The organism is Polaromonas sp. P5_D5 (assembly GCF_054049435.1).
Map to the genome: position 1 here is coordinate 793,493 of NZ_JBFUMJ010000002.1, position 115,343 is coordinate 908,835.

The window sequence follows — 115,343 nt, forward strand, 5'->3', positions numbered from 1 at the left end:
CCAAGCCGCTGGTGCAGGCCTTCCAGTGGCCCGCGCTGCGCAATACCTTCACCGTGGATGCCGTAGTGACCGTGGTGGACGCGCCTGCGGTTGCCGCGGGAGACTTTGCCGACGACCCGGTGGCCGTGGACGCCCAGCGCCGCGCCGACGACAACCTGGACCATGACTCGCCCTTGCACGAGCTGTTTGAAGACCAACTGGCAACGGCCGACCTGGTGATCGTGCACAAGACGGATGGTCTGACGGCCGAAGAATTGGTGGGTGTGGAAGCCGCCATCCGCGCCGAGACCTTGCCCGGCGTGAAGCTGGTGCATGCCCAACATGGCCGCATCGATATCGGCGTGCTGCTGGGCCTGGAGCGCGCAGTGGAAGACCAGATCGACCAGCGCAAGACCCACCACGACGAGGAAGAAGACCACGACCACGACGCCTTTGACTCGGTGCAGGTGGCGCTGGACGTGACCGGCCGCGAAGCATTGCTGGCTGCGTTGCGCGATGTGGTGGGGCGCCACGAGATTTACCGCGTCAAGGGTTTTGTGGCCTTGCCCGGCGTGGCCATGCGCCTGGTGGTGCAGGGCGTGGGTACGCGCTTTGACAGCTACTTCGATCGCCCCTGGCGTGCGGATGAAGTGCGCCAGTCGCGCCTGGTGCTGATTGGTTCCGAGCTCAATGCGGCTGTGTTGCAGGCTGAGTTGAGTGCGGCGCTGGCGGCACCCGTCGCGGCTTGAATCCAAATGCACGCTGAAGCTTTAGTTTTGTGGCGGGCACAGGCCGACGGGGCACTCCGCTCCGCGGCTGTCCTCCGCCCTGCGGGCTCCTCCTTTATGCCGCTGCGCAGAGCGCCCCATCGACCTGCGCCAGGATGGGCTGTTCAACCTTACCTTGTGAAATAAAACATGCATTTGCTCTCCACCCGCCCTGGCGGCCACGTTGAAGACGGTGGTCAGGGCGTGGTGCGTGTGGAGCAAACGCCGGGCGACATCGTGGTGCTCAGCGCGGCGGATACCACGCTGTCGCTGCTGGCCGATGCGGCGGGTGCATTGCCTGAAGGCTTTCCCACGGTCCGCCTGGCGAATCTGATGTGGCTGCGCCAGCCCGCTTCGGCCGACATGTATGTGGACGAGGTGCTGCAACATGCGCGCGTGGTGGTGATTGACCACCTGGGCGCTGCCAGCGACTGGGCCTATGTGGTGGAGCGCGTGCGCGAACTCGCACGCGAACGCGGCCAGTGGCTGGCGCTCTTCTCGGGTGACGCGAGTGAAGACTTGCAACTGCTGCTGCGCAGTACCGCCCCGCATGAGGACTGCCGCCAGCTCTGGCGCTGCCTGCGCGAAGGCGGCCGCGACAACGCCCGTAACTTTTTTGAATTGATAGGCTATTCCGCGTTTGGCCTGGGGACTCGGCCCACACCGCCTACGGTGTTGCCACCGGCCATAATTTACGAATCGCTGGGCGCCCAAGCGTGGCAAGACGGCGCGCCGGTGGCATTGCTGGTGTTCTACCGTGCCCATGTGCAGGCCGGCAACACTGCGGTGTTTGACGCGATGCTGGTCGCATTGCATGATCAAGGGCTGAACACTGTGGCCGTGGCCGTGGATTCGCTCAAGAACCCCGCTAGCCTGGAGCTGTTGCAGTCGCTGGCCGCGCAACACGGCGTGGGCGTGGTGCTCAACGCGACCAGCTTTGCCATCACCGCACTCGATGGCGACGATGTGGACAGTGTGGACGGCGCGCAGATGGCCCCATTGGCTGGTGATGCACCGGTACTACAGCTCATCACCGCGGGCTGTTCCCAAGAGCAGTGGCAAGAAGACCCGCATGGCCTGGCCCCGCGCGACTTGGCGATGCAGGTGGTGCTGCCCGAGGTGGACGGCCGCATTGGCACCCGCGCCATCAGCTTCAAGGGCCTGGCGTGGCGTGACGAGCGCACCCAGGTGGACGTGGTGCGTTACCAGCCCGAACCCGAACGCATGGCCTTTGTGGCCGAGCTGGCGCGCCGCTGGTGTGTGCTGCGTGACAGGCCGAATGCCGATAAACGCATCGCACTGATCCTGGCCAACTACCCCAACGACGATGCCCGTCTGGCGAATGGTGTGGGCCTGGACACCCCGGCCTCCACGGTGGGCCTGCTGCGCGCCATGCAGGACGCAGGTTATGTCACAGGTGCCTTGCCCGAAGGCGGTGACGCACTGATCGCCGCGCTGGTGGCAGGCGTGACCAACAACCTGGACGCGAACGGCATCCGGCCGGCAGGCCAGAGTCTTGCCATGGCCGATTACCTGCAGGACTTCAACCAACTGGACCTTGCCAGCCGCGACGCAGTGAACGCGCTGTGGGGCTCCCCCGAACAGGACCCCATGGTGCGCAGCGGCCGCTTCATGGTCTCCGGCCTGCGCCTGGGCAACGTGTTTGTCGGCATCCAGCCCGCGCGAGGGCGCGACCTGGACCTGGTGGCCACGTATCACGATGCCGACCTGGTGCCCACGCACAACTACCTGGCGTTTTACTTCTGGCTGCGCCGCAGTTTTGCGGTGGACGCGGTGGTGCACGTGGGCAAGCATGGCAACCTCGAATGGCTGCCTGGCAAAAGCGTGGCGCTGGGCGCAGCCTGCTGGCCCGACGCCATCCTGGGCCCCTTGCCGCACCTGTATCCCTTCATCGTCAACGACCCCGGCGAGGGCAGCCAGGCCAAGCGCCGCACGCAGGCCGTCATCATCGACCACCTGATGCCGGCCCTGACCCGCGCCGAAACCTACGGCCCGTTGCAAAAACTCGAGCGCCAGATGGACGAGTACTACGAGGCCCTGTCACTGGACCCACGCCGCGCCCAACGCCTGCGCGGCGACATTCTGGAGCGTGTGCTGACTGAGAACCTGCACACTGACCTGGGCTTTGCCAAACCCGCCGATGACGCGGGCCGTGAAGCGCTGCTGCTGCGGCTGGACGCCTACCTGTGCGAGATCAAGGAGTCACAGATCCGCGATGGGCTGCACATCCTGGGCACATCACCACAGGGCCGCCAGCAAATCGACACGCTGGTGGCGCTGGCGCGTTTTCCAGGTGGTACGGCCGCCGGCCAGCGCAGCCTGCTGGTGGCATTGACTCAGGATTTGGAGCTGGATGGTGTGGACGGCTTCAGCGTGTTGAGCCCCGAATGGGCCGCACCTTGGGGCGGCCCATTCCCTCCGGTGTTGCAAGACATGAGTACCGAAGCCTGGCGTCACGCCGGCCATACACGCGAGCGGCTGGAACTGCTGGCCCGGCAATTGGTAGCTAGCCATGTGGTGGCCGATGCGCCATGGGACGCCACTGCCTGGCCGCACGCCGCCCCGGTGCTGCAGCGCATGCGCATTGTGTTGCGCCCCCGTCTGGACGCTTGTGGTCCGCAGGAGATTGCGCAGTGCCTGCGCGGCCTGTCTGGCAAGTTTGTGCCCGCCGGTCCCAGCGGTGCACCCTCGCGTGGCCGGCCTGACGTGCTGCCCACAGGCCGCAACTTCTATTCGGTGGACACGCGTGCCGTGCCCACACAGACCGCCTACGCCATGGGCGCCGCGGCGGCTGAGCGCGTGATTGAGCGCCACCTGCAAGACCATGGCGAGATGTTGCGCTGCCTGGGCCTGTCGGTCTGGGGCACCAGCACCATGCGCACGGGCGGCGAAGATATTGCACAAGCCTTTGCGTTGCTGGGCGTGCGGCCCAAGTGGGCCGACGGTAGCAGCCGGGTGGTGGACATTGAAGTGCTGCCCATGGCTATCAGGAACCGTCCGCGCGTGGATGTGACTTTGCGCGTTTCGGGTTTCTTCCGCGATGCCTTCCCCAATGTGATTGACCTGTTTGATACCGCCGTGCGCGCCGTGGCCGCGATCAGTGAAGAGGACGAGCCCGACGACGTGAATCCCATCCGCGCCCGGGTGCAGCGCGAAGCGGCCGAGGCACAGGCCAAGGGCTTGAGTGCAGAGGACGCCCAGCGCGAAGCCACCTGGCGCGTGTTTGGCCCGCGCCCCGGCGGTTATGGCGCTGGTCTGCAAGAGGTCATGGCCAGCGGCCGCTGGAACGACGGCGCCGATCTGGCTCAGGCCTATCTGCGCGCCGGCGCCTTTGCCTACGGGCAGGGCGAGCACGGCGCACCAGCGCGTGGCAGTTTCGAGCAGCGCCTGGCCGGTCTGGATGCCGTGCTGCACAACCAGGACAACCGCGAGCACGATGTGCTCGATTCGGACGACTACTACCAGTTCCAGGGTGGCATGGCGGTGGCAGTCGAACATCTGGCGGGTGCGCCCGCATCGCTGTATCACGGCGACTTCAGCGTGCCTGGTGCGCCGCGTATCCGCACGCTGGGCGAAGAGGTGGCGCGCGTGGTGCGTTCGCGCGCCGTCAACCCCAAGTGGCTGGAGGGCGTGCGCCGCCATGGCTACAAGGGGGCTTTTGAGATGGCCGCCACGGTGGACTACCTGTTTGCATTTGACGCCACCACAGGCGTGGTGGGCGACCACCAGTACGCGCTGGTGGCCGATGCTTATTTGCACGACGACACCAACCGCGCGTTTTTGCAGCAGCACAACCCCGGCGCACTGCGCAGCATTGGCGAGCGCCTGCTGGAGGCCATGCAGCGCGGCCTGTGGGAGGCGCCGGGCGACCAGCGCGAACGCATCGAAGACCATTTGCTGGCGCTGGAGCGCCGGCTTGAAGAACACGGAGAAGGACCTTTGACATGAGCACGACCATGAGCATTCCTGAACTGAACATTCCTGTTGAGCCCGCCACCCGCGCGGCCTTTCCCTTCACCGCGCTGGTCGGCCAGCCGCAGCTGCAGCTGGCTTTGCAGCTGGTAGCCATAGACCCCGGCATTGGCGGTGTGCTGATCAGCGGCCCGCGTGGCACGGCCAAGTCCACTGCGGCCCGTGCGCTGGCCGCGCTGCTGCCCGGTGCGCCCTTTGTCACCTTGCCGTTGGCCGCCAGCCTGGAGCAACTGGTGGGCACGCTGAATGTGGAAGACGTGCTGCGCGACGGCCAGGTGCGCCTGGCGCCTGGGCTGGTGGCGCGGGCCCACAACGGTGTGCTCTATGTGGACGAGGTCAACCTGTTGCCCGATGCGCTGGTGGATGCGCTGTTGGACGTGGCAGCCAGCGGCGTGAACACGGTGGAGCGCGATGGCATCTCAAAACAGCACGCCGCGCGCTTTGTGCTGGTGGGCACCATGAACCCGGAGGAGGGCGAGCTGCGCCCGCAGCTGCTGGACCGCTTTGGCCTCTCGCTGGTGCTGGCCAACCCGGTGGATGCCGCAGAGCGCACCGCCATCCTGCGCGCGCGCCTGGGTTTTGATGAAAACCCCGGGGCCTTGGGCGCGCAGCATGCCGAAGAACAAGGTGCGCTGAGCGCCGCATTGGTGGCCGCCCGCGCTGCCTTGCCACGCCTGATCTGGTCGGACGCGGTGCTGCACCATGCCGCTGCCTGCGCGATTGCCGCCGGTGTGGATGGCATGCGCGCCGATCTGGTGATGCTGCGCGCCGCACGCGCGCTTGCCGCGCTGGAAGGGCGCAGCGAAGTGTCTGTGGCCGATGTAGACGCTGTGGCTGAACTGGCACTGGCCCACCGCCGACCCGAAGGCAGTGCGACACCAGCGCCCGGCACCCACAGCGCACCGCAGCAGCAACCGCAACACAACCCGCAGCGCCTGCAAGACCCGCAAGCTGCTGCGTCCGCGCCCCAGGGCGATTGGGGCGCCTTGCCTGCCCAGCCCGAGGGAACGACCAAGGTTCAAAAAATTGCCGGGTGGCCGCCAAAAAAAGCCTAGGCCACCCCAGCCGCCGCCCGCGCAACGGGACTGGCAGCTGGCGGTGGCCTCCGCCCCAATCTCCCTCTGGAAGTTCAGCCGCGCCCAACGCACGGCAGCGCAGCAGTGCGATTGCCTGGCTGCCCACCGTCGTGGCCAAAGGCCCTGCGCCGTTGCAGCGCGCGCACCTGCGCCACCAGCCGGTCGCGCTGCGCGCCGGGCGCTTGCATTGCATCGTGCTCGACACCTCGGGCTCCATGCGTCAGCGCGGCCGTCTGGCGCTGGCCAAGGGCCATGCGGCCTTCATGATCGAGCAGGCCGCGCGGCAGGGCGACGATGTGGCGCTGTTGCGCTTTGGCGGGCAGGGTGTGGAACTGCTGCTGCCCCCTGGCCGCGCGCGTGCCGCCGGCAGCCAGCGCCTGCGCCCGCTGGGCGGTGGCGGTGGCACGCCGCTGGCCGAGGCGCTGTTTCAGGCTGACCGCTTGCTGCAACGCACGCTGCGCAAAAGTGGCCCCACGGAGTGCTGGCTGTGGCTGCTGACCGACGGCCGCACGCTGGAGCAACCGCAGGCGCCGTTGACCCCGCAGCACCTGGTGATTGTCGATTTTGACGATCCGAAAAAGAACCTGGGCCGCTGTGCCGCCTGGGCCATGCGCTGGGGCGCGGAGCACCGCTCGGCCATGGCCCCGAGTTACCAACCGTAAAAGATCGTCATGTCCGACACCGAAATCATTGTCTGCACCACCTGCCGCCCGTCGGGCGCCTCGCGTGAGCTGCCCGCCCATGGCCTGGCCTTGTTCGAAGCGGTTCAGGAAGCGCTGCTGGTGTGTGAGCTGGACACCGGGCTGCACAAGGGCCTTCAGGTGCGCGGCCAGGCGTGCATGAGCGGCTGCACCCGCGCCTGCACCGTGACCTTGCAAGCCCAGGGCAAATTCAGCTACTACTTTGGCGACCTGGCCCCCGATGCCGAGACCGCGGCCCAGGTGATTGCCTGCGCGCAACTGCACGTGCAGAGTGCCGACGGCAACCTGGCCCGCAATGCACGGCCCGATCGCCTGCGCAGCGGTATCCTTGCCCGATTGCCTCCTGTTGGTTTGAACGGCCTGGGCTCGACATGAGCGGCCAAATGCACTAAGTTTGTTTTTTTCACCCCACCCACCCTCCCACTTACCTCAAGGAGAACGCCATGACTGAACCGACGACGCTGACCCACAACCCTTCTCACACCCTGAATCCCGGCCTGGCCGTGCTGCGTCCCCTGCTGGGCGCCGCCGCATTGGGCCTGGTGGTGCTGTACGGCGTGGCCTTTGCCGAGAGCCCATTGGCCCACAACGCCGCGCACGATGTGCGCCATATCACCGTCAAACCCTGCCATTGAGCAGCACTTTCACCGGGAGACAGCTATGGTTTTTCAACGATTGATCTGGGCGGCGCTGGCCACTGCCGTGGTGGTGGGTAGCGTGCAAACCGGCGTGCAGCGCTGGCAAGCCGCCCCGCTGATTCTGGCGGCCGAGGTGTACGAGGAGCAAAAGGTGGAGGCTCCGGCGCCCGCCGCCGCTCCCGCTGCCCACGTGCATGCCGAAGGTGCGGCCCCTCATACGCACGAGCACGGTGCTGCCAAGGAATGGGAACCCGCGAACGGCGCCGAGCGCATTGGCTGGACCTGGGTGGCCAACATGCTGCACGCCTTCAGCATGGCGCTGCTGGTGTTTGCGGTGATGGGCGTGTGGCTTTACAAACGTGACGCACAACGCGGTGGCGCGATCGCTTCACTGCGCCTGGCCGGTGTGGTGGCTGCAGCTGGCTGGTTGAGCTTTCACCTCTGGCCTTCGCTGGGTTTGCATGCGGAAGTACCCGGCATGGAAGCCGCGCCGCTGCAGGCCCGCCAGGTCTGGTGGGTGCTGGCAGTGAGCAGTGCAGCGGGTGCCTGCGCCGTAGCCGGTTTTGCGCGCGCATCCTGGCGCTGGCTGGTGTCCGCAGCCTTGCTGGCGCTGCCGTTTGTGGTGGGTGCACCCAAGCTTCAAGGTGATGCCCTGGCCGGTTTTGGTCCCGAAGCCCATGCCGCGCTGGAACAGCTCGGCACGCAGTTCATCTGGGCCACGACCTGGGTGTCTCTGTCGTTCTGGGTGAGCCTGGGCCTGGTCAGTGGTTTGGCCTTCCAGCGCTGGGTGCGCCCGGCTTTGCTGGCGGTACTGCAGCGCGCTGACGTGCCTGCTGTTGGCGCGGTGCAAGCTCCTCAGTGAATGGTGTGACGGGCTTTGTCTCCGCCGCCGATGCGGCCCGACCCGGCCACGCCTTCAGCACCGCTGAGCAGCAGGCGGTGTACCGGGCCATCTTCGAGCGGCGCGACATGCGTCACTTCAGCGGCGGCACGGTCACTGACGACATACTGCAGCGCTTGCTGTCGGCCGCGCACCACGCACCCAGCGTCGGCTTCATGCAGCCCTGGCGTTTTATTCGCGTGCGCAGCCGGCCTTTGCGCGAAGGTATTCACGCGCTGATTGAGCAGGAACGTGTGCTCACGGCCCGGGCCTTGGGCGAGCGCGAAGACGAGTTCATGAAACTCAAGGTGCAAGGCGTGCTCGATGCGGCCGAGGTGCTGGTCGTGGCCTTGCCACCGGGGCGCGAACAGCATGTGTTTGGCCGCCGTACCTTGCCCGAAATGGACCTGGCCTCGGCGGCCTGCGCCATCCAGAACCTCTGGCTGGCGGCCCGTGCCGAGGGCCTTGGCATGGGCTGGGTTTCGATTTTTGATCCGCAGCAGCTGGGCGGGTTGTTGCAGATGCCCGAAGGCAGCAAGCCGATTGCGGTGTTGTGCCTGGGCCCTGTCCACGCTTTTTACGACCAGCCCATGCTGCAGGCTGAAAAGTGGGCGCGCCGTGCCCCGCTGGCCGACATGGTGTTTGAAGACAGCTGGGGCCAGACCACCCCGCGTGAGCCGGAAGCCGGCTGAGATGTTCACGCACTGGGCCAGCCTTCATGCCTTGTCCGTTCCTGCTTCCATGGCAGGGCACACGGCGTGCGTGCTCGGTGTAGTGCTGTTGCTGGCTTTATGGGTAGACAAATCTTTCGGTGAACCACCCACAGGTGTGCATCCGGTGGTCTGGATGGGCAACTACCTTCGGGCCTGCGGAAGCATTACCGTGCGCTGCCCGCCCGGGCCGGCTTTTTTCCTCGGCACGCTGGCCTGGTGGGTGGGTGTGGCATTGGTGGGCGCAGCAGCCTGGGGAGTGCAGGCACTGGTGTTCTGGCAGCTCGCCGGCTACATCAAGGCGCCGGCCTGGGGCGCCGCCATCGACACTGCGCTGCTGGCCGCGCCGATGGCCTGGTTACTCAAATGCATGCTGTCATGGCGCATGCTGCGCGAAGAAGTCGGTGCGGTCGAACTGGCGTTGGGCCAGTCGCTGGAAGCAGGACGGGAGCGCCTCTCCTGGCTGGTCAGCCGCGACACCGCCCAGCTCACTGAAAGCCAGGTGCGGGAAAGCGCGATTGAATCGCTGGCCGAAAACCTCAATGACTCTGTGGTGGCCCCGGTTTTCTGGTTTGCGTTGCTGGGTTTGCCGGGGGCGGCCATTTACCGCTTTGCCAATACGGCAGACGCCATGTGGGGTTACCGCGGCACCTACCGCGGCAAAAATTGGGAATGGGCCGGCAAGTGGGCGGCGCGCGCGGACGACGTGCTCTCCTGGTTGCCGGCACGCCTGACGGCACTGTTGCTGGCGTTGGCGGCAAGAGGCCTGCCGCTCAAGGCATTGCACGAAGAAGCCCGCAAGACCCCGTCGCCCAACAGCGGCTGGCCCATGGCGGCCATGGCGTTGGCGCTGGGTATCTCGCTCGGCAAGCCGGGCGTATATATCTTGAACCCCCAAGGGCGGCCACCTGAAGCATCGGACACGGCCCTGGCCCAAACCTTGGCCTCGAAGGCGGTGTTCTCCCAAACCTTGGTTGCCACTCTGGCGATGCTGTTGATGGCGCTGGTGGCATCGGCATGAGCACCAGCCTCGTCACCACGCGCATTCACGGCGGACCCGACGCGCTGGGTGTGCCGCTGTACGATTTTTCCACCAACAGCAATGCCTGCGGGCCTTGCCCTGCAGCGTTGGCTGCTGTCGCCCAGGCTGACGCCACCCGTTACCCCGACGCCGGCTACACACAGTTGCGCAGGCAACTGGCGGTCTTTCATCGTGTCGATGAGGCGCGTGTATTGCTGGCGGCCAGCGCCAGCGAATTCATCTTTCGCATGACCACCCTGGCCGCGCAGCAGGGCGCACGCGCGGTGTGGCTGCCACCGCACAGCTACGGCGATTACGCACAGGCAGCGGGGGCGCATGGCCTGGAGGTGGCCGGCAAACCCGAGGATGTGCAGCTGCTCTGGGCCTGTGAGCCTTCCAGCCCATTGGGTGCTGCGCATCGCGGCCTGGGTGAGCTGGTTGACGGCCGGAAAGTGGTGGAAGTGTCAGCCCTTGTCGTGCTGGACCGCGCTTACGAGCCCTTGCGGCTCAGCGCTGTGCCCACGCTCACGCCGCAGCAGCTGCAAACCACCTGGCAGCTCTGGACGCCCAACAAGGCGCTGGGCCTGACCGGCGTGCGTGCAGCCTATGCGATTGCACCGATGGAGCAATCGGACAACGCTGCAGCGCTGGAGCAGCTCTGCCCCTCATGGCCGGTGGGCGCGCATGGTGAGGCCATGCTGCAAGCCTGGGTGAGCGACGAGGCACAAGCCTGGCTCGCCGGCAGCCTTCATACTTTGCGCGAATGGAAAGCCCGGCAGATCAGCTTGTGCGAATCATTGGGCTGGCGCTGCCTGCCCAGCGATGCCAATTTTTTCTGCGCCCAGCCGGCCTTGCCCGAAGGCCTGAGCTTGCAGCAGGCGCTGTCCACACTGCGCGCCCAAGGCACCAAGCTGCGCGACACGACATCATTCGGCTTACCCGGCCATGTGCGCCTGGGCGTGCAGCCGCCAGCCGCGCAGGATGCCCTGCACAACGCATGGCAACAACTCTCCAGGACAAGTTCATGAGTGCAAAAAGTGTCATGGTGCTGGGCACCACCAGCGGCGCCGGTAAAAGCTGGCTGACGACAGCGCTGTGCCGTTACTACGCGCGCCAGGGTTTGAAAGTCGCGCCCTTCAAGGCGCAGAACATGAGCAACAACGCAAGAGTTGTGGCCCCCACGCTTGTCGCTTCGCGTGCCTTCGGCGGTACGCTGCCCCTTTCAATGGAAGAAGGGGCTAATTTTCCTTGGGGCGGCCCGGCGGAAAATTGGGTGCCCGGCGGTGAGATCGGTAGCGCGCAATACTTCCAGGCCTTGGCGGCGAGAGCTGTACCCGACGTGCGCATGAACCCGCTGCTGCTCAAGCCCGAAAAAGACACACAAAGCCAGGTCGTGTTGATGGGCCAGGTCAACGCCGAACTCTCGCGCATGGAATGGCGCGGCCGCAGCGCCTCGGTCTGGCCGGTGGTGTCGCGGGCGCTCGATGAGTTGATTGCGGACAACGACGTGGTCGTGATGGAGGGTGCAGGCTCGCCGGCCGAAATCAACCTCAAGTCCAGCGACATCGTCAATATGCGCGCTGCGCAGCACGCCAACGCGGCCTGCCTGCTGGTGACCGACATCGACCGCGGCGGCGCCTTTGCCCACCTGTATGGCACCTGGGCCATGCTGGACGAAGCCGAGCGCAAACTCATCAAGGGCTTTGTGCTCAACAAATTCAGGGGCGATGCCAAACTGCTGGCGCCCGGCCCGCAAATGCTGCAGGACCTGACCGGCATTCCCACGGTGGCGACGCTGCCGATGTGGTGGCAACACGGCCTGCCTGAAGAGGATGGTGTGTTTGACGACCGCAGCACCGCGGCAGGGGAAGTCTCCACCACCGTGGCCGTGATTGCCTACCCGCGCATCAGCAACCTCGACGAATTCCAGCCCCTGAAAAATGTGCCCGGCGTACGCTTGAAGTGGGTGCGCAGCCCGGCCGACCTGGCCGGCGCCGACTGGATCATCCTGCCCGGCTCCAAGCACACCAGCGGCGACCTGGCCTGGCTGCGCGCGCAGGGGCTGGACCAGGCCATTGCCGCCCACGCAGGGCAGGGCGGCGCGGTGCTGGGCATTTGCGGTGGCCTGCAGATGCTCGGCGAAGCGTTGATTGACCCGCATGGCATCGACGGCAATGCACCCGGGCTGGGCCTGCTGCCGGTGGTCACCGTCTTCGAAGAATGCAAAACGGTACGGCAGCGGCAGGCCCGCTTTGGTGCGTTGGACGGCGCCTGGGCGGCGCTGTCAGGCGTGGCCCTGCAGGGCTATGAAATTCACCACGGCCAGACCGCGGAGCACCCGGCGCTGGCCGCAGCGGGCGACACGGCCAGCGCGGTGATGGCAGAAGGCCTGGCCTGGCAGAACATTCGCGGCAATGTGTTGGGCCTGTACCTGCATGGCATGTTTGAAGACCCGGCGGTATTGCAGGCGCTGTTTGGCGCCACGGTGCCCACGCTGGACTCGGTGTTTGATGGCCTGGCCGACTACATCGGCGAGCATTTCACACCCGGTGTTTTGCAGTCGCTGATCAGCGGCCGCTGAGCGCTCGCAAGGGCGCTAGCCCGGCATCCGCTTCAAAGGCCCGAAGCAGGCCTGCAACGACTCGGCCTTGCACACAATGAACTGGTCCTGCTTGGGGCTGAACTGGATGAAGCGCACGACCGGCGGGTCCGACGCTTCGTGCAGGTCGCCTGAGCAGTCCCGCTTGCCATTGCTGTCGGTCACGGTGTCGGTGAGCCGGTAAAACCCTTGCGCGCTCGGCGCTGCGGATATTTCGTAGTCGCCTCGCGTGACTTCTTCGCCGCTGGTGTTAAGCCGGGTGCCCTTGACGCTGTATTGCCAGGTTTCGGTGCAGGCTTTTCCTGCCAGCGTCCAGCTCCAGGTGCCCACGAGAGGTTGGGGCGCAGGTGCCGGGGCGGATGGTGCGGGTTTGGCTGTCTGCGCAGCGGCAAGGCCGCAGAACAAGCTAATAAGGGCCAAACCGGTCAGCTTGCGAAAGGGGTGGCTCCCGGCCATGGAATGGGGATAGCTGTGTGAAAACTTCATGGGGTGATTATGAAGAGGCCGCAACGTGGCTTCCCCTGCGCAGAGCCATCCCTTTGTCGCCAGGTGTTATTTCTTAAGAAAAACAAGCCCTGAACCCAATGGAGACGGGCGCGAGCAGCTATCAAAACTGTAGCAAGTAGGGCTTCCCAGGGCTGCGCCATGCGTGAAACCCAGGCTATCGCGCCGGTCCGGGGCGTCGTAATATGGCACTTGTCATGCGCGGCGCATGGCCCTGTGGCCCCAAATGGCAGGCCATCGCCGGCAGGAAAAGAGAGATCTTTGGGGGCTTCGCCGCCCGTCCTGTCCCGAAAGGCTACACATGAAAAGCCATGCCGGCATCAACCGCATTTACCGCCTGGCCCGACGCGGCGCCAGTGCAACGGGCGGCTTCACACTCAATGCTGCCTGCAGCGCTGCATTGCTCCTGCTTGCCGGAGGTGCCCAGCAGGCCCAGGCCGCAGACGCCGCTAACGCCAGCGTGTCTGCGGGCGCCGCCAGCCTGGCCACGGTGGGCACCACCACCACGATCAACCAAAGCACCCAGCGGGTGGCCATTGACTGGACGACCCTGTCCACCGCGGCCAACGAAGCCCTGGTGTTCAACCAGCCCAACGCCCAGGCGATAGCGCTGAACCGCATCACCGGCAGCAGCCCGAGCGAATTCCTGGGCGGCCTCACGGCCAACGGCCAGGTGTTCATCCTCAACCCGAACGGCGTGCTGTTTGGCGCCGGCAGCCAGGTCAACGTGGGCGGCCTGGTCGCCTCTACGCTCAGCATGAGCAATGCCGACTTCATGGCCGGCAACCATGTGTTTACGGGCTCTGGTGGCTCGGTTGTCAACCGGGGCACGCTGAACGCGAGGCAGGGTGGCTACCTCGCCTTGCTGGCGCCTGAAGTGCGCAACGAAGGCGTGATGACCGCGTCCCTGGGCACAGCCTTGCTGGCCGCCGGCAACAAGATCACCCTGAACCTGGACAACGGCAACTTGCTGGGCTACAGCATTGACCAGGGTGCGATCAATGCATTGGCCGAGAACAAGTTGCTGATCCAGGCCCAGGGCGGGCAGGTCTTGCTGTCCGCGAAAGCCATGGACAGCTTGACCACCGCCACGGTGAACAACACCGGTGTCATCGAAGCCAAAACGATCCAGAACAAGGCCGGCCGTATCCTGCTGATGGGCGACATGGACACCGGCACGGTGAACGCAGGTGGCACGCTGGATGCATCGGCACCCATGGGCGGTGATGGCGGCTTTGTCGAAACGTCGGCGGCACACGTCAAGGTGGCTGACGGTGCCGTCATCACCACACTGGCCGCTGCAGGCGGTGGGGGCCACCACGGCACCTGGCTGATAGACCCGACCGACTTCACCGTCGCCGCAGGCAGCGGTGCGCTGACCGGCAGCGGCATAGGCGCGGGCACCCTGGCCGCCAGCCTCAACCTGGGCAATGTGGCGCTGGCGACCAACAATGCCGGTGGTACGGATAACGGCGACATTCACGTCAACGCGGCCTTCACCTGGAACGCGGGCACCACGCTGACCTTGAGCGCCTGGCGCAATATCAACATCAACGCGTCCATCACCTCGCAGCACGCCAATGGCAAGCTGGCACTGGAATACGGACTGGGCGCCATCAATGCGGGGAACACTGCAACGTACAACGTCAGGGCCCCGGTCAACCTGCGGGCCGGCGACAATTTCAGCACCCGGCTGGGCAGCGACGGCGTCACGGACCCATACAAAGTCATCACCAGCCTGGGCGTGGCAGGCAGCACCACCGGCACCGACCTGCAGGGCATCAACGGCAATCCCACCGGCAACTACGTGCTGGGCGCCGACATCGACGCGAGCGACACGGTGAACTGGAACGCCGGTGCCGGCTTCGATACCCTGGGTGGCGTCGGCGCGCCGGGTATTTTTGAGGGCCGCTTCGACGGGCTCAACCACAAGATCCGCAACCTCTTCATCAACCGCCCGGGCGACAACTTCGTGGGCCTGTTCGGCCTTACGCAGAGCACCAGCATCCAGAACCTCGGGCTGGTGGGCGGCAGCATCACCGGCGCCGACTTTGTGGGCGCCATCGCGGGGCAGGGCTGCTGCACCACCTTCAGCAATGTCTACAGCACAGCATCGGTTCAGGGCAACGACGAGGTTGGAGGCCTGGTGGGCGAACTCAGCCAGGGCGGCATCACCGACGCGTACGCCAGCGGCGCCGTGAGCGGCGCCGACAAGGTGGGCGGACTGGTCGGCAGCTCGCTGGACGGCATCATCACGCGCGCCTACAGCACCGGCCGCGTCACTGCCACCGGCATGGCAGGCGGGCTGGTGGCCGAACAGGTTGGAACGGCAGCGACAAACAACAGCTATTGGGACATTGGCACTTCTGGGCAGGCCACCAGCGCAGGCGGCACCGGCAAGACCAGTGCGCAGCTGATGCAGGCCAGCACTTTCAGCGGCTGGGACATCGCCACCCAAGGCGGCTCCACGGCCACGTGGCGCATTTATGAAGGCCAGACCGGTCCGCTGCTGCGCAGCTTTCTGCAGCCGCTCGCGCTGCCCGACACCAGCGTGGCCTACAACGGTGCGCAGCAGTCGGGCGCCGGTGCGCCGGGCGTCACGGCCGCCAGCGGCACCAACCCTGGCAGCTACTTCGCCTGGTCGGACCAGGAGGGCTACGACATCACGGGTGGCACGCTGACGATTTCGGGTGGCAATTTCCTGATCGACGAGGCCTACCGCAGCGCGATGATCTACCTGGCCGGCGTGAACCGCTCCGCGAACCCCCGCATCGGCCTCAGCCCCGACGCCCAGGTCGATGCCCTGAGGACGGCCGCCGCCGAAGCCGGCAACACGGGTGAAGACGAGTAAGTGTCAAGCTGGCGGTGGAGGACAGGAAACGCTTCTCGTCATGCGGTACCACCCAGGAAGTCAGGAAGTGACTGGAGGGGTGCTATGTTTTTTATAGCTGCTGGCGCACGTCTGTATTGCCTGTAGGCGTGATTTCTTGGTCAAAAATTGCCAACAAAATGGGATTTTTGGGATCTACGCACCCCGACAGGGCTGGAAAACAGCGCTAAACGTTTTTTTCAGCCAATTCCGGCCTGTTCTTTAATGCAAAAAGTGCCTCCAGCGCAATATGGACGTGCGCGAGCAGCTATTAAAAACATAGCGTCAAAATCCCCCTCCAACACGCGCGGGCATCGTTGGTTCCCGCACCCGCGTAGGTACGCCGGTGTTGAAACGCCACATGCAGTCGTTTCCCCATGCATTTCGGGGGTAATTCAAGGATACTTATGGTTACCTTCACGGGGCCCTTGTTACCCCGCTCGCCCAGGCGGTAGCCGGATTTCCTGACCTTCCGAAAAGACTCCCATGAAAAGTCACGCCAGCATCAACCGCATCTATCGCCTGGTCTGGAACGCCGCGCTTGGCCTGTGGGTGGCCGTGGCTGAAACCGCCAAAGGCCGAAGCAGGGGCGGCTCCGCGCGCAGCGGTGTTGAAGTTGCTTCCGCCGGCCCTCGTGGGGGCCTCGTTTTTGTCCTGCATGAACGGTGCCGCGCTGCCGTGGTCATGCTGCTGGCGATGTCCGTCTTTAACTTGCAGGTGCATGCTGCCGATGCGCTGAATTCCACCGTGGTGGTGGGCAGCGGCAATGTCAGCACCAGCGGCGCCACCACCACGATCAACCAGGCCAGCCAGCGCCTGGCGATCGACTGGACGCATCTTTCCACCGCGGCCAATGAGGCGCTGGTGTTCAACCAGCCGAATGCGCAGGCCATCGCGCTGAATCGCATCACCGGCAGCAGCCCGAGCGAATTCCTGGGCAGCCTGACGGCGAACGGCCAAGTGTTTATCCTCAACCCGAACGGCGTGCTGTTTGGTGCGGGCAGCCAGGTCAATGTCGGCGGCCTCGTGGCTTCGACGCTTTCCATGAGCAATGCTGACTTCATGGCCGGCAGCACCACGTTTGGCACAGACCCCGGCCAAGCTGGCACCGGCAGCAGCGCCGGCAAGGTTACCAACAAGGGCACGTTGACGGCTGCGAATGGCGGCTATGTGGCCTTGCTGGCGCCCGAGGTACGCAACGAAGGCGTCATCCGGGCCATGCTGGGAACCGCCTTGCTGGCAGCGGGCAACAAGATCACCCTGAACCTGGACAACGGCAATTTGCTGGGCTACAGCATTGACCAGGGCGCCATTAACGCGCTGGCTGAAAACAAGTTGCTGATCCAGGCGAATGGCGGCCAGGTTCTGCTGTCCGCCAAGGCCATGGACCAGCTGACCACGGCGACGGTGAACAACACCGGCGTCATTGAAGCCAAAACCCTGCAGAACAAGGCCGGGCGCATCCTGCTGATGGGTGACATGGAGACGGGTACGGTCAATGTCGGCGGCACGCTCGATGCCTCGGCTCCCGATGGCGGCAATGGCGGCTTTGTCGAAACCAGCGCCGCGCATGTGAAGGTGGCCGACAGCGCCAGGGTCACCACGCTGGCTTCCGCCGGCAACACCGGTAAATGGCTGATAGACCCCAACGATTTCACCATCTCCGCCGGGGGCGACATGACGGCCGCAGCCGTCGCGGCCGCTTTGACTGGCGGCAACTTTGAAATCCAGACCGCGACCATGGGCACGGCCGGCGGCAACGGCGACATCCACGTCAACCAGGCCATCAACCGGACGGACAACAACACCTTCACGTTGACTGCCGAGCGCGACATCAACATCAATACCGGCGCGAACATCACCAAAACCAATGCAGGCGCGGCCGGTATGACCATGACCGCCGGGCGCAACATCCTCCTCAACGGCAATATCGGTGTGGGCGGGCCTTCCACAACTCTTTCTGTGACGGCCAACGCCGTCGGCGATATCACCGGCGTGGGAACCCTGAACCTGAACGGCGGTGCGCTGGACATGACGGCCGGCGGCAGCATCGGCGGCACCGACGGTCTGGGGCAAATCTTTGCCGGCAGTTTGAAGCTGAAAGCCACCACGGGTGAAGTGGTCATGAATAGCGGCGTGGACTGGCAGGGTTCTTCCTTCGACCTGTACGCGGGTACCAACATCCGGGGAAATGCCGGCGCCGTCAACGCCACCATGAGTGCCCCCGGCGGCAGTTTCACCGCATCTGCGGGCAACACGGGTAATGGCCGAATACGCATCAACAGCTTCTCCAATGCCATAGGCACGCTCAACCTGACCGCCCTGGGGACAGGCGGAGGTGGCCAGGTCGACTTTTTGAGTGCCTCAGCCATCGCCAACGCTTCCATCACGGCAGCCCAGGACGTGAACGTCAGCGCGACTGGCAGCCTCAACCTCAATGCCCTGACCCTGACGGGCGCCAACCAGAACGTCAGCCTGGCGGCCGGCGGTGGCACGCTAACGACGCTGGGGGCCTTGAACACCGGCGCAGGCAACCTGACCTTGTCGGGCGGCTCTATTTCCCTGGGCGGCGACCTGGGCGCCAAAGACCTCAGCCTGACCGCAACAAGCGGCCTGAACATCAACAGGAACCTCACGGCGACGGGCAACCTGGCGCTCACCGCGAGTAATGCGGCCATCCAGCAAACCGCCGGCGTCCTGGTCGCGGGCGGCACGACGACCGTCAATGCCGGCGCGGGTAGCGTCAACTTGAGCGGCCTCAACAATTTCAACGGCGCAGTCAGCGTCAGCAACCTGGGCGTGAACAACGTCGCGATCAACAACGCGGGCGGTGCGCTGACCCTGGGCACTGTGTCGGTCGGCAGCGGCACGCTGAGCCTGAGCGGCAACAACATCGCGCAGACGGGCGCGATCACGCAGGCCGCCGGCGCGGGCGCGGTGACCATCAACGGCGGCGCCAGCGCGATAGACCTGAGCAACGCGGGCAACAATTTCACGGGCGCGGTCGGGCTCAATAATTCCGGCAACAACGCCGTGACCATCCGGAATGTGAACGATCTGGTGCTGGGCCCATCCACCGTGGGCGGCAGCCTGACGGCGACTTCCAGCACCGGCTCCATTTCGCAAGCCGGTGCATTGAACGTGACGGGCGCCTCCACGTTCACGCTCAACGGCACCAGCAAGGACGTGTTGCTGGGCACTTCGGCCAATACCTTCGGCGGTGGCGTGACGGTCAATGGCAGCGGCAGCGTCAGAGACATGGCCTTCCGTTATGGCAGCGGTTTTGCCTTTCCCACCACGCCCACCTACTCCGGCATCCTGACACTGATCAGGGACGTCGGAGCCATCAACCTGGGCACGCAAACCTTCAGTGGCGGCCTCGCGCTGACGGCGGGCGGGGGCATCAACCTGTTCGGCGGTACGCTGCAGACGGGCGGCGCGCAAACTTTCAACAGCGCGGTAACGGTTGCCGGCACCGTCAGCCTGGTCAGCACCGCCGGTGGCATCACATTCGCCAACACGGTCGACGGCGCGAACGCGCTGAGCACCACGAGCGCCGGGCCCACCAATTTCAATGCGTCGGTGGGTGCCACCACGGCGCTGACCAGCTTGAGTGTCAATTCGGGCGGCGCCATCAACGTGCAGACCGGCGCCACGCTGCGCACGGGCGACCTGATGCTGACGGCAGCGGGCGGCATAGGCAACGGCACCGGTGGTGCGGCAGCCATCGATGCGGCGCGCCTGAGCGCCATCAATTCAGGCAGCGGCCATATTGCGCTGTCGCATGCCGGTACAGGTACGCTGGTGGTGACAGACCTGGGGCAGGGCGATGGCATACAGAACAGCGCAAGCGGCGCCAACGTCAGCCTGGCGGCGGCCAACGGCAGCATCCAGGTGCTGGGCAGCACGGTCAGCGCGGCCGGCGGCAACGTTGTGCTTAGCGCGGCTGGCGCCAGCGCGACGCATTCGGTGGAGATCGTGAACAACGGCGCTACCCAATCGAACGTTACTACCACCGGCACAGGCAACATCACCATCAACGGCAACCTGACGAGCGGCGGCGCCAGCGCCACCGGCGGCTCGGCGGGCGGCGTGGTCGTCACCAATTCCAACATCACCGCAGGCAACGGAGTCATCACCATTTCGGGCGATGCGGGCTGGCCTTCCGGTTTACCGCAAGTGTCACGTGGCGTGCGCCTGGATTCGGGCGCGAAAGTTACCGGCGCCGGCAACATCAGCATCACGGGCCGGGTCGGCAGCAGTTCGCTGGCCACCAGCAAAGGCCTGCAGTTGGCCGGCGGGGCGGAAGTTTCCAGCACCGGTGGAGACGTTGCGCTCACTGGCACGCTAACCAATCATTCCATCCTTGATGGTACGGGCCTGCATGTCAGCGGCAAGGTGCAGTCCGGCGCCAGCAAAAAAATCACGCTTACGGGCTCGGCTACGGTGGGCGGTAGCGCAGGCAAGGGTGTGCTGATCGATGGGGCGGCGGAGCTGCTCGCGGGCACGGGTGGTTTGACCATTGTGGGCACCACCAGCTCCGCGACCACTGCCACCAGCGTCGTCGGCACATCCATCACCGTCAGCATTGGTGGCGTCAGCCCCATTGTCAGCTCCACCGGTGCAATGGACATCACGGGCACCCTCGACGGGGGATCTATCGTCGGAGGCTCCGGCTTGGTCATGGAGGGCGGCACCATCAACTCCAATGGCGCGAACATCGTTTTGCGTGGCTCCGGCGTGCCTGCGCCTGCGCCTGTGGCTTCCCGTGATGTCAATCTCAGCGGTACGACGGTCACCAGCGGTGGCGGTGAAATCCAGATTATTGGCAACCGGGTCCAGATTGACAGTACGGTCAATGCAGGGGCCGGCCGTGTGGTGATTGCGCCCTTTAGCACCAACCGGGAGATCACGCTCTCGTCACCGGTGGGGGGTATTGAAGCCGTAACACTGAATTTGAGTACCACTGAGATCAACAACATCACGGCGGGGGTGTTGCAGATCGGTACCCTGACGAGCACGGGCGGCATTGAGATTGGTGGTGCCATAACTGCCGCACCGGGACCCTTGCCGGTCATCAGTTTGCTCAATGCCAGCACCATCAGCCAGACGGGGGCCATCAGTGTTGGCAAGCTCAACGCGGTAGGCTCCTCCGTGACCCTGACCAACGCCGGCAACCAGATCGACGAGATCAGCGGGCGCTCTACCACCGGCGCATTCGCCGCCACCAGCAGCAAGGCTGCGCCGCTCACGGTTGGTACGGTTGACGGGTACACAGGCATCAACTCGGGCAGCAACGCCACCACGCTCACCAACCTGAACGGCGCCATCGCGCAGACCCAGGCCATTGTGGCCAGCAGCTTCACCGGCAGCGGTGTGGGTGGCGTCAATCTCAACCTGGCTGCCAACCAGATCGGCGCCTTTACGGCGACCAATAGCGGCGCGGGCGATATCGTGCTGCGCAACGGCATCAACACCACACTCACGTCCCTCACCAATACCGGCACCGGCCGCATTGACGTCGACAACATCGGCACGGTCACGCTGGCGTCAAGCGGCATCACCAGCAGCGGCACGGCCACGGGTACCACCGCCGGCACAGCGGCGGTGCGCGTCAAAGGCTCGCAGGGCATTGTGGCCAGCGGCGCGGCTCCGCACATCAGCAATTCGGCGGGCGGCTCGGTCTACCTCGACGGCGGCGCAGGCAGTGTAGGCACCAGCCCCGCCGGTGCGGTGGGTATTTCCGCTGCGTCCGTCACTGCGGTGGCGGCAGGCGGCGCCTCGCAGGTCAACCTGAGCCTGGCCAACGGCGGCACGCTGGAAAACATCTTCGCGGCGGGCAGCGTCAATGTCACGGCCACGACCGGTAACCTGGCGGTCAAGACGGTGTCGAGCAGCTCGGTCAGCCTCAGCGCCGCGGCCGGCGCCATCACCGACGCCAACGGCGCGGCGAACAACATCTCAGGGACGTCTCTGACTGCTTCCTCACAAAACGGCATCGCGCTGGGTACCAATGTGAGCGGTGCGCAGGCGCTGAGCACCACGGGCGCAGCCGGCGACATCACCATCACCGCCGCCAATGCCATCGACACCAGCAACTTCAGCGTGAGCACCAACGCGGGTTCCGCCCAGACCGTCAGCCTGGCTTCGAATGCCGGCATTACGGTGGGCGGCGCGTTCGGCAACAGCCAGGACAAGCTCAAGCTGATCACGACCGGCGGCAATATTGCCGTCAACGGCGCGCTGACGGCCAGCGAACTCACGCTGAACACCGCCGGTACCAGCACCCAGAGCGCGGCCATCACTGCCACGGGCCTGGAACTGCTGGGCACCGGCAGCCATACGCTGAACAATGCAGGCAACGCGGTGACCACGCTGGCCGGCAACACCGGCAACGTCAGTTATTCGCAGGCCGGCGCGCTGGCCATCGGTACCGTCAACACGGCAGGGTTGACCGCCAGCGGCAAGGTGCTGGTGCGCGCCACCGGCGCGGCGGGCGACATCACGCTGAACAATGCGGTCACCTCAGGCAGCGCGGCGAACGACTCGCTGGTGCTGGCCGCCGGGCGCAACTTCATCAACAACGCTGGCGCCACACCGCTGAACCCGGGCGCGGGCCGCTTCCTGGTGTATTCAACCGATCCGACGGCCAACACCATGGGCGGCTTGGCCTCTACCGGCAACGCCTTTAGCCGCACTTATGCGGCCAATGCGCCCACCGATGCTTCCATGACTTCGCTCAGCGGCAACCGCATGGTATACAGCGTGACGCCGGTGCTCACCATCACGGGTGACAACCAGGCCAAGGTCTATGGCGCGGCCGACCCGGGCCTGACTTACACGCTGAATTCCGGGCTGGTGGCCGGCGACACGGCCGCAACCGCGCTGGCCGGCCTGCTGGCAGCGCCGACGGGTTCCGCGGCCTCCGCAGGCACGCATGCCATCACCCAGGGCACGCTGGCTTCAGCCCTGGGCTACGGCATTGCGTACACCAACGGCACCCTGACGGTGGGCAAAGCCACGGTGAGCGTGACGGGCATGGCGGCCAACAACAAAACCTACGATGGCAGCGCAACAGCGACCCTCGGCAACGTCGGCACCCTGACGGGCCTGGCCTACGGCGAGCTATTGACCCTGAATTCCACGGGTGCCAGCTTCTCCGACGCGAATGCCGCCAACGGCAAGACCGTGACCGCCACTTACGGCCTGGCCAACGGCGCGGGCGGCCTGGCCAGCAACTACCAGCTGGCGGCGGCGCCCGTCACGGCGACGGCCGACATCAACAAGGCCAACCTGAGCATCACGGCCAACAATGACAACCGGACCGTGGGCGCCGCAGCCTATACCGGCGGAAACGGCGTGAGTTTCAGCGGCTTTGTGGGCGGCGAAACGGCGGTCGTGCTGGGCGGCGCGCTGACCTACGGCGGCAGTTCGCAAGGCGCGAGCGCTATGGGCAGCTACGCCATTACGCCCGGGGGCTACAGTGCCGGCAACTACGCGCTGGCCTATGTCGACGGCGTGCTGACCATCAACCCGGTAGCAGCGCCTGCGCCGGTGCCGGTAGTGCCAGGCGGCAGCCCGGCAAGCGACGCTTATCTGAGCGCGCTGCGGAACATCGCGAGCCTTGGCGCTTCAGGTGACGGTGGCGGCGCGCAGGGTGGTGGTGCGGACCCCAGTGACGCCCTGAAAGCCGCCGCTGCCGAAGCCGGAAATACGAACGAGGAATAAGCCCACCCCCGTCCAGCCTCACTTCGTGTAGCCTGTTCTCAGGGGGCGGCGCCTGCGGTCTGGCAAAGCCAGTCCCGCGGCCTTCGTTTGTGCGCATAGAACTCTTCAACCAGCATGAGCCGTGGAACCGGCTTTGCCGGGCCACAGGCGGGCGGCCCCCTCGGGGGGCAAGGAACTACACGGAGTGAGTGACTGTGGGGGCCAATGGAAGCCACAAGGTAAAGCGCGTGCCCGCCGGCCCCGATTGCCAGTTGACCGTGCCGTCAATGGTTTGCGCGCGGCGCCGCTGGTTTTGCAGGCCTTTCCCCGCGGCGTCGCCAAAGGCTTGGTCGACATCAAAGCCCTGGCCGTTGTCTTCGATGATGACCTGCACCCCGGCGCCTTCGATGGCAGTGCTAAAGCGGATCTCGGTCGCATGCGTATGGCGCAGGATGTTGGCCACGCTTTCCTGGATGATGCGCAGGATGTGCAGCGCGCTGGAAGGGTTCAGCCAGTCCAGCGTGGGGAGTACCTGCACTTCCCACAGCAGCGTGACGCCGGTGCCTTCCAGCCGGGGTTCGAGCCGGAAACGCAGTGTGGCCAGCAGCAGCAACAGGTCGGCCTCCACCGGCTCCATCGAGTCGATGGCGAGCTTCAGGTCGTCCATGCAGTCCTTGAGGGTCTGCGTCACGCGTTCGTCACTCATGCCGCCGACTTCGATGGAGCGGATGGCGCTGATCAGCGTCGAGCCCAGGCCGTCGTGCATGTCCTGCATCATGCGCTGGCGTTCATCGCTCAGCATCTGCTGCTGGGCGATCTCGCGCAGGCTGCGGTGGCTGGCTTCAAGTTCGGCTTCACGCGCCCGCAGGCGCTCGGCCAGGCTGGCGTTGACCTGCTCGACTTCCGCAATGGCGCCGGTGTAACGGCGGTACATCACATAACCGAAGACGCTGAAGGTGATCGCGTTGGTATGCGGGCCCATATACCAGCTTTCGGGGCTGATGAAATTGTTCTGTACCAGCCAGTCGGTCGCGCTAAAGAGCGTGGCCAGCACCGTCCCGATGGCCACCACCATGGCGCTGCGAGAGCGCCCCCAGGCGTTGATGACGCCCGCCACGCTGACGCTCACGCCCATCAGTGCGGCCACCACATACAGCACTGGTGTGGTCCTCGGCGTGTTGGGCAGGGCCGACCACAGGGGCAGGGTCAGCAGGGCCATCAGCACGGACGCGGTGATCAGTGCCCGCGTCAGCCACAGTTGCTGGCGCCGGTGCAGCAGGCCGATTGAAAAGTGCACCACCGTGACCAGCCAGAACAGCGAGTTGACGGTGAACCAGGCAAACCAGTCGTTGGCAATCGGGAAGCTCACATAAAAATGCAGGCCCCGCACGAAGGACATGACCGCCAGCACAAAAAACAGCAGATAGCCCGGCTCATGCCGGCGCCGCAACCACACCAGCAAGGCGAAGATGCCGACCGCGAGGAAAGCCGAGCTGAACATGCCCGGCAATTCCTGCTGCAGCCATTGGCGGCCGCGGTAGCGCCAGCTGATGGCATCCACCGGGCCCAGCCACAGTGATGACAGCGCCACCTGCGTCGCAGCCGTGTGCTCGATGCGCAGCGTGATCTCGTGCGGCGGCCGGCCATCGGGTGATTTCTCCAGCAGCACCCACAGCGGCGTGTGCGGGCTGTTCCATAACGGGCCTTGCTGCTGTGCGGTGTGTACCAGGTGACCGTCGGCATACACCGCGAGGGTGCCGTCGGTGCGCACGCGGGCCGCATACAGCGCCAGCGGCGTGGACGATGCCGGGGCCTGCGGCACGGTCAGTCGAAACCAGCTGGTGCGTGTGACGGGGGCCACGCCGGCGGATGCTGCAGCCCGGGCCTGTCCCAGCAACGCTATGGGCAGGGCATGCGGCAGCGTAACGGGTTGCCAGCGGTCCAGCAGGATTTGGCCGTCGAGGGTGAGCGGTGGCGAGGTGAAGCCCGCATCGGTTTGCACCTGCCAGTCAGCCTGGGTGAGATGCAGGGCCGCTGCGTTGGGGGAACCACCCTCGCGGGTGCCTGCAGAGTCACAGGCGACAAGACCCGTCAGCACCGCAGCTGCTGCCAGCAGCGCTACGGCCGCACGGGGCGAAAAGCGCAAGGGGCGCAAGAGGCGCGAGAGGCGGTGGTGATGAAAGGGCATTCGCGCGGGCAACTACTGCGCCAAAATGCCCTGGTTCCTGGCTTCGTAGATTGCTTCAGCCTTGGAGGTCACCTTGAGTTTGCTGTAGATGCGCCGCACAAAAGTGCGCACCGTGAAGTGCGACAACTCCATCAACCTGGCGATTTCCACCGCAGTGAAGCCTTTGGTGATGTAGTCCAGCACTTCTTTTTCACGTGCCGACAGCAGCGATGACGCGTCGATATCGGCGGGCGTCGTGCCGGCGCCGGCTGCGGTGCTGCGGCGAAAGCGCGCCAGCACCTGCCGGGCGATGATGGGGCTGATCGGGCTGCCGCCGCTGGCCAGGCTGCGAATCTCTGCCGCCATCTTCAGCGGTGAGCTGTCTTTCAGCAGGTAGCCGGCAGCGCCGGACTCAATCGACTGCATCACATGCGTCTCGTCGCCAAAATTGGTGCTCACCATGATGCTGCATGCCGGCCACTGTCGGGAAGCCGCGCGGATCACGTCGATGCCAGAGCCATCGGGCAGGCCTAAATCAACCAGCAGCACATCGGCCGGCGGCTGCATCAGCATCTGCAAGCCTTCGGCACGGGTACCTGCCGCGCCCACCAGGCGCATGTCAGAAGCGCCTTGCACCACGCGGCTCAGCGCTCCGCGAAAGCCCGGATCGTCCTCGACGATGGCGACATGGATCATGGGCAGGTCTTGTTCAGCGGGAGGTGCATTCATCAGGCAGACATTTTGCGACGGTTTTCGGGTACACGACTCGCTATTTGTGTAGATCGTTTGTTCTACGTGCAAGCCGGTAACGGGTGTCTTGTCACCGGCAGGGCCTGTTCACTGCCCCGTCGGTGCCGATCATCATGCCATCCGGCCGACCGGATCGCTATATTTTTGATAGCTGTCTGCGCCCATTGCTGTTGGTCTGCAGCCCGATCTCGTCTCTAGAACGGGGCACCTGAAGGTATCTGGCGTAGCGCATATGCGCTACAGACAGCGGCTTTCGTGATTCGTACGATGACGGCCAGTCGGCCAGAGCGTTCCATAACAGCCGGGGCGCGGGCCCGGCTGATTGGCGAACCGCCTGGTCCGCTGCAAGCTCCGCCCTTCAACGAAAGTCTTCCATGAAAAGCCACGCCAGCATGAACCGTATTTACCGCCTCGTCTGGAACGCGGCTTTAGGGTTGTGGGTGGCTGTGGCTGAGAACGCCAGAGGCAAAAGCAAGGGCGGCTCTGCGCGTAGCAGCGTGCTGTTCGGCTCGGCACCGGCCGAATCGGCTGAAGGGGGTGGCGAAGGCGCGGGCTTCAGGCTCAATACCGCCTGCCGCGCAGCGCTGGTATTGCTCACTTCTCTTGCCGTGGTCACGCACCAGGCGCGTGCTGCCGATGCGGCCAATGCCAGCGTGACCGCGGGTGCGGCTGGCATCACCACGGTCGGCAACACCACCACGATCAACCAAAGCTCCCAGCGGGTAGCCATCGACTGGACATCCCTGTCTACCGCAGCGAACGAAGCGCTGAGATTCAACCAGCCCAATGCGCAGGCGATTGCGCTGAACCGCATCACCGGCAGCAGCCCGAGCGAGCTGCTGGGTAGCCTCACGGCCAACGGCCAGGTCTTCATTCTCAATCCCAACGGTGTGTTGTTTGGTGCGGGTTCTCAGGTCAACGTTGGCGGCCTGGTGGCTTCTACCCTTTCCATGAGCAATGCCGACTTCATGGCCGGCAACAACGTGTTCACGGGTTCCGGTGGCTCGGTGGTGAATCAGGGCACGCTGAACGCAGGGCAGGGCGGCTATCTGGCACTGCTGGCGCCCGAGGTGCGCAACGAAGGCGTCATGACCGCGAGCCTTGGCACGGCGCTTCTGGCAGCCGGCAACAAGATCACCCTGAATCTGGACAACGGGAGCCTGCTCGGTTACAGCATCGATCAGGGCGCGATCAACGCACTGGCCGAGAACAAACAGCTCATCAAGGCCGACGGCGGCCAGGTGCTGCTCGGCGCCAAAGCGCTGGACAGCCTCACCATGGGAACCGTCAACAACACCGGCGTCATTGAAGCGAAGACGATTGCCAACAAGGCCGGCCGCATCATGCTGATCGGCGACATGGAGCACGGCATGGTCAACATGGGCGGTACGCTGGATGCCAGCGCCCCGGATGGCGGTGACGGCGGCTTTATCGAGACAAGCGCCGCGCACTTCAAAATCCTGCCGGGCTTCAGGGTGAACACGCTGGCGCCGCGAGGCAAGACCGGCACCTGGCTGCTGGACCCGGCCACGATGACCATCGCGGGCGGCACAGGCGGGGCCGCCGACACCATTTACGAGGACACGATTGAAGCGATGGGTTCCGACGTGGTTATTGAGGCCACGGATTCGATCAACGTCACGGGCACTTTCGGCAATGGCGATGTGGAGCTCCTCAGTGGCCGCAATCTCACCATCAGAACCACAGGCCCCACCGGTACCGGCATCGACCTCACGGGCAGCACGCATGGCGCCGGCCTGACGTTCAAGGTTTCCGGCGGGGGCTCGGCGAGCGTGACCACAGCCGCGGCCAGCCAGGCCATCAAGACCTCCGCAATTTCCGTGACCGGCGGCGCCGGAACGATCAATATCAACTCCGCCGGCGCGCTGGATATCAGCAACACGGTCCTGCAGACCAGCGGAGGCGCGATCACGCTGTCCGGGGCGGGCCAGGCCGGGAGCTCGGGCGTTCTGGTGTCCCAGAGCACCGTGAACGCCGGCACCGGCGCCCTCACCATCAACGGCACCACGACAGACCAGTCGCAGTATGGCGTGCTGCTGGACCGCTCCACGCTTACCAGCGGCAATGCCAACATCAACAGCGCCGATAGCGCCGTGAAGCTGGCGGGCACCAGCGTGGCAAGCACCGGAAACATTACCGTCGAAGCGTCGGGTGCCAGGACGAGCCACCACGCGCTCGAGCTCGTCAATGAAGGCGTCACGCAAACCAACGTCGGCGTCAGCGGGGGCGGAACGATAAACATCACCGGCAGACTGGTGAACGGCGGCGGCAGCGCCACGGGCGGCTCTTCGGGCGGCGTGGTCGTCACCAATTCCAGCGTGACCGGCGGTACCGGCACCGTCACTATCGCCGGTGACGTAGGCACGACCGGGGTCATTGCTCAGGTGGCCCGCGGGGTACGGCTGGATTCTTTGGCCAGGATCACGGGTGCGGGCAACATCGACATCACCGGGCGTACAGGGTTGTTTTCCCTGGCAGGTACTGCCGGCGTGGAACTCGGCACCGGCTCGGAGGTATCCAGCACCGGCGGCTATATCACCGCTACCGGCCGGGCCGGTGTCAGTAGTGCCGCCACCGAGGTCAAGGGCCTTATAGCAAGAGGAAAAGTGCAGTCCGGCACCTTGCGCAGCATCACGCTCGACGGTTCGTCCTCGTTAAATGCTGCCGGGATCAGCGGCTCCGGCGTCCTCATCGATGCAGGCGCAGACATCATCGCGGGCAGGCTTGGTTTTAACAGTACGGGTTTGTTCAGTAGTTCAAACGGGGGAACGGCGAATATTACCGGCATCTCCATGGTGGGCGGCAGCATCAACTCGACCGGCGAGATCACCATGATCGGCAACCTCGGTGGGACAAGTTCTATGGGCGGGGGGCATGCCGTGAGCCTGACCGGCGGCAGCATCAACTCCAACACGGCGGCCATGACGCTGCGCGGAATGAATTTTCCAGCGGGTGCAATTGCGCCGGCCGGCAGCTACGCCCTGAACATCGACGGCACCAGCATCACCAGCGGAGGCGGTGCGATCACGCTGCTGGGCGACCGCATCAACATCGGCTCCGCCGTCAACGCGGGCGCGGGCAAGGTGCTGGTCAACACGGACATCTTCAGCGCCAACCAGCCGATCACACTCGGCGGCGCATCAGAAACCGCCGCCATGAACCTGAGCAACGCCGAGCTTAACCGGATCACCGCGTCGGTGATCGCGATCGGCAGCACTTCCAATACAGGCGGCATAGTCATCGGCAACACCGGCGGCGCGATCAACCTGGCCAGCGCACCCAGCTTGAGCCTGATAAACAGCAACGCTGCAGGTTCGGGCATCTCGCAAACAGCGGCATTCACGGTTGCCAACCTGAAGGCCGATGCACAAACCGTCATCCTGGCCAACTCACTCAACCAGATCAGCCAGGTCAGCGGTCGCGCCTACGGAACGAACAATTTCGAGGTTAGCTCCTACTCTGCATTGTCGGTGGGGACGGTGGACGGAACGGCCGGCATCACCCAGTCCGGCACCGGTCTTGTTGCGCTGCTAAGCCGCGGCGCGCTGTCGCAAACCCAGGCCATCGTCGCGAACACCTTGCAGGCCACCAGTTTCGGGGGCATGACGCTGGCCAACGCAGGCAACCAGATCCAGAATTTCGGCAGACTTAACAACAGTACATCGGGCGACATCACCCTTCGCAACACCGCCGCCACCGCCAGCTTCCAGGGCAGCTTCAACAGCGCCGGCCGCGTCGATATCGCCAACACGGGCAATATCTTGATGGTGGGCTCCTACATGCCTTTTTTGAGCAACGCCACGGGTACGACTGCGGGCACCGCCGGCTTCAGCATGGTGGCCACGGGCGGCATCAGTACGCAAACTGTCCAGACCAACATCAATCCCCTCTCGGGTGGCTCGGTCTACCTGGAGGCGGGCAACGGCAGCATAGGCGCCAGCACCGCCCGCCCCATCACCATTTACACGACCGGCCCGGTCGTTGCGGTGGCGAGCGGCGCCGGTTCACAGGTCAACCTGGACCTGGCCAACGGCGGCACCCTGGAAAACGTCAGTGCAACGGGCGCGGTGAACGTCACCGCTGCCTTCGCCCTGGCGGTCAAGACGGTGTCCGGCAGCTCGGTCACTCTCAGCTCCTCGCTCGGAGCCATCCTTGACGCCAATGGCGCGGCCAACAACATCACCAGCACCACGCTTAACGCGACCGCACGGGAAAGCATCACGCTGGGCACCAATGTGACCGGCCTGCAAACGCTGGCGACCACAGAACCTGGCGCTGCGGGCGACATCAGCCTCACTGCCGCCAATGCGCTGAGTACCAGCAATCTCGCCATCAGCACTAACGCCGGGTCTGCGCAGACAGTCAGCGTGTCATCCGCGGCCGGCATCACGGTCGACAACGCCTTCGGCAATGCGCAGGACAAGTTCAAGCTGATCACGACCGGTGGCAACATCGCCATCAACGGCGCGCTGACGGCCAGCGAACTCACGCTGAGCACCGCCGGTACCAGCACACAAACCGCGGGCATCACGGCCACCGGCCTGGAGCTGCTGGGCACGGGCACGCACATCCTCAACAATGCAGGCAATGCGGTCACGACGCTGGCCGGCAACACAGGCGATGTGGCCTACGCGCAGGCCGGTGCGTTGACGGTGGGCACCGTCAACACGGCAGGCCTGACGGGCACCGGAAAGGTGCTGGTGCGCACCACCGGCGCAGCCAGCGACCTCACGCTGGCCAACAGCGTCACGTCCGGCAGCGCAGCCAACGATTCGCTGGTGCTGGCCGCCGGGCGCAACTTTGTGAACAACGCCGGGGCTGGCGCGCTCAACCCAGGCGCGGGCGGCCGTTTCCTCGTGTATTCGACCGATCCGGCTGCCAGCACCCTGGGCGGCATGGCTTCCACCGGCAATGCCTTTGGCCGCAGTTACGCCGCCAATGCGCCCAGCGATGCGTCGATGACCTCGATCACCGGCAACCGCTTTGTCTACAGCGTTGTGCCGACGCTCAACGTCAGCGGCGACAACCAGAGCAAGGCTTACGGCGGCGCCGACCCGGCTCTCACCTACGCCGTCAACAGCGGCCTGGTGGCGGGCGACACCGCGGCCAGCGCGCTGAACGGTGCGCTGTCGGCGCCCACAGGCGCTGCCACGACCGGCCCCACACATGCCATCACGCAGGGCACGCTGGCATCGGCCCTGGGTTACAACGTCGTCTATACCAACGGCACGCTGACGATGACCGGTACGCCGCCTTTGCCTGCATCCCTTTTCGGCGTAACTTCAGCGCTGGATGGGCCTTATGTGACCGCGCTCAACACCATTGCCGGCACGGGCAATGCCATGGGTGGCGTCACGGGTGGCGCCGATAGCGCCAATGGAGATGGCACAGGCAGCATATCGAGCGCGGTGGACGACGATCCGTTCAACATACTGGATGATGGCGCGCGCATGAAGGCGTTGAATGCCGCCGCAGAGGCAGCCCGCCAGGACAGAGGCGAATAGGCGGCAGCTTGGGGAGGAGGCGGGGTAGGCGAGGCCCTGGTGGGCCTGCGGTGAGACTCTGCGCAGGCAGCCTGCACGGGTGTGGTGACCTTGCTGGCCACTGGCTTGCCTTTGGTGACTGCCAGTACAGGCAGTACTACGCCCGGCACGCCAGACACAGTGCAGTACAGGATCGCGCTGCAAACCGTCTACCAAACCAGCCGCGAGACGGTCAACAGCGGCCCCGCCAGCTTCATTGAGCCCGACAACCGCGACGATGAGGCGGGCGGGAATGGCAACGGCAGTAACGGCAACAGCGGTGACAGCGGCGACGCCAGGCTGTTGAACTCGCTGGTCAGTATCGTCAGCTGCGGTTTATTGATGCCCAAAAGCGTTAGCCACGCCACTTGTGAATAAACCATTTTCATGGCTCTTCATTAGCTCAGTCGGGCTGTAGCCATTTATGGGCGGGCGCAAGCAGCTATTAAAAATGTAGCAATGACTCCGCGAAAGCCAAGTCGTCCCCCAACGATGGCAAGCTGGACGCGCGGCCTGGCCATTTCGGAGCCTGCAGGGAATCCCTGGTTGGGCTGAGCGCTTACATCAATTGGGGCGCCGTTGGGCGACGTTGGGCGACGGATTAGGGTGGGCCTCATAGCGCATTTGTGCTACAGGCAAAACCGGCAGATATAGTTACGATTGGTTTCATGTCCCTAAAAATGGGGACATACAGGATGAGCTGTCTCTGCGACATTGCCGGAGCGGTCACGCTGGACGTACTGCATCCGCAGTATGGCTGCATGAGAGTCGGGTACACACAATTGCAGGATGTCGCCCGGGGCATCGAAGCCATGGCCCTGGGGGGGCGATGGGGTGTATGGATGGTCAGCTGCCATGAAGGAGCAGTGGCTTGTGTTGGATGAGCATTAAGAAAAGTAGAGCGAAACAATGAAACAGAATTCGTTACCCCTTTCCGCGCTGGCTTCAGCCCTGATGCTGGCCTTGCATACCGGCGCCTGGGCGCAGACTGCCCCAGCCCCCGACGCCGGCCAGGTGCTGCGCGACCTGCAGCAGGCGCCCGCCTTGCCGCCGCCACAGAGCGTTCCGCTGCAGCGCATCGAAGAGTCAGCCGACCCCAGCCAGAAAGGCGAGGCGAGGGTGCTCGTCAAATCCATCACCATCACCGGGAATCAGGAGATTCCCAGTGCGCAGCTGCAACCGCTGGTGGCCGGCCTCGTCGGCGCCGAGCGGTCGCTGAGCCAGCTGAACGCCGCCGCCCGCCGCATCACCGCCTACTACCGCAGCCAGGGGTTTGCCGTGGCCCGCGCTTATTTGCCCGCGCAGGACATCACCGATGGCGCTGTCACCATCAGCGTGATTGAAGGGCGCATTTCCAGCCACAAGATCAACAACCAGTCGCTGCTGAGTGACGAACGCGCGCAGGCCTACCTGGGCCAGGTCAAGGACGGCGACGTCATCAAGTCCGACCAGATTGACCGCGGCCTGCTGCTCTTGCAGGACACCCCCGGCGTCAGCAACTCGCGCGCCACGCTGCAGCCCGGCGCCAGCGTGGGTACGTCCGAGCTGCTGATTGAGGTCAACCCCGCCAAGCCCTATAGCGGCAATGTTGTGGTCGACAACTACGGCAGCCGCTACACCGGCGAATACCGCGTGGCCGGTACGTTCAACCTCGTCAGCCCGCTGAAGATCGGTGACCAGCTCACCGTCAATGCACTGACCAGCGGCCGCAACCTCAGCTTCACGCGGCTGGCCTACCAGTTGCCTGTGGGCAGCGACGGCCTCAAGGTAGGCGCCGCGTACTTCGATACGCGCTACAAGCTGGGCCAGGAGTTTGAGACCTTGCAGGCCCATGGCACGGCCACCGCCGCCAGCGTGTTTGCCGCTTACCCCTTCATCCGCAGCCAGCTTAAAAACCTGAACGGCACCGTGTCGGTTGAAGACAAGCAGCTCAAAGACTATGTAGACGCCACCTCTACCTTCACACCCAAGAAAGTCCTGGTCACCACCTTCGGCCTTTCAGGCAACCTGCAAGACGCCCTGGGCGGCGGGGGCATCACCGGCCTGGATTTGTCGGTGGCGATGGGCAACCTGCGTATCAACTCGCCCACCGCCTTGGCCATTGACGCGGCCTCGGCCCAGTCCAACGGCAGCTACACCCGTGTTTCTTATGGCGCCAACCGTCTGCAGCGCTTTACCGACAGCACCTTCCTGGCGGTGTCGGTGACGGGCCAGCTGGCCAGCAAAAACCTGGATTCGTCCGAGAAGTTCTCCTTGGGCGGTGTCAACGGCGTGCGCGCCTATCCGCAGGGTGAGGCTGGCGGCGACGAAGGCTACCGCGGCACGGTTGAGTTGCGCCACAACGTGATGGCCAATGTGCAGGCTACCGTGTTCTATGACTGGGGCAAGGTCACCATCAACCGCAACCCTTTCGGCGCGGCGGCTTCCAACAGCCGCCAGCTGGCCGGCGCGGGCTTTGGCCTGAATGCCAGCCTGGCGGGTGTGCAGCTGCGTTCTTCGCTGGCCTGGCGCACCGACGGCGGCCTGCCGACTTCCATCCCGGCCTCATCGGCCAAACGGCCCACGCTGTGGCTGCAGGCGTCCATGGCCTTCTGAAGGGCCTGGTATCTGAGGCTTGCCGGCGGCTCTCAAATTCCCGAAGTAAATCGGGTGTTTGGCTAATAAGGACGGGCGCAAGCAGCTATCAAAAACATAGCGACTTCGAGCACTGCCTTGCGGGTTGCCGTGTAAAAGTTTTTTCGGCCTGGTGATTTGGAGCAGGGCGGTAAAGGGGCGGCACTATCGCGCGCTAGGCGCGCTGAAAAAATAGCGCGCCGAGGTTTCCAGGACGCGCAAAGCGTTTGCCCTGACATCGCTTGAGAGCTGCTTAGGGGCTTGCACGTAAAACGGCCAGTTGGCAGAGGTGCGGCCCTGTTGTGGCCGGGTGAACGGAATGACTGGCGTGGCCAGGGTGACAGGGGTGAAGGGTGGCCTGGTGGGAGGGTCATGTAGAAGCTGCATGTCAGTCTCTGGGTTGGTTGTTCTATGGAAATCACTTTTGAAGAACAATGGTACTGTACATACATACAGTCTTCAACTATGATTTACCCATGGACACAAACACCCCACCCGAATGGATTGCCCGCTGCGCTGAAAGGCTGCACCAGCGATGGCACACCGTCGGGCCTGACCAGCTTGAAGAGGTCGCCGCAGTCATCTGGCAGGACGTGAACCTGCGGCGCATGGCGCCCGCTGACGCCGCGGCGCTATGGCTCAAGCCGGTTGTGCCAGCCCCAGACGGGGCATAGCGGGCCGGCCGCAAGCGGCGCAGCGCGCAGCGGCCTTACTTTTTCATTTCGTCCTTGCCCATGGCGTCCTTGGCCATGGGGTCTTTTTTCATCTTGTCTTTTTTGGCCATGGCCATCTTGTCGTCCTTCTTCATGCCGTCCTTCGCCATGGCGTCTTTACCCATGGCATCTTTCGCCATCGGGTCCTTGGCCATGGCATCTTTTTTCATCGCATCCTTCTTCATGCCGTCTTTGGCCATGGCGTCTTTGCCCATGGCGTCCTTTTTCATCGCGTCTTGCGCCATGGCGCTGCCGCCGGCGAAGAGCATGCAGGCAGACAGGAGGGTTGCAGTCAATTTGTTCATGGTGTTGTCCTTGAGTGGTAGTGAATGAATGGATTGTTGAAAAAAGGCAATCGTTAAATGATTGCCCGCGTTGCAGGGTCTCTGAGCGGCGCTCAGCTACCTCCGAACCAGTTGTAGCCCTGGTCTTCCCAGTAGCCTCCAGGGTAGGTGTTGGTGACAAAAATCGCCTGGATGTGTTTGGGGTTCTTGTAGCCCAGCTTGGTGGGCATGCGCAGCTTCATCGGGAAGCCGTATTTGGGTGGCAGCGGCTGCCCGTCGTAAGTCAGCGCCAGCAGGGTTTGCGGGTGCAGCGCGGTGGGCATATCGATGCTGGTGAAGTAGTCGTCGGCGCATTTGAAGCCGACGTACTTCGCGCTCAGGTCGGCGCCCACATGACGCAGGAAACTGCCGAAGTGCACGCCGCCCCATTTGCCGATCGCGCTCCAGCCTTCCACGCAGATGTGGCGGGTGACCTGGTCCACTTGTGCCATGGCGTGCAACTCGGGCAACGCCCATTTGCGCCTGTCGGACACCATGCCCGTGACTTCCAGCCGGTAGCTGCTTTCCTCGATTTCCCGGATTTCGTCCTCGCCGTAGTAGGCGTTAAAGGGGAAAGGCCGGGTGATCATGGATTCGGGGTAGGTCGGCGCCAGGCGGTTGGGGTCAAACAGCAAGCCCTGCACTTCGTCGTTGATACGCGAAATCTTGCTGAGAGCCGTGTTGACGCTTTCGCTGTCGTCCAGCATGCAGCCGGTCAGCATGGAAAGGCCACCCAGCGTGAGCGAGGTGCGTAAAAAATTGCGGCGCGCCGTGCCGAGCTTGCGGGTGTGGGCAATGCGTGCAACGGCTTCGTCCAGCACAGCGGCGCTGTCGATGTCCATACGGGGAGGGGGCTTGATGATCATGGGGAATCCTTGCGCTTTGCGGCGGTTGGGCAGTTCGGCGGGTCAGCGGCCGCGAACCATGTAGACGAGGGTGCGCGGCACCAGCGCCACCATCACCAGGTGAACCGCGACGAATGCGGCCAGCGCGGCCATGGCGAAAAAGTGAACCAGGCGCGCACCTTCGTAACCCCCCATCAGTTCGCGCAGGAGCGGAAACTGCACAGACTTCCAGAGCACCAGGCCTGAAACGACGAGCAGGACACTGTCCACCATGACAAAGAGATAGGCCAGGCGCTGTACGGTGTTGTAGTGGCTGGGGTCGGCATGGGCCAGCTTGCCCTTGAGGGCCGCCAGCAAGTCGGCGACCAGCGCCTTGGGTGAAAGCGGAAAGAATTTGTGAAAGAGCCGGCGCGTGACGATGTTGAACGCCAGGTAGAGCAGGCCATTAAAGAACAGCAGCCACATGGCCGCAAAGTGCCACTGCAGCGCGCCGCCCAGCCAGCCGCCCAGCGTGAGGTCTTTGGGAATGCTGAAGCCCAGGAAGGCAGTGGCGTTGTAGATGCGCCAGCCGCTCATCATCAGCACGACCACGGCCAATGCGTTGAGCCAGTGCATGGCGCGCAACCAGCCAGGGTGGATGATCTGACGGGACGTGTTCATGAAATGCTCCTCTTGTGCTGGCCGCAACGCCCGGTTTTCCAGTGGATTACCGGGATTTCCGCCGCAGTCTTGCTGCGTGTTGCTGTTTGGTCGGGCCGGGCACGCACTTCTTACACGCTGATGGCATTTATTTGCAAAAAAGGGCCCCGGGCTGGCTGGATGGCCTTGGGTTGGCTGGCGCCTAAAATCGGCCGGTGTCCCTGCCCAAACCCGCAATAGAGCCAAGATGCACCGCTACAAAAGACTGATCGCCGTGGTCGCGTTTCTGGGCCTGCTGCTGGCGGTGTTCCAGCTTTCCGGTTTGCGCGACAACTTCAGTCTGGTCTTCCTGCACCAGAAATTCCTGGACAACGAAGTCAGCGGCTTGCTGATTTTTATCGCGCTGTTTGCGCTGGGCAACCTGATTCAGATCCCCGGCTGGATTTTTCTGGCCGCGGCTGTGCTGGCGCTCGGCGAGATGTGGGGTGGCCTGGCAACTTACCTCGCAGCCGTGATCTCATGCGCCTTCACCTTCTGGCTGATTCGCCTGATGGGCGGGGACGCTTTGCGGCAGATCAAGGGTCGGTGGGCTCAACGCACGCTGGCTCAGCTGGACGCGAGGCCGGTGGCGAGCATCGTGGTGCTGCGCACGCTGCTGCAGACCGTACCGGCGCTGAACTATGCGCTGGCAATGTCAGGCGTGAAGTTTCGTGACTACCTGGTGGGCACCCTGCTGGGCCTGCCGCTGCCGATTGCGCTGTACTGCGTGTTTTTTGATTACCTGGCGCGGGTGTTGAAGGTGCCGGGGTACTGAACCTAAACGGCGTTGCCTGCCATGCGGGAAAAGAAGGGCAGCGCAATCGCTGCCGCAAGAGAGAAGAAAAAAACCAGCCCATAGGTCATCAGGGCGAGCAAGGCTCCGCCTTTCAATTCAAGGGGTGCACCCGCCCTTGTTCTGGCTCGCGAGCCGAGCCACCATGCACCCAGACCCAGTTGTGCCGCCAGTCCGGTGGCCAGGTCCACAAGGGATTGGCGTATGGGGTCCGAGCCGGCGCCCAGCGACCTGACAACAGCACCGACGGCGAACAGAACCATGAACAGGACAACACCGAAAATGAATGCGTGTTTCCAGCTCAGTTGCGTACGGCGATAAAGCCAGGCCGCCAGTTTGACGCAGACAACATACGAAAAAATGGTGAATGCAATCGGGACAAGGCCGGGAAGTTCTGGCATGCGTCAATCTCCGCAGTCAAGGGCCTTGCCCAGCACATGCTGGTAGACCGCCAGGTCTTGCGCCGAAAAGCAGCAGAACACCACTTCCGTCAAGGAAGAGGGTTGCTGCAGAGCCTGGCGCACGCTGGCCACTGCGACCTGGGCAGCCAACTCAATCGGGTAGCCGTAAATGCCGGTGCTGATGCTGGGGAAGGCCATCGACGTGACGCCTTTGGCTGCCGCGATTTCCATGGCGCGCCTGTAGCAGGAGGCCAGCAACTCAGGCTCGCCGTTGCCGCCACCGCGCCAGACCGGACCCACCGTGTGGATGATGAACTTCGCCGGGAGCCGGTAGCCTTTGGTGGCTTTGGCCTCGCCGGTTTTACAGCCGCCCAGCAGGCGGCATTCATGGACCAGTTCAGGCCCTGCAGCGCGATGAATGGCACCGTCGACACCGCCGCCGCCCAGCAGCGATGAATTGGCAGCGTTGACGATGGCGTCAAGCTGCAGTTTCGTGATGTCGGCCTGGACGGCCCGGAGGGTTGCAGGCATGGCGACCTCTCTGGATGGCTGAACCTTGCTGGGAGAAACGCGTGCCCGCAGGAGCGGGCGCGCGCTGTCTCACAACACCTTGCTCAAAAAGCGCTTGGTACGCTCTTCCTTGGGGTTGTCAAAGATCTCCGCCGGTGAGCCCTCTTCGATCACCAGGCCTTCGTCGATGAACATCACGCGGTCGGCCACCTGGCGGGCAAAACCCATTTCGTGGGTGACGACCACCATGGTCATGCCTTCTTCGGCCAGGGCCTGCATCACGGCCAGCACTTCGCCGACCATTTCGGGGTCGAGCGCAGAGGTGGGTTCGTCAAACAGCATGATGCGCGGCTGCATCGCCAGCGCACGGGCAATTGCCACGCGCTGCTGCTGCCCGCCCGAAAGCTGGTTGGGGTAGGCGTCGATCTTTTCGAGCAGCCCGACCTTGACCAGCAACTCACTGGCGCGGTTGCGTGCCTCAAGTGCCGTCAGCTTGCGCACCTTGGTGGGCGCCAGCGTGATGTTTTCCAGCACGGTTTTGTGCGGAAACAGGTTGAAGCGCTGGAACACCATGCCGATTTCCGAGCGCAGGGCATCGACGTCGGTTTTGGGTTCATGTACGGACACGCCGTGCACCAGCACCTCGCCACCGCTGGCGTCTTCCAGCCCGTTCAGGCAGCGCAAAAAAGTGCTTTTGCCCGAGCCGGAAGGGCCGATGACGCAGACGACTTCGGTGGCCTTGATGGCGCAGTCGATGCCGCGCAATACCGGCGTGTGGCCAAACTGCTTGGTCAGCCGCTTAACGCGAATCACCTCGTCCATAACGAGCCTCCAGTTTTTTGACAAGGTAAGCCAGGCCCAGCGTCAGCACCCAGTACATGAGGGAGATGGTGAGGTAGGGCTCCCAGTAGCGTGAATAGGCGCCGGCGACGGTGCGCGCGGCGTAGGCCAGTTCGGCCAGACCAATCGCCGAGATCAGCGACGAGTCTTTCAGCAGCGAGATCGCGTTGTTGCCCAGCGGCGGCAGCATGCGGCGAAAAGCCTGCGGCAGCACGACGTGGTACATGGTGCGCGGAAAAGACATGCCCAGCGAACGCGAGGCTTCGACCTGGCCCTTGTCGATGGACTGGATGCCGGCGCGGAAGATCTCGGAAATGTAGGCGCCGGCATTGAGCGTGAGCGCCACGATACCGGACAGGAAGGCGCCGTAGTTCTGCTTGATGTCGCGCGCTGTCTCGCCCGAGATGATCAGGCCGTCAGTCGGGTTGATGAACAGCGGCAGCACTGCGAAGTGGATCAGCAGGATCTGCACGAACAACGGCGTGCCGCGGAAAAAGCTGACGTAGACGGTAGAGGGCCAGCGCAGGGCGTATTTGCAGATCGCGCGCGCGGGCGAGTGGCGCGATTCGGCCACGCGCGCCATGCCGACCGCCAGGCCCAGCAAGGTGCCCTGCACGATGCAGATCAGTGTCACCATGATGGTCATCTGCAGGCCGCGCCAGAACAGCACGCTGTACTCGGCAATGATGTCGGCCCGGAACCAGCCGAACCAGAGGACGTGTTCCATAAGGAGGTGTCCTGATGTTTACTGGGCGGGCAACGCGGGAGCGTCGGCCTGGAACCATTTCTTGTAGATGGCGGCGTAGCTGCCGTCGGCCTTGACGGCGGCCAGGCCTGCGTTGAGTTTGTCCTGCAGCGCCTTGTTGCCCTGTTTCACGACGATGCCGAAGTATTCCTTGGGAAAGCTCGCGTCGCTGACGGTCTTGAGCTGTTTGTGTTCCTGGGCGCGAAAGGCGATCACCCCGTTGTCGCCGATGGCGGCGTCCAGGCCGTTGTTGGCCAGCTCGGAGATCACGACCGGGGTGCTTTCAAAGCGGCGGATGTCGGGGTTGGTCTTGCCGAATTCGCGCGAAGCCATGTCGTCGCCGGTGCTGCCGGTGACCACGCCGATTTTTTTGCCGGCAAGGTCTTTCAGGCTCTTGGCCGTGCTGTTGCTGTGCACGGCGATCAACTGGCGGGCTTCGAAGTAGGGGGCGGTGAAGTCGTAGGACTGCTTGCGCTTGTCGTTGATGGTGACGCCCGAGATGACCAGGTCCACATCGCCGTTGTTGAGGGCCGCGAAGATGCCGGTCCAGGGGGTGTTGACGATCTTGATCTGCAGGCCGGATTTCTGGGCGATGGCTTTGATCATGTCTACGTCATAGCCGACAATTTCCTTGGTCGGGCTTTCATAGGCAAACGGACGGTAGGTGGCGCTGGAGCCGACGACCAGCTCCCTGTTTTGGGCCTGGGCTGCGCCCAGCGCACAGGTAAGCAAGCCGGCTGTCGCGGCAATTTTTTGCAGAATGTTCATGGTTGTGTCCAGAGGATCTGAGTGAGGGAAACGCTCGCCGGCTCGCGGAGAGGCCGAAAAGCGAAAGTAGCCAATGGTAACGCGTGCAAAAGCCGTGCCTGGCGCGTTCCGGGCAGGGTTTTCGCGGGGGACGATGCAGGGATGGGCGGGCGCGGGCCCGCGATGCCTGACCGGTTCTAGGCCCTGAGCTGTTTGTTAAAAAACGCCAGGGTGCGCTCCCACGCCAGCTTGGCCGCGGCGGCGTCATAACGCGGCGTGGTGTCGTTGTTGAAGCCGTGTTGCGTGCCCGGGTACTGGTAGGCGGTGTAATTCGCACCTGCCGCCTTGAGTGCCGCCTCGTAGGCAGGCCATGCGGCATTGATGCGCTCATCCACCGCAGCGAAATGGATCAGCAGCGGCGTCTTGACCTTGGCGGCATCTTCCGCTGCCGGCAGGTTTCCGTAGAAGGGAACGGCTGCGCTGAGCTCCGGCAGGCGCGTGGTGAGTGTGTGCGACATGCCGCCGCCATAGCAGAACCCGACCACACCCAGCTTGCCGGTGCAGTCGTCCCGGCTCTTGAGCCAGGTGGTGGCCGCCACGAAATCCTCCACGCACTTTCGCTGGTCCAGTTTGGCGAACAACTCGCGCGCCTTGTCTTCGTCGCCGGGGTAGCCGCCCAGGGGGGTGAGTGCGTCGGGTGCGAAGGCGATGAAGTTGTCCAGCGCCAGCCGGCGGGTGATGTCTTCAATATGCGGGTTGAGGCCGCGGTTTTCATGAATGACAAGCACGCCGGGCAGTTTGCCGGTGGCATTGGCAGGCCTGGCCAGATAGCCTTTGACTGTGCCTGAGCCGGCGGACGACGGATAGCTGACCATGTCGGTCTTGATGCGTTTGTCATCCCGGGCAATTTGCTGCCCCGCGGCAAAATCGGGGCTGAGGGCGGCCAGCAGGGCTGTTGCGGTCAGGCCGGCGGTGGCGAATTTCTGGGCGCGCTCCAGGAACCCGCGCCTGTCAATGGTGCCGTGGACATAGGCATCAAACAGAATCAGCAGTTCCTGGTCAAAATCCTGGGCGGTCTTGCGTGGCATGTTGGGCTCCTGCAAAAAATCGAGCATACCGATTCGTGGCCTGCGTGGCAAAGGTCATCGTCAACCCGCAGGGCCGCAGTGTTTTGCGGCGCCATCCGGATGCTATGAAAAATATAGCTGCTTGCGCACGGCGGGGTTGGGCTGGAGGCTCTTTTTGTGCCTGAAACCCCTGGAAAACCGGCAAAACCTGTTTTAATAACGCACCGGGACGCTGGCCTGAATTGACAGGGCGTCCGTTCTGTGACTCACTGGGGTCGCTGTTCGCACTGCCTGGCTTCGGCGGCATCCCCAATCGATAGAGGAGAACTGCATCTTGAACCTGATTTCCTGGCTGATGACGTTGCTGGGCGTCGCCGTGGGCGCGCTTGCAGGTGTTTTGCTGTATGCCGCCTGGCTGCGCAAAAGCGCGAGTGCGAAGCTGCGGATACCCCACAAATGGCCGCTGCGTGCCCGCGGGGTGGTTACCAACGATGAATACGAGGTATGGAAATGGCTGCGAAGCACTTTCCACGACCACGCGGTGATGGTCAAGCTGCCGGTGCTGCGCTTTACCATTCCGCTGGAAAAAGACAAGGAAAAGGAAAAAGACAAGGAAAAAACCGAACGCCTGCTTGAGCTGCTCAATGGCGTCTACACGACTTTCACCATCTGCACCCTGGATGGCAAAGTTGTCGGTTGCGTGGATTTGCGCGGCAAGCGTGATGTGAGCAAGGCCACCCGCCAGCTCAAGGAGACACTGCTGTCGGATTGCGGCATTGCCTACACCTCCATCAAGGCCGGCCGTCCGCCCACGGTCAGCGCCATGCGTGCCGCCTTCCTGGGGGAAATTCCGGAGGAGCTGGTGCAGGAGCACCAGGAAACCCGCGGCGGCGACAGCAGTTTCCACGCCGACCTGGAATCTTTCACCCGGGAACGTGTCAAGGCCGCCAAGGACGCCGCGCTCAAGGAACTCAACAAGGACAACCAGCCAGAAGTCTCGCGGGCCGCGGCTACGAGTAACGTCGGCTTCAATCCCGACGGTACGGGGGGCATTCGCATAGACAAGAACAATCGTTTCGCCACGCAGTGGGAAGATTCCTTTACTCAACCCGCCGATGCGCGGCCGGCCAGGATCGAATAAGGCGTGATCATGAGCGGGTCCAAGGCCGAGGCGTCTGCCCATGGCGGCCGCCAGATGAAAACTCTGCCGTGAGCAGGCTGGGGCTTACCCGGGACAAAATCTATAAAACCGTGGCGCGGCAGCTCCACGGAATAGTTCCGTGCTGGGTGTGCGGCGAACATGTCACGCCCCAGGCCGCCACCCTGGAGCACATCCTGCCCCTGAGCGAAGGGGGCAACAGCCATGCAGAAAACCTGGCGATCAGCCATGAAGTCTGCAACGGCCAGCGGCACGCTGCAGGTGCCGTTCCGGCTTCTGCCGTCTCGCCGGGGCAGGTCCAAAGGCGCAAGTCCCCGCTTCTTGCCGCCAATCCATGACATCTTGCTTGCGGTACCTGTTTCGGTTTGTGCTTGCCTTGCTGCTGGTGGGTGCCGGGCCATTGGTTTGGGCGCAGCCGCAGGAGCCCGTGCAGGAGCGCACCGAAGCGGGTGAGATCACCATCGGCGGCGACGACAGATATGTACTGTCGCAGTCGTTTACCTACCTTGAAGACGCCGGCGGCGAGCTGACACTGGCCGACCTTTTGAAACCGGATGCCCAGGCGCGCTTTCAGCCGGTGCCGCAAACCGGCTCGGCCACCAATTTTGGTTTGACCAGCTCGGCCATCTGGCTGCGTGTGAACCTGCGGACCGAACGCAGCACACCCGCAGACTGGATGCTGGAGCTGGCCTATCCGCCGCTGGACCGGCTGGAGCTGTATTCACCGGACGGCAAGGGCGGCTTTGTGTGGCAGGTGGGCGGTGACCTGTTGCCTTTTGCAGATCGGGCCGTGGTGCACCGCAACCACGTGATGCCGGTGCGTCTCAAGCCCGGTGCCGTCAATACGCTCTACCTTCGGGTGACGTCGGACGGCACGGTGTCTGCGCCCGTTCGTCTCTGGCAGCCCGCGGCGCTGTGGCGGCACGACCAGGCTGAGTACGCCACGATCAGCCTCTACTTTGGGTTGCTGGTCGGGCTCTTTTTCTACAACCTGCTGCTGTTTTTCTCGGTGCGTGACCGGGCCTACCTGATCTATGTGGCATTTGTCGGCTGCATGGCCATCGCGCAGGCCGCGTTGACGGGTTTTGGCGCGCAATTCATCTGGCCGGGCCTTACCTGGTGGAACAGCATTTCGCCCCCTGCGGGCATGGCGGCGACCGCCTCTTTCGGCATTTTGTTTGCACGCAGCTTTCTTTCCAGTGCACTCAAGATGCCCCGCATGGACCGCTTTATAAAGGCGCTGGTGGGCGGCTGGCTGCTGACCCTGCTGGCCGCTTTTACGATGCCTTATGTGGTGTCTTCATGGATGGTGACCGTGCTGGCGGTTCTCAGTGTCACCACGCTGGTCGCGGTGGGTTTGCTGAGCGTGCGCATGGGGCATCCCGGGGCCCGGTATTTCCTGGCGGCATGGGCCCTGCTGCTGGTGGGTGTGGTGACGCTGGCGTTGCACAACACGGGTGTCCTGCCGTCGAATGTACTCACGGCCAATTCGCTGTTGATCGGGTCGGCGCTGGAAATGGTGGTGCTGTCGTTTGCGCTGGCGGACCGCATCAACGTCACCCGGCAGGAAAAAGAGCAGGCCCAGGCCCGCATCATGGCTGAGCAATCCATGGTGGAGGCCTTGAGCGTTTCCCAGGAAAACTTTCGCACCCTGCTGAAAGAGCGCGAAATGATCCTGGAAAACTCCATTGTGGGCATTGCCTTCCTGACACCGGATGGCCGCTTTCGCTGGGCCAACCAGGCCATGCTCAAGGTATTCGGTGCAGGCAGCAATCCATTGACCTCGATGGAGCCGTTTTACCTGTCGCGTGAGCAGTACCTGACGGTGGGCGGTGAAGTGGCTGCCTGCGTGAGCCGCGGTGAAAACTACGAAGGCGAGATCCAGGTCCGGCAGTTTGACGGTACGCTGATCTGGGTGTCGCTGTCGGGCAAGTCCGTAGCCGGACGCGACCTTTCGCAGGGCACGGTCTGGGTGATCATCAACATCACGCAGCGCAAGGAACTGGAGGCCAAGCTGCTGCGCACATCTTCCGAGCGCGAAGCCATTCTTAATAGCGCGCTGGTGGGCATTGTGCTGTCGGTGAACCGGCGCCACGAGTGGGTCAACGAGAAATTCGCCCAGATGATCGGCGGCCCGCGCGAAGAACTGATGGGGCAGTCTTCCAGCTATATCCATCCCGACCTTGCCACCTGGGAGCAGTTCGGCAAGGAGGCGCGTGAGACGCTGATTGCCACCGGCAGTTATATCAATGAACGCCGGCTCAGAAGGCGGGACGGACAGCTCTTCTGGGTGCAGATGGCCGGCAGCTGTGTTCAGCCCCATGACCCTGATTCAGGTGTGATCTGGGCGTTTCTTGACATCACCGAACGCAAGAAATCGGAGGAAGACACACGCGAGGCCCTTGAGCAGCAAAAGGCGCTCAATGAACTGCGCACCCGCTTCGTGGCCATGACCAGCCATGAGTTCCGTACACCGCTGTCTGGCATTCTTTCCGCCGAGGAATTGCTCAGGCATTACGGCAGCCGCTTGCCTGAGTCGGAAAAACTGGAGATTCTGGACAGCATTGCTGCCGGCGTGAAACGCATGACGGGCATGTTGGACCGCGTGCTGCTGCTGGGCAAGGCCGATGCCCAGATGCTGGAGTTTGAACCGCATCCGCTGGACCTGCACAGGCTGTGCCACCAATTGGTGGAAGAGGCGCGCACCCAGCAACCAGACAGCCTGTGCGAGTTGCGGCTGGATTATTCAGCCGGGGAGGGAGAAGGTCTGTACGACGAGAAGCTCCTGCGCCACATCTTCAGCAACCTGTTGTCCAATGCGGTCAAGTACTCGCCGCTGGGCGGTCTTGTGCGGTTCACCGTGAGCATCGATCAGGGCATGACCGTCATGGAAGTGGCGGACGAGGGCATCGGTATTCCGGAGGACGAGTTGCCGCACCTGTTCGAATCTTTTCACCGCGCCAGCAACGTGGGCACCATCCAGGGCACCGGCCTGGGCCTGGCGATTGTGCGCAACGCGGTCGACATCCACGGCGGCAGCATCGATGTGCACAGCAGCGCCGGCTCGGGAACCACCTTCATCGTGCGCCTGCCGGCCAGGCACTGAGCGATCCACATGACTCCCGTAATCCACAGGCGCCGGTTGCTTCAGTCGCTGGCGGCAGCGGGTGCTGGTTTCTACCTGCCACCCAGGGCATCGGCCCAGCAACGGCTGACAGGCAATCCTTTCACGCTGGGCGTGGCCAGCGGCTCACCCACCCATGACTCGGTGGTGCTCTGGACGCGGCTGATGCTGGACAATGATGCGGCCGTGCGCTTGCAGCCGGTGCCGGTGGCCGTGCGCTGGGAGATTGCGCACGACGATCATTTTTCGCGCATCGTGCAAGCCGGCCAGACCCATGCCGTACCCGGTCTGGCCCACTCGGTGCATGTGGAAGTGCAGGGCCTGGAAGCCGACCGCTGGTATTTCTACCGCTTTGCGGTGGGCGATGCGTTAAGCGCCACCGGCCGCACCCGCACCTTTCCGGCACCCGATGCCGCTGTGGGGCGGCTGCGGCTGGCCTATGCCTCTTGCCAACGCTGGGAACACGGCTACTACAGCGCCTACCGCCATATGCTTGCTGAAGAGCTTGATCTCGTGCTCTTCCTGGGCGACTACATCTACGAGTACCCCAACGCCGGCCAGCCGGTGCGTGTGCCCACGGGCGGTTGGGTGCTCACGCTGGACGACTACCGCCAGCGCTATGCCATGCACAAGGTTGACGCCGACCTGCAAGCGATGCATGCAGCCTGCCCCTGGCTGGTGACGTGGGATGACCACGAGGTGCAAAACGACTACGCGGGCGCCACACCCGGCAACAGCGGGCCGCCGGCGCCGGACTTTGCCGCCCGCCGCGCTGCCGCTTACCAGGCGTTTTATGAACACATGCCCGTGCGCGCTTCGGCGCTGACGCGGGCCGTGGGCGGCCTGGCAAGCGGCGCAGAAATGCGCATTTACCAGCGCGTTCCCTACGGCCGCCTGGCCTCGCTCTACATGCTGGACGCCCGCCAATACAAAGATGCGCAGGCCTGCACGCGTGACGGCAAAGCTGGCTCCGGCACACTGAACCCCGCCACTTGCGCTGCGTGGAAAGATCCGGCCCGCAGCATGCTGGGGGCGCAGCAAGAAAGCTGGCTGGACGCTGAATGGAGCCGGGCCGCCAGCAAGGAAAGCGGCTGGAACGTGGTCGGCCAGCAATCGCTTTTTGGCCAGCGGGACTTTCGCCGTGGGCCTGAGCAGGTTTTCTGGAACGACGGCTGGGACGGTTATGCAGCGGCGCGTACACGCTTCACGGATTCGCTGCGCAAGCACGCCGTGGTGAATCCGGTCATCCTGGGCGGCGATGTGCATGAAAACTGGGTTGGCCACATCAAGGCCGACTACGCGGATACTTCCAGCCCGTCCGTGGGCACCGAATTCTGCGGCACCAGTATCACGTCCCGTTCAGCCGGTAACGCGAAAATTCCGGACTACCTCGCCGAAAATCCGCATTTCGTGTTTGCGGACTCAGAACGGAAGGGCTACGGCGTGGTGGAACTGACCCCGCGCAAGCTCACTACCACCTTGCGTGTGGTGAGCGACGTGACGCGCGCCGACAGCGGTGTGCAAACACTGGCGCAGTTTGCGGTGCAGGCGGGGCGCCCGGTGATCGAGAAAGCCTGAATCCGGCATGAGTGCAGCAGGCCCCGGGTTCAGGTATTTTGAGGCTTTTTCGTAAGCAAAATCGGGCTCTAGCCCTTTCAGTGCATGCGCGAGAAGCTATTAAAACAATAGCAAACGAGTGCCCGCCCCAGATGAGTACCTGAGGCGCGGCACCCGGCGCGGCCAGCAGCGTCAAGCCGCCAGCTCTTCTTCTTCCAGGTTGTCGCTGAGGAAGCCACCGCTTTGGTGCGCCCAGAGCCGTGCATACAGGCCGCCGTTGGCCAGCAGGCTGCGGTGGTCGCCTTCTTCGACGATGCGCCCTTGGTCCAGCACGATCAGCCTGTCCATGGCGGCGATGGTTGAGAGGCGGTGGGCGATGGCGATTACCGTCTTGCCCTGCATCAAAGTGTTGAGGCTGCTCTGGATGGCGACTTCCACTTCGGAGTCGAGCGCGCTGGTGGCTTCGTCCAGCAGCAGGATGGGCGCGTCTTTCAGCATCACACGCGCAATCGCGATGCGCTGGCGCTGCCCGCCTGAAAGCTTCACGCCGCGCTCGCCCACGTGGGCGTCGTAGCCGTGGCGGCCGTGCGGGTCGGTCAGGTCGGCGATGAAGGTGTCGGCCTCGGCACGCCGCGCGGCCAGGCGCATGTCGTCGTCCGTGGCGCCGGGGCGGCTGTAGGTAATGTTTTCGCGCACCGAGCGGTGCAGTAGCGAGGTGTCTTGCGTCACCATGCCGATGTGGCTGCGCAGGCTGTCTTGCGTTACGGTGGCGATGTCCTGGCCGTCGATCAGGATGCGCCCGCCGTCGAGGTCATAAAACCGCAGCAGCAGGTTGACCAGCGTCGATTTGCCGGCGCCCGAGCGCCCGATCAGGCCTATCTTTTCGCCGGGCCTGACGGTCAACGTCAGCTGGTCGATGACCGGCTTGTTCTTGCCGTAGCTGAAATTCACGGCTTCAAAGCGGACTTCGCCGCGCGGCACGTCCAGCGCGGCCGCATCGGGCGCGTCCACGATGGTGTGCGGCCGTGAAAGCGTGTTGATGCCATCCTGCACGGTGCCCACGCTTTCAAAGAGGCTGGTGGTCTCCCACATGATCCAGTGCGACATGCCCTGCAAACGCAGCGCCATGGCAGTGGCCGCGGCCACCGCACCCGCGCCGACCTGGCCCAGGTGCCAGAGCCACAGCGAGGTGCCGGCCATGCCGAGGATCAGGCCCATGCTGAGCGTGTGGTTGACGATCTCGAACGCGCTGACAAGGCGCATCTGGGTGTAGCCGGTCTTCATGAACTCGCTCATCGCGTCGCGCGCGAAGCCGGCCTCGCGCCGGGTGTGCGAGAACAGCTTGACGGTGGTGATGTTGGTATAGGCGTCGGTGATGCGGCCCGTCATCAATGAGCGGGCGTCGGCCTGCTGCTTGCCAATGCGGCCCAGCCGCGGCACGAAATAATAGAGGCTCGCGATGTAGAGCGCCAGCCAGACCAGGAAGGGCGCCACCAGTTTCGTGTCGAAGGCGGCGGCCAGAACCGTCATGGTGGCGATGTAGACACCCATGGCCACCAGCACGTCGGCCAGCACGAAGAGCGTGTCGCGCACCGCCAGCGCGGTCTGCATGACCTTGGTGGTCAGCCGGCCGGCGAATTCGTCCTGGTAGAAGGACATGCTTTGCCCCAGCATCAGGCGGTGAAAGTTCCAGCGCAGCCGCATCGGGAAGTTGATGGCCAGCGTCTGGTGCTTCACGGTGGTCTGCAGCGCCACGGCGGCGATGCTGGCCACCACGATGAAGGCGAGCCAGCCCAGTGCGTTGCCGTGCTCGACCCACAGGTTGGCGGGCGCCGTCGCGCCCAGCCAGTCGACGATGCGGCCCAGCATGGCGAACAGCAAGGCCTCAAAAACCGCCATCACCGCCGAGAGCAGCGCCAGCTGCAGGATGTAGCCGCGCGCGCCTTCGGTGCAGGCCCACAGAAAGGCCATGAAACCCTTGGGCGGCAAGGAAGGGTCGGCGTCAGGGTAGGCGGGAAGCTGGCTTTCGAATCGTTTGAAAAAACCCATGGATGTCGTTTGTCTTTGGTTCAGGTGTCTGCTTATAAGGTGTTATGGCTGTGGGATCGTTGACTTATTTCGGAGTGATTGATGCGCCGGCTGTGATGCCGGCAACACCAGGGCTTCAGCTGAAGAGCTCCAGCATCCGGTCCAGGCCGCCCTCATTGATCGCCACCATGGCCTGCTCGCGTACGCGCGGCTTGGCGTGATAGGCCACCGAGAGGCCGGCTACGCCCATCATGGGCAGGTCGTTGGCGCCGTCGCCCATGGCGATCGCCTCAAGCGGGTTGATGCCCAGATTGCCGCAGGTCTCGAGCAGCATCTTGCGCTTCTCTTCGCCGTCGCAGATGTCACCCCAGGGCTGGTCGACCATCTTCCCGGTGAGAAAGCCGTCTTTCACCTCCAGCACGTTGGAGCGCGTGTAGTCGATGCCGAGTTCGTCACGCACGCGGTCAGTGAAGAAGGTGAAGCCGCCGCTGACCAGCAGCACCTTCATGCCAGCTTTCTTGCAGGTCTGCACCAGTTCGGCCGCGCCGGGGTTGAGTTTCAGTCGCTCGCGGTAGACCTCGTCCATGCTGGCCACGCTCACGCCCTTGAGCAGCGCCACGCGCTGGCGCAGGCTCTCTTTGTAGTCGGTGATCTCGCCGCGCATGGCGGCTTCGGTGATGGCTGCCACCTCGGCCTTGCGGCCCGCAGCGTCGGCGATTTCGTCCACACACTCGATGTTGATGAGCGTGGAATCCATGTCAAAGGCGATCAGCCTGAAATTGCTGAGCTTGAGGTCTGGCGTAGAGACGTTGACGACGAGGCCGGGGGAGATTTCAGCGGGGGTCATGCGGGCGTTGCTTCTGTGGTGGAGGGGGTTTTGGGTTGACCGAGAGAGCGCAGGATGTCGCGCACCATTTGCGCGCGGTCTTTGGGTTCGGGGAGCTCGCGCTCGATACGCAGCTTGTCGTTGCCGGCCAACTTGATGTGCCGGTTCTTCTGGATGAGGTGCATGATGGCCATCGAATCGATGGGCGGGTCTTTCTTGAAGGTGATGTTGATGCCGCCGGGCGCGGCATCGACCTTGACCACGCCATAAGGCCGGGCGATCACGCGCAGGCGGTGCACGTCGATCAGCGTCTGTGCCTGCGGCGGCAGCTTGCCGAAGCGGTCGACGATTTCCTCCAGCAGCGCGTCGATCTGGTCGGTGTTCTTCGCCGTGGCCAGTTTTTTGTAGAAAGACAGGCGCAGGTGCACGTCACCGCAATAGTCGTTGGGCAGCAGGGCCGGGGCGTGCAGGTTGATTTCGGTCGTCACGCTGAGCGGCGACAGCAGATCGGGCTCGCGCCCGGCCTTGAGTGAGGCCACGGCTTCGCTCAGCATCTCGTTGTAGAGCTGAAAGCCCACCTCGAGCATGTTGCCGCTCTGGTTTTCGCCCAGCACTTCGCCGGTGCCGCGGATTTCCAGGTCGTGCATTGCCAGGTAAAAGCCCGATCCGAGTTCCTCCATCTGCTGGATGGCTTCGAGCCGCTGGCCTGCCTGCTTGGTCAGGCCCTCGATGTCGGGAACCATCAAATAGGCATAGGCCTGGTGGTGGCTTCGGCCCACGCGACCGCGCAGCTGGTGCAGCTGTGCCAGGCCGAACTTGTCGGCGCGGCTCATCACGATGGTGTTGGCGGTCGGCACGTCGATGCCGGTTTCGATGATGGTCGAGCACAGCAGCAGGTTGTAGCGCTGGGCGATGAAGTCTTTCATCACGCGCTCCAGCTCGCGCTCGGGCATCTGGCCGTGCGCCACAGCAATGCGCGCTTCGGGCAATATCTCTTCGAGCTTTTCGCGCCGGTTCTGGATGGTCTCGACCTCGTTGTGCAGAAAGTAGACCTGACCGCCGCGTTTCAACTCGCGCAGCACGGCTTCGCGGATCACGCCGTTGTTTTCGCTGCGCACAAAGGTCTTGATGGCCAGGCGGCGCTGCGGCGCGGTGGCGATCACGCTCAGATCGCGCAGGCCTTCAAGCGCCATGCCCAGCGTGCGCGGGATCGGCGTGGCCGTCAGCGTCAGCACGTCAACCTCGGCGCGCATGGCCTTCATGGCTTCTTTGTGGCGCACGCCAAAGCGGTGCTCTTCATCGATGATCAGCAGGCCCAGGCGCTCGAACTTCACGTCCTGGCTCAGCAGCTTGTGCGTGCCGACAACGATGTCGACCGTGCCGTCGGCCAGGCCCTTGATGGCGGCGGTAATCTCTTTGCCCGAGCGGAAGCGGCTCATCTCGGCGATCTTGACCGGCCATTTGGCAAAGCGGTCCACCAGCGTCTGGTAGTGCTGCTCGGCCAGCAAGGTGGTGGGCGCCAGCAGGGCCACCTGCCGCCCGCCGGTCACGGCGATGAAGGCGGCACGCAGCGCGACCTCGGTCTTGCCGAAACCCACGTCGCCGCAGACCAGCCTGTCCATGGGCCGCGGGCTGATCATGTCCTGGATCACGGCGTGGATGGCGGCGCGCTGGTCGGCGGTCTCTTCAAAGCCGAAGTCGTTGGCGAAAGTTTCGTAGTCGCCGGGCGAATAACGGAAGGCATGGCCTTCGCGCGCGGCGCGGCGGGCGTAGATGTTGAGCAGCTCGGCGGCCGAGTCGCGAATCTGCTCGGCGGCCTTGCGTTTGGCTTTTTCCCACTGGCCGCTGCCCAGCCTGTGCAGCGGGGCCTCTTCGGCGCTGACGCCGGTGTAGCGGCTGATCAGGTGCAGCTGGCTGACGGGAACGTACAGCGTGGCGCTGTCGGCATACTCGAGGTGCAAAAACTCCTGCAGCAGCGGTGTGCCGTCGGCATTCGTGCCCTGGCCCAGGTCCATGTTGATGAGGCCGCGGTAGCGGCCTATGCCGTGTGCGCTGTGCACCACCGGGTCGCCCACGTTGAGCTCCGAGAGGTCCTTGATCAGCGCTTCGACATCGCTGACCTGTTCCTGCTTCTTGTTGCGGCGGCGCACGGTGGCGCCCGCGGCAAACAGCTCGGTCTCGGTGATGAAGTCAATGCCTTCTTCAAGCCAGCTGAAGCCCGTGTTGAGTGCCGCAGTGGCGATGCCGAGTTTTTCGTCGCTGGCCTGGAAGTCTTCGAGCGAATCAAACGTCGGCGGGCTGACACTGCTGGCGCGCAGGAAGTCCAGCAGGCTTTCGCGGCGGCCGTCGCTTTCGGCCAGCACCAGCACGCGATGGGCGGTGTTGCGCACGTGGCCTTTGAATTTGGCCAGCGGGTCTTCGGCGCCGCGCACCACGGCCATTTCGCCCAGCTTTTGAAACTGCGCGTTGTCTGCGACGTCTTCGACCGTGGCGCGTATGGCCAGCTGCGCGTAGTCGTTGGCGCGGGCGTAAAACTGCTCTGTGCCCAGGAAGAGTGACTCGGGCGGCAGCGCCGGGCGGTCGGGTGCGTCGCGCACCAGGCGGTAGCGGTCTTTGGTGTCTTGCCAGAAGCGCTGGAAGGCCGGCTCCAGGTCGCCGTGCAGCACCACGGTGGCGTTGCTGCCGAGGTAGTCGAACACCGTGGCGGTCTCTTCAAAGAAGAGCGGCAGGTAGTACTCGATACCGGCGGTGGCCACGCCGTTGCCCATGTCTTTGTAGATGCGGCTCTTGGTCGGGTCGCCGTCCAGCAGTTCGCGCCAGCGGCTGCGGAACCGGGCACGCGCCTCGTCGTCCATCGGGAACTCGCGTCCGGGCAGCAGGCGCACCTCGGGCACGGGGTAGAGGCTGCGCTGGCTGTCAGGGTCAAAGGTGCGGATGCTGTCGATCTCGTCGTCAAACAGATCGACGCGGTAAGGCACAGGGCTGCCCATGGGGAAGAGGTCAATCAAACCGCCGCGCACCGCGTATTCGCCGGGGCTGACTACTTGCGTCACGTGGCTGTAGCCCGCCAGCGTGAGCTGGGCCTTGAGCCGCGTTTCATCGAGCTTTTGTTTGACCTTGAACTGGAAGGTGTAGCCCGCCAGAAAGCTGGGCGGCGCCAGGCGATATAGCGCCGTAGTAGCGGGCACGATGACGACGTCGGCGCCAGTTTCCTTGTCGCGCTGCTGGATTCGCCACAGCGTGGCCAGGCGCTCGCTGATCAAATCCTGGTGCGGCGAGAAGGTGTCGTAGGGCAGGGTTTCCCAGTCCGGGAACAGCGCGCAGCGCAGGTCAGGTGCAAAAAACGTGATCTCGTCCATCAGGCGCTGGGCCGTGGTGGCGTCCGACGTGATGATGGCGGTGAGCTTGCCGGCGGCTTTTTCGCGGGTGCCCAGACGTGCCAGCAGCAGGGCATCGGCAGAACCGGCGGGCTGGGGCAGGGTGTAGCGTTTGCCGGTGACGAGTGAGGGTAGGTGCATTGATCGGTGCGCTGGCGAGTGTGTCGTTTCAAACAATCAGGAAAGAGGAAGGCAGGAAAGGCCAAAATCCAAACTACAAAAGCCAGACACCCCAAACCATCCGGAGTGGGGTGCCTGCATGCGTTCAAGCATCGATTTTAGAATCTATGATGAAGTTATGACGACAAGCCCTGCCAATAACCGTTCCGAACCCCGTTTTTTTGTGCTGATTCCCTGTGCGGGGCAAGGTAGCCGGGCCGGAACCCCTCAAGCCAAGCAATACCAGATGATTGACGGCATCCCTATGGTCCGCCATACCGTAGAGGCTTTTCGGGCGCTTCCAGGCACTTTCACCGGTTTGTGGGTGGTCATTTCCCCGTCGGATGACGATTTTTTGAAGGTGTTTCCCGATTTTGGCAACACGAACGAAACCCTGTCGGTTGGTGGCGGACTGACCCGTGCGGCCACGGTGCTGAACGGCCTCAAAGCGATGGTGGCGCAGCAACCCGGCGGCGCGGCCCTGACCGACTGGGTGCTGGTGCACGATGCGGCGCGCTGCCTGGTCACAGCCGGGCAGATCAATGCCCTGATCCATGAATGCCGCAATGATTCTGTGGGCGGCCTGCTGGCTCAAAAGCTGCCGGACACGCTTAAAACCGAACGGGACGGCCGCGTGGCCGCCACTGTGGACCGTAGCGACAAATGGCTGGCGCAAACGCCGCAAATGTTTCGTATCGGCGCGCTGATCGATGCGCTGGAGCGCGCCGGAGACGCTGTCACGGATGAATCCAGTGCCATGGAGGCGGCAGGGCTTTCTCCCCGGCTGGTCAGTGGGAGTGCGCAGAACTTCAAAGTGACCTATCCGGAGGATTTCGCGCTAGCGGAAGCTATCCTCGAGCGGCGCAGAAAATAGCTCATGGCTGCTACTCAATCACGCAATTCCATTCACGCAAGGCCCGACGATGACCACCTTGAACTTTCGAATCGGTGAAGGCTGGGACACCCACGCGTTGGTGCCTGGGCGCAAGCTCATCATCGGTGGTGTGGACATTCCCCATACCGTCGGCTTGCTTGGCCATTCGGACGCCGATGTGCTGTTGCACGCAATCACCGATGCGTTGCTGGGCGCTGCCGGGCTGGGCGACATCGGCTCGCATTTTCCGGACACCGACGCGCGCTTCAAGGGCGCTGATTCGACCGTCTTGCTGGCAGAGGTCGGGCGCTTGCTGGCAGAGCGCGGCCACAAGATCGGCAACATCGACAGCACGGTCGTTGCGCAGGCGCCCAAACTTGCGCCTTACATTGCGGCAATGCGGACACGCATCGCAGAAGTGCTGGCGCTGGAAGTGGGACAGGTGAACGTCAAGGCCAAGACCGCCGAAAAGCTCGGCCCGGTAGGACAGGGCCTGAGCATGGAAGCCCGGGCTGTTGTTCTGCTTTTCTAGTGCTATCGTTTTGATAGCTTCTCGCGCACGGCCTGCCTGGTCGGAGGGGTGATTCCCCTTTGAGGCCGGCTGCGGAGCCGGGCAACCGTCCGCAGGGAGAATCAGCTCCTGCGCAGCTTGATATGCGCGGCGAGCCCGCCGGAGCCTGTGTTGGCCAGGCCAAACACGCCGCCCATGCGGTGAATCGTCTTTTCGACAATCGCGAGACCCAGGCCCGCGCCAGTGGCGGCGGTGCGTGCGGCGTCTCCCCGGAAAAACGGGCGGGTGAGCTTGGACAAGGTTTCGGGCGCCACGCCCATGCCGTGATCCCGTACCTTGATCAGCACCCACTGGTCACGGCCTTTGGCCGCAATATCAACCAAGGCAATGCCGGTTTCGGGCGTCTTGCCGTAGCGCCTGGCATTTTCAAGCAGGTTTGAAATCACGCGCGACAGCTCGACCTCGTCGGCCAGCACGGCCATATCGTCCGGGATGGTGACGGTGACCCGCATGTCTTCATAGTCGGCGATGGCGTACACGGCGGCATCGACTACCGCATTGAGTGAAACCCGTTCCAGCCGCGGTGGCTCGGGCCGGGCATAGTCGAGGAATTTGTCGATGATGGCGTCCAGCTGGGTGATGTCTGCGGCCATGTGCTCGCGCGCATCCATGTCGGTGACGCTCATCTCGGTTTCCAGGCGCAGCCGGGCCAGCGGGGTGCGCAGGTCATGGGAAATCCCCGCCAGCATGATGACCCGGTCCTGCTCGATTTTGGACAGCTGCTCGGCCATGCGGTTAAAGCCGATGTTGACCTCACGGATTTCGCTGGTCGCCACTTTTTCATCGAGCAGGCTGGCATCGAAGTCGCCGTCCCGCATTCGGCTGGCCGCGAACGACAGCTGCTTGAGCGGCCGGTTGATCAGGCGTGCGATAAAGGCTGCCCCGGCCAGCGACAGCGCTGCAGCCGTGATGAGCCAGATGATCCAGGTGCTGTTGCGTGAGGGCCCGATCTTGGAGGGGTCAGTGAGCAGCCAGTACGCATCGCCGTCGATAGTAAAGCCCACCCACAGGCCCTTCTGGCCGTTGACGCTGCTGGCCACCACAGTGCCGGCACCCAGCCGTGTCTTCAGCTCTTCGGCCGTGCGTTCACCGAGTTCATCGCTTTCAAAAAGCTCGTACTTGTCCTTGGGCTCGCGCGGCGTGATGCGTACGCGCTCCTCGTCCGCCAGGGTCTTGATCAGCGATACGCGGGCGATGGAGTCGGAATAGCGGAGCGCGGCGCGGCTGAGGTTGACCAGCGAGGCCAGTTGCTGCGCACTCTGGATGGCCCGCGGCTCGGATTCGAGTGCCCGGAAGGTCTGCAGCCAGGCAACGATGGAGCCGAACAGCAGTAGCGCCAGGAAAAAGAAGGTCCGCCAGAACAGGCTGAAACCCCTGCGCGGGCGCATTTCCAGCGGGGCCGGGGCGGTTTCGAGGGGAACTGGGTTGGTAGCGTCCATAGGAGATCAGTGCATACCGCAAAGCGCGGGCGAAAAATGGACGTTAGCACGATACAGCTGGGCAGCGGCAGGCAAGCTGTTGCCGCCTGTTGCTGGCGCGCCATACAGGCCCCCACGGTCGCTCACTTCGTGTGGCTCCCTGCCCCCCGAGGGGGCCGCCCGCCTGCGGCCTGGCAAAGCCAGTTCCGCGGCTCATGCTGGGTTGAAAAATTCCAGCGGGCACAGTGGGAGCACATGTTTTTACCAGCATGAGCCGCAGGGCCGGCTTTGCCGGACTGCAGGCGGGCGGCCCCCTCGGGGGCMGCGCATTACACGAAGCCGAAGGCGCAGTGAAAAGCGTGGGGGCTAGTTCGTGCCGTCCGGCACAAACACGTAGCCAATACCCCAGACCGTCTGAATGTAGCGGGGCACCGCTGCGTCCACTTCGATCAGTTTGCGCAAACGCGATACCTGCACGTCCAGGCTGCGGTCAAAGGGCTCGAATTCGCGCCCGCGTGCCAGTTGTGCCAGTTTTTCGCGGGACAGCGGCTGCCGCGGGTGGCGCACCAGGGTTTTCAGCATGGCGAATTCGCCGGTGGTCAGCGGCAGCTCTTCGCCGTTCTTGTGCAGGGTGCGCAAGCCCATATCGAAGGAAAACGGCCCAAAGGTAATCACTTCCTGGTCGCTGGACGGCGCACCCGGCACTTCAGCCGTCGGCCGGCGGCGCAGCACGGCGTGGATGCGGGCGAGCAATTCACGGGGATTGAACGGTTTTGCCAGGTAATCGTCGGCGCCGACCTCCAGGCCGACAATGCGGTCCACGTCCTCACCTTTGGCGGTCAGCATGATGATGGGCGTACGGTCATTGGCGGCGCGCAGGCGGCGGCAGATGGAAAGGCCGTCTTCGCCGGGCATCATCAAATCCAGGACGATCAGGTCGACGGCGTCGCGCAGCATGATGCGGTTCAGCGCTTTGCTGTCTTCGGCGAGGATGACCTCAAAACCTTCCTGGGCCAGGTAGCGGCGCAGTAGATCGCGAATGCGGGCATCGTCATCAAGGATCAGGATTTTGTCGGCACGGGCGTTGGGTTGAGCTTGGGTCATAGTCATCTGGTAATTTGTAACAGAGCCATTTTGAAGGCTGAAAAGGCGGGATGTCGCATTTTTCAGTCGGTTTGACACACTGTTACAAAAGTTGCGGCCACATGCAAGTGTGCGTGTTGACTATGGCAATGCGCCTACATTCGATTGAAAAAACACATGTAAAAATAATCGGCCGCTCCCCGGGCACCGCGCTGGCGGGCCTTTGCAAGAGCAATACCGGGCGAATGCGCCTGGTTACTTGCGGTGAACAGGCTGCTTGATTTGCAGCGTTCCGGATGTTCACCGCGATTTTCCCCTCCATTTCACGCTTGTCTTTTTTAGCCAGAAGCGGCTGAAATTCACCACCCCGAAAGGTAATTCTGATGCGAGCTCCAAAATCGATCGCTTTGTGTGTCCTGTTGGCAGGCGCAGTGCTGGGTAGCCATGCCATGGCCCAGACCAACTTCCACGAATCCCTGCAGAACGTGGCCCAGTTATCGGTCAGCGGCTCGGTGGAGGTGCAGCAGGACCTGTTGTCGATTTCATTGACCACAACCCGTGACGGTGTTGACGCAGGCGTCGTGCAAAGCCAGCTCAGGCAGGCGCTTGAGACCGCGCTGACCCAGGCCAAGCAGGCGGCAGTGCCCGGACAGATGGACGTGCGCACCGGGAATTTCAGCCTGTATCCGCGCTATGGCAAAGACGGCAAGATCAATGGCTGGCAGGGCTCCACCGAACTGGTGCTGGAAGGCAAGGACTTCCCGCGCATCACCAGCACGGCGGGCAAGATCCAGACCCTGACCATGGGCAACGTCAGTTTTGCATTGAGCCGGGAGCAGCGCGCCAAAGTCGAGGGCGAGGCACAGGCGCTCGCGATTGAGCGTTTCAAGGCCAAAGCCAGCGAGGTGGCGCGCAGTTTTGGTTTTGCCGGCTACTCGCTGCGCGAAGTCTCGGTGAATGCCAACGACCAGGGCTCTCCACCGCGTCCCCGCATGATGGCAATGTCGGCCAAGGCCGAAATGGCCGATGCATCAGTGCCTGTGGAAGCCGGCAAGAGCACGGTATTGGTCATCGTGTCGGGCTCTGTGCAGATGAAGTAAGACACTTGCCGGCGGGCGCTGCACAAAGCAGCGCGGGCGCCGGCTGCTGCCCGCCGGCCGTACGGCTGGCCATCTGGGCTTTGCGCGCGTGGCGCGCCACCACCCGTGAGCGGACATGGTCGTAAGCCCAGTTAAAGCAGAAGGTATAGGGCAGGAAGAACAGCACGATCGCAATGTCCAGTACAAAGGCTTCCCACAGGCCGATGTCCAGCCACCAGGCCGCCAGCGGAACCACCGCGATGATCAGGCCGATTTCAAACAGCACGGCATGCACGGCACGCGCCGCCAGGGTGCGCTGAAAGCCCATGCGGCGCTGCGCCCGGTCAAACAGGACGTTGAACAGCATGTTCCAGCTCATCGCCATCAGCGAAACCATCAGGGTCAGCAGGCCCATGTGCGCCAGCGAATAACCGAGGAGCCAGGTGCCGAGCGGCGCGCAGATGGCAATGGCCAGAATTTCAAAGCCGAGGGCGTGGAAAAAACGTTCTTTCAGGGATTTTTGGAGGCTCATGACGCGCGTTCTAAATGATTTACCGACCGTTGAGGCGAGATGCCTTACTGTCATGACGGTATTTTCATCGTTATTTCGAATACATTAAAATCAATAATCATCGAAAAAATAGATAGAAGACCGCCATGCGCCATTCCCCGGAAGCCTTGACCGCTTTTGCCGAGGCTGCGACCCTGGGTTCGTTCTCGGCCGCGGCCCGCAAGCTGGGAAAAAGCCAGTCAACAGTGAGCAGTGCGATTGCCAATCTGGAAATCGACCTTGGCTTGAACCTGTTTGACCGGAGCAGCCGAAAGCCGGCATTGACGGAACACGGACGGGTCATGCTGGGCAAGGTGCAGGAAATCCTGGCGGCCAGCGACCGGCTTGACCGCACCGCCAGCCAGCTTGGGGGAGGCCTGGAGCCCAGGCTCAGCGTGGTCTGGTCAGATACCTACCAGTCTGACCGGTTTGAAGAAATGCTTTCGGCTTTTGAGAAAAGCTTTCCCGACCTGGAGTTTGAATGCCTGATTGCCGAACACGGCGACCTGGTGTCGTTGGTGCAAACAGGGCGGGCAAACATTGGCGTGGTAGCCGCCCAGGGCGCTTATCCGCCCGACATCGGTTCGGCCACGATTGCCGAGCAGTCTGAAATCACGCTGTTTGTGGCCACCGCCCACCCATTGGCCAGCATGAAAGACATCACGCCCGACGTTCTGGCCAATTTCAGGGAACTGCGGCTGGATACCTATATAGAGATGGAGCAGGGGGCCCAGGGAGCCCGGGGCTCGCATGGGGCGCGCCAGTCGCGCCGCGCCTGGTCTGCTCCCAGCTACCTCATGCTGCTGGAAATGGCGGTGTTGGGTTTTGGATGGGCAGCCATTCCACGCTGGATGGTGACGCGCTTTGCGACCGGCAAACTGGTCGAACTTCATGCGCGCGGCTGGCCGCGCAGGGTGCCTGTGGACGCCGTGTGGTCACGCCAGCGCCCCCTGGGCCGTGCCGGAACCTGGCTGTTGCAGGAGATGCTGGCACCGCATCTGCCCGCGGTTTTATAAGAAGAAAGTGCTTGAAAGCAAAGAAGAACGGGCGCAAGCAGCTATGAAATTGATAGTGAATGCATGAAGCGAAAATGTGAAAAAGCCCGCATGCCATGAAAGGCATGCGGGCTTTGGGCTGGTGGCTACGCTGCCACAACGGTCTAGAAGCGGTAACGCAGGCCTATGCTGGTGGTACTGAGGCGTTCCTTGCCGCCACCGGGGTACTTCATGTCATGCTCGTCCCACTGCAGCACCGCCGACAAGGTAGGGGTGAATGCCCATTCGGCACCCAGGCCGTACGACACGCCCCAATTGCTTTCGCTGCCTGTGGCAATGCCGGACGCAGGTGCAGCGGACACGTGGCTGCGTCCATAGGTCGTCCCCAGCTTGCCCAGCAGGTTGAACGAGTTGCTCATTGGCAAACGGCCGACCAGGCTCAGGTTGATGCCTTCTGCATCGGTCTGCCCGCCGCCACGGTTGATCTTGCCGAAATCGGTATAGCCCAGTTCCAGTCCGAAGTTGTTGTTGAAATAGCTGCCGCCGTAGATGTTGTACGACGTGTCCCTGTTGTCGGAAGGAAAACCGCCGGCACCGCTTGGCAGGGAAAAGTCTGAGCTGCCCACGTTCAGGCCGAAATAGCGCGAGCCCGGTGCGTAAAACGAATAATTGCTGCTGGACGTGGTGTTGGACGATGTCGAACCGCTTTGGGCGTTGGCCCCTGCGGCCGCAGCCAGGGCAGCGGCGGCCAGCACGGTTGCGGAGAGTTTGCGGGTCAAGGATGGCATGGTGTTTCCTTCAATGGCTGAAATTTCGGAATGCACTTTTTCGTCTGGAAAAAGCGGCTTGATTGGCTTTCCGCTGTGAAATTTAAGGGTCGTACCCACACGCCGTTGTGAGGCTAAAAGTTAAAACGCTGTAGGACAAACGGAAGTTTGCGAAGGGGCTGAGCCGCGGGGACGCTACCGCTGGTTTGCCAATGTGCTGCTGCTAAAGTCAGGGCATGCCCTCCATTACCTGCCTGCCCGGAAGCACTCCGCTGGTTCTTGATTCCCCGCACAGCGGGACGATGTATCCGGCTGATTTCAGGCATGCCTGCGAGCTCGCCGTGCTGCGCAGCGCCGAAGACACTCATGTTGAAAAACTGTATGACTTTGCGCCGGCATTGGGTGCGCATTGGGTTGAGGCGCATTTCCCCCGAAGCTACCTGGACGCCAACCGCAACACCACCGAAATGGATGTGTCGCTGCTGGATGCGCCCTGGCCCGAACCGGTAGACGATGATCCCCGGGTCATGTCCAAGGTCCGCCTGGGCAAGGGGCTGATCTGGCGCACCACCGACGAAGGCGTGCCGCTGTATGACCGCAAACTGGGGGTGGCGGAAATCCAGGCGCGCATCGAGCAGTGCTGGAAGCCTTACCACGCCGCCGTGGCGCAGGCGATTGACGCCGCCTGGCGGCAGCACGGCTACAGCATCCACATCAACTGCCACTCCATGCCGGCAGTGGCTTCGGGCAGCGCCACCGATTTTCCGGGTGAGGCGCATGCGGACTTTGTGGTCGGCGACCGTGAAGGCACAACTGCCAGCAAGGCGTTGTCGACACTGGTGTGTGAGCACCTGCGCGCGCATGGTTACAGCGTGGCCTATAACCACCCCTATAAAGGCGTGGAACTGGTGCGCCGCTACAGCAACCCGGCCGGGCACCGGCACAGCATCCAGCTGGAGATCAACCGCAAGCTGTACATGGACGAAACCACGCTGGAGATGACACCGGGCGCCGGGCCGCTGAAGGCGACGTTGCGCTCATTGGTCGAGGTGTTGCTGAAGACCGACCCGCGCACACTTTGATGGCGGCGCGCTGCGCTGTTCGGGTGACCACCATCACCTCCTTTTCATGAACGAACCAAACCATTCGCCACCATGCTCACTTTTTTCAGCGACAGCCACCACGACCATGCCCCTGTGTTTGAGTTTTACCGCGGTGAGCGCGTGCCGTGCTTTGAAACCCCGGCGCGCGCCGAATACGTCAAGGCCCGCCTGAGCGAGCGCGGCCACGAGCTGCGCACACCCCAGGCCGACAGCCGCGCGCTGTTGGCCAAAGTGCATAGCGCCCGCTACCTGGCGTTTCTCAAGCATGCCTGGCGCGACTGGGTGGCGCTTGAAGAGGGCAACGACCAGCGGCAGCCTTTTCCCTCTGTCTGGCCCGTGCGTACCTTGCGCAGCGATGTGGAGCCCCTCAATTTCACCGCACGGCTGGGGCTTTATTCGATGGACAACGGATCACCGCTTTCCGCGGGGACCTGGACGGCCGCCAAGGCCGGTGCAGATGCCGCCGCTGGGGCTGCCGCCTTGTTGGCGACTGGTCAGTCCGCCGCGCGCGGCGTGTTCTGTTGCAGCCGTCCGCCGGGCCACCATGCAGGGGCCGATTTCATGGGGGGCTACAGCTTCCTGAACAACGCTGCGGTCGCTGCCCAGGCGTTTCGGGACGGCGGCGCCGCGCGCGTGGCGGTGCTGGACGTGGACTACCACCACGGCAACGGGACACAAAGCATTTTTTATGACCGCGCTGACGTGCTTTTCGTGAGCCTGCATGGCGACCCCTTGACTGAATACCCGTTCTACCTGGGCCATGCCGATGAAACCGGAGCGGGCGAGGGCGAGGGCTTTAACCTGAACCTGCCGCTGGCCGCCGGCTGTACGGTGCTGCGCTGGTTTGAGGCGCTGGAAGCGGCATGCCTGCGCATCAAGCAGCACCGCGCCGACGCGCTGGTGGTGTCACTGGGGCTGGACACCTTTGCCGAAGACCCTATCTCCAAATTCGCGCTGCTGCCTGGCGACTTTATCCGCCTGGGCGAGCGCCTGGGCAAGCTGGGGTTGCCCACGGTATTTGTGCTCGAAGGCGGTTACGCCGCTGCGGCGCTGGGCACCAATGCCGTCAACGTCATTGAAGGTTTCGAGGGCGTCTGATATGGACCAGGTCGACTGTGTGGTGATTGGTGCGGGTGTGGTGGGCCTGGCGGTGGCGCGTGCGCTGGCCTTGCAGGGCAGGGAGGTGATGGTGCTGGAAGCCGCCGACGCGATAGGCACCGCCACCAGCTCGCGCAACAGCGAGGTGATTCACGCCGGCATTTACTATCCGCAGGGTTCGCTCAAGGCGCAGCTGTGTGTGGAAGGCAAGGGCCTGCTGTACGACTACTGCGCGGAACGCGGCATAGGCCACAAGCGCTGCGGCAAGCTGATCGTAGCGACCAGCGAGGCTCAGGTGGCGCAGCTGCAGGCCATCCGTGAAAAGGCCGCCGCCAACGGCGTGAACGACCTGGTGCTGCTGACCCGCGAAGAAGCCCGGGCGATGGAGCCGCAACTCGAATGCGTGGCGGCGCTGCATTCGCCCAGCACCGGTATTGTCGACAGCCACGGCCTCATGCTGGCGCTGCAGGGCGATCTTGAGAATGCTGGCGGACTTGTGGTGCTCAATTCGCCCCTGACCCATGCGGAGTGTGCGCAAGCAGCTATTAATTTAATAGCAAAAGACGGTACGGAATTGCAGGCCAGGACTGTCGTCAACGCCGCCGGGCTGCAGGCCCAGCGCCTGGCCAGCCGCTTTGCAGGTTTTCCGGCGCAGCATGTGCCGCCTAGCCACTACGCCAAAGGCAACTACTTCACCTTGCCCGGGCGCTCACCCTTCAGCCGCCTGATCTACCCTGTGCCCGAAGCCGCCGGCCTGGGCGTACACCTGACCATCGACCTCGGCGGCCAGGCCAAGTTCGGCCCTGATGTGCAGTGGGTAGAGTCACCCGACGACCTGGTGGTGGACCCGAAGCGCGGCGATGCCTTTTACGCCGAAGTACGCAAGTATTGGCCCGCGTTGCCTGACGGTGCGCTCATGCCGGGTTACTCGGGCATGCGTCCCAAGATCCAGGCGCCTCATGAAGCCGCTAAAGATTTTCTGATCCAGGGGCCGCGTGATCACGGTGTCGCCGGCCTTGTGAACCTCTTCGGTATTGAGTCACCGGGGCTCACGAGCTCGCTCGCGATTGGCGACTACGTCAGCCGGCTGCTGTAAACACGTTTACTGCGCCGCCCAGCCGCCATCCATGTTCCAGGCCACGCCGCGCACATTGTTGCCGGCCGGTGAGCAGAAAAACACCGCCAGCGCGCCCAGCTCTTCGGGCGTGGTGAACTGCAGCGAAGGCTCCTTTTCACCCAGCAGTTGCTGCTTGGCGGCCTCATTGCTGATGTTGCCCGCCGCGGCTTTGGCATCCACCTGTTTTTGTACCAGGGGCGTCAGCACCCAGCCGGGGCAGATGGCGTTGCAGGTGACACCGGTGGTGGCGTTTTCGAGGGCGGTGACCTTGGTCAGGCCCACGATGCCGTGCTTGGCGGCAACGTAGGCGGATTTTTCTGCAGAGCCCACGAGGCCGTGGACGGACGCCACATTGATGATGCGGCCCCAGCCCTTGCCGCCGTTGGCGGCCAGCATGGCAGGCAGTGCCAGGCGGGTGGCATGAAAGGCGCTGCTCAGGTTGATGGCGATCACGGCGTCCCATTTCTCCACCGGGAAGTTCTCCACGCGAGCCACGTGCTGGATGCCGGCGTTGTTGACGAGGATGTCGACCTGGCCGAATTGCGCGGCAGCAAACCGCATCATGTCCTCGATGTCGGAGACCTTGCTCATGTCGGCCCCATGGTAGGCCACGCGTACACCCAGCGCCTCGATCTCGGCCTTCGGACCGTCCACGTCGCCAAAGCCGTTAATGACGATGTTGGCGCCTTGGGCTGCCAGCGCCTTGGCGATGCCCAGGCCGATCCCGCTGGTCGAGCCGGTGACGAGGGCTGTTTTACCTTTGAGCATGATGTTTCTCCGGATGATTTACGATGGTTGAGCTGGGATTCTGAACAGCGCGCGGTGCAGGCTGCGCATCACCGATTTTTCAAGCAATTATCAAGCCTTTGAATTGAACTGCCGCACCATGACCCAACCTACGCTGAACTACGTAAATTGCCCGGACGCCGCAGGCGGGCATCGCATGGCGTACTGGCAATGGGGCCGGCCGGACAGCGCGCACGTCGTGGTGTGCGTGCACGGCCTGTCGCGGCAGGGGCGCGATTTTGATGTACTGGCGCGCACGCTGTGCGAGCAGGCGCCGGACGGCATTCGCGTGGTCTGCCCCGATGTGGTGGGCCGTGGGGAAAGCGATTGGCTCAAAGACCCCATGGGCTACCAGCTGCGGAGCTATGCCGCCGACATGCTGGCGCTGCTGGGCCAGCTGCACGTACAGGCGCCCGTGGTTTCGCTGGACTGGGTGGGTACCAGCATGGGCGGCTTGATCGGCGTGGCGGTGTGTGGGACGCCTGGTCTGCCCTTGCCCACGGCAGTGCGCCGGCTGGTGCTCAATGACGTCGGGCCGGCCATCCAGTGGCAGGCAATCGTGCGAATCGGCACCTATCTGGGGCAGGCCGGTCACTTCGGGTCGGTGCAGGAGGCGGCCGATGCGATGTGGGCGATTTCCCAGAGTTTCGGCCCGCACACGCCCGAACAGTGGTTGGCGCTGTCGCGTCCCATGCTCAGGCGCGTCTCGGACGCCGCCGATACCAAGTGGCGCCTGCATTACGACCCGGCCATCGCCGTGCCTTTCAAGCAGGAGACCGAGGACTCCGCGCGCCAGGGTGAAGCCGTGCTCTGGCAGCTCTACGACAATATCAAGGCCGAAACGCTGGTGATCCGCGGCAAGCAGTCGGACTTGCTGAGCCCCCAGACGGCCCAGGCCATGAAGGCCCGCGGCCCGCGCGCCCGCGTGGTGGAGTTTGACGGCGTAGGCCATGCACCCACGCTGGTGGCTGCGGACCAGGTGACCGCCGTGGCGGGTTTCCTGCTTGGGTAGCACCCTGGTATTGAATTGGGTAATGCTGGGTAAGTGCCGCAATGCTGCACTGCCAGCCTCGCAACTATTTGACTGAAGTTTCATGAAAAGCAATGTGGTCGGGCCCGGTAGCCCCGCAGCCTCCCAGGGGGTGAATGCCTCCATCGTGACCGCCACGGCCGACAGCCTGCCGGACCAGCCGCATGCGCTGGCCCGTGCCCGGGCGTTTGCCGAGCCCCTGATTGCCAGTGAAACGCACGACACAGGCGAAAACATCCTGGCGCACGCTGATGCGGTGGCGGCCATCCTCAAAACCATAGGCGGCTCGGAAGCCATGCAGGCGGCCACCTACCTGGTGTATGCCTGCCAGCACCTGACCAAGCCGCAGGAAGTGATCACCAAGGCCTTCGGCGCCAACTACGCGGCGCTGGCGATAGAGACCACCAAATTGGTGCAGGTGCAGCGCCAGGCGCGTTCGGCCAATGCCAAGGCGCAACTGCTGGACGACCCGGCTGCGCAAACCGAGAACGTTCGCAAGATGCTGCTGGCGTTTTCGCGCGACCTGCGGGTGGTGATGCTGCGCCTGGCCTCGCGCCTGCAGACGCTGCGCCACTACGCCTCGACCCGGCAGACCGCGCCCCTGTCGCTGGCCTACGAGTCGCTGCATGTGTTTGCACCGTTGGCCAACCGCCTGGGCATCTGGCAGATCAAATGGGAAATGGAAGACCTGGCCTTCCGTTTCCTGGAGCCCGATACCTACAAGCAGACGGCCCGCCTGCTGGATGAAAAACGCGTGGAGCGCGAAGGCTTCATGGAGGCCTTGCGTGCGCAGCTGGAGCGCGAACTGAACCAGAACGGCATTGCCGCGCTGGTGCAGGGCCGGCCCAAGCACATCTACAGCATCGTTAAAAAAATGCGCGGCAAGTCGCTCGACTTCGAGCAGGTGTTTGATATCCGTGCCTTGCGCGTGATTGCCGCCGACGTGAAGGGCTGCTATGCGGCGCTGGGCTTCGTGCATTCGCGCTTTACGCCGGTGGACGGCGAGTTTGACGACTACATCGCCAAACCCAAGACCAATGGCTACCAGTCGCTGCACACCGTGGTGCGCGATGACGCGGGCAGGGCGGTGGAGATCCAGGTGCGCACGCAGGCCATGCATGACCACGCAGAGCACGGCGTGGCCGCGCACTGGGCGTACAAGGAGGCGGGGGCCAAAGGCTACGCGGGCGTGTCGGCCAGCAGCGAGTACGACGCCAAGATTGCTGTTCTGCGGCAGTTGCTGGCCTGGGAGCGCGATCTCTCGGGGCCAGCTGCCCAGCGAGCGCGTGATGACAAGCAGGGGCTCTTTGAAGACCGCATCTATGTGCTGACGCCGGACGCGGCCATCGTGGAGCTGCCGCAGGGCGCGACCACGGTGGACTTCGCCTATAGCGTGCACACCAGCCTGGGGCATCGCTGCCGCGGCGCGCGCCTTGACGGCGTGATGGTACCGCTCAACACCCCGCTGCAAAACGGCCAGACGGTCGAGGTGATCACCGTCAAGGAGGGCGGGCCGTCGCGCGACTGGCTTAACCCGGAACTGGGCTTTTTGTGCAGTCACCGCGCGAAGTCAAAAGTGCGCGCTTGGTTCAACGCGCTGGCGATGGAGCAGACGGTTGCCAGGGGCCGCGAAGCGGTTGAAAAACTGCTGCAGCGAGAAGGCAAGACGTCCATGAAGCTGGACGACCTGGCGGTGCAGCTCGGATTCAAGACGGCGGATGATTTGTTCGAGGTGGTGGGCAAGGACGAGTTGTCCCTGCGCACGATCGAAAACATGCTCAGGCCGCCCGAGCCGGCCATGAGCCAGGACGACTACGTGCTGGCCAAAAAGGCGCGTGCGCCCAACCCGAATGCAAAAAAAGGCAATGGCGGTGTGCTGGTGGTGGGCATGGGTTCCTTGTTGACCCAGCTCGCCAAGTGCTGCAAGCCCGCACCGCCCGATGAAATCCTCGGCTTCGTCACCAAGGGCAAGGGCGTCAGCATTCACCGCAGCGATTGCAGCAACTTCCGCAACATGGCGAGTGGCAGTCCTGACCGCGTGATTGAGGTTGAATGGAACTCGCCCAAAACCGCAGACGGTGCGGTGTATCCGGTGGATGTGGCGGTGGAAGCCGCCGACCGCCAGGGGCTGCTGCGCGATATCTCCGAAGTATTCGCCAAGGAAAAGATGAACGTCATCGGTGTGCAGACACAGTCGGTGAAAGACAACCGCGGCGGCACGGCCTGGATGACCTTCACGGTGGAAGTGGCGCAGTCAGGCCGACTGAACCAGGTGCTGGGCATCGTGGCCGAAGTGCCCGGCGTGCGGTCCGCGCGGAGACGTTGAACCCGGCTGCAGGACTTTTTTCGGCAAATTTTCGGGGCGAAGCAAGATAGCCGTTTTGCTTTGCTACAATACGAGCTTCGAACAGTCCTTAGGCGCGTAGCTCAGCTGGTTAGAGCACCACCTTGACATGGTGGGGGTCGTTGGTTCGAGTCCAATCGCGCCTACCAATTCCCTCGACGGTTCCTGATCCAGATCTGCATTCTTTGTAATGCGGACTGGCACACAGGGTAAACCAAGGGGATTGAGTACATCAGAATTCCTAGAATGTATTGAGTCCCGGCGTTTCGACGCCGGTCGTCATTCAGAGGAGAAATCAGTGCCAAAAAGCAAATCCACCAGCCCGTCATCCGGCATGCCGCCTTCACAGGGCGACGCCTCTGCCGACGGCACTTCCGGCGCCAAAAGCGGCCGGGCTGCCGGTAAGGCTGCGGCTTCACGTGTGATCAAGAAGTACCCGAATCGCCGGCTGTACGACACCGAGACATCGGCCTACATCACGCTCACGGAAGTCCGCCAGCTGGTGATGGACAGTGCCGATTTTGTGGTGCGCGATGCCAAGACCAATGAAGACTTGACGCGCAGCATCCTGCTGCAGATCATCCTTGAAGAAGAAACCGGCGGTGCGCCGATGTTTACCGAAGCCGTGCTGGCCAACATCATCCGTTTTTACGGCAATGCGATGCAGAGCTTCATGGGCGCTTACCTCGAGAAGAACGTGCAGAGTTTTATGGACCTGCAGGTCAAGATGGCCGAGCAGTCCAAAGGGCTGAGCCCCGAAATGTGGGCGCAGTTCATGAATGCGCAGTCACCCATGATGCAGGGCATGATGGGCAATTACGTGGAGCAATCCAAAACCGTTTTTACGCAAATGCAGGAGCAGATGCAAAAGCAGAGCGAGCAGATGCTGCAGGCTTTCGGCCTGAAACGCTGAGTTAAAAGCCAGGGGTTGAATCTCTGGTGGTCCCTGGAAATCAGGGACCTGAGACAATACACCCCATGAGCGAAGTTATTTCCCCACCTGTTTCCGTAAACACCAAGCCCGCACCGCGCGTCGGCTTTGTCAGCCTGGGCTGCCCCAAGGCCTTGACCGATTCCGAGCTGATCCTCACGCAATTGAGCGCCGAGGGCTACCAGACCTCCAAGACCTTCGAAGGTGCGGACCTGGTCATCGTCAACACCTGTGGCTTCATCGACGACGCGGTCAAGGAAAGCCTGGACACCATCGGCGAGGCGCTGGCCGAAAACGGCAAGGTCATCGTCACGGGCTGCCTGGGCGCCAAGGCGGGCGAGGGCGGTGGCAACCTGGTGCGCCAGATGCACCCGAGCGTGCTGGCCGTGACGGGCCCGCACGCCACACAGGAGGTGATGGACGCGGTGCACCTGAACCTGCCCAAGCCGCATGATCCTTTCGTGGACCTGGTGCCGAATGCCTTTGGCATTGCCGGCATCAAGCTGACGCCCAAGCATTACGCCTACCTGAAGATCAGCGAAGGCTGCAATCACCGCTGCACCTTCTGCATCATCCCGTCCATGCGCGGCGACCTGGTGTCGCGGCCTATCGGAGACGTGCTCAACGAAGCGCGCGCCCTGTTTGAAGGCGGCGTGAAGGAATTGCTGGTGATCAGCCAGGACACCTCGGCCTACGGCGTCGATGTGAAATACCGCACCGGCTTCTGGGATGGTAAGCCTATCAAGACGCGCATGCTGGAACTGGTGCAGGCACTGGGCGAGATCGCCGAGCCGTATGGCGCCTGGGTGCGCTTGCATTATGTGTATCCGTACCCAAGTGTGGACGAAGTGCTGCCGCTGATGGCCACCGGCAAGGTGCTGCCTTATCTGGATGTACCGTTGCAACACAGTCATCCGGATGTGCTCAAGCGCATGAAGCGGCCAGCCAGCGGCGAGAAGAACCTTGAGCGCATTGCGCGCTGGCGCGAAATCTGCCCTGAAATTGTGATTCGCAGCACCTTTATCGCCGGTTTTCCCGGCGAGACGGAAGCAGAGTTCGACCATCTGCTGGACTTCATGCGCGAGGCCAAAATCGACCGTGCAGGCTGCTTTGCCTACAGCGCGGTAGAAGGTGCGACGGCTAACGATATTCCCGGTATGCTGCCGCTGGCGTTGCGTGAAGAGCGGCGCGCCCGCTTCATGGCCGTGGCCGAAGCGGTGTCCAGCCAGAAACTGCAGCAGCGCATAGGTGCAACCATGCAGGTGCTGGTGGATTCGGCGCCGGCGCTAGGCCGAAAGGGTGGCACCGGGCGCTCTTATGCCGATGCGCCGGAGATCGACGGCATCGTCAAGCTGTTACCGCCCGAGAAAATCAGCAAGACGCTGAAAGTCGGCGAATTCACCCGGGCCCGCATTGTCGGAACCCAGGGCCATGACCTGGTTGCCGTGCCTGTTTGATTAACGATACTGCGGACGCTAAACCGGGCCTGAAGAAGAGGCCCGGCCACAAAAAAAGCCACTGGGTCACAGTGGCTTTAATCTTGCTTTACCCCAGAGTCAGTTTAAGAGTCTGGAGAAGCTGTTTGGTGTATCTGGTGCCCGGGAGAGAACTCGAATCTCCACATCTTGCGATACACGGACCTGAACCGTGCGCGTCTACCAATTCCGCCACCCGGGCACAGCTAGCAGTGTACCATTACTTCAATGCTTTCTCAGGCTCGGCCCCTCAAATTTTCCTGAAATATTTCGGCTGCATACTTAAACCCGGCAGCCTCCAACGAAAAGAGACTTTCTATCAAAACAACTCACTCCCATCCGGGCGGATCGTCCGCCCATTCATCCGGTTTGCTCGCTGAATTCGAGGGCACCGTTTCCGGCCACCGAGACGGCCATGGTTTCGTATTGCGCGATGACGGCGAAGCAGATATTTACCTGCCGCCCAACGAGATGCGTGCAGTCCTGCACAAGGATCGCGTCAAGGCCCGCATCGTGCGGCACGACCGCAAAAATCGGCCCGAGGGCCGCGTCACGGAAATCGTTGAACGATCCTCGAATCCCATCATCGGCCGCCTGCTGCAGGAAAGCGGCGTCTGGCTGGTTGCACCCGAAGACAAGCGCTACGGCCAGGACGTCCTGATCCCCAAGGGCGCTACCGGCACGGCCAAGGCCGGCCAGGTGGTGGTGGTGCAACTCACCGAGCCGCCGGCGCTGTTCGGCCAGCCTGTGGGCCGCGTCAAGGAAGTACTGGGCGAGATCGACGACCCCGGCATGGAAATCGAGATCGCGGTGCGCAAGTACGGCGTGCCGCATGAATTCAGCGACGAAGCGCTGGCCCTGGCCCGAACCCTGCCGGACGCCGTGCGGCCTGCCGACAAAAAGCACCGCGTTGACCTGACGGACGTGCCGCTGGTCACCATCGACGGCGAAGATGCCCGCGACTTTGACGACGCCGTGTATTGCGAGCCCGCCAAAGTGGGCCGCGGCAAAGGCTGGCGCCTGCTGGTGGCGATTGCCGACGTGAGCCACTATGTGGAAACCGGCAGCGCCATCGACATCGACGCTTACGACCGCGCTACCAGCGTGTATTTTCCGCGCCGCGTGATTCCCATGTTGCCGGAAAAATTGTCGAATGGCCTTTGCTCGCTCAACCCGAATGTCGAGCGCCTGTGCATGGTCTGCGACATGCTGGTCAATGCCAAGGGCGAGGTCCACGCCTACCAGTTCTACCCGGCGGTGATGTTCAGCCAGGCGCGCTTTACCTACACTGAGGTCGCCGCCATCCTGGCCAACACACGCGGCCCTGAAGCTGCGCAGCGCAAGGCGCTGGTGCCGCACCTGCTCGACCTGCACGACGTGTACCAGGCGCTGCTCAAGGAGCGTGGCGAACGCGGCGCGGTGGATTTTGAAACCACCGAGACCCAGATTGTTTGCGACGAAGCAGGCCGGATTGAAAAAATCGTCCCCCGCACCCGCAACGTGGCGCACCGGCTGATTGAAGAAGCCATGCTGGCGGCCAACGTCTGCTCGGCGGACTTCATCTCGCAAAGCAAGCACGTGGGCCTGTACCGTGTGCACGAAGGCCCAACGCCCGAGAAGAAGGAGATGCTGCGCAACTACCTGAAGGCGGCCGGCATCGGCATGACCATCACCGATGACCCGGCGCCCGGCGAATTCCAGAAGATCGCGCTGGCCACCAAGGACCGGCCTGACGCACAGCAAATCCACTCGATGCTGCTGCGCTCCATGCAGCAGGCAATCTATACGCCGATGAACAGCGGCCACTTCGGTTTGGCCTACGAGGCTTACACGCACTTCACCAGCCCGATCCGGCGCTACCCCGATTTGCTGGTGCACCGCGTCATCAAAGCTGTGCTGAACAAGGCCAAGTACCAGCTCCCGACCCTGCCCACGCCGGGCGAGGCTGAGGCCAAGCTGTCCAAACGCCTGGCCGCGCGCGTCAAGGAACCAACGCAAAAGCCGAAAAAAGCCAGCGCCGACGAACTCGCCTGGCAGGCGGCCGGCCTGCACTGCAGCGCCAACGAACGCCGCGCCGACGAAGCCAGCCGCGACGTGGAAGCCTGGCTTAAGTGCAAGTACATGCGCGAGCATCTCGGTGAGGAATTCGGTGGCGTCGTCACCGCGGCCACGGGCTTCGGCATTTTTGTCACACTGGATGCGATGTACGTCGAAGGTCTGGTGCACATCACCGAGCTGGGTGGCGAATACTTCCGCTTCGACGAAGCTCGCCAGGAACTGCGCGGCGAGCGCACCGGCATCCGATATGCCATCGGCACGCGGGTGCGGGTGCAGGTCAGCCGGGTGGACCTGGACGGCCGCAAGATCGACTTCCGCCTGGTGAACGAGGGCCAGGACCTGGTCGGACGCGCCATGAAGGACAAGACAGGCGGCCATGCGGCGGAACTGCCTGCACAGGAACGCGGCGCCTCGCGCCATGCGGCGGAGCCCCGAAGCGGCAAGGCGGGCAGCAAAGGCGCTGGAAAACGCTCGGAGTCGCGCTCAGGCGGCCGCGGCGGCGGCACAGCCAGCCGCGGCGCCAGCAGCAGTGAAAGGGCGCCCAAATCGCCCATCCAGGCCCTCAAGGCGGCTGTCAAGAAGGCGGCAGGCAATCCGCCGGGCCGCAAGCAGGGCAAGAAGCCGCGCCGTTAGGCATCGGGACACCATGAGATTTCAGTTCAAACCCTTTTTCCCGACTGTGTTCCCTGCGCATAAGGCACGCCGCCCATGCTGATACGCGTATTGGCCTTCCTGCTTGAAACGCTGTTCTTCCTGTTGATTGCAGCGGCTTTGCTGCGAGCCTGGATGAACTGGGTCCGGGTCAACATGACGGCCCAGCCCGGCCGTTTTGTGATGGCCGTGACCGATTGGCTGGTCAAGCCCTTGCGCCGCGTGCTGCCCAGGCCGGTGATGCAGTCCCGGGTGGACTGGGCCAGCATTCTGGCGGCCGTGTTGCTGGCAGTGGCCTATGCGTTGCTGTGGGGCCTGTTGTTTGGCCTGCTGTTGGGGGGTACCGTGTGGACTGCCGGGGCTGCGCCTGTCGTATTGCTGACGCTGCTGTCCTTTGCGCTGAAGATGCTGATCCGGGTGGCGCTGCAAACCCTGTTCATCCTGGTGCTCGGTTTTGCCATCCTCTCGTGGGTGCAGCCGGGATCATCCGCGTATGGTTTGCTGGGGCGCCTGACCGAGCCCTTGCTGGCACCCCTGCGCCGCGTGGTCCCCACGGTGGGCGGCGTGGATTTGTCCGCGCTGGTGCTCATCGTCCTGATTCAAATCGCGCTGATGATCCTGGTGTAAGGCCTCATCGGCCTCATCTGCCATCTGCCGCGCAGGTCACTTGTGATGGCCTTGTGCACGGGCCAGTTCCGACGCCGTCAGGGTCATACCCGGGGCCTGGGCGGCCCAGTCATCGGCCAGGCGGCCATGTGCAAACACGGCGCTGCAGGCGGCGTCGAAAGCCTCCAGCCCGGCCGCCAGCCGTGCGCCCACCATGCCCGCCAGCACGTCGCCGGTGCCGGCCGTGGCCAGCAGGGCGTTGCCGGTGCTGTTGATGGCGCTGCTGCGGCCCGGCGCCGCGATCACCGTTCCTGAGCCCTTGAGCACCACCACACACTGAAACCGTTCGGCAAGCTGCCGGGCCGAAGCCAGCCGGTCGGATTGAACCGCGGCCGCTGTGGTTCCGGCCAGCCGGGCGGCTTCCAGCGGGTGCGGTGTCAGCACCGTGCGGTAGCCGCGGCCGTGACGTGCAATGAGCTGCGCCTGGAACTGCGTGTCCCCTGCAATGGCATTGAGCGCATCGGCATCCAGCACCAGCCGCCTGGCTGTCGACAGCACCCTGGCCAGCACGGCCCTGACGGCCTCGCCGCCGCCGCAGCCGCACACCACCACCTGCTGTGCGAGGTCCAGCGCCTCGGGCGCGCGGAACATCAGCTCCGGTTGTTGCGGGTCGACTGCGATGGTTGGCTTGCCGAGCAGCGCCACAAATACCCGGCCGGTGCCGGCATGCAGGGCGGCCCGCGCCGCCAGCAGCGCGGCGCCCGCCATATGGCTGTGGGCGGCGGACTCTCCCCCGAGCACGGCCACGTCACCAAAGCTGCCTTTGTGGCTGGCATGCGCGTTGGCTGACCGGGGCGGCTGGCCGGCCCGGTCGGCGCCCAGCAACCAGGCGTCGGTCTGGCCTGGTGTTGCAGCCTGCGTCTCATGGACGCCAAGATCGTTAAACCAGACCTGGCCCGCCCAATCCCGGCCGCCGGCGGTGAACAGCCCCGGCTTCAAGGTTAAAAGGCTTAAGGTAAAAATGGCCGTAGCGTCCGGTGAATGGGCGCAAGCAGCTATCAAATGTGTAGCAGACCCGGTGTCCGCGTCCAGGCCGGTCGGCACGTCCACCGCCAGCCGCGGCGCACTGCCGGCTTGCATTCGCGCCAGCCACTCCAGGATTAAGGCCGTGCCTGGGCGCTCAGGGTCCAGCGCGCCGCCTATGCCCAACAGGGCGTCGATGCAGAAATCAAAATCATCGGGCGGTTGCGCCGCCATGGGCACGCCCGCGGCGATGGCGCGCTCGCGCGAGGCATGGGCGTCGCGCGGCAGGCTGGTTTTTCCGGCGGGCAGGCCGGTCCAGGTTACGACCACTGTTTTGCCCCATTGGTGCAGATGCATGGCGGCCTCAAAACCGTCGCCGCCGTTATTGCCTGGCCCGCAGGCGATCCAGATGCGCTGCGCATGCGGCGCCAGGGCCAGCGCCAGGCGCGCCACCGAGAGGCCGGCTCGCTGCATCAGCGTGTGGGGCGGCAGCCCGGCGGCGGCATGCCGTTCAAGTTCACGCGAGGCCGCCACACTGTGAAGTGGCTCGCTGCGGGCGCTGGAAATTTTTCGCATGGCCCGATTGTGCGGCCCCGCAAAGTAAAAAGCCCGGCAGGCCGGGCTTTGGGCGTAGCCGCGGGGTGGTTTCAGCCCAGGCGGGCGATGCCCAGGCCTTCCATGTCGATGTCCGCGCTTTTGCCGGCCATCAGGTCGACCAGCGCCCGCGCGCTGCCGCAGCTGAGGGCCCAGCCGCTGGAGCCATGCCCCAGGTTGAGCCAGAGGCCGGGAATGCCGCTGTCGCCGATGATGGGCGGACCGTCGGGGAGCATGGGCCGGGCGCCTTTCCATTCCTGCACGCTGGCGCCGGTGTTGGAGAGCTGGGCCGCACCCGGGAACCAGTCGTGCAGCACCTTGTACAGCGTCTGGATGGACGATGCCCGTTTGCTTTCAAGCGTGCCGCCGATTTCGGCGCTGCCCGCCACGCGCACGCGGTTGCCCAGGCGGGAAATTGCGACCTTGTAGCGCTCGTCCATCAGTGCGCTGCGTGGTGCGTTCAGCGGTTCGCGGATCGGCGCGCTGATGGAGTAACCATAAACCGCTGCCATGGGAATCTTCAGGCCCAGCGGCCTCAGGAGTTCCGCAGACGCCAGGCCGGCGCACATGACCACATGGTCGAAGCCGCGGGGGCTGGCTTCGCCCGATATCAAAATGCTAGCTGGTTGCGCCCGTTCCAATTGGGCTACAGCCGTATTGAATTCAAAATTAACGCCGATGCGCTGGGCTTCGTTCTTCAGCAGCAGGGCAAACTGGCGGCAATTGGCCACCTCGTCGTTCGGCAGGTGCACGGCGCCCAGGAAGTCGGTGTCGGGGCTCAGTGCCGGCTCGATCTTGCGCACCTCGTCGGGGCCGATTTCCTTGAATACCACGCCGGCATCGCGCAGCACGGCCAGGCCCGGCTGCACCAGCTTCGCGTCTTTTTCAGAGCGCAGCAGCACCATGTAGCCGGGGCTGCCGTCGTACTCGAGCTCCAGTTCGGCCGTCAGGTGGTGCAGCCTTTCGCGGCTGTAAAAAGCCAGGCGCTGCATGCGCGCGCGGTTGGCCAGATAGGTTTCGAGCTTGCAGGCGCGAAACCATTTCCACATCCAGGCCAGGTCGCGGGCCGACAGTGGCAGGCCGAGCTTGACCGGCGCGTGGCGGCTGAAAAGATGGCTGATGACCTTGCCCGGCATGCCGGGGGCAGCCCAGGGCGTGACGTAGCCGGGCGCTACCAGGCCGGCGTTGGCAAAGCTGGTTTCCTCGGCCGCCGCGCCGCGCCGTTCGAAGACGGTGACCTCGTGGCCGTCCAGGGCCAGCTCGTAAGCGGTGGTGATGCCGATGATGCCGGCGCCAATGACGGCAACCCTCATGCGATGCTCCCGCGGTCAGGTGGGGCAGGCACGGGGCGCGGGGTTGAGGTAATTTTTTTGTACATTTTTATAAGAAAAAGGCTTTGAGGCCAATGAGGATTAGCGCAAGCAGCTATCGTTTTTATAGCGGATTCGCCAGGGTGGCTTCCACCTGCAGGGCCAGGTCCAGCACCGCGTCGTCATGCAGCGCCGCATGCCAGAGCATCAGGCCCACGGGCAACTGGCCGGGCGTGTGGCAGGGCAGGGAAATGGCGCAACCGTCGAGCATGTTCACCACGGAGGTGTTGCGCAGCAGCAGGCCGTTGACCCGGAAAAATTCGGCATCGTCATCCAGCACACCGGCGATCGGCGGCGCGACGATGGGGACGGTGGGCGAGAGCACGGCGTCAAAGCCTTGCAGGCATGTTTCCATGTGGGCCACCCAGGCCTTGCGGGCGGCCAGCAGGTCGATGTAGTCGGCCGCACTCATGCCGGTGCCGCGCAGAATGCGCAAGGCCACGCGCGGGTCGTATTCGGCCTGGTGTCTGGCGATCAGCGTGCGGTGCCAGGCATAACTTTCCGCCGCCGAGAGGCCGCCGGTGGCATTGATGGCGGCCAGCTCGCCGATCTCTTCCAGGTCGATTTCTTCAATATGCGCGCCCGCCTGGCGAAGGATTCGCAGGCTGCGCCCAAACGCCTCGGCGACGGTGTTGTCCAGGTGGTCCTGCATCACGGTGCGGGCAACGGCCAGGCGACAGGAGGCGAGCGGTTTGCCGGCCAGTTGGACCTTGCGTGCCGCCAGGACTTCATGCACGGTGACTGCGTCGCGCACTGAACGGGTCAGGGCGCACACGGTGTCCAGGCTGGTGGACAAGGGTAGGGCGCCTTGCGTGGGCACCAGGCGCGCGGTGCTTTTGAAGCCGACGATGCCGCAAAGCGCCGCCGGGATACGGATCGATCCGCCGGTGTCGGAGCCGAGCCCGACCAGTGCCGCACCCGTGGCCACCGAGACTGCCGCACCGGAGGACGAGCCCCCGGGAATACGCGCCACCTTCGGGTCGGCCGGGTTGACGGGTGTGCCGTAGTGCGGGTTGATGCCGACGCCGGAGAAGGCGAACTCGACCATGTTGGTACGCCCCATGAACGTGGCGCCGGCAGCGCGCAGACGTGCCACGGCAGGGCAATCTTCTGCGGCAGGCGCGGCGCCTGCCAGTACGGTGGATCCGGCTGCGGTGGTGTGGCCTGCCACGTCGAACAGGTCCTTGACCGATACCGGGATACCGGCAAGCGGAAGGCCTGCAGCGTTCGAAACGGGGTTTTCCGCCGTTCCGGCGAGGTTTGGGCTCCCCGGCATGAAAACGTGGCGGCAGGCGTCACTTTGGGCCGTGGCCAGGGCCTGTTCGAAAACCCGCTGGGGGGAGGTCTGACCGGCGGTCATGGCCTGGCGAGTGGCATCGAGGTCGCCTGAGGGGGGTATCTGGCTCATGGGTCAGGAGGGTGTTATACTCGACAGGCTTTGCAAATGACGATTTTGTTGTTTGCAAGGCAAATCGCAAATCAGCCACTCAAGGTGTTGCCCCGGAAATCTCGAAAGAGGCCAACGGGACGATAAGCGCTGATTTTAGACACAACCTTTTGGAGTATTCCTATGTCGACCACTATGCGCGAAATGCTGGAAGCAGGCGTTCATTTCGGACACCAAACCCGCTTCTGGGACCCCAAGATGGCCCCTTACATCTTCGGCCATCGCAACCGTATTCACATCATCAACCTGGAAAAGTCGCTTCCGATGTACCAGGAAGCGATGAAGTTCGCGAAGCAGCTGTCTGCCAACCGCGGCACCATCCTGATGGTAGGCACCAAGCGCCAGGCTCGCGACATCGTCGCCACCGAAGCCAAGCGCGCCGGTGTTCCCTATGTTGACCAGCGCTGGCTGGGCGGCATGCTGACCAACTTCAAGACGGTCAAGACTTCCATCAAGCGCCTGAAGGAAATGAAGGCCCAGCAGGAAGCCGGCCTTGATTCCATCAGCAAAAAAGAACAGCTCACCTTCAAGCGCGAAATCGAAAAGCTTGAAAAAGACATCGGCGGCATTCAGGACATGAACGCCCTGCCGGACGCCATTTTCGTGATCGACGTGGGCTTCCACAAAATCGCGATCCTGGAAGCCAAGAAACTCGGCATTCCCCTGATCGGCGTGGTTGACTCCAACCACTCGCCTATCGGCATCGACTACGTGATCCCCGGCAATGACGACTCCTCCAAGGCTGTCGCCCTGTACGCCCGCGGTATCGCCGACGCGATCATCGAAGGCCGCGCCAATGCCGTGAACGACGTCGTCAAGGCGGTTTCGGCTGAGAGCTCGGATGAGTTCGTGGAAGTGGAAAACGCAGCCGCCTGATAGTTTTCGGCTCTGCGCCAGACGCGAAAAAGGGGCTCGCGTAGCCCCTTTTTCACAACCTAACGAAAAGCTGGGTGCGAATTGATCGCTTCCAGCGTGTCAAAAACGACAAACGGAGAATCAAAGATGGCAATTACTGCAAGCATGGTCGCTGAACTGCGCGCCAAGACCGACGCCCCCATGATGGAGTGCAAGAAAGCACTGACCGAAGCTGAAGGCAACTTCGAAAAAGCCGAAGAAATCCTGCGCGTCAAGCTCGGCAGCAAGGCCGGCAAGGCCGCTTCCCGCGTCACCGCCGAAGGCGTTGTGGCTGCGCACCGCGAAGGCGATGTGGGCGCGCTGGTGGAAATCAATTGCGAAACCGACTTCGTGACCAAGAACGACAGCTTCCTGGCCTTCACCAAGGCAGTGGTCGAAGGGATTGTCAAGAACAACCCGGCCGACGTGGAAGCTGTTGGCGCCATGCCTTTGTCGCTTGACGGCTTTGGCCCGACGGTCGAAGACGTGCGCAAGGGCCTGATCGGCAAGATCGGCGAAAACATGAGCGTGCGCCGCTTCAAGCGTTTCTCGGGCAGCAAGCTGGCCTCTTACCTGCACGGCACGCGTATCGGCGTAGTCGTGGAGTTTGAAGGCGACGAAGCCGCAGCCAAGGATGTCGCCATGCATGTGGCCGCGATGAAGCCCGTGTCCCTGTCCAGCGCTGAAGTTCCCGCCGAACTGGTCGCCAAGGAGCGCTCGGTTGCTGCAGCCAAGGCCGCTGAAGATGCCGCCAAGGCACAGGCTGAAGGCAAGGCCGTCCAGTCCGCTGAAATTGTTGCAAAGCGTATCGAAGGTGGCGTGCAGAAGTACCTGAAGGAAGTCAGCCTGTACAACCAGACTTTCGTCAAGAACGACAAGCAGACCGTCGAGCAAATGCTCAAGGAAAAAGCGACAACGATCAAGTCTTTCACGCTGTATGTCGTGGGTGAAGGCATTGAGAAAAAGGTGGACGATTTCGCTGCCGAAGTCGCCGCCCAGGTCGCCGCAGCCAAGGCTGCTTGAGCATTTCAGTCCAGCCGGAAGGCCGCTAAACTTCAGACAACCCAACAAAGAAAGCTCTCACATGCCAGCCTACAAGCGAATCTTGTTAAAACTGTCAGGTGAGGCCTTGATGGGGGATGATGCCTTTGGCATCAACCGCGCGACCATCGTGCGCATGGTGGAAGAGATTGCCGAAGTCACCCGCATGGGTGTCGAAGTGGCGGTCGTGATCGGCGGCGGCAACATTTTTCGCGGTGTGGCCGGCGGTTCCGTCGGCATGGACCGCGCCACCGCCGACTACATGGGCATGCTGGCCACCGTGATGAACGCGCTGGCCTTGGGCGACACGATGGACAAGGCCGGGCTGATCGCTCGCGTAATGTCGGCCATCGGCATTGAGCGCGTGGTCGAGCCTTATGTTCGTCCCAAAGCCCTGCAGTACCTCGAAGAAGGCAAGGTCGTCATCTTCGCGGCCGGCACCGGCAACCCGTTTTTCACCACCGATACGGCAGCCGCATTGCGCGGCGCGGAGATCGGCGCCGAGATCGTGCTGAAGGCCACCAAGGTCGACGGTGTGTACACTGCGGACCCCAAGAAAGACCCGAAAGCCACGCGCTACACCAACATCACGTTTGATGAAGCCATGGGCAAAAACCTCGAGGTCATGGATGCCACCGCTTTTGCGCTGTGCCGTGACCAGAAGCTGCCCATCAAGGTGTTCAGTATTTTCAAGCATGGTGCGCTCAAGCGCGTCGTGCAGGGCGAGGACGAGGGAACCCTGGTTCACGTCTGAGCCTCCTGTCCCAGCTTGTTCTTTTTCGCTATAAAAATCCGGAGATTCGACCATGAGCATTGTTGAAGTCAAGCAGCAGGCAGAGCAAAAGATGCAGCAGTCCATTGACTCGTTCAAAAATGGCCTGACCAAGATCCGCACTGGCCGCGCCAACCCCGGTTTGCTCGATACCGTGCATGTTGATTATTACGGCTCCATGGTGCCGATCAGCCAGGTGGCCAATGTGTCGCTGCTCGACGCCCGCACCATCAGCGTCTCGCCCTGGGAAAAAGGCATGGGCGCCAAGATCGAAAAGGCCATCCGTGATTCAGACCTGGGACTCAATCCGGCCGCGCAGGGTGACCTGATCCGCGTGCCCATGCCGGCCATGACCGAAGAGCGCCGTCGCGAACTTACCAAAGTCGTGCGCGCCGAAGGGGAGCACGCCAAAGTGGCTATTCGCAACCTGCGCCGCGATGCCAATGATGGCGTCAAGAAACTCGTCAAGGACAAGCTCGCTTCTGAAGACGACGAACGCCGTTCGCAGGACGATATCCAGAAGTTCACGGATCGTTTCATTGCCGAAGTCGACAAACTGGTCGCCGGCAAGGAACAAGACATCATGGCGGTTTGACGCCTCGTCGTCTGGCCTGATTCACCATGGCCACCGCCCATCCCATAGTCCCGCACCACGTTGCCATCGTTATGGATGGCAATGGTCGCTGGGCGACCAAACGGTTTTTACCCCGCATTGCGGGCCACAAGCAGGGCGTTGATTCGCTCAGCCGCTGCGTTCGCGCATGCCTGGACCGCGGCATCGGCGTCCTCACGGTTTTCGCTTTTTCTTCCGAGAACTGGAACCGGCCGGCTGAAGAGGTGTCCGGGCTGATGGAGTTGCTTGCCTATTCTCTTTCCAAGGAAGTCCCCAGCCTGAATGCCAACGGCGTGCAACTGCGTTTTGTCGGAGACCGCCTGCGGCTTTCCGAGAAAGTCCAGGCAGGGCTGGCGCAAGCTGAGCTCGACACCTCCACCAACCAACGGCTGGTTTTTAATGTGTGCTTCAACTACGGCGGCCGCTGGGATATTGCCCAGGCTGCCAACAGATTGGCCAGCCGCGGTGAAGCCATTACCGAGCTGTCGCTGGACAGGGAGATGGCACTGGCGCACGTGCCGGACCCGGATCTGCTGATTCGCACAGGCGGTGAATTGCGGATCAGTAATTTTTTGCTGTGGCAGGCAGCTTATTCAGAGCTGCATTTCTCCGACAAGTTGTGGCCTGAATTTGACGAGACGGCGCTGGACGAGGCGATAGCCGTCTTTCGGACTCGCGAACGACGCTTCGGCAAGACCTCCGCCCAGGTCAGCGGCCGCAGCACCAATGAAAATACAAAGGCTGCCTGATGCTTAAACAGCGCGTGATCACAGCGATTGTCCTTCTGGCTATTTTGCTGCCAGCCCTTTTCTACAAGACGCCAGAGCCCTTTTGTGCCGTCGCGCTGCTGTTGATTGCTGCGGGTGCCTGGGAGTGGGGCCGGCTGAATGCACTCGGGCAGGGAGCCTCTGTGGGGCTCGCCGCCGTTTGTGTCGGGCTGTGCGCGCTCGCGTGGTACTTTGGCCTGCTCGTAAAGCCGCTGCCGCTTCTTTGGGCTGCTGCAGGTGCTGCCTGGGTGCTTGCCGGTGGCTGGTTGCTGCGCAATGGCGTGGCGGGCTGGCCGCGCATACCCAAAGTAATTCGCCTTCCAGGGGGGCTGGCTGCGTTGTTGGTCGCCTGGCTGGCTGTGGCACAGGCCCGTGTGGCAGGCATTGACTTTTTGCTGTCCGTTCTGCTGCTGGTCTGGGTGGCCGATATCTTTGCCTACTTTGCGGGTCGCGCCCTGGGAGGCCGGTTCAGCAAGGGCAAGCTGGCTCCTTCAATCAGCCCGGGTAAAAGCTGGGAGGGCGTGTGGGGCGGCATGGCCGGTGTGGTGGCGCTGTCGCTGGCCTGGGTGTGGCTGGGCCGCGCGGGCATTGGCGGTGGCTTCTGGGCTGACGCCACGCTTTACAGCCGGCTGGCTGATCATCACGGCATGGTCGTCATGCTGCTGGCGGTTATTTTCCTGGCCGCCATGAGTGTGGTGGGCGATCTGGTCGAGTCCCTTATCAAGCGCAGTGCCGGGGTGAAAGACTCCAGCGGCCTGTTGCCGGGCCACGGCGGCGTGCTCGACCGGGTCGACGCGCTATTGCCCACACTGCCCCTGGCGATGATGCTGGTTACCCTTTAGGCTTTGCTCCCGTATGTCCTTTGAAAAGCAGCGTGTGACCGTTTTGGGCTCCACGGGGTCCATTGGTGTCAACACGCTTGATGTCATCGCCCGCCACCCTGAGCGCTTTGAGGTGTTTGCCCTCAGCGCGGCAACCCAAACGGACTTGATGCTGGCGCAGTGCGCCCAGTTCAAACCCCAATACGCGGTGATGGCCAGTGAGCCGCATGCCCGTTTGCTGGCGGAGAAGATCAAGGTAAATCAGCTTCCGGTGCAGGTTCTATGGGCGCAAGACGCTCTCGAAATGATAGCGTCACACGAGTTGGTGGATACCGTCATGGCCGCTATTGTGGGCGCTGCCGGGTTAGGCCCATGCGTGGCGGCCGCAAAGGCGGGCAAGCGCCTGCTGCTCGCCAACAAGGAGGCCCTTGTCGTCGGCGGCGAAGTGTTTATGCGGGCGGTTCGTGAAGGGGGTGCCCGGTTGCTACCGATTGACAGTGAGCATTCGGCCATTTTCCAGTCATTGCCCGAAGACCCGGCGGTGTGGCCCCGGCGCATCGAAAAAATCATGCTGACCTCGTCGGGCGGTCCTTTTCGCGCCCGTGATCCGGCAACTCTGCGCGACGTAACGCCCGAGCAGGCCTGCACGCACCCGAATTTTTCGATGGGCCGCAAGATTTCTGTGGATTCGGCCACGATGATGAACAAGGCTTTGGAGGTGATTGAAGCCAAGTACCTGTTTGGTGTCGTGCCGGAGCAGATCGAGGTGGTGATCCATCCGCAGCAAATCATCCATTCGATGGTGCAGTTCCATGACGCATCGGTGATGGCCCAGCTGGGTACGCCGGATATGCGGGTGCCGATTGCCTATGGCTTGTCCTGGCCGGAACGGATCGAAAGCGGCACGGCGCGCCTGGATTTTGCCCGTATGGCCGCCATGACATTCGAGGTCCCGGACTTTCAGCGCTTTCCCTGCCTGCCTTTGGCCTGGGAGAGTTTGCGTGCGCCGCCGGGCACTTGCGTGGTACTGAACGCAGCCAATGAGATTGCTGTTGCGGCCTTTTTGGACCGGCGCATCCGCTTCGACCACATTCATCATGTAAACCATGCAACTTTGGAGGCCGCGGCAGTCTCTCAGGTGGACGATATAGCGGGCTTGCTGGCGCTGGATGAGCAGGCCCGCCGCGTTGCCACTCAAATCACCCAAGGTCTGGAGTCCTGAGATGCTGACACTGGTTTCTTTCGTTGTGACTCTCGGTATCCTGATTGCCGTGCACGAATACGGCCATTACCGCGTCGCAGTGGCGTGTGGCATAAAGGTTCTGAAATTTTCCATCGGATTCGGCAAACCGATTTACACCTGGAAGCTCAAAAACAAGTCGACAGAGTTTTCCATCGGCATGCTGCCTCTGGGCGGCTACGTCAAGATGCTGGATGAGCGTGAGGCCCCGGTGGATCCATCCGAGCGCCATCTGGCTTTTAATACCCAGCCGCTGAAATCGCGGGTTGCCGTGGTGGCCGCAGGCCCGGCCGCCAATTTGCTGCTGGCCATAGTGCTGTATGCCGTGGTCAACTGGAGTGGCTTGCAGGAGCCCAAAGCCATTTTGGCCAGCCCGGTGGCAGGATCGCTTGCCGAAAAGGCTGGCCTGGATGGCGGAGAAACGGTTCAGCAGGCGGCTTTTGAAGGTGACGACCTGGAGGTCGTTCATTCTTTTGAAGACTTGCGCTGGAGGCTCACGCAAGGTGCACTGGATGGTCGCGACCTCACCTTGGTGCTTGGCAGCGATGGCGCAGCGTCAGGGCAGACTGTGCGGTTGCCGCTCAGTACGCTGGGTGCACCCGAAGCAGATGCCGACCTGTTCAGGAAAATTGGCATTCTCGGCCCCTGGACCCGTCCCGTAATTGGTAATGTGATGCCCGGGGGCGCCGCCGAAAAATCCGGACTGCGTGCCGACGATCTCGTGCTTCGCATCGGCGAGACGGCCATTGTGGATGGGCAACAGCTGCGCGAGGTGATACGTACCTCTGCCCGCTCGCCCGGCGCCGGGGCTTCCGTCGTCCCGCAGGCATGGCAAATCAGCCGTGCCGGCGCATCCGTAGTGCTGCAAGTGACGCCTGAGCTCAAGGCGGTGAACGGAGTGATGGTCCCTCGGATTGAAGCCTACGTGGGGTCTCCTCCCGAGTTTGTCACGGTGCGCTACGGCCCTGTCGATGGTTTGTGGCAAGGCGCCGTCCGCACCTGGCAGGTTTCGCTGCTCACACTCAAGATGATTGGGAAAATGGTCATCGGCGAGGCGTCGCTTAAAAACCTGAGTGGCCCGCTCACGATTGCGGACTATGCGGGGAAGTCAGCCAGCCTTGGGTGGAGCAGTTATCTGCTGTTTCTGGCCCTTATCAGCGTGAGCCTTGGCGTCCTGAATTTACTGCCGCTGCCGGTTCTGGATGGGGGGCACCTGATGTATTATCTTTGGGAGGGGATCACCGGCCGGGGCGTGTCCGACGCCTGGATGGACCGGTTGCAGCGCGGTGGCGTTGCTATCCTGCTGGGCATGATGTGCGTTGCCCTGTTTAACGATGTCACCCGGCTTTTGGGCTAATTCCTTACATTTCATGCAAAAACAAATAAATCGCTTCAAAGTTCGTGCAGTTTGCGCTATCGCCGCCGGTCTTTTTGCAGCCAGTTCGGCTTGGGCCGTTGACCCTTTCACGGTGCGTGATATCCGGGTTGAAGGCTTGCAGCGCGTTGAGCCCGGAACCATTTTTGCCTCCTTGCCCTTTCGGGTCGGCGAAACCTATAACGACGACAAGGGTTCCACCGCCATTCGTGCGCTGTTTGGGCTGGGTCTGTTCAAGGACGTGCGGCTTGAAGTCAGTGGCGACGTATTGGTGGTGATCGTTGAAGAGCGTCCCACCGTTGCTGACGTGGACTTTGTGGGTGCCAAGGAGTTCGACAAGGACGCGCTCAAGAAGGCACTCCGCGAGGCCGGTGTTGCGGATGGCCAGCCGTTCGACAAGGCGCTCGCCGACAAGGCGGAGCAGGAGCTCAAGCGCCAGTACATCAACAAGAGCCTGTACGGCGTTGAAATTGTCACCACAGTCACGCCGATCGAACGCAATCGGGTCAACCTGACTTTCAGTGTGACCGAAGGCGATGTCGCGAAGATCAAGGAAATCCACATTACAGGCAACAAGGCGTTCAGCGAGTCAACCCTCCTGAGCCTCTTTGACCTTGATACAGGGGGCTGGCTCAGCTGGTACACCAAGTCGGATCGCTACTCGCGCACCAAGCTCAACGCCGACATTGAAACGCTGCGCTCCTACTACCTTTCGCGGGGCTACCTCGAGTTCAAGATCGACTCTACCCAGGTTGCGATTTCCCCGGACAAACAAAGCATTGCCATCACCGTCAACGTGACCGAGGGCGAGCGTTTTGTGGTTTCGGGCGTCAAGCTTGAAGGCAACTACCTGAACAAGGAAGAAGAATTCAAGACTTTAGTGAAAATCACGCCTGGTGAGGCCTACAACGCGGACGAGGTCGCTGAAACGACCAAGGCGTTCAGCGACTATTTCGGTACTTTTGGCTACGCTTTTGCCCGCGTCGAAGCGGTGCCGGAAATTGACCGTGTCAATAACCGCGTGGCATTTGTGCTTCAGGCAGAACCATCCCGCCGTGCTTATGTGCGGCGCATCAACGTGGCCGGAAACAATCGCACGCGCGATGAAGTTGTGCGTCGCGAGTTCCGCCAGTTTGAGTCGTCCTGGTACGACGGCGACAAAATCCGGCTTTCCCGCGACCGTGTCGACCGTCTGGGTTTCTTTACCGATGTGAATGTAGAAACGCAGGAAGTGACCGGTACAAACGACCAGGTCGACATTACGGTGAACGTGGTTGAAAAACCAACCGGTAATTTGCAGCTTGGTGCGGGGTATTCCAGCGCGGACAGCCTCTCACTGGTATTCGGTATCAAGCAGGAAAACGTTTTTGGCTCCGGCAACTACCTGGGCGTTGAAGTCAACACCAGCAAGTCAAACCGCCAGATTGTGCTCAGCACCATTGACCCATATTTCACGGCCGACGGTATTTCGCGCACCATTGATGTCTATGACCGTACGTCGAAGCCGACCTCGGGCCAAGGTGGTGACTACAGCCTGAAAACGCGTGGTGCAAGCATTCGTTTCGGTGTTCCGTTTACCGAGAACGACACGGTTTATTTTGGTACTGGCTACGAGCAATTGACGATTGTGCCGGGTACCAATTTGCCGGTCAGTTATCTGAACTATGCGAACCAGTTTGGCTATAAAAGCAACTCGATTCCGTTGACCGTGGGCTGGTCGCGCGACAGCCGCGACAGCGCGCTGGTACCTACCTCGGGCCTGTACCAGCGCGTGTATGGTGATTGGGGTGTCGCCGGCGATATTAAATTTGTGCGAGCCAATTACCAGGCTCAAAAATACATTCCACTCAACAAGCAGTTCACGATTGCGCTTAACGGCGAGTTTGGCTGGGGTAAAGGCCTGAGTGGCCAGCCCTATCCGCTCTTCAAGAACTACTATTCAGGCGGCCTGGGTTCCGTGCGCGGATTTGAGCAGGGCTCACTGGGCCCGCGCGATGCGTCTGATCTCGCTATCGGTGGTCCGAAGAAGCTCACGCTCAATGCCGAACTCATTGCGCCGTTTCCTGGTGCGGGCAATGACCGTACCTTGCGCCTTTATGGGTTTGTGGACGCAGGCAACGTTTTTGGTGAGAATGAACGTTTCCGTGTGAATGACCTGCGGGCCTCCACAGGTATTGGTATCAGCTGGATTTCCCCAGTGGGGCCCTTGCGCATCGCTATTGCGACGCCGCTGCGCAAAATGCCAGGCGATAGAATAGAGCGGTTGCAATTCCAAATTGGTACATCTTTCTAATGAAGCATTTTTCAATCAAAATTTTCCTGGGCGTTGCCATTGCACTGGCGGGTTTCTCCGCAAGTGCGCAGGAGTTCAAGGTCGGGATTGTCAACCTTGACCGGATTTTCCGGGAAGCCAATTCCGCGAAAGCCGCCCAAACCAAACTCGAGCAGGAATTCAGCAAGCGTGAAAAAGAGCTGAACGATCTGGCGACCCAGCTGAAAACACTCTCCGACAAGTTTGAGCGTGAAGCCCCAACGCTTGCCGAGAGTCAGCGCGTTTCACGGCAAAAGCAGCTTGTTGACCAGGATCGGGACTTCCAGCGCAAGCGCCGTGAGTTTCAGGAAGACCTGAACACCCGCAAAAATGAAGAGCTCCAGCAAGTCATCGAACGCGCCAACAAAGTTGTGAAGACGCTGGCTGAGACGGAAAAGTACGACCTGATTCTCCAGGAATCGGTCTATGTCAATCCCAAGCATGACATCACCGACAAGGTGATCAAGGCGTTGAACGCTTCCCGTTGATTGCGGGGTGTTCACCACGATCACCATCGTGAAAATGGCAGGCGCAGTGTGACACTCCGTCTTGCCGATATCGTTGAATCCCTGGCCGGTGCAGTACAGCTCGAACTGGTCGGCGACCCCGGCCTGCAGATAGAGCGGCTCTCCACTTTGGAGGCTGCCGGTCCCGCGGACCTGAGTTTTCTCAGCCACCCCAAATACCTGTCCAAGCTCGCGCAGTCCGAGGCTGTCTGCGTCATTGTGGCGCCCGCCGCGCGCGAGGCCGCAGTCAAGCGGGGCGCCTGCATCGTCACAGACGATCCTTACCACGCTTTTGCGTTGGTCACCCAACTCTGGAAGAGGCGGCATTCCCCGCAGGTGGTTCCGCACATTCACCCCAGTGCCTATGTCGATCCTTCTGCCACTGTGGCGTCCGGCGTTTCGATTGGTGCATTTGCCTGCATCGGCCAAGGCGCGGCGATTGGTGAAAATGCGCGGATTGCGGAGCATTGCGTCGTCGGGCCGCATGCGCAAATCGGCGCGAACACCCGATTGTCGGCGCGCGTGACTGTCGCCGACGGCTGCCGCGTCGGGGAGCGCTGCATCGTACATTCCGGCGCGGTGATCGGCGCCGACGGTTTTGGCTTTGCGTCGCACCAGGGGCAGTGGGTGAAGATCGAGCAACTCGGCGGTGTGCAGATCGGCAATGATGTCGAGATCGGTGCCAACACCTGTATTGACCGCGGTGCGCTGCAGGACACGGTGCTGGAAGATGGTGTGAAGCTCGACAATCTGGTTCAGATCGGCCACAACGTCCGGATTGGCAAACATACCGCCATGGCCGGCTGTGCCGGCGTCGCGGGCAGCGCCACGATTGGTGCGCATTGCACGGTGGGGGGCGGCGCCATTGTGCTGGGCCACCTGACGCTCGCCGATGGTGTGCATGTCTCGGCTGCATCGGTGGTAACCCGATCCATTTTGAAGCCCGGGCATTACACCGGGCTCTTTCCCATCGACGACAATGCTGTCTGGGAAAAAAATGCCGCTACGCTCAAGCAGCTTCATACGCTTCGTGAGCGTCTCAGGGAGGTCGAAAAAGCCATCCTGCACTCAGGACACACTCAAGAAAAATCATGATGGATATCCACCAAATTCTCAAACAGCTGCCGCATCGTTATCCCATCCTGCTGGTGGACCGTGTGCTGGAAATTGAAAAAGGCAAACGCATCAAGGCGCTCAAAAACGTCACGATCAACGAGCCCTTTTTCATGGGGCACTTTCCCCATCACCCGGTGATGCCGGGGGTATTGATACTGGAAGCTATGGCGCAGGCGGCCGCGCTGCTGGCTTTCGAGACGCTGGGCGTCACGCCCGACGACAAGACGGTCTATTACTTCGCCGGTATCGATGGCGCACGCTTCAAGCGCCCCGTTGAACCTGGCGACCAGCTGATCATGGACGTCACACTGGACCGCATGAAGGCCGGCATTTTTAAATTCAAAGGGGTCACCAGGGTAGGTGACACCATTGCCTGCGAAGCCGAATTGATGTGCACCATGCGCACGATCGCGTGAATGGCCCCCACGCTTTTCGCTTCGCGTAATTCGCTGCCCCCCGAGGGGGCTGCTGCGCCTGCGGTCTGGCGGAGCCAGTCCCGCGGCCCCGGTGTGAAGGGGGACTTGCCCATGCGGCTTTTGGCCGACCTATTCGCTGAACAGTTGATTTTGTCATGACGGCTATACATTCCACCGCACTTATTAGTCCGCAAGCCCAGCTCCATGAATCGGTGAGCGTCGGTCCTTATACGGTCATTGGTCCGCACGTGAAGATTGGTGCCGGCACCACCGTGGGCGCCCACTGCGTAATCGAAGGACACACCACCATAGGCCGTGACAACCGGATTTTCCAGTTCAATTCACTGGGTGCAATTCCGCAGGATAAAAAATACGCGGGTGAACCTTGTGAACTGGTGATCGGCGACCGCAACACCATTCGCGAGTTCTGCACCTTCAACATCGGCTCGCCGGGCGACACTGGCGTGACCCGTGTGGGGGATGACAACTGGCTCATGGCCTATGTGCATCTGGCGCACGACTGCGTGGTGGGAAACAACACCATTTTTGCCAACAACACCCAACTGGGTGGCCATGTGCATGTCGGCGACTGGGTGATTCTGGGCGGCTTCACCGTCGCGCACCAGTTCGTGAAAATCGGTGCCCACAGCTTCACCGCCATGTGCTCGCTGCTGTTTGCCGATTTACCGCCTTTTGTCATGGCGCAGGGACAACCGGCCGAGGCGCGCTCCATGAATTTTGAAGGGCTGCGGCGACGGGGCTTTTCACCGGAGCGAATTTCCGCTGTCAAGGCCATGCACAAAGCGCTGTACCGTGACGACCTGACCCTGGACGTATCGCGCGAGCGCATTGCCGCTCTGACGGAAAAGTACCCGGATGCTGCGCCTGACGTGCAGATGATGCTTTCATTTCTGGAGCAAACCTCGCCGCAGCGCGGCATTGTCCGGTAAGACCTATGTCGTTGATGGAGCCAAGCCCTCTGCCAGCCCGTAGAGAGGCAGGCCTCCCCGTTGCGGATTCCCTGAGAGCCCGTTCCCCCTGCGTGGCGATGGTCGCGGGCGAAACCTCTGGAGATTTGCTCGCCGGCCTGCTGCTCGATGGTTTCAAGGCCCGCTGGCCGGCACTGACGTCAAACGGTATCGGCGGCTCACAGATGGCGAGTCGCGGTTTTAACGCCTGGTGGCCCAGTGAAAAGCTCGCGGTACGCGGGTATGTCGAGGTATTGCGGCATTACCGCGAGATTGTCGGCATACGCGAACAACTGAAGCAACGCCTGCTGGATCAGCGCCCAGACCTTTTCCTTGGCATTGATGCACCCGACTTCAATCTTGACCTGGAGGCGGCGCTCAAGGTCCAAGGCATCAAGACCGTGCATTTTGTCAGCCCCTCCATCTGGGCCTGGCGTGCCGACCGTGTTGAAAAGATACGGCGCAGTGTGGACCACGTGCTGTGCATCTTTCCTTTTGAGCCTGCGCTGCTGGCTGCTCATGGCATTGCCGCGACCTATGTGGGGCACCCGCTGGCCAATGTCATACCCCTGCAGCCTGACCGCGCAGCGGCCCGGCGCAAACTGGGTTTGCAGGATGAAGACACCGTGGTGGCCGTTCTTCCCGGCAGCCGGAAATCCGAAATAGAGTACCTCGCTCAACGATTCTTTAAGGCTGCAGCCCTTATTCAACGTGCGCAACCAGCTATCAAATTTATAGTTCCGGCCATTCCCGCGTTGAAGCACATGATTGAACGCCATGCCGACCTGGCAGGAATGAAACCCCATCTGCAGATCATCGAGGGCCAGTCCCACAGTGCACTGGCGGCATGCGATGTAACGCTGATCGCCAGCGGTACCGCCACGCTGGAGGCGGCGCTTTTCAAGCGGCCCATGGTGATCGCCTACAACATGAACTGGCTGTCATGGCAAATCATGCGGCGCAAAAAATTGCAGCCCTGGGTGGGCCTGCCCAATATCCTCTGCCGGGAGTTTGTCGTTCCGGAGCTGCTGCAGGACGCCGCTACGCCTGAGGCGCTGGCAGTGGGCGTGCTGAAATGGGTTGACGCAAAGTCTTCGGCACCTGACAAAATAGCGGCCGTAGAACAACGATTTACTGCGCTGCATGCGGAACTGCAGCGGGACACTTCAAAACTGGCGACAGATGCGATCCAGCAAATTCTTGAAAGCTGAGCAGACACCCTTGTCATGGGATACGCCTGGCCTTGTGGCTGGCGTGGACGAAGCTGGCCGGGGACCGTTGATGGGCCCGGTGGTCGCGGCCGCCGTCATTCTTGATGAGCTCAATCCCATTCAGGGGCTGGCCGACTCCAAGAAGCTCACGGCCTTGCGCCGCGAAAAACTCTATGACGAAATTCGCGCCAAAGCGTTGTGCTGCTCGATTGCGCTGGCAACCGCCGAGGAAATCGACAGCATCAACATCCTGCAGGCCACCATGCTGGCCATGCGGCGCGCGGTAGAGGGCCTGCGCCTCAAGCCCAACAAGGTGCTGGTCGATGGCAACCGGCTGCCGACACTGGTGATCCTGTCCGAGGCCATCGTGGGTGGTGACGCGCTGGTGCCTTCGATTTCCGCTGCGTCGATCCTGGCCAAGGTCTACCGCGACCGTTGGTGCGCGGAGTTCCATCTTGAGTATCCCCAGTACGGATTTGCCGACCATAAAGGCTACGGCACGGCCGAACATCTGGCTGCGTTGCGCGAGCACGGCGCCTGTCCCCAGCATCGCAGGTCCTTTGCGCCGGTGGCTGAGGTCTTGCGGTGAGTTCCAGCTTCTCCGGGTCCTCCGGCTCCGCCACGTACATCACTTCGCGCGACAACCCCCTGATCAAAGAGCTGCGCAAACTGTCGCAAGACAGCACCGCGTACCGCAAGCAGGGCCGCGTCTGGCTGGAGGGGGATCATCTGTGCCGTGCTGCACTGGCGCGCGGCCTGAAACCTGCCATCGCAGTTTTTTCTGAATCATTTTGGTCTGCAAGCCAGTCTGAATGGGCGCAAGCAGCTATCAAAAACATAGTGATTCCCGATGCAATGCTGCCGGAAATCAGCGGCCTGGAGTCACCCGCGCGCATGGGTTTTGTGATGGATTTGCCGGCGCCCGCCAGCCCGCAACCCCATGCATCCTCGGTCATTCTGGACCGGGTACAGGATGCCGGCAACGTGGGCTCCATCCTGCGCAGCGCGGCGGCCTTTGGGTTTGGCCAGGTTCTCGCCCTCAAGGGCACGGCGGCCCTCTGGTCGCCCAAGGTGCTGCGCGCCGGTATGGGCGCCCACTTTGCACTGCAGCTGGTGGAAGGCCTGGAGCCCGAGGCTCTGGCAGCATTGACCGTGCCCATCGTTGTCACCAGCTCGCACCAGGGCAGCTTTTTGCATCAGCAGAAGTTGCCTATGCCGTGTGCGTGGGCCATGGGCCACGAAGGGCAGGGCGTTAGCGACGACCTCATGAGCCGGGCGGCGCTCAAGGTCCGCATCGACCAACCGGGGGGCGAGGAGTCTCTTAATGTGGCAGCCGCGGCCGCAATTTGCCTGTACGCAAGTTCGCTGAAGATATAGACCCACCCCCGTCCAGGCTCACTGCGTGTAGCCCATTTCCCCTTGCAGGGGGCGGCGCCTGGGGCCGGCAAAGCCGGACCCGCGGCCCCCACTGGTGAAATACTCCCCTGCATTCGCCCTGAATMTTCAAGCCAGCATGAGCCGCGGAACCGGCTCTGCCCGGCCGCAGGCGCAGTCCCCTGCAAGGGGAAATGGGCTACACGTAGTGAGCCCGATAGGGGTGTGCCATTTTCGGCATTGCCGGGCCGCAGGCGGGCGGCCCCCTCGGGGGCAGCGACTCACACGAAGCGGGGGAGCGTGGAGGCCACATCCCTAGGCTATAATCAAGGGCTTTTCAAAACACAGCTTCGCCCGAGCGCAGACAAAGCAAACACCCTCACAAAAGCAGCCAACTAAGGCAGCCAGCAAGAGTCTCCCAGAGACGTTTCTTGTGCACGCTTGGGCGAACCGTAACCAACCCGGAGAACCCAGTGCTTTTGTCTCTACAGGGATCACGCGAAAAATCCCCACACGCCATACTGGCGCTCGCAGACGGCACGGTCTTTATCGGCAATTCCATTGGAGCCGCAGGCTCCACAGTCGGCGAGGTGGTGTTCAACACCGCCATGACCGGCTACCAGGAAATCCTCACGGATCCGAGCTACTGCCAGCAGATCGTCACCCTCACGTACCCACACATCGGCAACTACGGCATCAATGCCGAAGACGTCGAAGCTGAAAAAGTCCACGCGGCCGGCCTGATCATCAAGGACCTGCCGCTGCTGGCCTCGAATTTCCGCATGACCATGACCTTGTCCGAATACCTGGTCAAGGAAAACACCGTCGCCATCGCCGGCATAGACACCCGCCAGCTCACACGCCACCTGCGTACCAAGGGCGCGCAAAACGGGTGCATCCTGGCTTTGCCCGCCGGCGAAGCGGTGAGCCAGCCAGCGATCGAAAAAGCCGTCGCTGCTGCCCGCGGCGCGCCCAGCATGGCCGGCCTGGACCTGGCCAAGGTCGTCTCGGTCAAGCAAACCTACGAATGGACGCAGACCGAGTGGAAACTCGGCGCGGGTTACGGCGTGCAGATCACGCCCAAATTCCACGTCGTGGCTTTCGACTTCGGCGTGAAGAAAAACATCCTGCGCATGATGGCCGAGCGCGGCGCGCGCATCACAGTGGTGCCGGCGCAAACGCCTGCAGCCGATGTGCTCAAGCTCAAACCCGATGGCATCTTCCTGGCCAACGGCCCGGGCGACCCTGAGCCATGTGATTACGCGATTAAGGCGGTGCGTGAACTGATCGAAACCGGCATTCCGACTTTCGGCATTTGCCTGGGACACCAGATCATGGCGCTGGCCAGTGGTGCCAAGACCTTCAAGATGAAGTTTGGCCACCACGGTGCCAACCACCCGGTGAAAGACCTGGACAACGGCCGCGTCAGCATCACCAGCCAGAACCACGGTTTTGCGGTTGACGAAAAAAGCCTGCCCGCCAACCTGCGGCCCACGCACATCAGCCTGTTTGACGGCACATTGCAAGGCCTGGCCCGCACCGACAAGCCGGCGTTTTGCTTCCAGGGCCACCCGGAAGCTTCGCCCGGCCCGCACGATATTTCATATCTGTTTGATCGTTTCACAGCCCTCATGGAACAGCATGGAGGGAACAAATAATGCCAAAACGTACAGACATCAAATCCGTCCTCATCATCGGCGCCGGCCCCATCATCATCGGCCAGGCTTGCGAGTTCGACTACTCCGGCGTGCAGGCCTGCAAGGCGCTGCGCGAAGAGGGCTACAAGGTCATCCTGATCAACAGCAACCCCGCCACGATCATGACCGACCCGGCCACCGCCGACGTCACCTATATCGAGCCCATCACCTGGCAGACGGTCGAAAAAATCATCGCCAAGGAACGTCCCGACGCCATCCTGCCGACCATGGGTGGTCAGACTGCGCTCAACTGCGCGCTCGACCTCTGGCACAACGGCGTGCTCGACAAGTACAAGGTCGAGCTGATTGGCGCCAAACCTGAAGCCATCGACAAGGCCGAAGACCGCCTGAAATTCAAGGACGCGATGACCAAGATCGGTTTGGGCTCAGCCCGCTCCGGCATCGCGCACAGCATGGACGAAGCCTGGGCCGTACAGAAGACCGTCGGCTTCCCGACAGTGATCCGCCCCAGCTTCACGCTGGGCGGCACCGGCGGCGGCATTGCTTACAACTCCGAAGAATTCGAAGTGATCTGCAAACGCGGCCTCGAAGCCTCGCCCACCAATGAGCTGCTGATTGAAGAGTCTCTGCTCGGCTGGAAAGAGTACGAGATGGAAGTCGTGCGCGACACCGCCGACAACTGCATCATCGTTTGTTCGATCGAAAATCTGGACCCGATGGGCGTGCACACCGGCGACTCCATCACTGTCGCGCCGGCGCAGACGCTGACCGACAAGGAATACCAGATCCTGCGCAACGCCTCGCTGGCTGTGCTGCGCGAAATCGGCGTGGACACCGGCGGCTCCAACGTGCAGTTCTCGATCAACCCGGTCGATGGCCGCATGGTCGTGATCGAGATGAATCCGCGCGTCTCGCGTTCTTCGGCGCTGGCTTCCAAGGCCACGGGCTTCCCGATCGCCAAGGTTGCCGCCAAGCTGGCGGTGGGTTACACGCTCGACGAGCTGCGCAACGAGATCACCGGCGGCGCTACCCCTGCGAGCTTTGAGCCCAGCATTGACTACGTTGTCACCAAGATTCCACGGTTCGCGTTCGAGAAATTCCCGGCTGCCGATTCGCGCCTGACCACGCAGATGAAATCCGTGGGTGAGGTCATGGCCATGGGCCGTACCTTCCAGGAGTCCTTCCAGAAAGCGTTGCGCGGCCTGGAAGTCGGCGTCGACGGCATGAACGAGAAGACGCAAGACCGCGAAGTGCTCGAGAAAGAACTCGGCGCGCCAGGTCCTGACCGCATCTGGTACGTGGGCGATGCTTTCGCCCAGGGTATGAGCGTCGATGAAGTCTTTGCGCTGACCAAGATCGACCCCTGGTTCCTGGTGCAGATCGAGCAAATTGTCAAGATCGAGCTCGAGCTGGAAACCACCTCGCTCGACAAGATCGACGCCGTCACGCTGCGCGCGCTGAAGCAGAAAGGCTTTTCCGACCGTCGCCTGGCCAAGCAACTCAAGACCACCGACACGGCCATCCGCGAAAAGCGCCGTGCGCTGGGCGTGCGCCCGGTCTACAAACGTGTGGACACCTGCGCCGCCGAGTTTGCAACCAATACTGCCTACATGTATTCGACCTACGAGGCCGAAGGCAGCGAGTGCGAAGCTGCGCCGACCGACAAGAAGAAAATCATGGTGCTGGGCGGCGGGCCCAACCGCATCGGGCAGGGCATCGAGTTTGACTACTGCTGCGTACACGCGGCGTTGGCCATGCGTGAAGACGGCTACGAGACCATCATGGTCAACTGCAACCCTGAAACCGTCTCTACCGATTACGACACCTCGGACCGCCTCTACTTCGAGCCGCTGACGCTTGAGGATGTGCTCGAAATCGTCGACAAGGAAAAACCGCTGGGCGTGATCGTCCAGTACGGCGGCCAGACGCCTTTGAAGCTGGCGCTGGACCTCGAAGCCAACGGCGTTCCCATCATCGGCACCTCGCCTGACATGATCGACGCGGCAGAAGACCGCGAGCGTTTTCAGAAGCTGCTGCACGAACTGAAGCTGCGCCAGCCACCAAACGCCACCGCGCGCACTGAACCTGAAGCGCTTGAAAAAGCCGCTGCGCTGGGCTACCCCCTGGTCGTGCGCCCCAGCTATGTGCTGGGTGGCCGCGCCATGGAAATCGTTCACGAACAGCGCGACCTCGAGCGTTACATGCGCGAGGCCGTCAAGGTCAGCCACGATTCACCTGTGCTGCTTGATCGCTTCCTGAACGACGCCATCGAATGCGACGTCGACTGCCTGCGAGACCCCGAAGGCCGCACCTTCATCGGGGGCGTGATGGAGCACATCGAGCAGGCCGGCGTGCACAGCGGTGACTCCGCGTGCTCTTTGCCGCCATATTCCCTGAGCGCCGAAACCGTCACCGAAATCAAGCGCCAGACCGCCGCGATGGCCGAGGCACTGACGGTGGTGGGTCTCATGAACGTGCAGTTCGCGATCCAGAACATTGACGGCAAAGACGTCATCTACGTGCTGGAAGTCAACCCGCGTGCCTCGCGCACGGTACCCTTTGTCAGCAAGGCCACCGGAATACAGCTGGCCAAAGTGGCAGCACGTTGCATGGTGGGCCAGTCGCTGGCTTCGCAAGGCATCAAGGACGAAGTCACGCCGCCTTACTTCAGTGTCAAGGAAGCGGTGTTCCCCTTCGTCAAGTTCCCCGGTGTGGACACGATTCTCGGCCCCGAGATGAAATCCACGGGCGAAGTCATGGGCGTGGGCAAAACTTTCGGCGAAGCCTTCGTGAAGTCCCAGCTCGGCGCGGGCACCAAACTACCAACCTCCGGCAAGGTGTTCCTCACCGTCAAGAACAATGACAAACCGCGTGCCGTGGAAGTCGCGCGCAAGCTGGCGGCCCTGAAGTTTGAAATCGTGGCCACCAAAGGCACTGCGGCCGCCATCCAGGCCGCGGGTATCGCCTGCACCGTGGTCAACAAGGTCACCGAAGGCCGGCCGCACGTGGTGGACATGATCAAGAACAACGAAATCGCCCTGGTCATCAACACGGTGGAAGAGCGGCGCAACGCGATTACCGATTCGCGCCAGATCCGCACATCTGCGCTGCTGGCCCGTGTGACGACCTACACCACCATTGCCGGCGCCGAAGCGGCCGTGGAGGGCATGAAGTACCTGGACAACCTGCCGGTTTATTCCGTGCAGGAGTTGCATGCTCAGCTAGGCTGACAGCCTCACGACCCGGGTTTTTTCCGGATTTCCGCAGGTCCGATTTGCATTAAACTTGTTTGATTGAAATTTTGGATTCAAGCGCCGCCGCCAGGTGACTGGTGGCGGTTTCGCTTTTGAGAGGAGCAAAAAACATGGCAACCATTCCCATTACCAAGCGTGGCGCGGAAAGCCTCAAGGCCGAGCTGCACCAGCTGAAAACCGTCGACCGGCCCTGGGTCATCAATTCCATTTCCGAAGCGCGTGCCCAGGGTGACCTGAGCGAAAACGCCGAATACGACGCCGCCAAGGACCGTCAGGGCTTCATCGAGGGCCGTATTCAGGAAATCGAAGGCAAGCTTTCCGCCGCCCAAATCATCGACCCGTCCGAGCTGGACGCGGGCGGCAAGGTCGTGTTCGGTTCCACCATCGAACTGGAAGATGAAGATACCGGCGACAAGGTGACTTATCAGATCGTGGGTGAAGACGAGGCCGACATCAAGGCGGGCCGGGTCAACATCAGCTCGCCGATTGCACGTGCGCTGATCGGCAAGGACGAAGGCGATACGGCTGAAGTTCAGGCACCCGGTGGCCTCAAGCGCTATGAAATCATCTCGGTGATGTACATCTAAACATCCTGATTTCATTCATGAAGCAGCGCTTCAATGTGATGGTGGCAGCTCTCTGGTGGGGCAGCTTGACCAGTTTGGGATTCGTCATGGTCCCGATGCTGTTCGCCAATCTGGGAGCCCCCGCCGTGGCCGGTGCCATGGCCGCCAAACTCTTTACCGCGCAAACATGGCTGAGCACGGGCTGTGCGATGTTCCTGTTGCTGATTCTTAATAAAAAAGACGATCCAGCCCTGGCGTGGCAAGCGCAAGCAGCTATCAAATTCATAGTGGCCGGTTTGCTGCTGGCCCTGCTGGTGGAGTTCGGGGTTGCGCCGCGTATCGTCAGCGTACGCGCCGAAGGCGGCAATCTCAAGCTCTGGCATGGCCTGGGCACCGCCTTCTATGTGGTGCAGTGGCTGTGCGCCGGCCTGGCGCTGTGGCGCCTGAGTCGCTCGACGGTAACCGAAATCACCTGAGTTTCGCCGGCAAGCAGGGGCCGCGGGACCGGCTCTGCCGGACCGCAGGCGCAGCGGCCCCCTCTCGTGATGAAAGGGGCAGGGAGATGCCGCAGGCTACACGGAGTGAGCGACCGTGGGGGCCATTTCCGCGGCTTCCAGCGTATTGACCAGCAGCATGGTGATGGTCATGGGGCCGACACCGCCGGGCACCGGTGTGATGTAGCCCGCCACTTCCTTCACGCCGTCAAAGTCCACATCACCGCAGAGTTTGCCTTCATCGTTGCGGTTCATGCCCACGTCTATCACGACGGCGCCCGGTTTGACCATGTCGGCCGTCAGCACGTTGCGCTTGCCGACGGCCGCCACGATCACGTCGGCCTGCAGCGTCATGGCCTTGAGGTCTTTGGTTGCGCTGTGGCAGATGGTGACGGTGGCGTTCTTTTGCAGCAGCATCAGCGCCATGGGTTTGCCAACGATATTGCTTCGGCCTATGACCACAGCATGCTTGCCCTTGAGGTCGTAGCCGATGCTTTCCAGCATCTTCATGCAGCCATAAGGTGTGCAGGGCCAGAAGCCCGGTTGGCCGACCATGAGCGCGCCGGCGCTGGCGACGTGAAACCCGTCAACGTCTTTCGCGGGAGAGATCGATTCGATGACTTTTTGCGCGTCGATATGGGCAGGCAGCGGAAGCTGCACCAGGATGCCGTGGATGGCCGGGTCGTTGTTGAGCGCCTCTACCCGTGCCAGCAGGTCAGCTTCACTCAGGGTGGCAGGGTATTGCTCAAGCACCGAATGCAGGCCGTTGTCTTCGCAGGCCTTGACCTTGTTGCGCACATAGACCTGGCTGGCCGGGTTTTCACCCACCAGCACCACGGCCAGGCCCGGTGTGATGCCGCGTGCGCGCAGGGCGGCGGCGCGTTGGGCGACTTCAGCGCGCAGTTGTTTGGAGAGGGCGTTTCCGTCGATCAGCTGGGCAGTCATTTTTATCGATTTTCAAGTAAAAACGCCCGCAAATCCAATCATCACGGGCGCAAGCAGCTATCAAAAAGATAGCGAAAGGAAGTCAGCCCTTGGGTGCGTTGGATCCGAGGGCTATTTTGAGCAGGTCGGCCACGGTATTGGCGTTGAGCTTTTCCATGATGTTGGCGCGGTGCGCTTCTACCGTCTTGATGCTGATGCCCAGGTCGTCGGCAATCTGCTTGTTGAGGCGGCCGGCCACGATGCGCTCGAGCACCTGCGCTTCGCGCGAGGTGAGCTTGGCGAGCAGGGCGTCGCGGCTGGCAGATTGCTGGTAGTCGCTGAAGGCTTCCTTGGCCTGCTCAAGCATGCGTTCGACCAGGTTGACCAGGGCTTCTTCCTGGAAAGGCTTCTGGATGAAATCCATGGCGCCTTTTTTCATGGTGTTGACCGCCATGGGTACGTCGCCGTGGCCGGTAATGAACACGATGGGGAGCGGTGACTTGCGTTCGACCAGGCGGTCCTGCAATTCGAGGCCCGTCATGCCGCCCATGCGGATGTCGACTATCAGGCAGGCGACTTCACGCGGGTCGTAGCGGGAGAGAAAGGTTTCGGCCGAGTCGTAGCAGCGGACCCGGTAGTCCTTGCCTTCGAGCAGCCACTGCAGGGAGTCGCGCACGCCCTCGTCATCATCAACGACGTAGACGGTACCTTTTTTGGGAATCAAGCTCATGCCAAACTTTCTTTCGTGAACTTCTCGAAAAGACGGTTCTTGAAGGGGTTTCAATGAACGCCGGTATCCTTGGTTGCTATGGTATCGCTAGCAGGCACCACCGGTGCCAGCAGGGGCGTCACGGGGATCCAGAAGGTAAACCGGCACCCCACCACTTCGTCCCCATTGTAGAGGTTCTGGGCCTCCATTCTTCCCTGGTGGGACTCGACAATACTGCGGCAGAGTTTGAGGCCTATGCCCATGCCTTCGGCCTTGGTCGAATAGAAGGCTTCATACAGCCGGCCCATGACTTCAGGCGACAGGCCGCGCCCCGTATCGAGCACCGAAAACTCCACCACGGCCTGGTCTTCAATCTGCTTGGGCACCACGCGCAATTCGACGCTGCGCCGCGCCGTCGGCAGGTGCGCCTGTTCAATCGACTCAGCCGCGTTTTTCATCAGGTTGATCAGCACCTGCTCGATCAGGATGGGGTCCACCATGATGTCGGGCAGGCGGGCGGCGATGTAGTGGCTGAGCCGCACGTGATGGCGCCGCAGCTCGATGTCGGCCAGCTCCATCGCATTGCTCACGATAGTCGCCACGTCGGCGGAGCTGCGGTTGGGCTCGCTGCGTTTGACGAAGGACCGTATGCGCTGGATGATCTGCCCGGCGCGGTGCGCCTGTTTGGCGGTTTTCTCCAACGCCACCAGCAGGTCTTCGTTGCTGATCTGCTGGCCCTTGATGCGCGACACCATGCCGTTGCAATAATTGTTGATGGCCGTCAGCGGCTGGTTGAGCTCGTGCGCCACGCTGGAGGCCATTTCCCCCATGGTGATCAGGCGGCTCGCAGTCTGGGCCCGCTCGTTCTGCTGGGCCGCCTGCTCTTCGGCATGGCGCCGCGGTGTGATGTCGGTGGCAATCACCATCTGGGCCAGGCGGCCGTCCACCCACGTGAGGTAACGCGAGCGAACCTCCAGCCACTTGCTGAGTTCGGGCACAAAAATTTCGGCGTTTTCCGTCTGCGCCGCTGTCAGCGTGTCGGTCGGCAGGCCCGCCAGGCCATCGACCGCATCCAGCGCATCTTCGGTGGGTACGGCTGAAGGCACGCCGGCTTGCGCGATCAGGTTCAGGTGACCGGAAACTTCACCGCCAAACCACGAACGGTACAGCTTGTTGGCAAACAGCAGCTCTTCACTGCCCAGCGGCGCCACGGACACGGCCGCGTCCAGCCCCTCAAGTACCGTGGTGAAACGTTCGTAAGAAGCTGTGAGTTCTTCGCGAATGCGCTTGGGCTCGGTGATGTCCGTCATGGACGTCATCCAGCCGGTTTGCTGGCCGCGCGGATCAATCAGCGGCGAGACATACATGCGAGCGTCAAAAATCTGGCCGTTCTTGCGCTTGACGCGCACCTCGAAACCACCGGGCGGCGTGCGGCCGTGCAGTTCATCGTCCAGCCGCTGCATCAGGGTCTCGATCTCGCCTTCCGGCCAATGCGGGAAGGGCGGCGTACGGCCCACCAGGTCGCCTTCAGTGAGGCCCGTCATCTGGCAAAACGCCGGGTTCACATAGGTGATGCGGCCCTGCAGGTCCAGCGCGCGCATGCCGGTCAGCATGGAGTTCTCCATCGCGCGGCGAAAGTTGGTTTCGGAAATCAGCGCCTGCTGGGCCTGCACACGGCGGCGCGTATGGCGCCAGGTGCCCAGCAGCATCCACACCGTCAGTGCGCTCAGGGCGCTGACCAGCCAGAAAAAGCCGCTGCCCACCACGCCCAGTGAGGCCCGATAGCCTTCCGCACGAATCAGCAGGCCGTTGCCCACCGGTGAAACCGGTATTTCATATTCGGCGGCGGCATCGGTCCAGGGCAAAAGCCGGGCCGCGGGGTTGCGGGGCGGCGGGAGGTTGCCCGCCAGCACCGTGTTTTTGTCGTCGATCAGCGTGACCGCATATTTGGCCGTCACGTCCGTCGGTACGCCAAAGCGCAGCAGCCCGTCGATGGAGTATTCGCCCATGATGACGCCGGCAAATTTCCCCTGGTCATCGAGCGGCACCTGCAACTGCAGGGTAGGGGTGTTGTAGCCGCTGGCTTCCTTGGTCACCAGCGGGCGCGAATACACGGGTTGCCGCAGGTCTCTTGCCAGGTCATAGGTGCCGTCTGTTTCGCCGACCTTGAGTTGCTCGCCGGCGCCGCGCAGCTGGCTGGCATTGGCGCTGGGCGATACATAAGCCACCTTGATCCGCCGCCTGCTGTCCACCCAGGTGACTGCCATGAGTTCCGGATATTGGTTGACCAGGGATTCGGCCTGCGAGATGAATTCTTCCGTATCCACTTCCTTGTTGGAGACATCCCGCCCTATGCGCATGAGCTGTTCCTGGCGCTCCAGCAGGCGCAGGCGCAGGCGTTGCTGGGCGTATTCCACATCGCGCTTGACGGCCTGCTGTTCGCGGTCGATTTCTTCGATGCGCAGGTAACCGAAGGCTGCGATCACGGCTGCCAGAAACAGTACCACGGCCAGCAAAGGCCCCAGGGTGATGAAACGGTCCTGGCGCGACGGCGACTGCTTGCGCCACCAACGCCTCCACAGGGCAAAGGTGGCGGAGTTCGCCATCGTGTCGGGGGGGGCAGGGGCTTGCTGGGTCATAGGGATGGTGCAGTTTAAGTGAGATGCCCCTCTGTGGTCAGGGTTGACCCTGATCTTTTAAGGTGAGGCTACAGGCTGCGCTGTCGCATCGTCGGTTTCAGTAACGCAGCCAATATTTGCCAGAGGCATTTGCCATGGGTATCGATTTGCCCAAGGCGTATGAAATTTCTTAATGTGAAATCAATAAGCACTATTTGAAATTTAACAAATATTGTGAGAAACTAGACGCTTGAATCTAATTTGCGTTTAAAACACGCTTAGGCGCAATTGGACACAGGCTCCGCGCACAGCCCGACAAGAGGCTGTATTGCGGATTAACAAAGCTTTATCAGGCTACTCAGGAGACAAAAAATGGCTGCCATTCCGAACCAAGCGGGCGACAACTTGCGCGCTGCCGCCAACGACGCGCTGGACAAGGACACCCAGGAAACCCGCGAATGGATGGACGCCCTGTCCGCCGTCATCGAAAGTGAAGGTCCCGAGCGCGCCCACTTTCTGCTCGAGCAACTCCTTGAGCACGCCCGCCAGAAAAGCATCGACATGCCTTTTTCGGCCAATACGGGCTATGTCAACACCATTGAAACCGACCACGAAGAGCGTTCCCCCGGCAACCTCGAGATTGAAGAACGCCTTCGCGCCTACATGCGCTGGAACGCCATGGCCATGGTCGTCAAGGCCAACCGCCTGCACCCCGCTGATGGCGGCGACCTGGGTGGCCACATCGGCTCCTTCGCCTCGCTGGCCAGCCTGTTCGGCGCCGGCTTCAACCATTTCTGGCACGCCGAGAGCGCTGAACCGGGTAAAGAGCACGGCGGTGACTGCCTTTACATCCAGGGCCATGTATCGCCAGGTGTCTATGCCCGCGCTTACCTTGAAGGCCGCCTGACCGAAGAGCAGCTGCTCAACTTCCGTCAAGAGGTCGACGGCAAGGGCCTGTCCAGCTACCCGCATCCCAAGCTCATGCCCGAGTTCTGGCAGTTCCCCACCGTCTCCATGGGCCTCGGCCCACTGATGGCGATTTACCAGGCGCGTTTCCTCAAATACCTGCACGCCCGAGGCATTGCCAACACCGAAAACCGCAAGGTCTGGGTCTTCTGCGGCGACGGCGAGATGGATGAGGTCGAATCCATGGGCGCCATCGGCCTGGCTGCGCGCGAAAAGCTCGACAACCTCGTCTTTGTCATCAACTGCAACCTGCAGCGCCTCGACGGCCCTGTGCGCGGCAATGGCAAGATCATCCAGGAGCTCGAAGGTGAGTTCCGCGGTGCCGGCTGGAACGTCATCAAGCTCATCTGGGGCAGCAACTGGGATCCGCTGCTGGCCCGCGACAAGGATGGCGCGCTGCGCAAGGTCATGATGGACACGGTGGACGGCGACTACCAGGCCATGAAGGCCAACGACGGCGCCTTCGTCCGCAAGCATTTCTTCGGCAAGGACCCACGCACGCTCGAGATGGTCGCCAAGATGAGCGACGACGACATCTGGAACCTGCGCCGCGGCGGCCACGACTCGCAAAAGGTCTATGCGGCATTCCACGCGGCCGTCAAGCACGAGGGCCAACCCACCGTCCTGCTGATCAAGACGGTCAAGGGCTTCGGCATGGGCAAGATTGGTGAAGGCAAGAACAACGTCCACCAGACCAAAAAACTGGCCGACGAAGACATCAAGGCTTTCCGCGACCGCTTCAATATCCCGATTCCCGACAGCCAGCTCGCCGACATCCCGTTTTACAAGCCGGCCGACGACACGCCCGAGATGCGTTACCTGCACGAGCGCCGCAAGGCCCTTGGCGGCTACCTGCCGCATCGCCGCGTCAAGGCCGACGAGCAGTTCACCGTGCCGGCCCTGGAGACCTTCAAGTCGGTGATCGAACCCACGGCCGAAGGCCGCGAAATTTCGACCACGCAGGCTTATGTGCGTTTTCTCACGCAACTGCTGCGCGACCAGGCCCTGGGCCCGCGCGTGGTGCCCATCCTGGTAGATGAAGCCCGCACCTTCGGCATGGAAGGCCTGTTCCGCCAGATCGGTATCTACAACCCTGACGGCCAGCAATACACGCCGGTCGACAAAGACCAGGTGATGTACTACAAGGAAGACAAACAGGGCCAGATCCTGCAGGAAGGCATCAACGAAGCCGGTGGCATGAGCAGCTGGATCGCAGCCGCCACCTCGTACAGCACCAACAACCGGATCATGATCCCGTTCTATGTGTACTACTCGATGTTCGGCTTCCAGCGTGTCGGCGACCTGGCCTGGGCGGCCGGCGACATGCAGGCGCGCGGTTTCCTGCTGGGCGGCACCTCGGGCCGCACCACGCTGAATGGCGAAGGCCTGCAGCACGAAGACGGCCACAGCCACATCCTGGCCGGCACCATCCCCAACTGCATCAGCTACGACCCGACCTTTGCGCATGAAGTCGGCGTCATCCTGCACCATGGCCTCAAACGCATGGTGGAAAAGCAGGACAACGTCTATTTCTACCTGACGCTGCTCAATGAAAACTACGCGATGCCCGGCCTCAAGCCCGGCACCGAAGAGCAGATCATCAAGGGCATGTACCTCTGCAAAGAGGGCGCCAAGCTCACGCCGCGCGTGCAACTGCTCGGCTCCGGCACCATCCTGCGCGAGTCCATTGCCGCGCAAGAACTGCTTGAGAAAGAGTGGGGCGTTGCCGCCAACGTGTGGAGCTGCCCGAGCTTCAACGAACTGGCCCGCGACGGCCAGGACTGCGAACGCTGGAACCTGCTGCACCCGACCGACAAACAGCGTGTGCCGTTTGTCAGCCAGCAGCTCGAAAAGCACACCGGTCCGGTGGTTGCATCCACCGACTACATGAAGGCCTATGCCGAGCAGATTCGCTCCTTCGTACCCAAGGGCCGTACCTACAAGGTGCTGGGCACCGACGGGTTTGGCCGCAGCGACTTCCGCAGCAAGCTGCGTGAGCACTTCGAGATCAACCGCCACTACATCGTCGTGGCGGCGCTCAAGGCGCTCAGCGAAGAGGGCACTGTGCCGGCGGCCAAGGTCGCCGAGGCCATCAAAAAGTACGGCATCAACGCCGACAAGATCAATCCGCTTTACGCTTGAGTTAAAACCCTGACGTAGCACCTGTAGCAACCGGAGACAAGAATATGGCAGTGGTAGACATTCAAGTTCCTGATATCGGGGATTTCGACGAAGTGACGGTGATTGAGCTGATGGTCAAGCCCGGCGACACCGTGAAGGCGGAGCAGTCGCTGATCACCGTGGAGTCCGACAAGGCCTCCATGGAAATCCCCTCCAGCCACGCGGGTGTGGTGAAGGAGCTCAAGGTCAAGCTCGACGACAAGGTCAAGCAGGGCTCCGTGGTCCTGACGCTGGAAGTGTCCGGCGCCGAAGCCGCCCCGGCTTCAACAGAAAAACCGGCTGCAGCGCCCGCTGCGCCTGCGCAAGCAGCTAGCAAATCTGTAGCGGCGTCGGCACCTGCACCTGTAGCGGCCCCTGCTGCTTCCGGTCCGGTGGAAGTCCGTGTGCCCGATATCGGCGACTTCAAGGACGTGTCTGTCATTGAAGTCCTGGTCAAACCCGGCGACACCATCAAGGCCGAGCAGTCGCTGATCACGGTGGAATCCGACAAGGCCTCGATGGAAATCCCGTCGTCTGCCGCAGGTGTGCTGAAAGAACTCAAGGTCAAGATGGGCGACGTCGTCAACATCGGCGACCTGCTGGCCATCCTGGAAGGTTCTGCGGCTGTGAGCGCATCGCCTGCGCCCGCGCCAGCCCCCGCTGCAGCGCCTGCCGCAGCATCTGCTGTTGCCCCTGCGCCGGCAACGTCATCTGCTCCAGCGAGCCAGCCGGCCCACAACCCCACCACCGCACCGCAGGGCAACCTGCCGCATGCCTCACCCTCGGTGCGCAAATTCGCACGCGAGCTCGGCGTGCCGCTGGCAGAGGTCAAAGGCAGCGGCCCCAAAGGCCGCATCACGCAAGACGACATCCAGGGCTTCACCAAATCGGTGATGGACGGCAGCGTTCGCACCCAGGCGCAGGCCGCCAAGGCCCCCGCATCTTCGGGCGGCGGCGCAGGGCTCGATTTGCTGCCATGGCCCAAAGTCGACTTCACCAAGTTCGGCCCGGTCGAGCGCAAAGACATGTCGCGCATCAAGAAGATCAGCGGTGCCAACCTGTTGCGCAACTACGTGATGATCCCGCACGTCACCAACCATGACGATGCCGACATCACCGAACTGGAAGCCTTCCGCGTTTCGACCAACAAGGAAAACGAAAAGGCGGGCCTCAAAGTCACCATGCTGGCTTTCCTGATCAAGGCCAGTGTTGCGGCCCTGAAGAAATACCCCGAGTTCAATGCCTCGCTCGACGGCGACCAGATCGTCTACAAGCAGTATTACCACATCGGTTTTGCTGCCGACACGCCCAACGGGCTGGTCGTTCCCGTGCTGAAAGACGCCGACAAAAAAGGCGTGCTGCAGATCAGCCAGGAAATGGGCGAGCTGGCCAAGAAGGCGCGTGACGGTAAATTGACGCCAGCCGAAATGCAGGGCGCCAGCTTCACCATCTCTTCACTGGGCGGCATCGGCGGGCGTTACTTCACCCCCATCATCAACGCGCCGGAAGTCGCCATCCTCGGCGTGTCCAAGAGCCAGATGGAGCCGGTCTGGGACGGCAAGGCCTTCCAGCCGCGCCTGATGCTGCCGATGTCTTTGGCCTGGGATCACCGGGTGATCGACGGCGCAGGCGCTGCGCGCTTTAACGCTTACCTGGGCCAAATCCTCGCCGACTTCCGCCGCGTCCTCCTCTAAACGGGGCGGAACCATGACAACACTTGTAGTCGTCAAAAAGGCGGGGCAGGTTGCCATCGCTGCCGACACGCTGGTGACCTTCGGCGACACCAGCCTGGGCCACCGGTTTGAAGCCAACAGCAAGATCTTCAAGGTCGACACGCCTGCCGGCATGAGTTACGTGGGCATGGCCGGTACGGTGGCGCATTTTCCGGTGCTGCGCAAGGCCATGGCGGCCTTGCCCAAAGAGCAGCTCAAGTTGGGTTCGCGCGACGAGGTGTTCGACACCTTCGTCAAGCTGCATCCCATGCTGAAGGAAACGTTCTTCCTGCAGACCAAGGAAGACGACAACGATCCCTACGAGTCCAGCCAGTTCACCGTGGTCATTGCCAATGCCAGCGGCATTTACGGCCTCTACAGCTACCGTGAAGTCTTTGAGTTCAAGGAATTCTGGGGCATTGGCTCAGGCCGCAGCTTTGCGCTCGGCGCCATGCATGCCGCCTGGGACAAGGCCAAGACCGCGCGCGAAGTGGCCATGGCCGGCCTGAACGCGGGTTGCGAGTTCGACAAGAACTCCGCCGGGCCCGTCGACATATTCACCCTTAAATTGAAAGCCTCCAAATGAGTGCATCCCCTGTGATCGACATCAAGGTACCGGACATCGGCGACTTCGACGAAGTGTCCGTCATTGAAGTGCTGGTCAAGCCCGGCGACACCATCAAGGCCGAACAGAGCCTGATCACCGTTGAAAGCGACAAGGCCTCGATGGAAATCCCGTCTTCGTCGGCCGGCGTGGTCAAGGACATCAAGGTCAAGGTGGGCGACAAGGTCAAGCAAGGCTCCGTCGTGCTGACGCTGGAAAGCACCGGTGCTGCCGCTGCGACCGCCACAGATGCGGCACAAAAACAGGCTGCAGCGCCCGCAGCACCTGCGCAAGCAGCTCCTAAAACTGTAGCGAGCCCTGCCGCAGCACCAGCCCCGGTTGCCGCCAGCTTCACCGGCTCGGCCGACCTGGACTGCGACGTGCTGGTGCTGGGCGCCGGCCCTGGCGGCTACTCCGCCGCCTTCCGTGCCGCCGATCTGGGCCTGAAGGTTGTGCTGGTAGAGCGTTACGCCACGCTGGGTGGCGTCTGCCTGAATGTCGGCTGCATTCCTTCCAAGGCCTTGCTGCATGTGGCCGCCGTGATGGACGAGGTCAAGCATTTCGACAGCCTGGGCGTGAGTTTTGGCGAACCCAAGCTCGACATCAACAAATTACGCACCCACAAGGAAAAGGTCGTCGGCAAGCTCACTGGCGGGCTGACGGCCATGGCCAAGATGCGCAAGGTCACCGTCGTGCGTGGCCTGGGCCAGTTCGTCGGTGCCCATCACCTGCAGGTTGAAGAAACCAGCGGCGCCGAAGGCCAGGAGAAAACCGGCAAGAGCCAGACCATTGCGTTCAAGAACTGCATTATTGCCGCTGGTTCGCAAGCTGTACGCCTGCCTTTCATGCCAAACGATCCCCGCGTGGTGGACAGCACCGGCGCGCTGGCACTCAAAGAGGTGCCCAAGCGCATGCTGATCCTGGGCGGCGGCATCATCGGCCTCGAGATGGGCACGGTGTATTCCACACTGGGCGCACGCCTGGACGTGGTCGAAATGATGGACGGCCTGATGCAGGGTGCCGACCGCGACCTCGTCAAGGTCTGGCAAAAAATGAACGCGCCGCGTTTTGACAACATCATGCTCAAGACCAAAACGGTGGGCGCCAAGGCAACCAAGGCAGGCATCGAAGTCACGTTTGAGTCCGCGGAAGCTGGCGGCAGCGCCCCGGCCCCGCAGACCTATGACCTGGTGTTGCAAGCCGTGGGCCGGACACCCAATGGCAAGAAGCTGGCTGCCGAAAAAGCCGGAATCACAGTCTCCGACCGCGGCTTCATTCCGGTCGACATCCAGATGCGCACCAACGTGCCGCACATCTTCGCCATCGGCGACATCGTGGGCCAGCCCATGCTGGCGCACAAGGCCGTGCACGAAGCGCACGTGGCTGCCGAAGTCATTGCGGGTGAACTGCAAGGCAACAAGGAACTGGCCAGCGCCGCCTTTAACGCCCGCGTGATCCCCAGCGTGGCTTACACCGACCCCGAAGTGGCCTGGGTGGGTCTCACGGAAGACCAGGCCAAGGCCGAAGGTATCAAGGTCAAAAAGGGCCTGTTCCCCTGGACGGCTTCTGGACGCGCCATCGCCAATGGCCGCGACGAAGGCTTCACCAAGCTGCTGTTTGACGACAGCCCCGAAGCGCATGGCCACGGCAGGATCCTGGGCGGCGGCATTGTCGGCACGCATGCCGGCGACATGATCGGCGAGATCGCACTGGCCATCGAGATGGGTGCGGACGCCGTCGACATCGGCAAGACCATACACCCGCACCCAACGCTGGGCGAAAGTATCGGCATGGCGGCGGAAGTGGCGCACGGTAGTTGCACCGATTTGCCGCCAACGCGAAAGTAACGCTGAAAAGTTGCCAGAGGCGCTACTAAAGTCAGTAGCCGGCCGCGCAGACACCGCAAGGGTTGCGCGGTTTTTTTTATAGGTTGAGTTTGAACGCAGTCCTGAGAGAGCCTTGCCCAACCCAAGGCCGACGTGTAGCTGACGCCTTGCATGCGTTGGTGCGGCGTATCACCGATCTTCAAGGGAAAAGTGCCTCTAGCCCTTTCCAGATAAGCGCAAGCAGCTATTGAATTGATAGCGAAGTTCGCCCTCTTGGTGGACATTTTTTTTGACATGCGCGGGCCGTGTAGACGTATACCAAAAGCATTCCCTGTTGTTTTGGCGCCTTCACAGCGCTGGACAACAACTCGTTGTCAAGGGCAAACCATTAGAATTTCGACGACGCCAGCATTCCAAGTGTTGCGAGCGGGACGTGATTCGTTGCTGCCTGTCCGCACCATGGGGTACCCCCATGGTTGTTTTGTGCCTAGAGATTTCGGCGCGTGAGCGGACTGCGCATTCTGCGCACCCAGCTCACGCATGACCTGCTGGTTGGGATGCCGGCGTCAACCCAATTCCATGCGCGAAGCCAGCTTCCGACATTTGATTGCACGCGGCCTGGCTCGCGCACTGCTCGCCGACGCGGACAAGGCGGGCGGCACCACCTTGCGAGCTCTTCAGGCCAGGGCTGCCGCAGCCATCGGGCAACGCCCCGCGTGGCTTCGGGAACTGCTTGAACCGCTGTCTCTGTTGTCGGCCATCACCTGGCAAAAATTTGACGTCACTTCGCTGGCACGGCGGATGGAGGCATCGCATGCCTTTGATCTGGCCTTTCGGGAGGAGGGCGACGACGAAGACGAAGACGGGGAGCCCAATGACTCCAGGGAGCCGCAAGCCTCGCAACCGGATGATGACCGGGATGACCCCGAGCCGGAAAGGCCACCGCGCATTCGCCGGTTGATCCTGCGACCGGCGGTGATGCGCCCCCGGCCGTTGGGGCTGGAAGCTTGCGTCTTGCCCGACATCCCTACGGATGCCGATCTGGCGCGCTGGCTCCAGCTCTCCCGCGAGCAACTGCGCTGGCTGGCCCCGGCGACGCCGGCAGTTGTCGAGCATTACCGTTACGGCCTGCAGCCCAAGCAGACAGGTGGCCTGCGTTTGCTGGAGACGCCCAAGGCAGAACTCAAGCGTGTGCAACGTCACATCCTGCATACGCTGCTCAGTCAGGTGCCGGTGCATGAAGCCGCGCACGGCTTTACCGTCGGCCGCTCAGTCAAAACCCATGCGGCAGCTCACGTCGGGCAAGCCGTGGTCATCCGTTTTGACTTGCAGGATTTCTTTGGCAGCGTAGGGGCAGCCCAGGTCAATGCCGTCTGGCGCACGCTGGGTTACCCCGAAGGTGTGGCGCGAAGTCTCACCGCGCTCTGCACACACCGTACGGCGGGGATGGTGATCGAGCGTCTGCGCGACGATGGCGGGCTTGACTGGATGGGTGCCAAGCGCCTTGGTTCCGCGCATTTGCCGCAAGGCGCGCCCACCTCCCCGGCGCTGGCCAACCTCTGCGCTTTCAATCTCGATTTGCGGCTTGAGGGATTGGCCTGGGTGTTCGGCGCGAGCTATACGCGCTACGCCGATGACCTGGTATTTTCAGGCCCCGAGTCGCTGCGACGGCAGTTTCGCGCCTTGCACGCCTGGGTTGCAGAGATCGTTCGCGATGAAGGCTTTACCCTCCATCCGGACAAGACGCGTTGCCTGCCGCGGCATCAGCGGCAGCGCGTGAGCGGAGTTGTGGTCAACGTTCACCCGAACGTGCCGCGTGATGATTTCGATCGGCTTAAAGCGTGTTTGCATCAAAGCGTGTTGCACGGGCCGGCGTCGCAAAATAAAAACCGGCTTGCCGACTTTCGCTCGCACCTGCTGGGCCGGATCGGTTGGGTCGGGCAATTCAGCCTGGCGCGGCAGGCGAGACTCATGCGCCTGTTTGAGCAGATCAACTGGTCGACCTGACGGCTGCGAGGGCCGCGGAAGCGGCGCACCGCAGTTGTACGAATTTGCCGCCGGCGCGCGGCTCTAGCGCGGGGACGGCATGAGCCGTTCCTGAATCAGCTTCAGGGCGTCCGGCGAAACGCTCTCTTCGCCGCGGAAGGGGTTATCCATCGCGGCGATGAAAAACAGCATCAAGCCGACAAAAGTCGCCAGGATGCCCGACAGCACAAGGTGTAGCGCCAGCCGGTCCATGGAAAACAGCCACAGCAGCGAAAAGTTCAGCGCCGCACCCAGACATACCACCCACCACAGCACACCCGAGAGGGAGGTGCTGACGCTCTGCAGGCGCGCATACCGGGCCTCCAGAAAGCTGTTGAATTGCCGCAGTGTTTCGGCATGCAGGATTTCCTGGGTCCGGTTGGCAGGGGCAAATGACAGCAGCTTTTGATGAAGGTCTGAAACGCGCGTGGTGCCGCCAGCATGCAGCCGTCCTTGCCGCTGCTCGGGCCAGGCTTCGACGATCAGAAAGCGTACGTAGTCCCTCATCTGGCCCTCCAGGGTGGCGCGCGCAGGCTCCGGATAGTTCGACAGATCACGGTACAGCGCCGCAATGGCGGTGGCCTCCTTGCCCACGGCTTTTTCTGCATCCGCGAAGTTCTGGTAGGTGGCAACCGCGATCAGGCCCAGCATCAGCCCATAGAACACCCCATAAGCCGAAAGAAAGTAGCTGACAAATTCATTGGCGTCCGGCTGCGGGCCCACCCACTTGCGCACCAGCGGCCGCAGCAGAAGCAGGCCACCCCACGTGTAGGCCAGGCAGACGGCGCAAAAAAGCAGCGCCAGCATCCAGTTGGGTATGTCGTAAATCCAGTAGAACATGGCGCCTGCCCCTTTTTTTATGTCGAACCCCCACCCCGATGCGGATGATAACCACGGTTGCATGCCGGAAGCTTTCGGTCCGGCGGTCCCGGCAAATGCGGGGCAGTGCTGCGGCAGGGATTGAATACCCGAAATGTTGAAGGGAGAGTTGGGTGAAAGGCCTGTAAATAGTGCGCAAACTGC

At 62.6% G+C, this 115,343-nt stretch carries 87 protein-coding genes and 2 tRNA genes (1 of these 89 cut by a window edge); 61 read left to right on the forward strand and 28 right to left on the reverse strand.

Annotated features, from left to right (window positions below; all coding sequences use genetic code 11):
• The 11 genes from cobW to ACXJKE_RS10460 form a co-directional block, all read left to right on the forward strand.
• Window positions 1–728, forward strand: the 3' portion of a protein-coding gene (gene cobW / locus ACXJKE_RS10410) for a cobalamin biosynthesis protein CobW (protein WP_457280502.1). 334 nt of this gene lie to the left of the window's left edge; the window shows 728 of its 1,062 coding nt (coding positions 335–1,062); its start codon lies beyond the left edge, outside the window; it ends in the stop codon at window positions 726–728.
• Window positions 729–896: 168 nt separating this feature from the next.
• Entirely contained in the window at window positions 897–4,715 is a 3,819-nt protein-coding gene (cobN, locus tag ACXJKE_RS10415; RefSeq protein WP_457280503.1) for a cobaltochelatase subunit CobN, read from the forward strand.
• Window positions 4,712–5,794 carry an ATP-binding protein gene (locus ACXJKE_RS10420; protein WP_457280504.1) on the forward strand — a complete coding sequence of 361 codons (1,083 nt, stop codon included), beginning with the start codon at window positions 4,712–4,714 and terminating at the stop codon, window positions 5,792–5,794. The genes cobN and ACXJKE_RS10420 overlap by 4 nt, the downstream gene beginning before the upstream one ends.
• Window positions 5,795–5,925: 131 nt before the next feature.
• Window positions 5,926–6,477 carry a vWA domain-containing protein gene (locus ACXJKE_RS10425; protein WP_457280505.1) on the forward strand — a complete coding sequence of 184 codons (552 nt, stop codon included), beginning with the start codon at window positions 5,926–5,928 and terminating at the stop codon, window positions 6,475–6,477.
• A gap of 9 nt (window positions 6,478–6,486) precedes the next feature.
• Entirely contained in the window at window positions 6,487–6,891 is a 405-nt protein-coding gene (locus tag ACXJKE_RS10430) for a DUF1636 family protein (RefSeq protein ID WP_457280506.1), read from the forward strand.
• Window positions 6,892–6,959: 68 nt separating this feature from the next.
• The gene (locus ACXJKE_RS10435; RefSeq protein ID WP_457280507.1) at window positions 6,960–7,151 is read left to right on the forward strand and encodes a CbtB domain-containing protein; all 192 of its coding nucleotides are present in this window, start codon (window positions 6,960–6,962) and stop codon (window positions 7,149–7,151) included.
• A gap of 25 nt (window positions 7,152–7,176) precedes the next feature.
• Window positions 7,177–8,016, forward strand: coding sequence for a CbtA family protein (locus ACXJKE_RS10440; protein WP_457280508.1), 840 nt, complete (start codon window positions 7,177–7,179; stop codon window positions 8,014–8,016).
• 5 nt (window positions 8,017–8,021) lie between these two features.
• Window positions 8,022–8,726 carry a 5,6-dimethylbenzimidazole synthase gene (gene bluB, locus ACXJKE_RS10445; protein ID WP_457280509.1) on the forward strand — a complete coding sequence of 235 codons (705 nt, stop codon included), beginning with the start codon at window positions 8,022–8,024 and terminating at the stop codon, window positions 8,724–8,726.
• 49 nt (window positions 8,727–8,775) lie between these two features.
• Window positions 8,776–9,765 (forward strand): adenosylcobinamide-phosphate synthase CbiB, encoded by a 990-nt coding sequence (gene cbiB / locus ACXJKE_RS10450; RefSeq protein ID WP_457280978.1) that lies wholly within the window; start codon window positions 8,776–8,778, stop codon window positions 9,763–9,765.
• Entirely contained in the window at window positions 9,762–10,793 is a 1,032-nt protein-coding gene (locus ACXJKE_RS10455; protein WP_457280510.1) for an aminotransferase class I/II-fold pyridoxal phosphate-dependent enzyme, read from the forward strand. Before cbiB ends, ACXJKE_RS10455 begins: the two co-directional genes overlap by 4 nt.
• A gap of 14 nt (window positions 10,794–10,807) precedes the next feature.
• On the forward strand, window positions 10,808–12,346 hold the full coding sequence (locus tag ACXJKE_RS10460; RefSeq protein WP_457280979.1) for a cobyric acid synthase: 1,539 nt from the start codon (window positions 10,808–10,810) through the stop codon (window positions 12,344–12,346).
• Window positions 12,347–12,361: 15 nt separating this feature from the next.
• Here ACXJKE_RS10460 and ACXJKE_RS10465 read toward each other — a convergent pair whose 3' ends face one another.
• On the reverse strand, window positions 12,362–12,850 hold the full coding sequence (locus tag ACXJKE_RS10465) for a hypothetical protein (protein ID WP_457280511.1): 489 nt from the start codon (window positions 12,848–12,850) through the stop codon (window positions 12,362–12,364).
• 319 nt (window positions 12,851–13,169) lie between these two features.
• On the opposite strand from ACXJKE_RS10465, the gene ACXJKE_RS10470 reads away from it, so the two are divergent.
• Window positions 13,170–15,719 (forward strand): two-partner secretion domain-containing protein, encoded by a 2,550-nt coding sequence (locus tag ACXJKE_RS10470; RefSeq protein WP_457280512.1) that lies wholly within the window; start codon window positions 13,170–13,172, stop codon window positions 15,717–15,719.
• Window positions 15,720–16,223: 504 nt separating this feature from the next.
• Complete coding sequence (locus ACXJKE_RS10475) at window positions 16,224–23,465, forward strand: two-partner secretion domain-containing protein (RefSeq protein WP_457280513.1); 7,242 nt, start codon at window positions 16,224–16,226, stop codon at window positions 23,463–23,465.
• 175 nt (window positions 23,466–23,640) lie between these two features.
• On the opposite strand, the gene ACXJKE_RS10480 is transcribed toward ACXJKE_RS10475, so the two are convergent.
• Both ACXJKE_RS10480 and ACXJKE_RS10485 read right to left on the reverse strand, forming a co-directional pair.
• Window positions 23,641–25,632, reverse strand: a complete 1,992-nt coding sequence (locus tag ACXJKE_RS10480; protein ID WP_457280514.1) for a sensor histidine kinase — start codon at window positions 25,630–25,632, stop codon at window positions 23,641–23,643.
• Between the two features lie 12 nt (window positions 25,633–25,644).
• Window positions 25,645–26,340, reverse strand: a complete 696-nt coding sequence (locus ACXJKE_RS10485; RefSeq protein WP_457280515.1) for a response regulator — start codon at window positions 26,338–26,340, stop codon at window positions 25,645–25,647.
• A 395-nt stretch (window positions 26,341–26,735) separates the two neighbouring features.
• Between ACXJKE_RS10485 and ACXJKE_RS10490 the strand changes: the two genes are divergently transcribed.
• From ACXJKE_RS10490 to ACXJKE_RS10505, 4 genes are all read left to right on the forward strand, one after another.
• Window positions 26,736–31,886, forward strand: coding sequence for a two-partner secretion domain-containing protein (locus ACXJKE_RS10490; RefSeq protein WP_457280516.1), 5,151 nt, complete (start codon window positions 26,736–26,738; stop codon window positions 31,884–31,886).
• Between the two features lie 114 nt (window positions 31,887–32,000).
• Window positions 32,001–32,282: a hypothetical protein gene (locus ACXJKE_RS10495; protein ID WP_457280517.1), complete on the forward strand. Its 282-nt coding sequence runs from the start codon at window positions 32,001–32,003 to the stop codon at window positions 32,280–32,282.
• 531 nt (window positions 32,283–32,813) lie between these two features.
• A complete protein-coding gene (locus ACXJKE_RS10500; protein ID WP_457280518.1) occupies window positions 32,814–34,499 on the forward strand; it encodes a ShlB/FhaC/HecB family hemolysin secretion/activation protein in 1,686 nt (561 codons plus the stop codon).
• A 494-nt stretch (window positions 34,500–34,993) separates the two neighbouring features.
• Window positions 34,994–35,191 carry a hypothetical protein gene (locus tag ACXJKE_RS10505; RefSeq protein ID WP_457280519.1) on the forward strand — a complete coding sequence of 66 codons (198 nt, stop codon included), beginning with the start codon at window positions 34,994–34,996 and terminating at the stop codon, window positions 35,189–35,191.
• Between the two features lie 35 nt (window positions 35,192–35,226).
• Here ACXJKE_RS10505 and ACXJKE_RS10510 read toward each other — a convergent pair whose 3' ends face one another.
• The 3 genes from ACXJKE_RS10510 to ACXJKE_RS10520 form a co-directional block, all read right to left on the reverse strand.
• Entirely contained in the window at window positions 35,227–35,535 is a 309-nt protein-coding gene (locus ACXJKE_RS10510; protein WP_457280520.1) for a pentapeptide MXKDX repeat protein, read from the reverse strand.
• Between the two features lie 92 nt (window positions 35,536–35,627).
• Window positions 35,628–36,419 (reverse strand): molybdopterin-dependent oxidoreductase, encoded by a 792-nt coding sequence (locus ACXJKE_RS10515; protein WP_457280521.1) that lies wholly within the window; start codon window positions 36,417–36,419, stop codon window positions 35,628–35,630.
• 42 nt (window positions 36,420–36,461) lie between these two features.
• Complete coding sequence (locus tag ACXJKE_RS10520) at window positions 36,462–37,058, reverse strand: cytochrome b/b6 domain-containing protein (protein ID WP_457280522.1); 597 nt, start codon at window positions 37,056–37,058, stop codon at window positions 36,462–36,464.
• Window positions 37,059–37,284: 226 nt separating this feature from the next.
• Here ACXJKE_RS10520 and ACXJKE_RS10525 point away from each other — a divergent pair, with 226 nt between their 5' ends.
• Window positions 37,285–37,851, forward strand: a complete 567-nt coding sequence (locus ACXJKE_RS10525; RefSeq protein WP_457280523.1) for a TVP38/TMEM64 family protein — start codon at window positions 37,285–37,287, stop codon at window positions 37,849–37,851.
• Between the two features lie 2 nt (window positions 37,852–37,853).
• Here the strand turns inward: ACXJKE_RS10525 and ACXJKE_RS10530 are convergent, their stop codons facing one another.
• The 6 genes from ACXJKE_RS10530 to ACXJKE_RS10555 form a co-directional block, all read right to left on the reverse strand.
• A complete protein-coding gene (locus ACXJKE_RS10530) occupies window positions 37,854–38,270 on the reverse strand; it encodes a hypothetical protein (protein ID WP_457280524.1) in 417 nt (138 codons plus the stop codon).
• 3 nt (window positions 38,271–38,273) lie between these two features.
• Window positions 38,274–38,801 (reverse strand): O-acetyl-ADP-ribose deacetylase, encoded by a 528-nt coding sequence (locus ACXJKE_RS10535; protein WP_457280525.1) that lies wholly within the window; start codon window positions 38,799–38,801, stop codon window positions 38,274–38,276.
• 69 nt (window positions 38,802–38,870) lie between these two features.
• Window positions 38,871–39,602, reverse strand: a complete 732-nt coding sequence (locus ACXJKE_RS10540; protein ID WP_457280526.1) for an amino acid ABC transporter ATP-binding protein — start codon at window positions 39,600–39,602, stop codon at window positions 38,871–38,873.
• Window positions 39,580–40,347, reverse strand: coding sequence for an amino acid ABC transporter permease (locus ACXJKE_RS10545; RefSeq protein ID WP_457280527.1), 768 nt, complete (start codon window positions 40,345–40,347; stop codon window positions 39,580–39,582). The genes ACXJKE_RS10540 and ACXJKE_RS10545 overlap by 23 nt, the downstream gene beginning before the upstream one ends.
• 18 nt (window positions 40,348–40,365) lie before the next feature.
• A complete protein-coding gene (locus tag ACXJKE_RS10550; protein ID WP_457280528.1) occupies window positions 40,366–41,133 on the reverse strand; it encodes a basic amino acid ABC transporter substrate-binding protein in 768 nt (255 codons plus the stop codon).
• Between the two features lie 176 nt (window positions 41,134–41,309).
• The gene (locus ACXJKE_RS10555; RefSeq protein WP_457280529.1) at window positions 41,310–42,200 is read right to left on the reverse strand and encodes a dienelactone hydrolase family protein; all 891 of its coding nucleotides are present in this window, start codon (window positions 42,198–42,200) and stop codon (window positions 41,310–41,312) included.
• A gap of 313 nt (window positions 42,201–42,513) precedes the next feature.
• On the opposite strand from ACXJKE_RS10555, the gene ACXJKE_RS10560 reads away from it, so the two are divergent.
• The 4 genes from ACXJKE_RS10560 to ACXJKE_RS10575 all read left to right on the forward strand — a co-directional run bounded on the left by ACXJKE_RS10560 (window position 42,514) and on the right by ACXJKE_RS10575 (window position 48,040).
• A complete protein-coding gene (locus ACXJKE_RS10560) occupies window positions 42,514–43,320 on the forward strand; it encodes a DUF2726 domain-containing protein (protein ID WP_457280530.1) in 807 nt (268 codons plus the stop codon).
• 68 nt (window positions 43,321–43,388) lie between these two features.
• Window positions 43,389–43,676 (forward strand): HNH endonuclease, encoded by a 288-nt coding sequence (locus tag ACXJKE_RS10565; RefSeq protein ID WP_457280531.1) that lies wholly within the window; start codon window positions 43,389–43,391, stop codon window positions 43,674–43,676.
• Window positions 43,677–43,684: 8 nt separating this feature from the next.
• On the forward strand, window positions 43,685–46,444 hold the full coding sequence (locus tag ACXJKE_RS10570; RefSeq protein WP_457280532.1) for a 7TM diverse intracellular signaling domain-containing protein: 2,760 nt from the start codon (window positions 43,685–43,687) through the stop codon (window positions 46,442–46,444).
• 9 nt (window positions 46,445–46,453) lie between these two features.
• A complete protein-coding gene (locus tag ACXJKE_RS10575) occupies window positions 46,454–48,040 on the forward strand; it encodes an alkaline phosphatase D family protein (RefSeq protein ID WP_457280533.1) in 1,587 nt (528 codons plus the stop codon).
• Window positions 48,041–48,211: 171 nt separating this feature from the next.
• On the opposite strand, the gene ACXJKE_RS10580 is transcribed toward ACXJKE_RS10575, so the two are convergent.
• From ACXJKE_RS10580 to mfd, 3 genes are all read right to left on the reverse strand, one after another.
• Window positions 48,212–50,068, reverse strand: a complete 1,857-nt coding sequence (locus ACXJKE_RS10580; RefSeq protein WP_457280534.1) for an ABC transporter ATP-binding protein — start codon at window positions 50,066–50,068, stop codon at window positions 48,212–48,214.
• Window positions 50,069–50,183: 115 nt separating this feature from the next.
• Window positions 50,184–50,894 (reverse strand): phosphoserine phosphatase SerB, encoded by a 711-nt coding sequence (serB, locus tag ACXJKE_RS10585; RefSeq protein ID WP_457280535.1) that lies wholly within the window; start codon window positions 50,892–50,894, stop codon window positions 50,184–50,186.
• A complete protein-coding gene (gene mfd, locus ACXJKE_RS10590) occupies window positions 50,891–54,391 on the reverse strand; it encodes a transcription-repair coupling factor (protein ID WP_457280536.1) in 3,501 nt (1,166 codons plus the stop codon). Before mfd ends, serB begins: the two co-directional genes overlap by 4 nt.
• Before the next feature lie 157 nt (window positions 54,392–54,548).
• Here mfd and ispD point away from each other — a divergent pair, with 157 nt between their 5' ends.
• Together ispD and ispF are read left to right on the forward strand one after the other, a co-directional pair.
• The gene (ispD, locus tag ACXJKE_RS10595; protein WP_457280537.1) at window positions 54,549–55,283 is read left to right on the forward strand and encodes a 2-C-methyl-D-erythritol 4-phosphate cytidylyltransferase; all 735 of its coding nucleotides are present in this window, start codon (window positions 54,549–54,551) and stop codon (window positions 55,281–55,283) included.
• 49 nt (window positions 55,284–55,332) lie between these two features.
• Window positions 55,333–55,815, forward strand: a complete 483-nt coding sequence (gene ispF, locus ACXJKE_RS10600; RefSeq protein WP_457280538.1) for a 2-C-methyl-D-erythritol 2,4-cyclodiphosphate synthase — start codon at window positions 55,333–55,335, stop codon at window positions 55,813–55,815.
• A gap of 101 nt (window positions 55,816–55,916) precedes the next feature.
• Here ispF and ACXJKE_RS10605 read toward each other — a convergent pair whose 3' ends face one another.
• Both ACXJKE_RS10605 and ompR read right to left on the reverse strand, forming a co-directional pair.
• Window positions 55,917–57,293: an ATP-binding protein gene (locus ACXJKE_RS10605; protein ID WP_457280539.1), complete on the reverse strand. Its 1,377-nt coding sequence runs from the start codon at window positions 57,291–57,293 to the stop codon at window positions 55,917–55,919.
• A gap of 345 nt (window positions 57,294–57,638) precedes the next feature.
• Window positions 57,639–58,376 carry an osmolarity response regulator transcription factor OmpR gene (ompR, locus tag ACXJKE_RS10610; protein ID WP_007866319.1) on the reverse strand — a complete coding sequence of 246 codons (738 nt, stop codon included), beginning with the start codon at window positions 58,374–58,376 and terminating at the stop codon, window positions 57,639–57,641.
• A gap of 362 nt (window positions 58,377–58,738) precedes the next feature.
• Between ompR and ACXJKE_RS10615 the strand changes: the two genes are divergently transcribed.
• Window positions 58,739–59,455, forward strand: a complete 717-nt coding sequence (locus ACXJKE_RS10615) for an SIMPL domain-containing protein (RefSeq protein WP_457280540.1) — start codon at window positions 58,739–58,741, stop codon at window positions 59,453–59,455.
• Here the strand turns inward: ACXJKE_RS10615 and ACXJKE_RS10620 are convergent.
• Window positions 59,424–59,966, reverse strand: coding sequence for a multidrug/biocide efflux PACE transporter (locus tag ACXJKE_RS10620; protein ID WP_457280541.1), 543 nt, complete (start codon window positions 59,964–59,966; stop codon window positions 59,424–59,426). The genes ACXJKE_RS10615 and ACXJKE_RS10620 overlap by 32 nt on opposite strands.
• Before the next feature lie 125 nt (window positions 59,967–60,091).
• Between ACXJKE_RS10620 and ACXJKE_RS10625 the strand changes: the two genes are divergently transcribed.
• Window positions 60,092–61,000, forward strand: coding sequence for a LysR family transcriptional regulator (locus ACXJKE_RS10625; RefSeq protein ID WP_457280542.1), 909 nt, complete (start codon window positions 60,092–60,094; stop codon window positions 60,998–61,000).
• Between the two features lie 143 nt (window positions 61,001–61,143).
• Here ACXJKE_RS10625 and ACXJKE_RS10630 read toward each other — a convergent pair whose 3' ends face one another.
• On the reverse strand, window positions 61,144–61,767 hold the full coding sequence (locus tag ACXJKE_RS10630; protein ID WP_457280543.1) for an outer membrane beta-barrel protein: 624 nt from the start codon (window positions 61,765–61,767) through the stop codon (window positions 61,144–61,146).
• 215 nt (window positions 61,768–61,982) lie between these two features.
• Between ACXJKE_RS10630 and ACXJKE_RS10635 the strand changes: the two genes are divergently transcribed.
• The 3 genes from ACXJKE_RS10635 to ACXJKE_RS10645 all read left to right on the forward strand — a co-directional run bounded on the left by ACXJKE_RS10635 (window position 61,983) and on the right by ACXJKE_RS10645 (window position 65,043).
• Window positions 61,983–62,828 carry an N-formylglutamate amidohydrolase gene (locus ACXJKE_RS10635; protein ID WP_457280544.1) on the forward strand — a complete coding sequence of 282 codons (846 nt, stop codon included), beginning with the start codon at window positions 61,983–61,985 and terminating at the stop codon, window positions 62,826–62,828.
• A 72-nt stretch (window positions 62,829–62,900) separates the two neighbouring features.
• A complete protein-coding gene (locus ACXJKE_RS10640) occupies window positions 62,901–63,947 on the forward strand; it encodes a histone deacetylase family protein (protein WP_457280545.1) in 1,047 nt (348 codons plus the stop codon).
• Between the two features lies 1 nt (window position 63,948).
• The gene (locus tag ACXJKE_RS10645) at window positions 63,949–65,043 is read left to right on the forward strand and encodes an NAD(P)/FAD-dependent oxidoreductase (RefSeq protein WP_457280546.1); all 1,095 of its coding nucleotides are present in this window, start codon (window positions 63,949–63,951) and stop codon (window positions 65,041–65,043) included.
• 6 nt (window positions 65,044–65,049) lie between these two features.
• On the opposite strand, the gene ACXJKE_RS10650 is transcribed toward ACXJKE_RS10645, so the two are convergent.
• A complete protein-coding gene (locus ACXJKE_RS10650; protein WP_457280547.1) occupies window positions 65,050–65,832 on the reverse strand; it encodes a 3-hydroxybutyrate dehydrogenase in 783 nt (260 codons plus the stop codon).
• 118 nt (window positions 65,833–65,950) lie between these two features.
• Between ACXJKE_RS10650 and ACXJKE_RS10655 the strand changes: the two genes are divergently transcribed.
• From ACXJKE_RS10655 to rimO, 5 genes are all read left to right on the forward strand, one after another.
• Window positions 65,951–66,862 (forward strand): alpha/beta fold hydrolase, encoded by a 912-nt coding sequence (locus ACXJKE_RS10655; RefSeq protein WP_457280548.1) that lies wholly within the window; start codon window positions 65,951–65,953, stop codon window positions 66,860–66,862.
• A gap of 82 nt (window positions 66,863–66,944) precedes the next feature.
• Window positions 66,945–69,206, forward strand: coding sequence for a RelA/SpoT family protein (locus ACXJKE_RS10660; RefSeq protein WP_457280549.1), 2,262 nt, complete (start codon window positions 66,945–66,947; stop codon window positions 69,204–69,206).
• Between the two features lie 90 nt (window positions 69,207–69,296).
• A tRNA-Val gene (locus ACXJKE_RS10665) sits at window positions 69,297–69,373 on the forward strand.
• 185 nt (window positions 69,374–69,558) lie between these two features.
• Window positions 69,559–70,137, forward strand: a complete 579-nt coding sequence (gene phaR / locus ACXJKE_RS10670; protein WP_457280980.1) for a polyhydroxyalkanoate synthesis repressor PhaR — start codon at window positions 69,559–69,561, stop codon at window positions 70,135–70,137.
• A gap of 65 nt (window positions 70,138–70,202) precedes the next feature.
• Window positions 70,203–71,612, forward strand: coding sequence for a 30S ribosomal protein S12 methylthiotransferase RimO (gene rimO / locus ACXJKE_RS10675; protein WP_457280550.1), 1,410 nt, complete (start codon window positions 70,203–70,205; stop codon window positions 71,610–71,612).
• A 135-nt stretch (window positions 71,613–71,747) separates the two neighbouring features.
• On the opposite strand, the gene ACXJKE_RS10680 is transcribed toward rimO, so the two are convergent.
• Window positions 71,748–71,832: transfer RNA gene (locus ACXJKE_RS10680), tRNA-Leu, on the reverse strand.
• A 167-nt stretch (window positions 71,833–71,999) separates the two neighbouring features.
• Here ACXJKE_RS10680 and rnr point away from each other — a divergent pair.
• Both rnr and ACXJKE_RS10690 read left to right on the forward strand, forming a co-directional pair.
• The gene (gene rnr, locus ACXJKE_RS10685; RefSeq protein ID WP_457280551.1) at window positions 72,000–74,321 is read left to right on the forward strand and encodes a ribonuclease R; all 2,322 of its coding nucleotides are present in this window, start codon (window positions 72,000–72,002) and stop codon (window positions 74,319–74,321) included.
• Window positions 74,322–74,396: 75 nt separating this feature from the next.
• Window positions 74,397–74,966 carry a YggT family protein gene (locus ACXJKE_RS10690; RefSeq protein WP_457280552.1) on the forward strand — a complete coding sequence of 190 codons (570 nt, stop codon included), beginning with the start codon at window positions 74,397–74,399 and terminating at the stop codon, window positions 74,964–74,966.
• A gap of 36 nt (window positions 74,967–75,002) precedes the next feature.
• On the opposite strand, the gene ACXJKE_RS10695 is transcribed toward ACXJKE_RS10690, so the two are convergent.
• From ACXJKE_RS10695 to ACXJKE_RS10705, 3 genes are all read right to left on the reverse strand, one after another.
• Window positions 75,003–76,544, reverse strand: a complete 1,542-nt coding sequence (locus tag ACXJKE_RS10695; protein ID WP_457280553.1) for an NAD(P)H-hydrate dehydratase — start codon at window positions 76,542–76,544, stop codon at window positions 75,003–75,005.
• Between the two features lie 71 nt (window positions 76,545–76,615).
• Window positions 76,616–77,875 carry a D-amino acid dehydrogenase gene (locus ACXJKE_RS10700; RefSeq protein WP_457280554.1) on the reverse strand — a complete coding sequence of 420 codons (1,260 nt, stop codon included), beginning with the start codon at window positions 77,873–77,875 and terminating at the stop codon, window positions 76,616–76,618.
• A gap of 121 nt (window positions 77,876–77,996) precedes the next feature.
• Window positions 77,997–79,340, reverse strand: coding sequence for an amidase (locus tag ACXJKE_RS10705; RefSeq protein ID WP_457280555.1), 1,344 nt, complete (start codon window positions 79,338–79,340; stop codon window positions 77,997–77,999).
• Between the two features lie 162 nt (window positions 79,341–79,502).
• Between ACXJKE_RS10705 and rpsB the strand changes: the two genes are divergently transcribed.
• From rpsB to ACXJKE_RS10805, 20 genes are all read left to right on the forward strand, one after another.
• Complete coding sequence (gene rpsB / locus ACXJKE_RS10710; RefSeq protein ID WP_457280556.1) at window positions 79,503–80,255, forward strand: 30S ribosomal protein S2; 753 nt, start codon at window positions 79,503–79,505, stop codon at window positions 80,253–80,255.
• 126 nt (window positions 80,256–80,381) lie between these two features.
• Window positions 80,382–81,296: a translation elongation factor Ts gene (gene tsf / locus ACXJKE_RS10715; RefSeq protein ID WP_457280557.1), complete on the forward strand. Its 915-nt coding sequence runs from the start codon at window positions 80,382–80,384 to the stop codon at window positions 81,294–81,296.
• Window positions 81,297–81,357: 61 nt separating this feature from the next.
• On the forward strand, window positions 81,358–82,068 hold the full coding sequence (pyrH, locus tag ACXJKE_RS10720; RefSeq protein WP_036838012.1) for a UMP kinase: 711 nt from the start codon (window positions 81,358–81,360) through the stop codon (window positions 82,066–82,068).
• 52 nt (window positions 82,069–82,120) lie between these two features.
• Window positions 82,121–82,681 (forward strand): ribosome recycling factor, encoded by a 561-nt coding sequence (gene frr / locus ACXJKE_RS10725; RefSeq protein WP_457280558.1) that lies wholly within the window; start codon window positions 82,121–82,123, stop codon window positions 82,679–82,681.
• A 26-nt stretch (window positions 82,682–82,707) separates the two neighbouring features.
• Complete coding sequence (uppS, locus tag ACXJKE_RS10730) at window positions 82,708–83,448, forward strand: polyprenyl diphosphate synthase (RefSeq protein ID WP_457280559.1); 741 nt, start codon at window positions 82,708–82,710, stop codon at window positions 83,446–83,448.
• On the forward strand, window positions 83,448–84,308 hold the full coding sequence (locus ACXJKE_RS10735; protein ID WP_457280560.1) for a phosphatidate cytidylyltransferase: 861 nt from the start codon (window positions 83,448–83,450) through the stop codon (window positions 84,306–84,308). The genes uppS and ACXJKE_RS10735 overlap by 1 nt, the downstream gene beginning before the upstream one ends.
• Window positions 84,309–84,321: 13 nt before the next feature.
• Window positions 84,322–85,509 (forward strand): 1-deoxy-D-xylulose-5-phosphate reductoisomerase, encoded by a 1,188-nt coding sequence (gene ispC, locus ACXJKE_RS10740; protein WP_457280561.1) that lies wholly within the window; start codon window positions 84,322–84,324, stop codon window positions 85,507–85,509.
• A 1-nt stretch (window position 85,510) separates the two neighbouring features.
• On the forward strand, window positions 85,511–86,884 hold the full coding sequence (gene rseP, locus ACXJKE_RS10745) for an RIP metalloprotease RseP (protein ID WP_457280562.1): 1,374 nt from the start codon (window positions 85,511–85,513) through the stop codon (window positions 86,882–86,884).
• Between the two features lie 13 nt (window positions 86,885–86,897).
• Window positions 86,898–89,195: an outer membrane protein assembly factor BamA gene (gene bamA, locus ACXJKE_RS10750; RefSeq protein WP_457280563.1), complete on the forward strand. Its 2,298-nt coding sequence runs from the start codon at window positions 86,898–86,900 to the stop codon at window positions 89,193–89,195.
• Entirely contained in the window at window positions 89,195–89,701 is a 507-nt protein-coding gene (locus ACXJKE_RS10755) for an OmpH family outer membrane protein (protein ID WP_457280564.1), read from the forward strand. The genes bamA and ACXJKE_RS10755 overlap by 1 nt, the downstream gene beginning before the upstream one ends.
• A 48-nt stretch (window positions 89,702–89,749) precedes the next feature.
• The gene (lpxD, locus tag ACXJKE_RS10760) at window positions 89,750–90,814 is read left to right on the forward strand and encodes a UDP-3-O-(3-hydroxymyristoyl)glucosamine N-acyltransferase (protein WP_457280565.1); all 1,065 of its coding nucleotides are present in this window, start codon (window positions 89,750–89,752) and stop codon (window positions 90,812–90,814) included.
• Window positions 90,811–91,251 carry a 3-hydroxyacyl-ACP dehydratase FabZ gene (fabZ, locus tag ACXJKE_RS10765; protein ID WP_457280566.1) on the forward strand — a complete coding sequence of 147 codons (441 nt, stop codon included), beginning with the start codon at window positions 90,811–90,813 and terminating at the stop codon, window positions 91,249–91,251. Before lpxD ends, fabZ begins: the two co-directional genes overlap by 4 nt.
• Window positions 91,252–91,406: 155 nt before the next feature.
• Complete coding sequence (gene lpxA / locus ACXJKE_RS10770) at window positions 91,407–92,201, forward strand: acyl-ACP--UDP-N-acetylglucosamine O-acyltransferase (protein ID WP_457280567.1); 795 nt, start codon at window positions 91,407–91,409, stop codon at window positions 92,199–92,201.
• A gap of 92 nt (window positions 92,202–92,293) precedes the next feature.
• Window positions 92,294–93,430: a lipid-A-disaccharide synthase gene (gene lpxB, locus ACXJKE_RS10775; RefSeq protein ID WP_457280568.1), complete on the forward strand. Its 1,137-nt coding sequence runs from the start codon at window positions 92,294–92,296 to the stop codon at window positions 93,428–93,430.
• Window positions 93,402–94,019 (forward strand): ribonuclease HII, encoded by a 618-nt coding sequence (gene rnhB, locus ACXJKE_RS10780; protein WP_457280569.1) that lies wholly within the window; start codon window positions 93,402–93,404, stop codon window positions 94,017–94,019. Before lpxB ends, rnhB begins: the two co-directional genes overlap by 29 nt.
• Window positions 94,016–94,807, forward strand: a complete 792-nt coding sequence (locus ACXJKE_RS10785) for a TrmH family RNA methyltransferase (RefSeq protein WP_457280570.1) — start codon at window positions 94,016–94,018, stop codon at window positions 94,805–94,807. The genes rnhB and ACXJKE_RS10785 overlap by 4 nt, the downstream gene beginning before the upstream one ends.
• Window positions 94,808–95,277: 470 nt before the next feature.
• Window positions 95,278–96,462 (forward strand): glutamine-hydrolyzing carbamoyl-phosphate synthase small subunit, encoded by a 1,185-nt coding sequence (gene carA / locus ACXJKE_RS10790; protein ID WP_457280571.1) that lies wholly within the window; start codon window positions 95,278–95,280, stop codon window positions 96,460–96,462.
• A complete protein-coding gene (carB, locus tag ACXJKE_RS10795) occupies window positions 96,462–99,692 on the forward strand; it encodes a carbamoyl-phosphate synthase large subunit (RefSeq protein WP_457280572.1) in 3,231 nt (1,076 codons plus the stop codon). The genes carA and carB overlap by 1 nt, the downstream gene beginning before the upstream one ends.
• 134 nt (window positions 99,693–99,826) lie before the next feature.
• Entirely contained in the window at window positions 99,827–100,303 is a 477-nt protein-coding gene (gene greA / locus ACXJKE_RS10800) for a transcription elongation factor GreA (RefSeq protein WP_457280573.1), read from the forward strand.
• Between the two features lie 17 nt (window positions 100,304–100,320).
• The gene (locus ACXJKE_RS10805; protein ID WP_457280574.1) at window positions 100,321–100,758 is read left to right on the forward strand and encodes a DUF4149 domain-containing protein; all 438 of its coding nucleotides are present in this window, start codon (window positions 100,321–100,323) and stop codon (window positions 100,756–100,758) included.
• A 96-nt stretch (window positions 100,759–100,854) separates the two neighbouring features.
• Here ACXJKE_RS10805 and folD read toward each other — a convergent pair whose 3' ends face one another.
• The 3 genes from folD to ACXJKE_RS10820 form a co-directional block, all read right to left on the reverse strand.
• Window positions 100,855–101,721 carry a bifunctional methylenetetrahydrofolate dehydrogenase/methenyltetrahydrofolate cyclohydrolase FolD gene (folD, locus tag ACXJKE_RS10810; RefSeq protein ID WP_457280575.1) on the reverse strand — a complete coding sequence of 289 codons (867 nt, stop codon included), beginning with the start codon at window positions 101,719–101,721 and terminating at the stop codon, window positions 100,855–100,857.
• An 82-nt stretch (window positions 101,722–101,803) separates the two neighbouring features.
• Window positions 101,804–102,430 (reverse strand): response regulator transcription factor, encoded by a 627-nt coding sequence (locus tag ACXJKE_RS10815; RefSeq protein ID WP_348047552.1) that lies wholly within the window; start codon window positions 102,428–102,430, stop codon window positions 101,804–101,806.
• Window positions 102,431–102,480: 50 nt separating this feature from the next.
• Window positions 102,481–105,048 (reverse strand): PAS domain S-box protein, encoded by a 2,568-nt coding sequence (locus ACXJKE_RS10820; RefSeq protein ID WP_457280576.1) that lies wholly within the window; start codon window positions 105,046–105,048, stop codon window positions 102,481–102,483.
• 351 nt (window positions 105,049–105,399) lie between these two features.
• Here ACXJKE_RS10820 and aceE point away from each other — a divergent pair, with 351 nt between their 5' ends.
• The 5 genes from aceE (at window position 105,400) to ACXJKE_RS10845 (ending at window position 114,302) form a co-directional block, all read left to right on the forward strand.
• Window positions 105,400–108,135: a pyruvate dehydrogenase (acetyl-transferring), homodimeric type gene (aceE, locus tag ACXJKE_RS10825; protein WP_457280577.1), complete on the forward strand. Its 2,736-nt coding sequence runs from the start codon at window positions 105,400–105,402 to the stop codon at window positions 108,133–108,135.
• A gap of 44 nt (window positions 108,136–108,179) precedes the next feature.
• Window positions 108,180–109,847: a dihydrolipoyllysine-residue acetyltransferase gene (gene aceF / locus ACXJKE_RS10830; RefSeq protein ID WP_457280578.1), complete on the forward strand. Its 1,668-nt coding sequence runs from the start codon at window positions 108,180–108,182 to the stop codon at window positions 109,845–109,847.
• 13 nt (window positions 109,848–109,860) lie between these two features.
• Window positions 109,861–110,451, forward strand: a complete 591-nt coding sequence (locus ACXJKE_RS10835) for an MFS transporter (protein ID WP_457280579.1) — start codon at window positions 109,861–109,863, stop codon at window positions 110,449–110,451.
• Window positions 110,448–112,316 carry a dihydrolipoyl dehydrogenase gene (lpdA, locus tag ACXJKE_RS10840; protein ID WP_457280580.1) on the forward strand — a complete coding sequence of 623 codons (1,869 nt, stop codon included), beginning with the start codon at window positions 110,448–110,450 and terminating at the stop codon, window positions 112,314–112,316. Before ACXJKE_RS10835 ends, lpdA begins: the two co-directional genes overlap by 4 nt.
• Window positions 112,317–112,874: 558 nt before the next feature.
• Window positions 112,875–114,302, forward strand: a complete 1,428-nt coding sequence (locus ACXJKE_RS10845; RefSeq protein WP_457280581.1) for a reverse transcriptase family protein — start codon at window positions 112,875–112,877, stop codon at window positions 114,300–114,302.
• A 63-nt stretch (window positions 114,303–114,365) separates the two neighbouring features.
• On the opposite strand, the gene ACXJKE_RS10850 is transcribed toward ACXJKE_RS10845, so the two are convergent.
• Window positions 114,366–115,160, reverse strand: coding sequence for a bestrophin-like domain (locus ACXJKE_RS10850; RefSeq protein ID WP_457280582.1), 795 nt, complete (start codon window positions 115,158–115,160; stop codon window positions 114,366–114,368).
• Window positions 115,161–115,343 lie beyond the last annotated feature (183 nt).

Excerpts from the sequence above, each read along its gene's own strand:
- cobN (WP_457280503.1), top strand. The coding sequence starts at position 897 with ATGCATTTGCTCTCCACCCGCCCTGGCGGCCACGTTGAAGACGGTGGT.
- ACXJKE_RS10420 (WP_457280504.1), top strand. The coding sequence starts at position 4,712 with ATGAGCACGACCATGAGCATTCCTGAACTGAACATTCCTGTTGAGCCC.
- ACXJKE_RS10430 (WP_457280506.1), top strand. The coding sequence starts at position 6,487 with ATGTCCGACACCGAAATCATTGTCTGCACCACCTGCCGCCCGTCGGGC.
- ACXJKE_RS10435 (WP_457280507.1), top strand. The coding sequence starts at position 6,960 with ATGACTGAACCGACGACGCTGACCCACAACCCTTCTCACACCCTGAAT.
- ACXJKE_RS10440 (WP_457280508.1), top strand. The coding sequence starts at position 7,177 with ATGGTTTTTCAACGATTGATCTGGGCGGCGCTGGCCACTGCCGTGGTG.
- cbiB (WP_457280978.1), top strand. The coding sequence starts at position 8,776 with ATGGCAGGGCACACGGCGTGCGTGCTCGGTGTAGTGCTGTTGCTGGCT.
- ACXJKE_RS10455 (WP_457280510.1), top strand. The coding sequence starts at position 9,762 with ATGAGCACCAGCCTCGTCACCACGCGCATTCACGGCGGACCCGACGCG.
- ACXJKE_RS10460 (WP_457280979.1), top strand. The coding sequence starts at position 10,808 with ATGGTGCTGGGCACCACCAGCGGCGCCGGTAAAAGCTGGCTGACGACA.
- ACXJKE_RS10465 (WP_457280511.1), bottom strand. The coding sequence starts at position 12,850 with ATGAAGTTTTCACACAGCTATCCCCATTCCATGGCCGGGAGCCACCCC.
- ACXJKE_RS10470 (WP_457280512.1), top strand. The coding sequence starts at position 13,170 with ATGAAAAGCCATGCCGGCATCAACCGCATTTACCGCCTGGCCCGACGC.
- ACXJKE_RS10475 (WP_457280513.1), top strand. The coding sequence starts at position 16,224 with ATGAAAAGTCACGCCAGCATCAACCGCATCTATCGCCTGGTCTGGAAC.
- ACXJKE_RS10480 (WP_457280514.1), bottom strand. The coding sequence starts at position 25,632 with ATGCCCTTTCATCACCACCGCCTCTCGCGCCTCTTGCGCCCCTTGCGC.
- ACXJKE_RS10485 (WP_457280515.1), bottom strand. The coding sequence starts at position 26,340 with ATGAATGCACCTCCCGCTGAACAAGACCTGCCCATGATCCATGTCGCC.
- ACXJKE_RS10490 (WP_457280516.1), top strand. The coding sequence starts at position 26,736 with ATGAAAAGCCACGCCAGCATGAACCGTATTTACCGCCTCGTCTGGAAC.
- ACXJKE_RS10500 (WP_457280518.1), top strand. The coding sequence starts at position 32,814 with ATGAAACAGAATTCGTTACCCCTTTCCGCGCTGGCTTCAGCCCTGATG.
- ACXJKE_RS10505 (WP_457280519.1), top strand. The coding sequence starts at position 34,994 with ATGGACACAAACACCCCACCCGAATGGATTGCCCGCTGCGCTGAAAGG.
- ACXJKE_RS10510 (WP_457280520.1), bottom strand. The coding sequence starts at position 35,535 with ATGAACAAATTGACTGCAACCCTCCTGTCTGCCTGCATGCTCTTCGCC.
- ACXJKE_RS10515 (WP_457280521.1), bottom strand. The coding sequence starts at position 36,419 with ATGATCATCAAGCCCCCTCCCCGTATGGACATCGACAGCGCCGCTGTG.
- ACXJKE_RS10520 (WP_457280522.1), bottom strand. The coding sequence starts at position 37,058 with ATGAACACGTCCCGTCAGATCATCCACCCTGGCTGGTTGCGCGCCATG.
- ACXJKE_RS10525 (WP_457280523.1), top strand. The coding sequence starts at position 37,285 with ATGCACCGCTACAAAAGACTGATCGCCGTGGTCGCGTTTCTGGGCCTG.
- ACXJKE_RS10530 (WP_457280524.1), bottom strand. The coding sequence starts at position 38,270 with ATGCCAGAACTTCCCGGCCTTGTCCCGATTGCATTCACCATTTTTTCG.
- ACXJKE_RS10535 (WP_457280525.1), bottom strand. The coding sequence starts at position 38,801 with ATGCCTGCAACCCTCCGGGCCGTCCAGGCCGACATCACGAAACTGCAG.
- ACXJKE_RS10540 (WP_457280526.1), bottom strand. The coding sequence starts at position 39,602 with ATGGACGAGGTGATTCGCGTTAAGCGGCTGACCAAGCAGTTTGGCCAC.
- ACXJKE_RS10545 (WP_457280527.1), bottom strand. The coding sequence starts at position 40,347 with ATGGAACACGTCCTCTGGTTCGGCTGGTTCCGGGCCGACATCATTGCC.
- ACXJKE_RS10550 (WP_457280528.1), bottom strand. The coding sequence starts at position 41,133 with ATGAACATTCTGCAAAAAATTGCCGCGACAGCCGGCTTGCTTACCTGT.
- ACXJKE_RS10555 (WP_457280529.1), bottom strand. The coding sequence starts at position 42,200 with ATGCCACGCAAGACCGCCCAGGATTTTGACCAGGAACTGCTGATTCTG.
- ACXJKE_RS10575 (WP_457280533.1), top strand. The coding sequence starts at position 46,454 with ATGACTCCCGTAATCCACAGGCGCCGGTTGCTTCAGTCGCTGGCGGCA.
- ACXJKE_RS10580 (WP_457280534.1), bottom strand. The coding sequence starts at position 50,068 with ATGGGTTTTTTCAAACGATTCGAAAGCCAGCTTCCCGCCTACCCTGAC.
- serB (WP_457280535.1), bottom strand. The coding sequence starts at position 50,894 with ATGACCCCCGCTGAAATCTCCCCCGGCCTCGTCGTCAACGTCTCTACG.
- mfd (WP_457280536.1), bottom strand. The coding sequence starts at position 54,391 with ATGCACCTACCCTCACTCGTCACCGGCAAACGCTACACCCTGCCCCAG.
- ispD (WP_457280537.1), top strand. The coding sequence starts at position 54,549 with ATGACGACAAGCCCTGCCAATAACCGTTCCGAACCCCGTTTTTTTGTG.
- ispF (WP_457280538.1), top strand. The coding sequence starts at position 55,333 with ATGACCACCTTGAACTTTCGAATCGGTGAAGGCTGGGACACCCACGCG.
- ACXJKE_RS10605 (WP_457280539.1), bottom strand. The coding sequence starts at position 57,293 with ATGGACGCTACCAACCCAGTTCCCCTCGAAACCGCCCCGGCCCCGCTG.
- ompR (WP_007866319.1), bottom strand. The coding sequence starts at position 58,376 with ATGACCCAAGCTCAACCCAACGCCCGTGCCGACAAAATCCTGATCCTT.
- ACXJKE_RS10615 (WP_457280540.1), top strand. The coding sequence starts at position 58,739 with ATGCGAGCTCCAAAATCGATCGCTTTGTGTGTCCTGTTGGCAGGCGCA.
- ACXJKE_RS10620 (WP_457280541.1), bottom strand. The coding sequence starts at position 59,966 with ATGAGCCTCCAAAAATCCCTGAAAGAACGTTTTTTCCACGCCCTCGGC.
- ACXJKE_RS10625 (WP_457280542.1), top strand. The coding sequence starts at position 60,092 with ATGCGCCATTCCCCGGAAGCCTTGACCGCTTTTGCCGAGGCTGCGACC.
- ACXJKE_RS10630 (WP_457280543.1), bottom strand. The coding sequence starts at position 61,767 with ATGCCATCCTTGACCCGCAAACTCTCCGCAACCGTGCTGGCCGCCGCT.
- ACXJKE_RS10635 (WP_457280544.1), top strand. The coding sequence starts at position 61,983 with ATGCCCTCCATTACCTGCCTGCCCGGAAGCACTCCGCTGGTTCTTGAT.
- ACXJKE_RS10640 (WP_457280545.1), top strand. The coding sequence starts at position 62,901 with ATGCTCACTTTTTTCAGCGACAGCCACCACGACCATGCCCCTGTGTTT.
- ACXJKE_RS10645 (WP_457280546.1), top strand. The coding sequence starts at position 63,949 with ATGGACCAGGTCGACTGTGTGGTGATTGGTGCGGGTGTGGTGGGCCTG.
- ACXJKE_RS10650 (WP_457280547.1), bottom strand. The coding sequence starts at position 65,832 with ATGCTCAAAGGTAAAACAGCCCTCGTCACCGGCTCGACCAGCGGGATC.
- ACXJKE_RS10655 (WP_457280548.1), top strand. The coding sequence starts at position 65,951 with ATGACCCAACCTACGCTGAACTACGTAAATTGCCCGGACGCCGCAGGC.
- ACXJKE_RS10660 (WP_457280549.1), top strand. The coding sequence starts at position 66,945 with ATGAAAAGCAATGTGGTCGGGCCCGGTAGCCCCGCAGCCTCCCAGGGG.
- phaR (WP_457280980.1), top strand. The coding sequence starts at position 69,559 with ATGCCGCCTTCACAGGGCGACGCCTCTGCCGACGGCACTTCCGGCGCC.
- rimO (WP_457280550.1), top strand. The coding sequence starts at position 70,203 with ATGAGCGAAGTTATTTCCCCACCTGTTTCCGTAAACACCAAGCCCGCA.
- ACXJKE_RS10690 (WP_457280552.1), top strand. The coding sequence starts at position 74,397 with ATGCTGATACGCGTATTGGCCTTCCTGCTTGAAACGCTGTTCTTCCTG.
- ACXJKE_RS10695 (WP_457280553.1), bottom strand. The coding sequence starts at position 76,544 with ATGCGAAAAATTTCCAGCGCCCGCAGCGAGCCACTTCACAGTGTGGCG.
- ACXJKE_RS10700 (WP_457280554.1), bottom strand. The coding sequence starts at position 77,875 with ATGAGGGTTGCCGTCATTGGCGCCGGCATCATCGGCATCACCACCGCT.
- ACXJKE_RS10705 (WP_457280555.1), bottom strand. The coding sequence starts at position 79,340 with ATGAGCCAGATACCCCCCTCAGGCGACCTCGATGCCACTCGCCAGGCC.
- rpsB (WP_457280556.1), top strand. The coding sequence starts at position 79,503 with ATGTCGACCACTATGCGCGAAATGCTGGAAGCAGGCGTTCATTTCGGA.
- tsf (WP_457280557.1), top strand. The coding sequence starts at position 80,382 with ATGGCAATTACTGCAAGCATGGTCGCTGAACTGCGCGCCAAGACCGAC.
- pyrH (WP_036838012.1), top strand. The coding sequence starts at position 81,358 with ATGCCAGCCTACAAGCGAATCTTGTTAAAACTGTCAGGTGAGGCCTTG.
- frr (WP_457280558.1), top strand. The coding sequence starts at position 82,121 with ATGAGCATTGTTGAAGTCAAGCAGCAGGCAGAGCAAAAGATGCAGCAG.
- uppS (WP_457280559.1), top strand. The coding sequence starts at position 82,708 with ATGGCCACCGCCCATCCCATAGTCCCGCACCACGTTGCCATCGTTATG.
- ACXJKE_RS10735 (WP_457280560.1), top strand. The coding sequence starts at position 83,448 with ATGCTTAAACAGCGCGTGATCACAGCGATTGTCCTTCTGGCTATTTTG.
- ispC (WP_457280561.1), top strand. The coding sequence starts at position 84,322 with ATGTCCTTTGAAAAGCAGCGTGTGACCGTTTTGGGCTCCACGGGGTCC.
- rseP (WP_457280562.1), top strand. The coding sequence starts at position 85,511 with ATGCTGACACTGGTTTCTTTCGTTGTGACTCTCGGTATCCTGATTGCC.
- bamA (WP_457280563.1), top strand. The coding sequence starts at position 86,898 with ATGCAAAAACAAATAAATCGCTTCAAAGTTCGTGCAGTTTGCGCTATC.
- ACXJKE_RS10755 (WP_457280564.1), top strand. The coding sequence starts at position 89,195 with ATGAAGCATTTTTCAATCAAAATTTTCCTGGGCGTTGCCATTGCACTG.
- fabZ (WP_457280566.1), top strand. The coding sequence starts at position 90,811 with ATGATGGATATCCACCAAATTCTCAAACAGCTGCCGCATCGTTATCCC.
- lpxA (WP_457280567.1), top strand. The coding sequence starts at position 91,407 with ATGACGGCTATACATTCCACCGCACTTATTAGTCCGCAAGCCCAGCTC.
- rnhB (WP_457280569.1), top strand. The coding sequence starts at position 93,402 with ATGCGATCCAGCAAATTCTTGAAAGCTGAGCAGACACCCTTGTCATGG.
- carB (WP_457280572.1), top strand. The coding sequence starts at position 96,462 with ATGCCAAAACGTACAGACATCAAATCCGTCCTCATCATCGGCGCCGGC.
- greA (WP_457280573.1), top strand. The coding sequence starts at position 99,827 with ATGGCAACCATTCCCATTACCAAGCGTGGCGCGGAAAGCCTCAAGGCC.
- ACXJKE_RS10805 (WP_457280574.1), top strand. The coding sequence starts at position 100,321 with ATGAAGCAGCGCTTCAATGTGATGGTGGCAGCTCTCTGGTGGGGCAGC.
- folD (WP_457280575.1), bottom strand. The coding sequence starts at position 101,721 with ATGACTGCCCAGCTGATCGACGGAAACGCCCTCTCCAAACAACTGCGC.
- ACXJKE_RS10815 (WP_348047552.1), bottom strand. The coding sequence starts at position 102,430 with ATGAGCTTGATTCCCAAAAAAGGTACCGTCTACGTCGTTGATGATGAC.
- ACXJKE_RS10820 (WP_457280576.1), bottom strand. The coding sequence starts at position 105,048 with ATGACCCAGCAAGCCCCTGCCCCCCCCGACACGATGGCGAACTCCGCC.
- aceE (WP_457280577.1), top strand. The coding sequence starts at position 105,400 with ATGGCTGCCATTCCGAACCAAGCGGGCGACAACTTGCGCGCTGCCGCC.
- aceF (WP_457280578.1), top strand. The coding sequence starts at position 108,180 with ATGGCAGTGGTAGACATTCAAGTTCCTGATATCGGGGATTTCGACGAA.
- ACXJKE_RS10835 (WP_457280579.1), top strand. The coding sequence starts at position 109,861 with ATGACAACACTTGTAGTCGTCAAAAAGGCGGGGCAGGTTGCCATCGCT.
- lpdA (WP_457280580.1), top strand. The coding sequence starts at position 110,448 with ATGAGTGCATCCCCTGTGATCGACATCAAGGTACCGGACATCGGCGAC.
- ACXJKE_RS10845 (WP_457280581.1), top strand. The coding sequence starts at position 112,875 with ATGCGCGAAGCCAGCTTCCGACATTTGATTGCACGCGGCCTGGCTCGC.
- ACXJKE_RS10850 (WP_457280582.1), bottom strand. The coding sequence starts at position 115,160 with ATGTTCTACTGGATTTACGACATACCCAACTGGATGCTGGCGCTGCTT.